The sequence below is a fragment of the Meiothermus sp. genome (assembly GCF_026004115.1).
GTDB lineage: Bacteria > Deinococcota > Deinococci > Deinococcales > Thermaceae > Meiothermus.
Map to the genome: position 1 here is coordinate 1697501 of NZ_BPIM01000001.1, position 115343 is coordinate 1812843.

110 protein-coding genes (2 of these 110 running past the window's edge) are annotated in these 115343 nt (G+C 60.3%); 59 read left to right on the top strand and 51 right to left on the bottom strand.

The window, feature by feature from the left end; genetic code table 11:
- Window positions 1-1334, bottom strand: the 5' portion of a protein-coding gene (locus tag Q0X23_RS08160; RefSeq protein ID WP_297859845.1) for an ATP-binding protein. The gene continues 493 nt to the left of window position 1, outside the view; the window shows 1334 of its 1827 coding nt (coding positions 1-1334); the start codon lies at window positions 1332-1334; the stop codon falls past the left edge of the window.
- Window position 1335: 1 nt separating this feature from the next.
- Complete coding sequence (locus tag Q0X23_RS08165; RefSeq protein WP_297859846.1) at window positions 1336-2625, bottom strand: DNA double-strand break repair nuclease NurA; 1290 nt, start codon at window positions 2623-2625, stop codon at window positions 1336-1338.
- A gap of 11 nt (window positions 2626-2636) precedes the next feature.
- On the opposite strand from Q0X23_RS08165, the gene Q0X23_RS08170 reads away from it, so the two are divergent.
- On the top strand, window positions 2637-2891 hold the full coding sequence (locus Q0X23_RS08170; RefSeq protein ID WP_297859847.1) for a HigA family addiction module antitoxin: 255 nt from the start codon (window positions 2637-2639) through the stop codon (window positions 2889-2891).
- Between the two features lie 114 nt (window positions 2892-3005).
- On the opposite strand, the gene Q0X23_RS08175 is transcribed toward Q0X23_RS08170, so the two are convergent.
- The gene (locus Q0X23_RS08175) at window positions 3006-3527 is read right to left on the bottom strand and encodes an HNH endonuclease (protein ID WP_297859848.1); all 522 of its coding nucleotides are present in this window, start codon (window positions 3525-3527) and stop codon (window positions 3006-3008) included.
- A 140-nt stretch (window positions 3528-3667) separates the two neighbouring features.
- Here Q0X23_RS08175 and Q0X23_RS08180 point away from each other — a divergent pair, with 140 nt between their 5' ends.
- Window positions 3668-4594 (top strand): Hsp33 family molecular chaperone HslO, encoded by a 927-nt coding sequence (locus Q0X23_RS08180; protein ID WP_297859849.1) that lies wholly within the window; start codon window positions 3668-3670, stop codon window positions 4592-4594.
- Between the two features lie 49 nt (window positions 4595-4643).
- Here the strand turns inward: Q0X23_RS08180 and galK are convergent, their stop codons facing one another.
- From galK to Q0X23_RS08255, 15 genes are all read right to left on the bottom strand, one after another.
- Entirely contained in the window at window positions 4644-5693 is a 1050-nt protein-coding gene (galK, locus tag Q0X23_RS08185) for a galactokinase (protein ID WP_297859850.1), read from the bottom strand.
- A 20-nt stretch (window positions 5694-5713) separates the two neighbouring features.
- A complete protein-coding gene (locus tag Q0X23_RS08190; protein WP_297859851.1) occupies window positions 5714-6718 on the bottom strand; it encodes a Xaa-Pro peptidase family protein in 1005 nt (334 codons plus the stop codon).
- A gap of 91 nt (window positions 6719-6809) precedes the next feature.
- Window positions 6810-7850 (bottom strand): galactose-1-phosphate uridylyltransferase, encoded by a 1041-nt coding sequence (galT, locus tag Q0X23_RS08195; protein WP_297861189.1) that lies wholly within the window; start codon window positions 7848-7850, stop codon window positions 6810-6812.
- A 40-nt stretch (window positions 7851-7890) separates the two neighbouring features.
- Window positions 7891-9339 (bottom strand): glycoside hydrolase family 36 protein, encoded by a 1449-nt coding sequence (locus tag Q0X23_RS08200; RefSeq protein ID WP_297861190.1) that lies wholly within the window; start codon window positions 9337-9339, stop codon window positions 7891-7893.
- Window positions 9340-9341: 2 nt separating this feature from the next.
- A complete protein-coding gene (locus tag Q0X23_RS08205) occupies window positions 9342-11285 on the bottom strand; it encodes a beta-galactosidase (protein WP_297859852.1) in 1944 nt (647 codons plus the stop codon).
- Window positions 11286-11433: 148 nt separating this feature from the next.
- Entirely contained in the window at window positions 11434-12444 is a 1011-nt protein-coding gene (locus tag Q0X23_RS08210; protein ID WP_297859853.1) for a carbohydrate ABC transporter permease, read from the bottom strand.
- On the bottom strand, window positions 12441-13280 hold the full coding sequence (locus tag Q0X23_RS08215; protein WP_297859854.1) for a carbohydrate ABC transporter permease: 840 nt from the start codon (window positions 13278-13280) through the stop codon (window positions 12441-12443). The genes Q0X23_RS08210 and Q0X23_RS08215 overlap by 4 nt, the downstream gene beginning before the upstream one ends.
- Window positions 13277-13528 (bottom strand): hypothetical protein, encoded by a 252-nt coding sequence (locus Q0X23_RS08220; protein ID WP_297859855.1) that lies wholly within the window; start codon window positions 13526-13528, stop codon window positions 13277-13279. Before Q0X23_RS08220 ends, Q0X23_RS08215 begins: the two co-directional genes overlap by 4 nt.
- Window positions 13529-13604: 76 nt before the next feature.
- Complete coding sequence (locus tag Q0X23_RS08225) at window positions 13605-14894, bottom strand: extracellular solute-binding protein (protein WP_297859856.1); 1290 nt, start codon at window positions 14892-14894, stop codon at window positions 13605-13607.
- Window positions 14895-15071: 177 nt separating this feature from the next.
- Window positions 15072-15854 (bottom strand): DeoR/GlpR family DNA-binding transcription regulator, encoded by a 783-nt coding sequence (locus Q0X23_RS08230; protein ID WP_297859857.1) that lies wholly within the window; start codon window positions 15852-15854, stop codon window positions 15072-15074.
- A 57-nt stretch (window positions 15855-15911) separates the two neighbouring features.
- Window positions 15912-17273 carry a cell wall metabolism sensor histidine kinase WalK gene (locus Q0X23_RS08235; RefSeq protein WP_297859858.1) on the bottom strand — a complete coding sequence of 454 codons (1362 nt, stop codon included), beginning with the start codon at window positions 17271-17273 and terminating at the stop codon, window positions 15912-15914.
- A gap of 92 nt (window positions 17274-17365) precedes the next feature.
- Window positions 17366-18040 carry a response regulator transcription factor gene (locus tag Q0X23_RS08240; protein WP_297859859.1) on the bottom strand — a complete coding sequence of 225 codons (675 nt, stop codon included), beginning with the start codon at window positions 18038-18040 and terminating at the stop codon, window positions 17366-17368.
- Complete coding sequence (locus tag Q0X23_RS08245) at window positions 18037-18396, bottom strand: hypothetical protein (protein ID WP_297861191.1); 360 nt, start codon at window positions 18394-18396, stop codon at window positions 18037-18039. Before Q0X23_RS08245 ends, Q0X23_RS08240 begins: the two co-directional genes overlap by 4 nt.
- A 229-nt stretch (window positions 18397-18625) precedes the next feature.
- On the bottom strand, window positions 18626-18892 hold the full coding sequence (locus tag Q0X23_RS08250; RefSeq protein ID WP_297861250.1) for a hypothetical protein: 267 nt from the start codon (window positions 18890-18892) through the stop codon (window positions 18626-18628).
- Window positions 18784-19176, bottom strand: coding sequence for an FGGY family carbohydrate kinase (locus Q0X23_RS08255; protein WP_308446083.1), 393 nt, complete (start codon window positions 19174-19176; stop codon window positions 18784-18786). The genes Q0X23_RS08250 and Q0X23_RS08255 overlap by 109 nt, the downstream gene beginning before the upstream one ends.
- Window positions 19177-19303: 127 nt before the next feature.
- Here Q0X23_RS08255 and Q0X23_RS08260 point away from each other — a divergent pair, with 127 nt between their 5' ends.
- Together Q0X23_RS08260 and Q0X23_RS08265 are read left to right on the top strand one after the other, a co-directional pair.
- The gene (locus tag Q0X23_RS08260) at window positions 19304-19597 is read left to right on the top strand and encodes a hypothetical protein (protein WP_297859860.1); all 294 of its coding nucleotides are present in this window, start codon (window positions 19304-19306) and stop codon (window positions 19595-19597) included.
- Between the two features lie 71 nt (window positions 19598-19668).
- The gene (locus Q0X23_RS08265) at window positions 19669-20877 is read left to right on the top strand and encodes an extracellular solute-binding protein (RefSeq protein ID WP_297859861.1); all 1209 of its coding nucleotides are present in this window, start codon (window positions 19669-19671) and stop codon (window positions 20875-20877) included.
- Between the two features lie 35 nt (window positions 20878-20912).
- On the opposite strand, the gene Q0X23_RS08270 is transcribed toward Q0X23_RS08265, so the two are convergent.
- The 13 genes from Q0X23_RS08270 to Q0X23_RS08330 form a co-directional block, all read right to left on the bottom strand.
- The gene (locus Q0X23_RS08270; protein ID WP_297859862.1) at window positions 20913-23405 is read right to left on the bottom strand and encodes a cation-transporting P-type ATPase; all 2493 of its coding nucleotides are present in this window, start codon (window positions 23403-23405) and stop codon (window positions 20913-20915) included.
- Window positions 23406-23419: 14 nt separating this feature from the next.
- The gene (locus Q0X23_RS08275) at window positions 23420-23908 is read right to left on the bottom strand and encodes a hydrogenase maturation protease (RefSeq protein WP_297859863.1); all 489 of its coding nucleotides are present in this window, start codon (window positions 23906-23908) and stop codon (window positions 23420-23422) included.
- The gene (locus Q0X23_RS08280) at window positions 23892-25202 is read right to left on the bottom strand and encodes a Ni/Fe hydrogenase subunit alpha (RefSeq protein WP_297859864.1); all 1311 of its coding nucleotides are present in this window, start codon (window positions 25200-25202) and stop codon (window positions 23892-23894) included. Before Q0X23_RS08280 ends, Q0X23_RS08275 begins: the two co-directional genes overlap by 17 nt.
- Window positions 25195-25974: a hypothetical protein gene (locus Q0X23_RS08285; protein WP_297859865.1), complete on the bottom strand. Its 780-nt coding sequence runs from the start codon at window positions 25972-25974 to the stop codon at window positions 25195-25197. The genes Q0X23_RS08280 and Q0X23_RS08285 overlap by 8 nt, the downstream gene beginning before the upstream one ends.
- Entirely contained in the window at window positions 25975-26841 is an 867-nt protein-coding gene (locus tag Q0X23_RS08290; RefSeq protein ID WP_297859866.1) for an FAD/NAD(P)-binding protein, read from the bottom strand.
- Complete coding sequence (locus Q0X23_RS08295) at window positions 26825-27292, bottom strand: Crp/Fnr family transcriptional regulator (protein WP_297859867.1); 468 nt, start codon at window positions 27290-27292, stop codon at window positions 26825-26827. Before Q0X23_RS08295 ends, Q0X23_RS08290 begins: the two co-directional genes overlap by 17 nt.
- Window positions 27285-28397 (bottom strand): 4Fe-4S dicluster domain-containing protein, encoded by a 1113-nt coding sequence (locus tag Q0X23_RS08300; RefSeq protein ID WP_297859868.1) that lies wholly within the window; start codon window positions 28395-28397, stop codon window positions 27285-27287. Before Q0X23_RS08300 ends, Q0X23_RS08295 begins: the two co-directional genes overlap by 8 nt.
- Window positions 28398-28524: 127 nt before the next feature.
- Entirely contained in the window at window positions 28525-28791 is a 267-nt protein-coding gene (locus tag Q0X23_RS08305; protein ID WP_297859869.1) for a hypothetical protein, read from the bottom strand.
- An 11-nt stretch (window positions 28792-28802) separates the two neighbouring features.
- A complete protein-coding gene (gene ppsA, locus Q0X23_RS08310; RefSeq protein WP_297861193.1) occupies window positions 28803-31208 on the bottom strand; it encodes a phosphoenolpyruvate synthase in 2406 nt (801 codons plus the stop codon).
- A 567-nt stretch (window positions 31209-31775) separates the two neighbouring features.
- A complete protein-coding gene (locus tag Q0X23_RS08315) occupies window positions 31776-32606 on the bottom strand; it encodes an alpha/beta hydrolase (protein WP_297859870.1) in 831 nt (276 codons plus the stop codon).
- Between the two features lie 26 nt (window positions 32607-32632).
- The gene (locus tag Q0X23_RS08320) at window positions 32633-33172 is read right to left on the bottom strand and encodes a peptidylprolyl isomerase (protein ID WP_297859871.1); all 540 of its coding nucleotides are present in this window, start codon (window positions 33170-33172) and stop codon (window positions 32633-32635) included.
- A gap of 39 nt (window positions 33173-33211) precedes the next feature.
- Entirely contained in the window at window positions 33212-34339 is a 1128-nt protein-coding gene (wecB, locus tag Q0X23_RS08325) for a non-hydrolyzing UDP-N-acetylglucosamine 2-epimerase (protein ID WP_297859872.1), read from the bottom strand.
- 352 nt (window positions 34340-34691) lie between these two features.
- On the bottom strand, window positions 34692-35852 hold the full coding sequence (locus tag Q0X23_RS08330) for a glycosyltransferase family 4 protein (protein WP_297859873.1): 1161 nt from the start codon (window positions 35850-35852) through the stop codon (window positions 34692-34694).
- A gap of 333 nt (window positions 35853-36185) precedes the next feature.
- Here Q0X23_RS08330 and Q0X23_RS08335 point away from each other — a divergent pair, with 333 nt between their 5' ends.
- From Q0X23_RS08335 to Q0X23_RS08365, 7 genes are all read left to right on the top strand, one after another.
- Window positions 36186-36434, top strand: a complete 249-nt coding sequence (locus tag Q0X23_RS08335) for a hypothetical protein (RefSeq protein WP_297859874.1) — start codon at window positions 36186-36188, stop codon at window positions 36432-36434.
- Window positions 36435-37061, top strand: coding sequence for a polysaccharide deacetylase family protein (locus tag Q0X23_RS08340; RefSeq protein ID WP_297859875.1), 627 nt, complete (start codon window positions 36435-36437; stop codon window positions 37059-37061).
- A 555-nt stretch (window positions 37062-37616) separates the two neighbouring features.
- Window positions 37617-38990, top strand: a complete 1374-nt coding sequence (locus tag Q0X23_RS08345; protein WP_297859876.1) for an exopolysaccharide biosynthesis polyprenyl glycosylphosphotransferase — start codon at window positions 37617-37619, stop codon at window positions 38988-38990.
- The gene (locus Q0X23_RS08350; protein WP_297859877.1) at window positions 38991-39758 is read left to right on the top strand and encodes a WecB/TagA/CpsF family glycosyltransferase; all 768 of its coding nucleotides are present in this window, start codon (window positions 38991-38993) and stop codon (window positions 39756-39758) included.
- Between the two features lie 11 nt (window positions 39759-39769).
- Window positions 39770-40759 carry an NAD-dependent epimerase/dehydratase family protein gene (locus Q0X23_RS08355; RefSeq protein WP_297859878.1) on the top strand — a complete coding sequence of 330 codons (990 nt, stop codon included), beginning with the start codon at window positions 39770-39772 and terminating at the stop codon, window positions 40757-40759.
- 86 nt (window positions 40760-40845) lie between these two features.
- On the top strand, window positions 40846-41511 hold the full coding sequence (locus Q0X23_RS08360) for a M23 family metallopeptidase (RefSeq protein WP_297859879.1): 666 nt from the start codon (window positions 40846-40848) through the stop codon (window positions 41509-41511).
- A gap of 14 nt (window positions 41512-41525) precedes the next feature.
- A complete protein-coding gene (locus Q0X23_RS08365; RefSeq protein WP_297859880.1) occupies window positions 41526-42149 on the top strand; it encodes a M23 family metallopeptidase in 624 nt (207 codons plus the stop codon).
- A 98-nt stretch (window positions 42150-42247) separates the two neighbouring features.
- On the opposite strand, the gene Q0X23_RS08370 is transcribed toward Q0X23_RS08365, so the two are convergent.
- The 3 genes from Q0X23_RS08370 to Q0X23_RS08380 all read right to left on the bottom strand — a co-directional run bounded on the left by Q0X23_RS08370 (window position 42248) and on the right by Q0X23_RS08380 (window position 44776).
- Window positions 42248-43393 (bottom strand): MFS transporter, encoded by a 1146-nt coding sequence (locus tag Q0X23_RS08370; RefSeq protein ID WP_297859881.1) that lies wholly within the window; start codon window positions 43391-43393, stop codon window positions 42248-42250.
- 104 nt (window positions 43394-43497) lie between these two features.
- Window positions 43498-43998 (bottom strand): cupin domain-containing protein, encoded by a 501-nt coding sequence (locus tag Q0X23_RS08375; protein WP_297859882.1) that lies wholly within the window; start codon window positions 43996-43998, stop codon window positions 43498-43500.
- Between the two features lie 262 nt (window positions 43999-44260).
- Window positions 44261-44776, bottom strand: a complete 516-nt coding sequence (locus Q0X23_RS08380; RefSeq protein WP_297859883.1) for a metal-binding protein — start codon at window positions 44774-44776, stop codon at window positions 44261-44263.
- A 333-nt stretch (window positions 44777-45109) separates the two neighbouring features.
- Here Q0X23_RS08380 and Q0X23_RS08385 point away from each other — a divergent pair, with 333 nt between their 5' ends.
- The 5 genes from Q0X23_RS08385 to Q0X23_RS08405 all read left to right on the top strand — a co-directional run bounded on the left by Q0X23_RS08385 (window position 45110) and on the right by Q0X23_RS08405 (window position 49957).
- Entirely contained in the window at window positions 45110-45673 is a 564-nt protein-coding gene (locus Q0X23_RS08385; protein WP_297859884.1) for a TetR/AcrR family transcriptional regulator, read from the top strand.
- Window positions 45670-46164, top strand: a complete 495-nt coding sequence (locus tag Q0X23_RS08390) for a CarD family transcriptional regulator (protein ID WP_119341780.1) — start codon at window positions 45670-45672, stop codon at window positions 46162-46164. The genes Q0X23_RS08385 and Q0X23_RS08390 overlap by 4 nt, the downstream gene beginning before the upstream one ends.
- A gap of 96 nt (window positions 46165-46260) precedes the next feature.
- Entirely contained in the window at window positions 46261-47709 is a 1449-nt protein-coding gene (locus tag Q0X23_RS08395) for a circularly permuted type 2 ATP-grasp protein (protein WP_297859885.1), read from the top strand.
- Between the two features lie 54 nt (window positions 47710-47763).
- Window positions 47764-48684 carry an alpha-E domain-containing protein gene (locus Q0X23_RS08400; RefSeq protein ID WP_297859886.1) on the top strand — a complete coding sequence of 307 codons (921 nt, stop codon included), beginning with the start codon at window positions 47764-47766 and terminating at the stop codon, window positions 48682-48684.
- 643 nt (window positions 48685-49327) lie between these two features.
- Window positions 49328-49957, top strand: a complete 630-nt coding sequence (locus Q0X23_RS08405; protein ID WP_297858494.1) for a transposase — start codon at window positions 49328-49330, stop codon at window positions 49955-49957.
- A gap of 158 nt (window positions 49958-50115) precedes the next feature.
- Here Q0X23_RS08405 and Q0X23_RS08410 read toward each other — a convergent pair whose 3' ends face one another.
- The 3 genes from Q0X23_RS08410 to Q0X23_RS08420 form a co-directional block, all read right to left on the bottom strand.
- Complete coding sequence (locus Q0X23_RS08410) at window positions 50116-50952, bottom strand: transglutaminase family protein (RefSeq protein ID WP_297859887.1); 837 nt, start codon at window positions 50950-50952, stop codon at window positions 50116-50118.
- A 55-nt stretch (window positions 50953-51007) separates the two neighbouring features.
- Window positions 51008-51955 (bottom strand): ribokinase, encoded by a 948-nt coding sequence (gene rbsK, locus Q0X23_RS08415; RefSeq protein ID WP_297859888.1) that lies wholly within the window; start codon window positions 51953-51955, stop codon window positions 51008-51010.
- A gap of 134 nt (window positions 51956-52089) precedes the next feature.
- Entirely contained in the window at window positions 52090-53022 is a 933-nt protein-coding gene (locus Q0X23_RS08420; protein WP_297859889.1) for a nucleoside hydrolase, read from the bottom strand.
- Between the two features lie 77 nt (window positions 53023-53099).
- Here Q0X23_RS08420 and Q0X23_RS08425 point away from each other — a divergent pair, with 77 nt between their 5' ends.
- The 9 genes from Q0X23_RS08425 (at window position 53100) to carA (ending at window position 62384) form a co-directional block, all read left to right on the top strand.
- Complete coding sequence (locus Q0X23_RS08425) at window positions 53100-54116, top strand: S9 family peptidase (RefSeq protein ID WP_297859890.1); 1017 nt, start codon at window positions 53100-53102, stop codon at window positions 54114-54116.
- 53 nt (window positions 54117-54169) lie between these two features.
- Window positions 54170-54433 (top strand): hypothetical protein, encoded by a 264-nt coding sequence (locus Q0X23_RS08430; protein WP_297859891.1) that lies wholly within the window; start codon window positions 54170-54172, stop codon window positions 54431-54433.
- Between the two features lie 230 nt (window positions 54434-54663).
- On the top strand, window positions 54664-55776 hold the full coding sequence (gene alr / locus Q0X23_RS08435; RefSeq protein ID WP_297859892.1) for an alanine racemase: 1113 nt from the start codon (window positions 54664-54666) through the stop codon (window positions 55774-55776).
- A gap of 73 nt (window positions 55777-55849) precedes the next feature.
- Entirely contained in the window at window positions 55850-56170 is a 321-nt protein-coding gene (locus tag Q0X23_RS08440; protein WP_297859893.1) for a DUF3208 domain-containing protein, read from the top strand.
- A 963-nt stretch (window positions 56171-57133) separates the two neighbouring features.
- Window positions 57134-58327 carry an argininosuccinate synthase gene (locus Q0X23_RS08445; RefSeq protein ID WP_297859894.1) on the top strand — a complete coding sequence of 398 codons (1194 nt, stop codon included), beginning with the start codon at window positions 57134-57136 and terminating at the stop codon, window positions 58325-58327.
- A gap of 72 nt (window positions 58328-58399) precedes the next feature.
- The gene (locus Q0X23_RS08450) at window positions 58400-58906 is read left to right on the top strand and encodes a GNAT family N-acetyltransferase (RefSeq protein WP_297859895.1); all 507 of its coding nucleotides are present in this window, start codon (window positions 58400-58402) and stop codon (window positions 58904-58906) included.
- A 167-nt stretch (window positions 58907-59073) separates the two neighbouring features.
- Window positions 59074-60468, top strand: coding sequence for an argininosuccinate lyase (gene argH, locus Q0X23_RS08455; RefSeq protein ID WP_297859896.1), 1395 nt, complete (start codon window positions 59074-59076; stop codon window positions 60466-60468).
- A gap of 62 nt (window positions 60469-60530) precedes the next feature.
- Entirely contained in the window at window positions 60531-61079 is a 549-nt protein-coding gene (locus Q0X23_RS08460) for an N-acetyltransferase (RefSeq protein WP_297859897.1), read from the top strand.
- Between the two features lie 138 nt (window positions 61080-61217).
- Window positions 61218-62384: a glutamine-hydrolyzing carbamoyl-phosphate synthase small subunit gene (gene carA, locus Q0X23_RS08465; protein WP_297859898.1), complete on the top strand. Its 1167-nt coding sequence runs from the start codon at window positions 61218-61220 to the stop codon at window positions 62382-62384.
- A gap of 1 nt (window position 62385) precedes the next feature.
- Here carA and Q0X23_RS08470 read toward each other — a convergent pair whose 3' ends face one another.
- Complete coding sequence (locus Q0X23_RS08470; RefSeq protein WP_297859899.1) at window positions 62386-63006, bottom strand: hypothetical protein; 621 nt, start codon at window positions 63004-63006, stop codon at window positions 62386-62388.
- A 236-nt stretch (window positions 63007-63242) separates the two neighbouring features.
- Here Q0X23_RS08470 and Q0X23_RS08475 point away from each other — a divergent pair, with 236 nt between their 5' ends.
- The gene (locus Q0X23_RS08475) at window positions 63243-64085 is read left to right on the top strand and encodes an alpha/beta hydrolase (protein WP_297859900.1); all 843 of its coding nucleotides are present in this window, start codon (window positions 63243-63245) and stop codon (window positions 64083-64085) included.
- A gap of 153 nt (window positions 64086-64238) precedes the next feature.
- A complete protein-coding gene (locus Q0X23_RS08480) occupies window positions 64239-64823 on the top strand; it encodes a ParA family protein (RefSeq protein WP_297859901.1) in 585 nt (194 codons plus the stop codon).
- A gap of 9 nt (window positions 64824-64832) precedes the next feature.
- Here the strand turns inward: Q0X23_RS08480 and Q0X23_RS08485 are convergent, their stop codons facing one another.
- From Q0X23_RS08485 to Q0X23_RS08500, 4 genes are all read right to left on the bottom strand, one after another.
- A complete protein-coding gene (locus Q0X23_RS08485; RefSeq protein ID WP_297859902.1) occupies window positions 64833-65036 on the bottom strand; it encodes a hypothetical protein in 204 nt (67 codons plus the stop codon).
- Between the two features lie 39 nt (window positions 65037-65075).
- Window positions 65076-66236, bottom strand: a complete 1161-nt coding sequence (locus tag Q0X23_RS08490; protein ID WP_297859903.1) for a MalY/PatB family protein — start codon at window positions 66234-66236, stop codon at window positions 65076-65078.
- Between the two features lie 58 nt (window positions 66237-66294).
- Window positions 66295-67416 (bottom strand): diguanylate cyclase, encoded by a 1122-nt coding sequence (locus Q0X23_RS08495; protein ID WP_297859904.1) that lies wholly within the window; start codon window positions 67414-67416, stop codon window positions 66295-66297.
- A gap of 213 nt (window positions 67417-67629) precedes the next feature.
- Window positions 67630-68658 (bottom strand): NAD(P)/FAD-dependent oxidoreductase, encoded by a 1029-nt coding sequence (locus Q0X23_RS08500; RefSeq protein ID WP_297859905.1) that lies wholly within the window; start codon window positions 68656-68658, stop codon window positions 67630-67632.
- 90 nt (window positions 68659-68748) lie between these two features.
- Between Q0X23_RS08500 and Q0X23_RS08505 the strand changes: the two genes are divergently transcribed.
- The 5 genes from Q0X23_RS08505 (at window position 68749) to Q0X23_RS08525 (ending at window position 73617) form a co-directional block, all read left to right on the top strand.
- Window positions 68749-69375 carry a ribonuclease HII gene (locus tag Q0X23_RS08505; protein WP_374707475.1) on the top strand — a complete coding sequence of 209 codons (627 nt, stop codon included), beginning with the start codon at window positions 68749-68751 and terminating at the stop codon, window positions 69373-69375.
- Between the two features lie 51 nt (window positions 69376-69426).
- Window positions 69427-69924 carry a DUF4384 domain-containing protein gene (locus Q0X23_RS08510; RefSeq protein ID WP_297859907.1) on the top strand — a complete coding sequence of 166 codons (498 nt, stop codon included), beginning with the start codon at window positions 69427-69429 and terminating at the stop codon, window positions 69922-69924.
- A 443-nt stretch (window positions 69925-70367) separates the two neighbouring features.
- Window positions 70368-71450, top strand: coding sequence for a TRAP transporter substrate-binding protein (locus Q0X23_RS08515; protein WP_297859908.1), 1083 nt, complete (start codon window positions 70368-70370; stop codon window positions 71448-71450).
- 184 nt (window positions 71451-71634) lie between these two features.
- A complete protein-coding gene (locus Q0X23_RS08520; RefSeq protein WP_297859909.1) occupies window positions 71635-72192 on the top strand; it encodes a TRAP transporter small permease subunit in 558 nt (185 codons plus the stop codon).
- A complete protein-coding gene (locus Q0X23_RS08525; RefSeq protein WP_297859910.1) occupies window positions 72193-73617 on the top strand; it encodes a TRAP transporter large permease subunit in 1425 nt (474 codons plus the stop codon).
- 68 nt (window positions 73618-73685) lie between these two features.
- On the opposite strand, the gene Q0X23_RS08530 is transcribed toward Q0X23_RS08525, so the two are convergent.
- Complete coding sequence (locus Q0X23_RS08530) at window positions 73686-74705, bottom strand: quinone oxidoreductase (protein WP_297859911.1); 1020 nt, start codon at window positions 74703-74705, stop codon at window positions 73686-73688.
- Between the two features lie 439 nt (window positions 74706-75144).
- The gene (gene nagZ / locus Q0X23_RS08535) at window positions 75145-76662 is read right to left on the bottom strand and encodes a beta-N-acetylhexosaminidase (protein WP_297859912.1); all 1518 of its coding nucleotides are present in this window, start codon (window positions 76660-76662) and stop codon (window positions 75145-75147) included.
- A 146-nt stretch (window positions 76663-76808) separates the two neighbouring features.
- Between nagZ and Q0X23_RS08540 the strand changes: the two genes are divergently transcribed.
- From Q0X23_RS08540 to Q0X23_RS08605, 13 genes are all read left to right on the top strand, one after another.
- Window positions 76809-77495, top strand: coding sequence for an N-acetylmannosamine-6-phosphate 2-epimerase (locus Q0X23_RS08540; protein WP_297859913.1), 687 nt, complete (start codon window positions 76809-76811; stop codon window positions 77493-77495).
- 93 nt (window positions 77496-77588) lie between these two features.
- A complete protein-coding gene (locus Q0X23_RS08545) occupies window positions 77589-78428 on the top strand; it encodes a MurR/RpiR family transcriptional regulator (RefSeq protein ID WP_297859914.1) in 840 nt (279 codons plus the stop codon).
- Window positions 78429-78496: 68 nt separating this feature from the next.
- Window positions 78497-79741 (top strand): sugar ABC transporter substrate-binding protein, encoded by a 1245-nt coding sequence (locus Q0X23_RS08550; RefSeq protein ID WP_297859915.1) that lies wholly within the window; start codon window positions 78497-78499, stop codon window positions 79739-79741.
- Window positions 79742-79823: 82 nt separating this feature from the next.
- Window positions 79824-80738: a carbohydrate ABC transporter permease gene (locus Q0X23_RS08555; protein WP_297859916.1), complete on the top strand. Its 915-nt coding sequence runs from the start codon at window positions 79824-79826 to the stop codon at window positions 80736-80738.
- Entirely contained in the window at window positions 80735-81619 is an 885-nt protein-coding gene (locus tag Q0X23_RS08560; protein WP_119341375.1) for a carbohydrate ABC transporter permease, read from the top strand. The genes Q0X23_RS08555 and Q0X23_RS08560 overlap by 4 nt, the downstream gene beginning before the upstream one ends.
- A gap of 219 nt (window positions 81620-81838) precedes the next feature.
- Window positions 81839-83026, top strand: a complete 1188-nt coding sequence (locus Q0X23_RS08565; RefSeq protein WP_297859917.1) for a DUF4127 family protein — start codon at window positions 81839-81841, stop codon at window positions 83024-83026.
- 14 nt (window positions 83027-83040) lie between these two features.
- The gene (locus Q0X23_RS08575) at window positions 83041-83394 is read left to right on the top strand and encodes a DUF4127 family protein (protein ID WP_374707452.1); all 354 of its coding nucleotides are present in this window, start codon (window positions 83041-83043) and stop codon (window positions 83392-83394) included.
- Window positions 83394-84461 (top strand): hypothetical protein, encoded by a 1068-nt coding sequence (locus Q0X23_RS08580; RefSeq protein ID WP_297859918.1) that lies wholly within the window; start codon window positions 83394-83396, stop codon window positions 84459-84461. The genes Q0X23_RS08575 and Q0X23_RS08580 overlap by 1 nt, the downstream gene beginning before the upstream one ends.
- Window positions 84382-86565, top strand: a complete 2184-nt coding sequence (locus Q0X23_RS08585; protein WP_297859919.1) for a glycoside hydrolase family 38 C-terminal domain-containing protein — start codon at window positions 84382-84384, stop codon at window positions 86563-86565. The genes Q0X23_RS08580 and Q0X23_RS08585 overlap by 80 nt, the downstream gene beginning before the upstream one ends.
- Window positions 86566-87663, top strand: coding sequence for an N-acetylglucosamine-6-phosphate deacetylase (gene nagA, locus Q0X23_RS08590; RefSeq protein WP_297859920.1), 1098 nt, complete (start codon window positions 86566-86568; stop codon window positions 87661-87663).
- Window positions 87660-88703 carry an SIS domain-containing protein gene (locus tag Q0X23_RS08595; RefSeq protein ID WP_297859921.1) on the top strand — a complete coding sequence of 348 codons (1044 nt, stop codon included), beginning with the start codon at window positions 87660-87662 and terminating at the stop codon, window positions 88701-88703. The genes nagA and Q0X23_RS08595 overlap by 4 nt, the downstream gene beginning before the upstream one ends.
- A gap of 65 nt (window positions 88704-88768) precedes the next feature.
- Complete coding sequence (locus Q0X23_RS08600) at window positions 88769-89641, top strand: 3-hydroxyacyl-CoA dehydrogenase family protein (RefSeq protein ID WP_297859922.1); 873 nt, start codon at window positions 88769-88771, stop codon at window positions 89639-89641.
- Window positions 89638-90249 (top strand): VOC family protein, encoded by a 612-nt coding sequence (locus Q0X23_RS08605; protein WP_297859923.1) that lies wholly within the window; start codon window positions 89638-89640, stop codon window positions 90247-90249. The genes Q0X23_RS08600 and Q0X23_RS08605 overlap by 4 nt, the downstream gene beginning before the upstream one ends.
- Here the strand turns inward: Q0X23_RS08605 and Q0X23_RS08610 are convergent, their stop codons facing one another.
- Window positions 90250-91188, bottom strand: coding sequence for a DUF4032 domain-containing protein (locus Q0X23_RS08610; RefSeq protein WP_297859924.1), 939 nt, complete (start codon window positions 91186-91188; stop codon window positions 90250-90252).
- Window positions 91189-91652: 464 nt separating this feature from the next.
- On the opposite strand from Q0X23_RS08610, the gene Q0X23_RS08615 reads away from it, so the two are divergent.
- From Q0X23_RS08615 to pruA, 7 genes are all read left to right on the top strand, one after another.
- Window positions 91653-92903, top strand: coding sequence for a DUF4127 family protein (locus Q0X23_RS08615; RefSeq protein WP_297859925.1), 1251 nt, complete (start codon window positions 91653-91655; stop codon window positions 92901-92903).
- A 157-nt stretch (window positions 92904-93060) separates the two neighbouring features.
- Entirely contained in the window at window positions 93061-95652 is a 2592-nt protein-coding gene (locus Q0X23_RS08620; RefSeq protein WP_297859926.1) for an HD domain-containing phosphohydrolase, read from the top strand.
- A gap of 166 nt (window positions 95653-95818) precedes the next feature.
- Entirely contained in the window at window positions 95819-97000 is a 1182-nt protein-coding gene (metK, locus tag Q0X23_RS08625; protein WP_297861196.1) for a methionine adenosyltransferase, read from the top strand.
- Between the two features lie 258 nt (window positions 97001-97258).
- Window positions 97259-97918: a GntR family transcriptional regulator gene (locus Q0X23_RS08630; protein ID WP_297859927.1), complete on the top strand. Its 660-nt coding sequence runs from the start codon at window positions 97259-97261 to the stop codon at window positions 97916-97918.
- A 10-nt stretch (window positions 97919-97928) separates the two neighbouring features.
- On the top strand, window positions 97929-98852 hold the full coding sequence (locus Q0X23_RS08635) for a proline dehydrogenase (RefSeq protein WP_297859928.1): 924 nt from the start codon (window positions 97929-97931) through the stop codon (window positions 98850-98852).
- Window positions 98853-98854: 2 nt separating this feature from the next.
- On the top strand, window positions 98855-99241 hold the full coding sequence (locus tag Q0X23_RS08640) for an ACT domain-containing protein (protein WP_297859929.1): 387 nt from the start codon (window positions 98855-98857) through the stop codon (window positions 99239-99241).
- A 43-nt stretch (window positions 99242-99284) separates the two neighbouring features.
- Window positions 99285-100832, top strand: coding sequence for an L-glutamate gamma-semialdehyde dehydrogenase (gene pruA / locus Q0X23_RS08645; RefSeq protein ID WP_297859930.1), 1548 nt, complete (start codon window positions 99285-99287; stop codon window positions 100830-100832).
- Window positions 100833-100858: 26 nt separating this feature from the next.
- Here the strand turns inward: pruA and Q0X23_RS08650 are convergent, their stop codons facing one another.
- Window positions 100859-101320, bottom strand: a complete 462-nt coding sequence (locus tag Q0X23_RS08650; RefSeq protein ID WP_297859931.1) for an HD domain-containing protein — start codon at window positions 101318-101320, stop codon at window positions 100859-100861.
- Window positions 101321-101416: 96 nt separating this feature from the next.
- Between Q0X23_RS08650 and Q0X23_RS08655 the strand changes: the two genes are divergently transcribed.
- Complete coding sequence (locus Q0X23_RS08655; protein ID WP_297859932.1) at window positions 101417-102067, top strand: MIP/aquaporin family protein; 651 nt, start codon at window positions 101417-101419, stop codon at window positions 102065-102067.
- A 21-nt stretch (window positions 102068-102088) separates the two neighbouring features.
- On the opposite strand, the gene Q0X23_RS08660 is transcribed toward Q0X23_RS08655, so the two are convergent.
- A complete protein-coding gene (locus Q0X23_RS08660; protein WP_297859933.1) occupies window positions 102089-102754 on the bottom strand; it encodes a uracil-DNA glycosylase in 666 nt (221 codons plus the stop codon).
- Window positions 102755-102930: 176 nt separating this feature from the next.
- Between Q0X23_RS08660 and Q0X23_RS08665 the strand changes: the two genes are divergently transcribed.
- The 3 genes from Q0X23_RS08665 to Q0X23_RS08675 all read left to right on the top strand — a co-directional run bounded on the left by Q0X23_RS08665 (window position 102931) and on the right by Q0X23_RS08675 (window position 106063).
- Window positions 102931-104406, top strand: a complete 1476-nt coding sequence (locus Q0X23_RS08665) for a nitronate monooxygenase (RefSeq protein WP_297859934.1) — start codon at window positions 102931-102933, stop codon at window positions 104404-104406.
- A 184-nt stretch (window positions 104407-104590) separates the two neighbouring features.
- Window positions 104591-105532, top strand: coding sequence for a VWA domain-containing protein (locus tag Q0X23_RS08670; RefSeq protein ID WP_297859935.1), 942 nt, complete (start codon window positions 104591-104593; stop codon window positions 105530-105532).
- 159 nt (window positions 105533-105691) lie between these two features.
- Window positions 105692-106063: a lysozyme inhibitor LprI family protein gene (locus Q0X23_RS08675; protein WP_119342130.1), complete on the top strand. Its 372-nt coding sequence runs from the start codon at window positions 105692-105694 to the stop codon at window positions 106061-106063.
- Here the strand turns inward: Q0X23_RS08675 and Q0X23_RS08680 are convergent.
- Entirely contained in the window at window positions 106047-106607 is a 561-nt protein-coding gene (locus tag Q0X23_RS08680; RefSeq protein WP_297859936.1) for a hypothetical protein, read from the bottom strand. The genes Q0X23_RS08675 and Q0X23_RS08680 overlap by 17 nt on opposite strands.
- 46 nt (window positions 106608-106653) lie before the next feature.
- Between Q0X23_RS08680 and Q0X23_RS08685 the strand changes: the two genes are divergently transcribed.
- On the top strand, window positions 106654-107850 hold the full coding sequence (locus Q0X23_RS08685; protein ID WP_297859937.1) for a folylpolyglutamate synthase/dihydrofolate synthase family protein: 1197 nt from the start codon (window positions 106654-106656) through the stop codon (window positions 107848-107850).
- Between the two features lie 62 nt (window positions 107851-107912).
- Here the strand turns inward: Q0X23_RS08685 and Q0X23_RS08690 are convergent, their stop codons facing one another.
- The 3 genes from Q0X23_RS08690 to Q0X23_RS08700 form a co-directional block, all read right to left on the bottom strand.
- Entirely contained in the window at window positions 107913-108827 is a 915-nt protein-coding gene (locus Q0X23_RS08690) for a hypothetical protein (protein ID WP_297859938.1), read from the bottom strand.
- Between the two features lie 3 nt (window positions 108828-108830).
- A complete protein-coding gene (locus Q0X23_RS08695; RefSeq protein ID WP_297859939.1) occupies window positions 108831-111185 on the bottom strand; it encodes a helix-hairpin-helix domain-containing protein in 2355 nt (784 codons plus the stop codon).
- 293 nt (window positions 111186-111478) lie between these two features.
- The gene (locus tag Q0X23_RS08700) at window positions 111479-112834 is read right to left on the bottom strand and encodes an aspartate aminotransferase family protein (RefSeq protein ID WP_297859940.1); all 1356 of its coding nucleotides are present in this window, start codon (window positions 112832-112834) and stop codon (window positions 111479-111481) included.
- Window positions 112835-113129: 295 nt separating this feature from the next.
- Here Q0X23_RS08700 and Q0X23_RS08705 point away from each other — a divergent pair, with 295 nt between their 5' ends.
- Both Q0X23_RS08705 and Q0X23_RS08710 read left to right on the top strand, forming a co-directional pair.
- A complete protein-coding gene (locus Q0X23_RS08705) occupies window positions 113130-114485 on the top strand; it encodes an MATE family efflux transporter (RefSeq protein WP_297859941.1) in 1356 nt (451 codons plus the stop codon).
- A 201-nt stretch (window positions 114486-114686) separates the two neighbouring features.
- On the top strand, window positions 114687-115343 hold the 5' portion of the coding sequence (locus Q0X23_RS08710; protein WP_297859942.1) for a PaaX family transcriptional regulator C-terminal domain-containing protein. The gene runs 123 nt beyond the window's last position; only the first 657 of its 780 coding nucleotides appear in the window; it begins with the start codon at window positions 114687-114689; its stop codon lies off the right edge, out of view.

Sequence of the window (115343 nt, forward strand, 5' to 3'; positions counted from 1 at the left end):
TCAATTCCTTGCAACAATCTCTTAATAACAAGAGCTTGGATCATATCATTCCAAAGCACGTTTGTCGATTCGCTATCGGAGGATTCTTCAATTCCCATTGCTTGAACAAGTGGACGTGCGTCCGCTTTTTGTTGTATAGTTACAGATTCTGAAGAAAGATCAATTACAATAATGGGGCGAACATGCTTATTGAGGTCTAGCAACTCCCAAATTATAGTTTCAACTTTCTTTGCTCCTTTTCTGTCTTCTCTGAATAAATGAGCAACTGGAAGCCACTGGTTGTTATAAAAATCATCAGGATCTGCCTCATTGTAGACAGATTTGAACCTCTCTCGTGCTTCAGCTTGTTTATAAAATACTTTTTGTACAGTATCGTCTCCGAGTAAATTCCAGGCTTTGTCGAATGAATCTCGAGTATGTAGATTCCTGAGGGCAATTCTAGCTTTCTTTAGTCTGTCAGTAAGCTCATCTATAGCCAGCTGACGATTATTGCCTTTAGAGATGCTGAGTCTTTCAAAAAAACGTGATTCATAAAGAATTTGACCAAATAACTCCCAACGATCAAGAACAATATTCCGAACGCTATATACGGAAATCGGCTTGTGTTGCTTTGAGATTACCTCTTTCATGGGAAGCTGAAAATTTCCTGGTGCAGAACCCCCTTCAAGCTCCTTTGAAAACTCACCTTGAGGGTCAATCACAAGAATGCCCATTTGAGGGAATTTTGCATAGGCCATGATAATCATCTTTGCTAGAACAGACTTCCCTGAACCCGTTTTGCCGAAAATCCCAAGGTGATAAGCCTCACCAGCCCCATCTGGGCCTCGTCCGAAATGCTTGAACCACATAGGCAGCTTGGGTTTAGAACTGTATACCTTACCTAAGTAGGACAACTGATTGCTGTATGGCGACAACAACTGATCCAGCACCTGATCATCGGCAAGATGGATTCCCGTACCAGTTGCGGGTACTGTGCCTAAAATGCTTGGCTTATAGGTGTTTCCATTAGCGGCAAACACCGCGCTGAGAGTCATTTGCCCAAGGTGTGTGTCTTGCCGTTCGCTTACGGCATCTACACGCCCACGTTGGCGGATGAGACTACGCATGGTTGCGTCTTCATGCCAAACATTACGCAGAGTAACCTCAGTTATTTGGCCCAGAGCTATATGAACGGAATCTTCTTGCTGATATTGAAAAACAGCGAGCTCACCAACAAGTTTTTTGTTCACAGCGCTCGCCAAAATATCTAGGGTGACATCTGTTGTAGAAGATGGAGAGCCGATTACTCCAATCTTTTCTGCAGTATCTAAAAGTGATTTTGGTTTGTTAGACATACTACTCTCCTGATTCAGTTCTATATCCGTGCATTCCAAAAAACACTTCGCTTATATCTCCCTCGTAGCTTTCTGCGATTATTTGAGATGCTACTTGGCGGAATGTAGGGATAGTTTTAGGAAGATGCTTGACCATTCTATCTGCCATATACAAAGGGTAAGGTTCCATCACAGAGGGCGTACCGCATTGATGTTTTACTGCGTGCAGGGCTGTGGCTAGGCGAGTTTTATTGTTGGCTACGGCTGCACCCATCTCGATCCTAAGCGCAGGAATCCAAGCATTGGGACGATAATAGACCATCTTAGTAGTGTTTACTAATGACTGAGCCTTTTCCCACCAACCTTGGGCAGTGGTTAACTTAGATTCTAATTCTACCCAGCCATTTTGCCGGCAAGCCTTTATGGCTGCCTCAAATCCGATGTGCCAAGGTTGTGCAGGTTGGTTTAGATCGAGAGGTTTGGTATATTCGCCTGGCTCGAGAATAGATGTAAGCAGACCCCGATCATCAAGCGATTCGGGCCAACCCATCTTTTGCCCAATTTCGCGTTTGGTTGTGTATTTTGGAACAGCTATCCAACAGCGGTCGCTTCGAGTTGACGAAGCAATCTTGTAGAAAGCCTCGAGGGCACTGTCTATGGATTGAAATAAACGTTGAGACGCGAGCAGATTGGGTGCTTCGCTTGCTTTGCTAAGTGATTGGTTGAAGAAAATAATTGGAGTTGTGATCGAACCATCTAAGAAAACAACATCATGAGGTGCATTTACGGCAATTTGTAGCTCAAAGCTCATCATCAAGCCACGCAAAATACTACCTGTTTCTGCTTCATGCGTCTCGGTTTCAAGAAAACTAAGGTGTCGAGGTTCAGGCCAGTGGTAAATGTTGGATGGGGGTGCTAGACCTTCAACAGCAACTGCGGCAGCCACTACAAAATCATTTGCAAGTAGCCGCTCAACCCCACATGCGCCATCAACTCCTGCTGTTGTGGGGGTTGATACATAAGGTAAATCAGCATCTTTACCGAGTAGCTCAGCGGCTAACAGCTCTGTCCTCCATTTGCCTTTTTGCTGCCGTATATTTTGGAAAGAGTCAAGCAAAGTTTGTGCCACAGTCTGGCTTTTCGAAAGCGCTTCTTCGACAAGCGAGGCAGGTAGTTCCCCAAATACTTTTTCGTTTTCCGACATAATCTTGTTTTGATTGTACCCTACTGCTTTTGAATCAATGAGCAATGGCGTATCTGTTTTCGCTGGAGCGAGGGCGACGCGTACGATGTGGAGATAGTGGATTACCACTAGAAGCTACTATGGCCAAGAAACTTAGTCCCATCCATCCTGGCGAAATCCTGCTCGAAGAGTTTCTCAAGCCCCAGGGTATCAGCCAATACCGACTGGCAAAGGATATCGGGGTACCTGCTCGCCGCATCAACGAAATTGTACATAGCCAGCGGGCCATCAGCCCCGATACCGCCTTGAGGCTGTCACGCTATTTTTCCATGAGCGAGCGCTTCTGGATGAACCTACAAAACCGATACGACCTCGAGATGGAAAATGACAGATAGGCAAAGCAAATAGAGCAACAGGTGCGGGTACTGACCGCTCAGGCTTGAAGCGTTTTCCGAAAGAGCGCAGCGGTTCTGATTCTCTGGAGAGATAGCAAAGAGGGCATAACCACTTTAGCGGTGATGATCCACTTCGGGCAGGTACATGCGCCAGGCCTCGGGCAGGTGGGGCAGGTCGGCCACCAACAAGAGGCTGTGGCGGGGGGCGATGGGGCGGCGGGCCAGGCGCATGCCAGCTTCCTCGGGGGTGCGGTTTTTCTTCTTGAGGTTGCAGGGGCGGCAAGCCGCTACCAGATTTTCCCAGATGCTGCGGCCCCCCCGGCTTTTGGGGAAGACGTGATCCACCGTGAGGTCGCTCCCGCGCTTGCCGCAGTACTGGCAGGTGTAGGCGTCGCGGCGCAGGATGTTCCGGCGGTTAAGCGCAAGCCGCCCCGGAGGGCGGCGAACCAGACGTTTGAGGCGGATAATGCTGGGAATGGGGTAGGGCTTGCTGGGAGTTCGTAGGTATTCGCCGCTTTCCTCGACGACCTCGGCGGTTCCGTTCATGACCAGAATGACGGCCCGCTTGACGCTGGCCAGGCCCAGGGGCTCGTACCCGGCGTTGAGCACCAGGATGCGGGGGGAGTCAAGGTTCACGCTGCTTAGAATACTCGAAAAATGTCAGAGGATTCTAGAGCAATGCTTCACAATGAATGTTTAACAGCAGCGTTGGAGGTAGCCCTGAACCCTGAACTAACACCCTTTTGCCGGTGGCATGGCTGCTACAATCGGGTGTTATGGGTCGTTTGATTCGCGGGCTGGCAGCCGAGGGCAACCTGCGCGTGCTGGCCGTTGAAACCACCGATATTGCTGAAGAAGCTCGGGCACGCCACCAGCTTTCGCCCACTGCCACAGCGGCGCTGGGCCGGGCCATGAGTGGGGTATTGCTGCTCACCTTCTTGCTCTCCAAGACACCCAGAGAACGGGTGAGCCTCCAGTTTGTGGGTAATGGACCCCTGGGGCGAACCGTGGTGGAGGCTGCCCCGGATGGGTTCGTGCGGGGGTACGTCAAAAACCCCCGGGCCAACCCACCCCTGCGGCCCGATGGCAAACTGAATGTAGGGGCGGCCATAGGCCGGGGTGAGCTCAAGGTAGACCGGCTCTTGTCCAACGAGGAACTCTATCAGTCCAGCGTGGAGCTGGTAAGCGGGGAAGTGGCCGAAGACCTGGTCCGCTATCTGTGGCAGTCGGAGCAAATCCCCTCGGCGGTGTTGCTGGGGGTGCGGGTCAATGGTTCGGGCACGGTACATATTGCGGGTGGGGTGGCGATCCAGGTGTTGCCGGGTTGCCCCGAGGAGGTGATTGGGCGGCTCGAGCAAAACCTGCAAGGGCGCACCAGCATTACCGATTTGCTGCTGGAGCGGGGGCTCGAGGGGGCCGTGATGGCCCTGATGGAGGGCCTGGACTACGACCCCACCGACCTGAGCGTGGTGGGCTTCCGCGAGGGGCACATCCCGCTTTCCTTCCGCTGCCGGTGTAGCCGTGAACGGGCCCTGAATGCGCTGGTCTACTTCTCGCCTCAGGAGCGGGAAGAGATGATTGAACAGGACGGTGGGGCCGAGGTTTTTTGCCACTGGTGTGCCGAGCGATACCAGATTACCCCCGAGGAAATCCGCTCCCTGCCTCTGGGGGAGGGCTTCAGGGGTGAGGTGCCCAAGGCTTGAGGCTGCCCTTATCGTGGCTTTGTGACCAGACCACCAGCTGCGGTTGGTTTTATAGAAACCGGGCTCGAGGATAGTCTTGTATAACGCCTTTTTTGAATTCTTCGTAGCGGGCCTCTGCCACCAACGCGACCGTCGAACCGCCAAAACCGGCCCCGGTCAGGCGGGCGCCTACTGCCCCATGGCGCAATTCGGCCTCCACCAACTGGTCGAGCTCGGGAATAGAAACCTGGTAATCGTCGCGCAGCGAGACATGTGAGGCCACCATCAACTGACCAAAGCGCTCAATATCGCCCTGCTCCAGGGCCTGTACCCCCTCCAGCACCCGCTGGTTTTCGGTTACTACATGGCGCGCGCGGCGGTTCAGGGGCTCGGGCAGGGCATTGATGCGGGGCAGGTCGGCGGGGGAGAGCTCGCGCAGCGACTTCACCCCCAGCAGGGCGCAGGCCTGCTCGCACTCGCTGCGGCGGGTGTTGTAGCCCGACTCGGCCAGGCGGCGTGGCAGCCCTGAGTCCACCACCGGCACCCGGTACCCCTGGGGCAAGGGGGCCAGCCGGGTGGTAAGGTTCTGAGTATCCAAAAACAGCCCATAGCCCAGCCGCCCCACCGACGAGGCCATCTGATCCATAATGCCGCAACGTACCCCCACGTACTCCACCTCGGCTTGTTGGGCCAGCAGGGCAATCTGCACGTCGTCCAGGGGCAGCCTGTACAGCTCGCGCAAGGCCCGCAGGGTCGCCACTTCCAGCGCCGCCGAGCTAGAAAGCCCACCGGTCATGGGGACATCGCTACGCACATAGGCCCGCAAGCCCGGTACGACGTGCCCGTGTTGGTGCAGCACCCACACGCAGCCCGCCAGATAGTCCAGCCAGTCGCCCTGCCTGGGTTCGCCCAGCCCCCGGCTTTTGCGCTCCTGGAAGTTCTCGGCATAAGCTTCGGTACCCTCGGCAGGGGCGGCCTCTATGTGGGTCTGATAGGGGAGGGGCGTGGGAAAAACAAAGCCCCCGTTGTAGTCGGTGTGTTCGCCCAGCAGGTTGACCCGGCCCGGCGCAGAAACGCGCACGATGGGTTCGGTGCCGAAGACTTCCTTGAACGTGCTCATCCTTTGCTCCGTGGTGTGCTTTAGCCCTCGAGCACCATCGGGCGCAGATGCCCTGCCACCTGCATCATGGGCCACTCGGGGTCTCGGGTGAGATTTTCCAGTCCGGTCTCGGTCAGCAAGAAGGTATCCTCCACCTTGGCCCCCGGCAGGCTGGGGTTCCAGGCCAGGGCCATGCCGACCTCGAGCCGGGTGGGGTTGCCGGGCCGGGCCAGCACCTCGCGGCTTTTGTAGCCGGTCAGGCCGCCCTGGTGATGGTTTTCAAACTCCTCGGCGCGGCCAATGCGCTGATAGGCCGAACGTATCTGCTCCAACACCTCGCCCAGGGTGGCCCCAGGCCGGGAGGCCTCCAGCGCAGCTGCCTCGACCTGGCAGATTTGCTCGTTAAGGCTGCCGGCTTCGGGGTGTCCAAAGCTGCGCAGGCGGCTTACGTTGGCAAAGAGGCCGTGCCGCCGACCGCAGATAACCCCCATGAAGAGCCGCCCCAGGGGCCGCCGTGTGGGGATGGGGTGGCGGTAGCGGAACAACCGTTCCTCACCCGCGACCAAAAGCACCAGGGGTTGTATGCCTTTGGAAAGCAGCTCTTCGCTGATGGCCCCGGCCAGGTCGTACTCGCTCCAGCCGGGGTCGGCAAAGCGGAGGCTCTCGCCCAGGGCCATAGCCGCCTCGCGGCCCAGGGCACGGTAGCGCTCCTGCTCCGCTGCGGAGAGCACCAGCCTTAGCGTGGTGAGGTCGTGCTCGAGGTCGCTTTGCCCCTGGGGGGTGGGGGGGCTGTACCAGGGGTAGCGCAGCACCTCGAGGCCCGGGGTTTCCTCGTCCAGCAGCCGCCCCGCTTCGATTTGCGAGGCATGTAAGCGCACGGTCTCGGGGGTCACCTCGAGCCAGGCCGCTACCGGGCGAAAGGCGACGACTGTGTTGTCGCCGCCCCCCGTGAGCCAGGCAAAGTTCTCCGGTTGCTGCACAAAAAAGCGCTCAAAGCCCTGGTTTTCCATCCAGGCACGCAGACGGGCCAGTGCAAAAGGATTCATATCTTAGCCTAACGCCTTTTTGTTACATGAGCCTGTAATAAGTCCAGAGTCGATGGCCTATGTCACCCAGGTAGTAGCCGCCGGAGAGGTTTTATATCTCCACCGCCCGCAGCACCCTGGCGGTCTCCTCGGGCAGCGCGTCCATGGCAAAGGTGCCGGCGGCAATCTCGGTTCCGGCCAGGTATTTGAGCTTGTCGGCGGTGCGCAAAGCCGGGTAGAACTCCACATGGAAATGAAAGACCGCCTCGGCTCCTTTGGGGGCAGCGTGCAGGGCCATCACGTAGGGCATGGGTTTGTGGAAGAGGTTGTCCAGCTTTTGCACCACCTGGCCCAGCGTCCGGGCGAAGCTCTGGGTTTCGGCAGTGCTGAAGGTCCAGAGGCCAGGCCGGAACCGCTTGGGGAAGACCAGCAGCTCGTAGGGGTAGCGGGCATAAGGCGGGATGCAAGCGATGGTGTACTCGTCTTCGAGCACGGTGTAAGGCCCCAGATGAGGCAGCAGATCCAGCAGTACCGGGCTCTTTTGAAAGGCCTCGAGCTCTTTTTGCAGGATGGGCGGAACCCAGGGGTAGGCGTAAATCTGCCCGTGAGGGTGGTGCAGCGTCACCCCCATCTGCTCGCCCCGGTTCTCGAAGGGCATCACGTACTGGATGTGTTCGCGGGCGTAGAGGTCGCGGTAGCGGTCGGCCCAGACCTGTACCAAAAGCTCGCGCCGCTCGGGGCTGAGCGAGGCGATGCTGCCGCTGTGCTCGGGAGTATAGACCACCACTTCACAGTCGCCCCTGGCGTCGCGGGTGGGGATGGCGAGGTCCTCCGGGGGCTCGCCCGCCTGGGGCGAGAGCGAGGGCCAGCGGTTTTGAAACACGGCAATCTCGAAGTCCTCAAAGGGGATTTCGCTGGGAAAGCCGCCGGGCTTGCTGGGGGCTAAAGGGTCGTACTGCTTGGGGGGCAGGAAGGTGCGGCCCTGGCGGCTGGCGGCAAACACCACCCACTCCTGCCGCAGGGGATGCCAGCGGGCGTGGGATTGAGCTTGCCCGGTGTTTTCGCCTTCCTCGAGTGCGGGCAGGGTGTGGGGTTTTTGGCCGTAGAGGTAGAGCATGCGGCCATCTTTTTTCTGGTATACACGCTTATGCATCATAACATTGGTGAACATAAGGGGGTTTGGGCAGAAAAAGCTAAAGCCAGCTCGAGAAATCCACCTCGCGCTCGCCGATTTTGAAGCTGTAGGGGCCGGTTTGTTCGATGCTAGGGGTGGCCTCGAGCCAGGCCCTAAGTTGCTCCCGTTCCTCGTCGTCCAGCCATTCGGGGGGGTCGGAGGTGGCCTTGAAGCCCGCAACCAGCGCCAGGTCTTGCAGCACGGCCCGCTGCGCTGGGGTGAGCAGGTTGTAGCGGGAGCGGAAGTAGGCCACATCCGGGTCGGTATGCACCAGGGGCTTGAGCCAGAGCCGGTGCAGGCAGGTGCGCAGGGCGTTGTAGGCGGCCGGGCCGGTGGGGTCGTGCAAGAACACCCGCCGGTCTTCGTTGTCCCAGTAGGGAGCTACATCCGGCCCAATACGAAGCCCATCCACCAGCCCCAACGAGGCAATAATGGGTGCTCCGCAAGCCAGAATATACACATCGTCGCCGGCGGCCTCGCGGATTACACGCAGCGCCTCGCGGTAGGCGTCCTCCCGCGCCTCCCCGCCCGGCCTTTTTCCCGGTAGGGCCGCTGCATACAAAAAGTCGAGCTTCAAGTACCGGTAGCCCCAGCCCCGCACCGTCTGGATCAGGCTGCGCAGCCAGTACTGTACCGCCGGTAGGGTCACGTCCAGGGCGTAGAAGCCGCCCCAGTTGTTGCCTGCCGGAACCAGCTCGCCCTGCTCGTCGCGCAAGAACCAGTCGGGGTGTTCCTTGAACAGGTTGGAGCTGGGCCGGGCAATAAAGGGGGCCAGCCAGAGGCCGGGGGTGAGGCCCTGGCTCTGGGCCCTGAGCGCGATGGCGCTCATCCCAGAGGGGAACTTGTGGTTGGGCTCCCAGTCGCCCATATTTTGCTGCCAGCCGTCGTCTACCTGAAACACCTCGAAAGGCAGGCCCTGCAAACCGGCGATGGTCTGGAGCAACTGGCCTTCGGAGATGTCGCTGTAGTAGCTATACCAGCTGCACCACACCCGCGGCGCAGGCCGCTGGGCCCGCACCCCCAGGGTGGTAGCGAGCAGTTCGGCGTAGCGGCTCAGAACCTGCTGGGCTTCGCCGTAGGCCAAGAACCACTGCATTTCGTGGTCGCACGCGCCCTTCAGATTCAGGCGGTCGGCCTCGACACGGGCGCCGAGTCGCAGCGCCCCCAGAAAAAGCATACGCCCGTCGTAGCCCTCGAGGCCCCCCAGGCCACTGCCGCCGTGGACGGGCGAGAGGGCGTAGGCGGGGTCGTCGCACTGGGGGCGGCGTTCGGGGGGCAGGATGGGCCTGGGGTTTTCCTTGAGGCTGACCCAGGCGGCCTCGCTCCAGCTCTGCCAACCATGCTTGAAAAACAGGGTGCGGCCAAAAGGATGCCCAATCTGCACATGCTTGCCATGCAACAGGTAGCCACCCAGAGTCTCCTCGAGCCTCCCTGCATTAATGTGAAAGTCGTAGCCCTGAATCTGCATGTTCACCCCGCTTTCCAGATGCAAAAATTATAGGCCTCGAGGGTGGGGCCTCCTACCAGGAACCGGGCGTTTGTGGGGGCGGGGGCGGGTTGAGGTTGGCCAGAGTAGTTGAAGGCGAAAACCCAGTCGCCGCGTCTGCGGACGCGTATACCCTCGGGTACGGGGTGAAGCGGTAGATCCAGGTTTTTGGCCAGGGCACCCAGGTAGCTTTGCAGGAAGTCCTGGCCCGGCCAGAAGGCCAGGTAGTGGTGGTTCTGGTGCTGGTACAGAGCGCCCTTGCCATCGCCAAATGTGGCCTGGGGGGGTAAGTCCGATTCAACCCACTCCTTCCATATCCCAGATGGCCATTCCAGGCCGTTCCAGCGCACCGGTTCGGATAGTCCAGGACGGGTACTCTCCACCCGCGTCACCCTGAGTGGCAGCAAATCCTGTAAGCGCCCCGGCGGCAGGGTGGGCGGAATGCTCAGAAACTCGGTTTTGGAACCGCTCCGGGGGCCCCACACCACAACACCCTGGTGGTGGCGGAAAATTTCCAGGGCAGCCTCTGAGACCACAGGCAGGCTGGGCACCACCACCAGCCGGTACGGCTCCAGACGGGCCCCTGGGGGCACAAAGTCTACATCCAGGCCCAGCGCGCGCAGGGCTTCGTAAAACACCCAAACCAGGTCGCGGTAAATAAACTCCCGGCCCTGGGGCTGAATCCGGTAAACCCAGTCGGCCTCGTAGTCGAAAACCAGCGCCACCGGCGCGGGGCTGCTGGGGGGCAGCGGGCCCAGGCTCTGGAGCTCCTCGGCTACCCGTGCGGCCTCGGAAAAGCCCACATCGGGCTCAAAGTCGGGGCGGTTGAGGCCGGCATGGAACTGCTCCTGGGCCTGAGGAAACTGCCGCCAGCGGAAGTAGCTCACCACCTCGGCCCCGTGGGCCAGGGCCTCCCAGGTCCAAAGCCGCACCACGCCGGGGGCCGGAGCGGGGTTGTGGTGGGCCCAGTTGACCGGCCCCGGCTGCTGCTCCATCACCCACCACCGCGGCTTCACCCCACGGTACAGGTCGTGGTGAAAGGCGGCGATGTCGGGGTGGCCGGTGCGGGCGTAGCGGATTTTTTCTTCCGCTGTACAGGGCAGCACGTCCATGTCGGTGAAGCCCAAAGGATAGCTGTCCCACCCGGCGATGTCTAAGTCCTGGGCTAGCTTGAAGTGATCGAAGTCGGGGGTGTAGCCCATGAAGTTGTGCACGATGAAGCGCTTCGGTGAGTAGGCCCGCAGAATTTCCACCTGCATCCGGTTGAAGGCTGCTACCTGCTCGGAGCTGAAGCGGTAAAAGTCCAGCCAGTGGGCGGGGTTAGCTTCGGTGACGGTCTGATTGGGCAGATCCACCTCGCCAAAGGAGCGGTACTCCATGCTCCAGAAGACGTTGCCCCAGGCCCGGTTGAGGGCCTCGATGCTGCCGTAGCGGGCCTGGAGCCACAGCCGGAAAGCCCGCAGATCTTCGGGGCCATAGCTGCGGGTGGTGTCGTGACAGCCGTACTCGTTGTCGGTCTGCCAGCCCGCTACATGGGGATGTTGGCCATAGCGCTGGGCCAGCAGGGTCACGATGCGGCGGGCCTCCTCGAGGTAGACCCGGCTGCTGAAGCTGTAGTGGCGACGGGAGCCAAACCTGCGCGGGCGACCTTGTATATCGTAGGCCAACACGTCCGGGTGCTGATCTATTAGCCACTTGGGCGGGGTGGCCGTAGGGGTGCCCAGCACCACTTTGAGCCCGGCCTGGCCCAGGGTTTCGATGGCCTCGTCCAGCCAGGCCCAGGCGAAGCGGCCCGGATCGGGCTCTATACGGCTCCAGGCAAACTCGCCGATGCGGACGTAGGTAAGGCCCAGCTCGCGCATGCGGCGGGCATCCTCGGCCCAGCGCTCGCGGGGCCAGTGTTCGGGGTAGTAGCAGACGCCTAGCATAAGTCAGGGATGATCGGAATTTGGTAGCGTTTTGAGCGATGATTTTTAGCCTTTCTTGCGATGGAAAACCGTTGTACTGTGCTCACATAACCTTCTGTGATTGATAGAAGCTAAACCCATAACAAATTCGTTGCGGTGTTCTTGCCGCTCAGTCCTTTACACCACCAGCGGTGATACCGGCGATGAAGTAGCGTTGCAAAAACAAGAACAAAATCAGGAAAGGCAAGGTGGTCATCACAGCCCCCACCATAATGCCCCCCCACGAAACCCGCGTCAGCCCGATCAGGGAGCCCAGCGCCACCGGAGCGGTCTGCATGGCCCGGTCCGAGAGCACCAGCAAGGGCCACAGATAGTCGTTCCAGGAGGCCAGGAACAAGATAATCGCCAGGGCCGCCATGGCCGGGAGCACCAGCGGCACCGCTACGCGGAAAAAGATGCGAAACTCGCCTGCCCCATCTATACGGGCCGCTTCCAGCAGGCTTTGCGGCACGCTCAGGAAGTTTTGCCGCATAAAAAACACCCCCAGGCTATTGGCCAGCGAGGGCAGAATCACCGCCCAGTAGGTGTTGGTCAGGCGGAAGTCGAAGGTCATGGCCTCGCGCAGCGCGGGCACGCCCAAAAACAGGTAGGCCAGCCCGGCCAACCCGTAGCCCACCCAGACCAGCCGCCCCAGGGCGGGCGAGAACTTCAGCCAGGCCAGCAGGGCGGCAATCCCGCCAAACACGGCCATCCCGATCAGGATGGCCAGAAGGGTTTTGGCCTCGCGGGCCACCAGAATGAACTGCGGAATCACCACCGCGAAATAGGGGATGGTCAGGGTGGCAATCACCAGCGAAAACACCACCCCCTTGCCCCAGAAATCGAAGCGGGCAAAGGCATAGCCGGCCAGGCTGGTCAAAAAGATCGAGAGCACCGTGTAGATACCCGCGACCATGATGCTGTTGAAGAGGGTTCGCAAGAAGTTGGTGTCGGCTTGCAGGCTTTGCAGGTTGGTGGCAAACTGATTGCCCGGCAGAATCGGGGTGGGGGTGCTGAAGATGGCTATCTCGGGGTGGGTTGAGAAAACGAACATCAGCCACAGCGGGGCCAGCCACAACAGCGCCAGGGGGGTTAGAAACAGGTGCAGCCAGAAGCTGCGCCACCACAGCCGCCGCTTCACGATTCCCTCCCGAAAAGCCTGAGCTGGATGATGGAGAAGACCAGCGCCAGCAGGGTGATGGCATAGGCGATAGTAGAGGCGTAGCCAAAGTTGATGTTCTGGAAGCCCTGGCGGTAAAGGTAGACCCCTAAGGTGGTGGTGGCGGTGCCGGGGCCGCCGTTGGTAATGAGCCAGGGCTCGGTGAAGAGCTGCAGGGTACCGATAATGGAAAGCACCAGGCAGAACAAGAGCACCGGGCGCAGGCTGGGCACAGTGATGCGCCAGAACTGCTGCCAGGGGCTGGCCCCGTCAATCTCGGCGGCCTCGTAGATGTCTTTGGGGATGCTTTGCAGCCCGGCCAGGATGATGATGGCGTTGTAGCCCGTCCAGCGCCAGGTGAGGGTGGTGATGATGACGGCCATGGCGCCCACGGGGTCAAAGATCCAGTTCAAATCCAGGCCCAGCGCGGCGTTAACGGCGCCGTTTTGGTTAAAAAGCAGGCGAAACACTGCCGAGTAGGCCACCGCCCCCACCACCACCGGGGCAAAAAAGGCAAAGCGAAAAAAGCCTCTGGCCCGCAGCAATTGCGAGTTCAGTGCAACTGCCAGCACGGTCGCCAGGGCCAGCATGATAGGTACCTGGATGACCAGAATCAGCACCGTGTTGCGCAGGGCGTCCCAAAAAGCCGCATCGCCCAGGATGCGGCCCCAGTTGATACTGAGGTTCCACACCGGTGGGAAAACCCGGGTGTTCTGAAACGAGAGCAACAGCGACTCGAGGATCGGCCAGGCCCAGAACAAGGCGAAAATCGCCAGGTAAGGACTCAAAAAAAGATAAGGGGTCGCGCTACGTTTCACGCTTCCTCCCGTACAGCAGTAAGTGTTGCCGAGCAGTACGCGGCTTCCTCCCGTACGGCAGTGGGTGTTGCCGAGCAGTACGCGGCTTCCTCCCGTACGGCAGTGGGTGTTGCCGAGCAGTACGCGGCTTCCTCCCGTACGGCAGTGGGTGTTGCCGAGCAGTACGCGGCTTCCTCCCGTACGGCAGTGGGTGTTGCCGAGCAGTACGCGGCTTCCTCCTGGCCAAAAGTCTGGTTGATAGGTTGCATCTCACGGGATGTTCCAAAGGAATTCTACTGTTGTAAAAGTCGGGGGGTGAGGTTGCCCCCACCCCCCACAAAACGTTTAGCGTGCTATGGGTAGACCGGTGGCCTGCGAGATTTGCTGGGCGGCGGCGTCGAGGGCCGCCTTGGCACTGGGGAAGCGCCCGGCTACATAGTCGGCCTGGGTTTTGACCATGATGGCGCGGGCTTCCTGGAAGAACTGGGTGCCACGGGCCGCAGGCACATTGCCCAGGGTGCCCAGGATGACCTGCCAGATGCGCTGGTTGCCCCAGTAAGGCTGGGGTTGGTTGACATAGGGGTCGCGGGTGGCGGCCAGGAGCGAGGGTACCAGCCCGAATTGCTTGAGCATGGTCACCTGGCCTTCGGTGGTGCCCAGGGCATAGCGGACGAAAGCCCAGGCCGCTTCCTTGTTGCGCGAGGAGGCCGGAATGGCCAGCGCTGAGCCGCCCAGGTTGGCCGCACGCACGCCGCCGGCCCGCGAAGCAGGCATGGGGTAGACACCCCACTTGCCGCTCTGGTCGGGGGCGTTGGAGCGGATGGTGCCTTCGTACCAGGCGCCGAACATGCTGGTGGCTACGGTACCGGCCTTGAAGGCCTGGATTTGCTCGTTCCAGCCGCCCTGCATCACGACTCCGGCGTCAATGAGTTTTTTGACCGTCTCGAGGGCCGTTATACAGCCGGGCTGATTAACCGTGACAGCGCTGGCCTCGTTGTTGAAATAGAAGCAACTGTTCTGGTTGGCCAGCATGCGGAACCACTCGTCGTCCTGGCCGTTGGCAATCACGCCTACCTTAACCCGGTTGTTGGTTGCTGCAGCGATCTTCTTACCTGCGGCGATGAAGTCGTCCCAGGTGCGGATGGTGGCGGGGTTGACCCCGGCCTGGCTATAGATGTCGCGCCGGTAGAACATCACCACCGGGCCGGAGTCCCAGGGCATGGCGAAGACCTTGTTGCCCACGGTCAGTTCGGTCCACTTGAAGGCGGGGAACTGGTTGCGCAGGGTCGAGGCCGCGGGTTGCAGGGTGTTCATATCGGTGAAGCAGTTGGGAAAGCGGGCCCAGAACACCTCGGCTTCGTTGTTTTCGATGGAGTATACGTCGGGCAGGTCGCCGCCGCCCGCCGCACAGCCGGCCAGGCCGCGGTCGTAGGTGGCCTGGTTGCCGATGTCGAGCACCGTGACCTTAACGTTGGGGAAGAGCTTGTTAAAGCCGGGGATGTTGGCCTCCAGGGCCTTGGCGGCAATGTCCCAGCTCCACACGGTAATCTCACCGCGCAGGTTGGGGTTCCCCTGTATCTGGGCCGAGGCCACCGTGAGGGCCAGGGCCGCACCTAAAACCAGTAGACGTTTCATGTATCCCTCCTTAGATACCCGCCTTTTCCGGGGCTCCGGTGCATAGGACAGGGCAATGCCTGACCCGCGTATGGACGAAGCGGTTCCGTTCCCCGTTAAGGTTCAAGGGGAGTTTATCGGGAACACTTTGAACTTGTCAATAGTTATGAACGTTTGCGTAAACTTTCGAAAAAGGGTTCAGATACGGCGGGCCACCGCCACCTCGAGCCCCTTGTTGCGCAGGGCCTCGAGATCTTCTTTTTTTGCTTTGGAATCGGTGATGAGCAGGTCAGCTGCCCCTAACGGCCCAATACGCGCTGCGGCCACCTGCATGATTTTGCTGTGGTCAGCCAGCACGATGGTCTCGCGGGCGGCTTCCATCATGGCCCGCTTAATCTCGGCTTCTTGCAGATTGGTGTTGGTGAAGCCCTTATCGGGGTGTACCCCGTTGCAGCCCAGAAAAACCTTGTCGGCATTGATTTCACGCAGAAGCAAGCTGCCATAGGGGTTAACCAGCGAGTGCTGCAAGGGCCTGAGGGTACCTCCGGTAACGATGACGGTAATGCCCGGGTGCGACTCCAGGAGCAGGGCAATGTTGAGGCCACTGGTAATCACTACCACGTTCCGTAGCGAGGGCGAGAGGGCCTTGGCCAGTTCGGTGGTGGTGCTGCCCACATCCAAAATGATGGTCTCGCCATCGCGTACCAGACCAGCAGCATAGCCGCCAATGCTCTCTTTTTCGCGCGCGTGAACCTGCCGGGTTTCTTCCAGGGGCAACTCAAAGCGTTTGGTCTCCGCCGGAACCGCGCCCCCCCGGGTGCGGCGCAGCAAGCCCTGTTGCTCCAGATACTCCAGGTCGGTGCGGATGGTAACGGTGGAAACCCCGAAGTGTTCGGCCAGCTGACGCACCTGCAATCGGCCATCGCGGCGCAGCACCTCCAGGATTTCCCGATGGCGAAAGGTGGCCTCGAGGGAGGGCATAGCGAAAGCATACGAAAGTTTGACAAAGAAGACAAACCAAGCTGAAGCAAGAGAAACCTATTCCTCTTCCAGCAAGAGCGGCAAAAACACCGTGAAGCGGGTCTCGCCGGGTCGGCTGGCGACCCGAATCTCGCCCCCGTGGGCCTCGGCAATCTGCTTGGCGATGGCCAGCCCCAGGCCGGTGCCACCCTCGGGCCCCCGGGCAAAGCGCGTGAAGAGCCGGGGCAGTACCTCGGGGGCGATGCCCGGCCCGCGGTCCACAATGGCAAAGGCGGCCCAGGGCTGCTTGGGCGGTTTCATCTCGGGGGTGGAGGTGGTGCGAAGCTCGTCGGCGGACTCGTAGGGGTCGGGGGGGTTGTCGGTGGGCTCCTTGACCATCCAGACCCGCACCTGCACCTTTTCCGGGGCGCCGGCAGCCCGCACGGCGTTGGCGATCAGGTTGCGGGCTAGTTGCAAGAGGCGGTCGGGGTCGCCCAGTACCTCGGGGAACTCGGCGGGCATCTTGAGCACCACGCCGGGATACTCGCCCACGGCCTGGCGCAGCAGATCGCCCAGGTTGACGATGTGGGCATTGACGCTGCGCTCGGCCTCGCCGCGGGCCAGGGCCAGCAGGTCTTGCACCATGCGGGCGGTATGGGCGGCAATTTTGCGGGCCCGCTCGAGCATCTCGGCGTCGCCGGGGTTGCGGCTCAAGCGCTCGAGGTAGCCGTTCAGCGAGGTGAGGGGGGTGCGCAGTTCGTGGGAGACCTCGGCCAGAAAGGCCCGCTCGCGGGCCTGGGCCTCGCGCAGCTCGCTCAGCAGGTCGTTGACCTTTTCCACCATCAGCCCCAGGTCGTCCTTGGGGCCGGTGTAGTGGATGGGCTCGAGGTTGCGGGGGCCGCGCTTGTCTACCTCCGAGGCCGCCCGGTGCAGCGGAATGAGCGAAAGGCGGGCCGCCAGCACAATCAGAAGGGCCCCCAGGGGCAACAAAAAGGCCATGCCCTGCACCAGGGTATTGCGAACCGTAAGCGAGATGCTCTCAATGTAGCGGGTATCCTGGCTGACCACCACCACTGCCCCCGGAATTTCCTGATAGGCAGCCATGAAATTGGGCGCGTAATAGGGTTTGGCGGTGCTGCTGGCCGCACGGATAAAGTTTTTGGGCACTTTCTGTTCAAAGTCGGGTGTGGGTGCAATCAGGAGCTGCCCACCCGAACTGTAAAAGCTCACACTCACCGGACCGGAGCGAGGCAGGCTGATCTCCCCAGCGCGGCCCGAGGCGTAGAGCTGGGCCACTTCGTTCACGTAGCGCAAAAGGGTACGTTCGACCTGGCCGTACAGACCAAAATTGATACTGTAGACGGCAATCGTCAGGGTCAGGGCCAGAATCAGCACCCACAGGATCGTATAGGCCAGGATCAGTCGGGTGCGGAAGGACATAAGCCGTCTTGGGATTCAGGCGCCCAGGGTAGAGAGCCGGTTCGGGTGCTTTGAGGGGCTATACCCTGGGCCCTCGGTATGGGGCCAGGTGTTCACTCGGCTTCGCGCTGCCGCAGGGCGTAACCCACCCCGCGCACGGTACGCAGGTAGCCATAGGCGCCGGCTTCGCGCAGCTTGGAGCGCAGGTTGGCAATGTGGACGTCTACCACATTGGAGTCGCGCTCGAGCTGCCTTCCCCACAGGTGCTCCTCAATCTCCTGGCGGCTGAACACCTTGCCGGCGCGGCTCACCAGGAGCGAGAGCAACTCGAACTCCTTGGGCGAAAGGCGTAGTTCCTGCCCGTCGTAGAGTACCTGGCGTTTTGCCAGATGCACTTCCAGCCCCCCCACACTGACCTGTTCGCCCCCTTCGCGGTGGCGCAGCTGTACCTGGATGCGCGCCAACAGCTCTGCGGTATGAAAGGGCTTGACGATGTAGTCATCGGCGCCATCGGAGAGCAGGCTGACCTTGCGTTCGACCGCATCGGCAGCGGTCAGGACGATGATGGGCACTTCGTAGCCGGCCCGTATGCGGCGGGCTACTTCGCCGCCGTCCAGGTCGGGCAAGCCCAGGTCGAGAATCACCAGATCGGGTACTGCCTCGCGCAGGCGCACCAGGCCCGACATGCCGCCCGAGGCCCAGTCCACAGTGTAGCCGGCTTCGCCGAGCTCGAGCTGCAAGAGGTGGGCAATCTCAGGGTCGTCTTCAATCAGCAGAATACGTTTCATCGAACCTCCGGCAAGACACGCCCATTGGGCAGATTCAAGCGGTATGTGCGGGTTAAAAGCTCGTTCAGGCTAACACGCTCTCCTTGGATCATGAGTGAAATATCCCCGCGGGGGGTGGTGATTCCATTGTATGGAGCACGGTAGCCCCCATCCACCCGAAAAAGCACCCGAACCTCCCGGTTGGCCGGTGCGGGCAGTTTGCTTTGTAAAACCAGGTTGCGTTCATCTACCTGCCAGACCACATACACCGTAAGCAAATCGGGGGACACCACCCGGATCTCACTGCCCGAAGGAATATAGGGGAGATTGGGCAGTGGCGCAAGCGCCAATACAAAGGCCAATAGGAGACTGCGCATCGTCACACCACTATGCAAGGCTACCCGAACAGGCACATGGGATTCCGGTAAAGGGCATTTTAACCTGATGGGGCGGTGTTGGCGCGATTCTCGAGATCAAGCGGTGCTCCATAAGCCTGCAATCGGGTTCAATACCGGGCAATTCCAGCTTCAATGCTAGTGCAAATACCAACCCCTGAAGTTTAGCATTTCTTTAGGCGTGCCGTAATGCCTGGGTCACGCTACGACGTCATTTCCCCTTGAAACCTTGAACTGCCTGCAGCCCCCTGCGATAGCGTTCCAGCAAGGGCTGGCTGTTGGTGGCGGTTGTGCCTATCTCGAAGTCCTGAGGAGCGGTGGCGCTAATGGCTCCGTCAAGGCTTGTGTACAGGCCGGCCCCCACCAGCCCTAAAATGGCGGCCCCACGAGCCGGGCCTTCCTCGATGAAGGTACGGGCCAGAGGCAAGGCCAGTGCGCTGCCCACAATCGAAAGCCAGAAATCGGAGCGGCCCTCCACCAATGGCCAGCAGCCGGTCTATCCTGACCAAAGGCTGCATTACCTCCAGTACCTCCCGCAAACCAAAGATCCCAGTTTTCTTGTTTTAGCTTCTGCGCCAGCTCGCCCAACACCTGGTGGGCGGCCTCTACCCAGTCCGAGGGATTTTGTTCTGTCCAGCCGGGTCTGGGGGTCAGCAAGGGATAGGCTGTGCTGGCTGCAGCGACGGTCCGCCCATCTGCCGTTATTGCAATGGCCTTGAGCCCACTGGTGCCCAGATCCATACCAATACCGACGGGTTTCATATGGCTATAGCCTACGCTTGACCGGACAGGTTTTGCCAACCCCGGTATGCGATGCTGGGTGGTGGATGGGGCAAAAACGATCCGTCTCTGGAACAATTCACCCAAGCTTTCTGAAGTACAATAAAGCGTGAAAAAAATAGAAACTATATTAGCTGACCTCGAGCAAGAGCTAGATGAACGAATGCAAGAGGCAGTGAATCCACCCAACCTGGTGATGGCCAATCAGCTACTAGAACGCATGTTCAAGCAAATGGATCAGGCCATCATTTTCGATAAAACCATTCGAGCACGCCTCGAAGGTGAACTCGAGGCGCTGCGCGAAATACTGCAAAGCCCTGATGCCTCTGGAGGGGCTAAAGAGCGGCTCGAGGTTTTTCGCAACTTCTACCAGGAAAGCTTCAGCAACGGGCAAATTGTGTAGCCTGCCCGTGTGCAAAACGCGATGATGCAAAACTTCAGGGTGCATTCAGAATGTTGCTCTAAGCTGAGGCCGTGAACGTCACGCTCCAACGCTGGCTCATTGTAGGCTTATTTTTTGGTGCTGCTTACGCACAAAGACCCACAGAAATCGCTTTTTGGCACACGCTGGATTCGCCCGGGCGGGAGGCACTGGAAAAGATCGTCGGCGAGTTCAACGGTCGCCAGCGCGAGTACCGCATTGCGGTGCAGTATGTGGGCGACCTGCGCGAAGGGGGCATCAGGCTTACCTCGGCCATCCGGGCAGGCAACCCGCCCCAGCTTTATTACGGCGAGGTTTCATTTGTCAGCCGGGCCGTGCAGGAGAACCTGGCCCTGCCGCTGGATGAATACCTGGGCAATCTGCCCACCGATTTCTATCCGGGGTTGCTCGAGACCGGGCGCTTTCGGGGCAAAACCTATGCCTTGCCGGTGGAACTGCACCTGCCGGTGCTTTTTTATAACGCCGACCAACTCGCGGCCCGCCGGCTCACCCCTCCCCAAAGCTGGGAGGCCCTGGCCAACGCGGCTCAGCAACTCACCACCCGTTCAGCCAAAGGGCTGATTGTGGTGAGCGATGTGTACAGCTTTAATGCCGTGGTGATGAGCCGGGGTGGGCAACTGGTGCGCGACGGGCGCCCCAACTTTACCGATGTCCGGGTGATAGAGAGCCTCGAGTATTTGCAAAGCCTGGTGCGGGCGGGGAGTGCCCAGAGCCGCAACATCGCCGAGGCCCAGTTTGCCCTGGTGGACTTTGTGCGCACCAAAACCTTTATGGGCATCGCACCCGTAACGGTCTGGCCGGTGCTGGAAAAACGCACCCCCATTCCTTTCCGCCTGGGGGTGGCGCCTTTGCCCCGCACACCCGATGGCAAGTTGCCGCTGGCCGGGGGGAATCTGATGGTGTTGCGCGGAGCCAGCGAGGCTCAAGCCCGAGGGGTGGTGGCCCTGTGGCGCTACTGGATGGAGCCGGCCCACATAGCCGAGTGGGTCAGGGCGACCTACTGCCTGCCCCTGCGTCGCGCGACCCAGCCCCTGCTGGAAGATTTCTACCGCGAAGACCCCCGCCGCCGGGTGGCCTTTAGCGGCCTCGAGCAGGCCGCGCCCTGGGCCCAAGACCCCGAAGTGACCCTCTGGTATGGCTTTTTGGAAGAGGCCCTCGAGCGTGTTCTGAAGGGCAATGCCAACCCCCGTCAGGCCCTCGAAGAGGCCCAGCGCAAGGCCCTGGCGCTGGAGCGTCGCTGAGCGCCACGGCTAGATGCCTTCCAAGAGTACTTCGTTCAGCCTATGGCTTGCCGGGTGTAGGGCAGATCCCGGTGGTTATGCCAGAAGATGCGGTTGGTTAGCTCGGCCAGGCCCCAGGCCAGCAGGGCTGTGCCGAGCAGCACGCCCCACAGCAGCAGAGGTAGCGGAACCAGATCCAGCGCCAGGGTACTGGCCGGAAGCATGCCGACCAGGAACTGCACGGCCAGCCCCAGCAGCACCGCGCCGTGAAGCCAGGGGTTGGGCAGGGGAAACAGGTGGGTGTGGCGGGCCGGATAAGCGAAGAAAAGCTGCCCAATGGCCATGAAATGGAAAGTGGCGCTGCGGGTGGCCTCGAGGCTATACCCCAAGCGCGGCAGCAGGCCCAGAAGCCCCAGCGCACAAAGGGCCTTGATGCTTCCGCTCACCAGCACAAAGCGCAAAGAAACTCTATCCAGCAGAGGGGCTTTAGGGGGCCGCGGTGGGTGCTGCATGACGCTGGGGTTTTTATCCAGGGTGAGCGAGATGGCCGGTAGACCGTCGGTAATCAGGTTGATCCACAGGATTTGCACCGCCGTCAGGGGCAGCAACAGGGCGCCGGTGGCATCCCGCAGGTTCAAGAGGGCGGCAGCCAGAGCGCCGATGGCCACTACCAGCACTTCCGAGAGGTTGGTGGAAAAGAGGAAGCGAATGAATTTCTGGATGTTCTCGTAGATGTTGCGCCCTTCCTCGATGGCCGCCACGATGGTGGCGAAATTGTCGTCCAGCAAGACCAGGTCGGCCACCTCGCGGCTTACGTCCGAGCCGCGCTGGCCCATGGCTACGCCCACATCGGAGCGTTTGAGGGCTGGGGCATCGTTCACGCCGTCGCCGGTCATGGCCACTACCTCGCCGCTGGACTGGAGCATCTCCACCAGCCGGAGCTTGTGCTCGGGGGAGACCCGGGCAAACACGTTTACCTCGCGGATGGCCTCGAGCAGGGCTTGTGGGCTGAATTTTTCCAGGTCGCTGCCGGTGATGACGCGCTCGCCTGGAATGCCAATCTGGTGGGCAATGGCCAGTGCGGTAGCGGGGTGGTCGCCTGTGACCATCAGAACCCGAATTCCGGCTTCCTGGGCTTTGCGGATGGCCTCCGGTACTTCCGCCCGGGGTGGATCCCAGAACAGCACCAGGCCTAGAAATTGCAGGTTTTCTTCAGCCTCGCCTTCACCCCGAGCTACCCCCAGCACCCGGTAGCCCTCGGCGGCGTAGGCCAGGGCTTTTTCCTGCCAGGACTGGTATTCATGCGCGGGCAGATGGGAGCGCCCCAGCAGCACCTCGGGGGCTCCTTTGAAGTAGCTGACCGGGCCCTGTGGGGTCTCTACCGTGACCCGCTGAAACTTGTGACCGCTCTCGAAGGCCCGCTCGGAAAGGCGGGGGTGTTGTTGCCGCAGGGCCTCGGGGTCGAGATCCAGGCGCTGTAGGTAATGCAGCAGGGCCAGGTCCATGGGGTCGCCGATGCCGTGGTCGGCGTCGTTGGCCAGGGCCAGGGCCACCTGGGCTTGGGCGGGGTCGGGGCTGTCCAGGGCCCGCACCTCCATACGATTTTCGGTGAGGGTGCCGGTTTTGTCGGTGGCAATGACCGTGACCGAACCCAGCGCTTCCACCGCCGAAAGTTTGCGCACCACTGCCTTGCGGACGGCCATGCGTTCCACCCCCAGCGAGAGGGTCAGGGTTAGCACGGCCGGAAGCCCCTCGGGTACAGCGGCGACTGCCAGGGCCACGGCAAACAGAAAGACCTGCGGAAGCCGACCCGCCCCCTCGGTAAAGAGGCCCAGCAGCACCAGGGCCCCGGCCAGCACCAGCACCCACCGGGCGACCTGGTTGCCAAAGTGATGCAGGTCGTGCTCGAGGGGGGTGGGTTCGGCTTTTATCTCGCCCAGCAGGGTGGCCAGCTTGCCCAAAGCGCTTTCGGGGCCGGTGCGCTGCACCCTGGCAAAGGCCTTGCCCCGTACCAGCAGGGTGCCGCTAAAAAGCTCCTCACCCACCTCTTTTTCGGCGGGCAGACTCTCGCCGGTCAAGACCGACTCGTCTACCAGGGGGCTGCCCTCGAGTACCTCTACATCGGCGGGCACCCGGTCGCCGGCCTCGAGGCGCACCAGGTCTCCGGGTACCAGTTCGCGGCTGGGGCGCTGCACCCAGGCCCCATCGCGCTCCACCCAGACCAGGGGGCTGGACAGGCGCTTGAGCTTGTTCAAGGCCGCTTCCGATTTGCGTTCCTGCCAGGTGCCCAGGCCCGCGTTGAGCAACAGAATCAGCCCGATGACCAGGGACTCCAGCGGCCAGCCATGCCGGCCCTCGAGCCACCACACCCCAGAGTCCACCGCCAGGGCAAAGAGCAGAATATAGATCAGAGGGCTTTTGAACTGGCGCAGAAAACGGCGCCACAGCGGCTCTGGGCGCTTCTCGGGCAGGGCGTTGGGGCCCTGGCGTTTGAGGCGCTCGCGGGCTTCTACTTCGCTGAGTCCAGTCCAGGGTAGTTGGGCGCTCATGGGGCCCTCCGGCATCACACTTCACTCTGGCGGGGGTTTGTTACGAAGACATTACCAGGGCCGGCTGCCGCCTTCAGGAGGGCTTGAACGAGCTGTTCGGCCGTCTTTATGACCTCCGGGCTGAGTGCTTCACCTGGTCTAAACGCCTGGCCCTCGATGCCGAAAATCAGGGTGCGGCGGGGCAGGACGCCCAGGGCGCGGGCAATTTCCAGGGCCTGGGCCAGGCTAAGGGTGTGGCTCGAGAGGCGCTCAAAAGCTGCGGGCAGGGGCTCCTGGCCCACCTCCATCACATGCAGGGTTCCCGGCGGGTGGCCCGAGACCACCGCCTCCACCAGCCAGGCTTCGCCCGCGCCGGCCAGGCCCTCCACCAGCCGGGTCAGGTCGTCGGCTACCTCGAAGACCTCGAGGCCCGCCTCCCGCAGATGCCGGGCCACCCAGGGCCCCACCCCATCGTCCTGACGGTAGGAGTTGCCCAGGGTGAAAATCTTACCGGACTTGCTCAATTTCCAGCCTCAAAAAGTGGGTTGCGCACGAGATACAGGGGTCGTAGTTGCGGATGGTCTGCTCGCAGCGCAGGGTGAGTTCGGGTTTGGGGAGCTGCAGGTTCGCGGCCACAAACTGCCGCAGGTCTTCTTCAATCATCTTCTGATTTTGCGAGGTGGGGGGCACAATCCTGGCCTCGGTAATCAGGCCCTGTTCGTCCATACGGTAGCGATGGTAGAGGATGCCGCGCGGGGCCTCGCTGCTACCCGCGCCTTCCCCGGCCCTGGGGGTGATGGCAAGGCAGGGGGCATCGGGTTCCTCGTATTCGGCGATCAGGCGCAGGGCCTCCTCGCAGGCATACAAGGTCTCCACCGCCCGCACCACGATGCTCTGGAAGGGGTTGCGGCAGACCGGCCCTAAACCGGCTTCCCGGGCCACCGCCTGCACTGTGGTTGGAAGCTGGTCGAAGTTGAGGTTGTAGCGGGCCAGCGGCCCTACCAGGTAAGGCCTCCCCTCCAGGGTGGCGTGCAGGGCGTTGGAGTGGGGAACGTGTTCCTCGCGGAAGTGCTGCTCGAACTCGGCCACCGCGATGTCCAGGCCCCGGCTCGAAACCAGGCGGCCTCCCAGAATGGGGTACTCGCCTTCCTGACGCAGCGAGACAAAGGTGTAGTCGGGCGCGAAATCCGGGAAGTCTAGGCTGCCTACAAAATGCACCGTCAGGAGGGCGATCTCGCGGGCTCGCTCGAGCTTATCCCGCAGGGCTAAAAGCTCGGCCTTGCGCGGCACCCGGTAGAAACCCCCTACCTTCACGTTGATGGGGTGAATCTCCCGCCCACCCAGCAGGGTCATCAGTTCGTTGCCGGTTTTTTTTAGCGCCAGGGCCTGCTGAATCCGTTCGGGCTGGTCTTGGGCCAGCCGCACTGCGTCGGAATAGCCCAGAAAGTCGGGCAGGTGCAAAAAATAAATGTGCAGGGCGTGGCTCTCGATCCATTCGCCGCAGTACAAGAGCCGCCGCAGGGCTTTGAGCGGGCCTTCGACCTGCACCCCCAGGGCGGCTTCCAGGGCCTGGCACGAGCTCATCTGGTAGGCCACCGGGCAGATGCCGCAGATGCGGGCGGTGATATCGGGCACCTCGGCAAAACTGCGCCCGCGCAGAAAGGCCTCAAAGAAGCGCGGGGGCTCAAAGATGTTGAGCCGCACCTCTTCAACCTGGCTGCCCTTGACCCGTACGTACAAAGCCCCTTCTCCCTCCACACGGGCCAGGTTGCCCACTCGAATGGTCTTGGTCTGCTGCGGTTTAGGGGCCTCACCCATGACGTTCTGCCTCCTTGCTGAAGGCCCTGGCCCCGGCGTTGTAGGTGCGGAAGGCCCGCTGCTGGGCTGCCTCGCCTACGCCGAGGAGCGTCCACCAGGCGCTTAGGGCCACGGTGTTGGGGTTTTCCTGAGGGCCGAAACACCCGTAGCAGCCCCGCTGATAGGCCGGACAGATGGCCCCACATCCGGCCTGGGTCACCGGCCCCAGGCAGGGGGTGCCCTGGGCCACCATCACACAGACCGTGTCCCGGGCTTTGCACTCCAGGCAGACGCTGTGCCGGGGGATGTTGGGCCTGCGTTTGTGCAGGAAAGCCGAGATGACCTCGAGCAACTGCCCTTTGTTAATCGGGCAACCCCGTAACTCAAAATCGACTTTCACGTGCTCGGAAATGGGGGTGGAGTGCTTGAGGGTTTTTATGTACTCGGGTTTTGCGTAGACGATGCGGGTGAACTCCTCCACATCGGCAAAATTGCGCAGGGCCTGGATGCCCCCTGCGGTGGCGCAGGCCCCAATGGTGACCAGAAACCTGGAGTTCTTGCGGATGGCCTGGATGCGCTCTGCATCATGGGGGGTGGTGATGGAGCCCTCGACCAGCGAGAGGTCGTAGGGGCCCGGCAGGACAGCACTGGAAGCCTCGAGGAAGTTGGCAATCTGAACCGCTCCGGCTACCTGCAGGAGCTCGTCCTCGCAGTCCAGCAGGGAGAGCTGACACCCGTCACAGGAAGCAAATTTCCAGACCGCCAGGGTGGGTTTGCGCTGTTTGCTTGGCACCTAGACCTCCTTTCGCGTGATCCAGTCCCGCACCCGGGGTAAGGCCAGCACCGGCCCGTCCTTGCAAATGAAGTGCGGCCCATACTGGCAGTGTCCACAAAAGCCCACCGCACACTTCATGTTGCGCTCCATCGAGAGATAGAGGTTTTCCTCGGGGATGCCCCGCTTGCGCAACTCGCTGATGGTAAAGCGCATCATCACCTCGGGGCCGACCATTAAGGCGGTGGTACGCAAGGGGTCTATCGGTAGCACCGGTATGAGCGACGTGACCACCCCCACCGCCCCATCCCAGCCCCCTTCGGCACGGTCTACCGTGACCCGCACCGGCGAGGCGCCGGGGGCATGGGCGAGGGTGTGCTGCCAGCGCTTGAGTTCCTCCGGGAAGAGCAGGTCGGCAGGGGTGCGCGCCCCGTACAGCAAATAGACCCGCCCGTAGTCCTGTCGGTGGTGCAGGATGTGGTAAATCGCCGGACGTAAGGGGGGCAGGCCAATTCCGCCGGCCACAATGACCACATCACCTCCCCTGGCTTGTTCCAGCGGCCAATGGCTGCCAAAAGGGCCCCGCACCCCCACCACGTCGCCTCGGCCCAGTTTGCACAGTGCCTCGGTCACCAAGCCCACCCGCCGGATGGTGTGCACCAGGCGCGCGGGTTTATGCGGATCCCCGCTGATGGAGATGGGTACCTCGCCCACTCCGAAGACATAGAGCATGGTGAACTGGCCCGGCTGGAAGGCGAGCGGGGGGCCAGTCTGTGCTTCTAGCTCGAGCGTCACCACATCGGCGGTCTCGCGTATCACCCGTACCACCCGGAAGGGGCGGGGCTGCATGGGGTCTTGCCCAGGGGTATGACTAATGGGGTTGACCATACAAGTCCAGTAAGCGAAGCCTTGTGGCCTGCAAGCGCTCCCCGATGACCCTCGAGAACCGTTTGCACAGCTCATAGCCAAAGGGGTGGTCTTCTTCCGAACGCTTCCGCACCGCCGCAGCATCGAAGGCCAGCAGGCGGGTGGCCTGGAAGATGCGGGCATCAAAGGTCTTGCGGGTCTCGGGCAGCATCACCGACCAGCCCAGCACCTCACCCGGCCCCAGGGTCTGGATGACCAGCTCGCCCCGCCCCGGGGTATGGATTTCCAGGCGCACCAGCCCCTCTTGAATCAGGTAAAAATCCTTGGATTCGTCGCCTTCGCGGTAGAGATAGTCGCCTACCTCGAGGGCCAGCGGCTCGGCCAGCTCGGCCAGCCAGGCCAGGTCTTTGGGGCGCATGCCCCGGAAGAAAGGGTGCTCACCCAGGTAGTGCTCGAGACCAGCTTTAGACATGGGCACCTCGCATCGCTGCAACTTCTTCGGTCAGGTCGATCCCAACAGGGCACCAGGTGATACAGCGGCCACACCCCACACAGCCCAGCAGACCGAACTGGTCTTGCCAGGTGGCCAGCTTGTGGGTGAGCCACTGGCGGTAGCGGGACTTGGTCGAGACCCGCACGCTGCCCCCATGCAGATACGAAAAGTCGGCGGTAAAGCAGGAGTCCCAGCGGCGGGTTCGCTCGGCAACCCCCGAGAGGTCGGTGTGGTCTTCCACGCTGGTACAGAAGCAGGTAGGGCAGACCTGGGTGCAGTTGCCGCAGGAGAGGCAGCGGGCCGCTACCTGCTCCCAGCGGGGGTGCTCGAGGTTCTGGTACAACATCTCCTTGAGCCCCTCGGTCGCCAGGCTGCGGCCCATCTGGAGGGCGGCCTGGGTCACCCTGGCCTCGGCCTGGGCTACCTCGGATGGAAGCGCCGCACGATGGGAAATTTCACCCAGGACCTCGGCTCCCTGCTCGCTCCCCACCTCCCCTACAAAGTAGTGCCGGTCGCCCTCCAGCACCTCCGTCAGGGCCAGGTCGAAGCCGGCCTGGGCCTTGGGCCCGCTCTGCACCGAGGTGCAAAAACAGGTATGGCCAGCCTGGGTGCAGTTCACCGCCACGATAAACGCCTGTTCGCGCCGGGCTTTGTAGTGCGGATCCTGGTAAGGCCCCCCCAGAAAGACCTGGTCTTGCACCCGGATGGCCTGCAGCTCGCAGGCCCGCACCCCGATGAAGGCATATTTGGGAACGGTCTCGGTCTCGGGTTCGAAATCAAAACTCCCATTTATTTTGCGAGCTCGGAATAAGCGCAGGATGGGCGGGTGCAGAAACCGCTTCCAGCTATGAGGCCCCACGTTGTAGCCAAAGAGGGCCTCGTCGCCGCGCCGCCGCAGCCGGTAGGTGCCCCCTTCCTGATGGTCGGTGTAGCCAGTGGGAAGGTCTTCAAGCCGGCCCAGCTCATCATAAACGATCGCCCCTTCCCGCACCGTGGGGCCTAGGGTCAGGTAGCCCTTGGCTTTGAGGGCCTGCAATAGCTGAAGAAGCCCAGAGCGCTCCAGTACAAACGGGCCCTTTTGCATGCGTTCCTCCGTTGCTACCAGCGTAGCTTTTAGCGCCTGGGCCAAATGACCTTGTCGGGCCTTTGGCCAATGAGCCGGGCGGCAGGTGCGCCTGCGCTACCCATGCCTTCCGGCAAAGCCAGCCCCCCTATGGCCTAAATGCTTCGAATCCGCTTACGCTCATCCCCCCCACGCCCAGCGCGATGATCTCCGCGCGGTTGATCAAAAGGTACTCGAGCTTCTCCTCGAGGGCCCCGTTGCTCACAATGGCGTTGCGTAGAACCAAGACGTTCTCGGGCCCGCCCCACTGGGCCGCACAGCGCCGGAAGGTCTCCACATCGGGAAACTCATCCGAACCAATCTCGTCGCCCTGGATGATGCGCTCTCCCAAAAAAACGATGCGGTCGTGTCTCATAAGGGCCTCCTTCATGCCTTAGCTTTCCGACTCTTGTGGTTTTGCTCGGTCTCCACAATGCGCTGCTTGGTGCGTACTACCGAGTCGGGGTTGAGGCTGATGGAATCAATACCTGCATCCACCAGGAAGGCCGCAAACTCGGGGTAGTCGGAGGGGGCCTGTCCGCAAATGCCTACCTTGCGCCCGTGTTTGTGGGCTTTGCGGATTAGCTCGGCGCAGGCCCACTTGACCGCCGGGTTGCGCTCGTCGAACAGGGCAGCTACCTGGGTGGAGTCGCGATCCACCCCCAGCACCAGCTGGGTCAGATCGTTGGAACCTATCGAGAAGCCGTCGAAGATCTGGCTAAACTCCTCGGCCAGGATCACGTTGGAAGGAATCTCGGCCATCACATAGACTTCCAGGCCGTTCTTGCCGCGCTCCAGGCCTCCTTCTTTCATGGTGTCCAGAACCCGCTGGCCTTCCTCCACCGTGCGGCAGAAGGGAATCATCACCACCAGGTTCGTAAGGCCCATCTCGTCGCGTACCCGTCGCACCGCCTCGACCTCGAGTAAGAAACCCTCCTTGTAGTCGGGGTGGTAGTAGCGGCTGGCCCCCCGCCACCCCAGCATGGGGTTCTCTTCGCCCGGCTCGAAGGCTTCGCCACCCAGCAGCTTGGCGTACTCGTTGGTCTTGAAGTCGCTCATGCGCAGGATTACCGGCTTCGGGTAGAAGGCCGCAGCCAGCACCGCAATGCCCTGGCTCAGGCGGTCGATGAAGTATTCGCGCCCGCTGGGGTAGCCGTTCGTCCTGACCTCGACCTCGCGCTGCACCCTGGGGGAGAGCTTTTCGGGGTGTAAGAGCGCCAGGGGGTGAATACCCACCCAGTCGGCGAAGATGAACTCCATGCGGGCCAGACCCACCCCATCGTTGGGCAGGAGTGCCAGCCGGAAAGCCTGTTCGGGGTTGCCCACGTTCATCATGATCTGGGTGCGGGTGGTACCCACCTGATACGGGTCGAACTCATCCACCCTGAACTTCAGGGTGCCCTCGTAGACCCGCCCCACTTCGCCCTGTGCACACGAAACCGTCACCGGACCGCCCTTGGCCAGGGCTTTGGTGGCGCCGGCGGCCCCCACCACCGCCGGAATGCCCAGCTCACGGGCCACAATGGCCGCGTGCGAGGTGCGCCCGCCCCGCTCGGTCACGATGGCGCTGGCAATCTTCATGATGGGTTCCCAGTCGGGGTTGGTGGTGACCGTTACCAGCACATCGCCGGGCTTGATCTGGTTCATGGCTTTGGGGTCACGGATCACCCTGGCCGGGCCGGTGGCAATCTTCTCGCCTACCGCCAGCCCTTCGACCAGTACCTGGCCTTCTTCCAGGAGGGTATAGCTTTTGATGGTCGCACTCTTGCGGCTGTGAACGGTTTCCGGGCGGGCCTGTACAATAAACAGCTCACCGGTGATACCGTCTTTGGCCCACTCGATGTCCATGGGGGTGGGGGCGCCCCGTTTTTGGCTGTAATGTTGCTCAATCAAAACTGCCCAATGGGCCAGCTTCAACACCTCTTCGTTGGAAAGCACCCACTGGTTGCGGTCTGTGGGGGATACGGGGTTGTTGCGCAGTTTGTGGTGCTCGGCGTCGTAGACCAGGCGCAGTTCTTTGGCCCCCAGTTTTTTCCAGAGCAAGGGCTTGTAGCCTTTGGCCAGGGTTTCTTTGTGTACGTAGAAGCGGTCGGGGGTGGATTTGCCCTGCACGATGTTTTCACCCAGGCCCCAGACCCCTTCCAGCATCACCACCCCGTCAAAGCCGGTTTCGGTGTCGAGGGTAAAAATGACGCCCGAGGAGGCCAGATCCGAACGCACCAGCCGTTGCACGCCCACCGAGAGCAGCACCTTCTCGTGGGGGAAGCCCATATCCACCCGGTAGCGGGTGGCCCGGGCGGTGTAGAGGCTGGCAAAGCATTTCTTGACTGCGTCCAGCAACTCGGCCTCGCCCTGGATGCCCAGATAACTTTCGTGCTGACCGGCAAAACTGGCCGTAGGCAGGTCTTCGGCGGTGGCGCTGGAACGTACTGCTACCATCAGGTCTTCTACCCTGGCCTGGCGGGAGAGTTCGCGGTAGGCCTGAACGATTTCTCCCTCGAGGTCTTCCGGCAGCGCGGCCCGCAGAATCAGGCTGCGGATCAGCCGGGTGCGCCGGGCCAGGTCGTCGGGGTTGTGGGGATCCATCTCGCGCAACTGTTCGCGGATGGGCGCACCCAGGCCATTGGCCTGGAGGAAGTGGTGGAAAGCCTCGACGGTAACGGCAAAACCATCCGGTACCCGTACCCCCAGCTTGCCCAGTTCGCGTACCATCTCGCCCAGCGAGGCGTTCTTGCCCCCTACCAGCGGCACCTCATCAATGCCCACCTCTTTGAACCACCGTATAAAGCGCATGGAGGTTCGGGCAGAGCGTTTTTGAGAGCGGCTCGAGCCGGTTCTGGGCTTTGTGGAAAGAGCAGTAGCCATAAGGCCTCCTGTCTAAACCCTAGAAAGCCCTCGTTACCAATCCATTACCGTCCAGGAGTACATTTGTCCCATCCCGATGCCGGTACAGGTGGCTAAGCACAATGCAGTTGGGTTTGGTGCAATTCGCTGGGGCGGGCTACCAGGGTCGGTGCGTGAACCCTCACAAACCTCAGCCAGGGGTGCTTCAGACGTCTGGGGTTGCAAAAATGCTCGTAGCAAGGCGAGATGGCTGGGTGTTATGCCCCCACCTAGCCTCCCCCGTTGGGGGAGGAAGGCGTGGCTTTACTTTATGCACCAGCCCTGGGCGGGCTACAAAGTTACTGGTGCACCCCAAAATGGCCCCGGTATCCTGTGCCCCTTGACTTCCTGTGGAGTTCAGAGGCACCCAGAAAACGAGGAGGAATCTGGCACTGCAAAGGGGCGGTGCATATACGGGGGCAAGCGGCTCCAGGTGCTTGACTGCGGAATGATAGGCAGGAAGATTAACCTAAATCGCTAGAGGTGCCGCTCGAGCCACTCGGCGATGTCTTGCGAAACCTGATCTTTGTTTAGGTCGTTGTGGGGTTCGTGGAAGCCTCCGGGGTAAACCCGAAGCTCTTTATCGGCTGTGGCGAGCTCTCTGAAAAGCCAGCGGGCCCCCTCCACCCGATTGATGGCATCGGCTTCCCCGTGCAGGATGAGCAGGGGGTCGCAGATGTCTTTGACCTTGGCCTTGACCGTTTCGATGGTTTGCAGCACCTCGGTACCCCAGCGGGCGCTCACGCGGTTATGCACCAGGGGGTCGCTTCGGTAGGCTCGCACGGCGGCGCTGTCGCGGGAGAGGGCATTAACATCTAAATTGAGCCTGAGGGGTGCTTGGGGCCAGAAGCGGGAGAGCAGCCGGGCAATAGCTACCAGCAAAGGCTGTGCGGGTTGGCCGGGCTCGAGCAATACCCCACTTACTATGGCCCCCCGCAGATCAGGCGGTTGTTTTACCAGGTAATCCAGCACCACCAGGCTACCCATGCTGTGGCCGTATAAGAAGATGGGTAGTTTGGGCTCGAGGGTCTCCAACTGATTGCGAAAAAGGGTCAGGTCGTACCAATAGTCAAGCCAGCTTTCAATGTGTCCTCGCTGGCCCGTTGAGCGGCCATGCCCTCTAAGGTCTTGGGCATACACGGCGTAACCCAAAGAAACCAGGTACTGGGCCAAGCCTTCGTAGCGCCCGCTGTGCTCACCGAATCCGTGCGTTACCTGCAGGACTGCTTTGGCTTTGGTAGGCCGCCAGCCGCGATAAAAAATCTTTTCGACTCCAAAGCTTACAAAGTACCCTTCAAGTGTTTGCATAATTCGTCAAGCCAATGCTATGTACATTATACGCATTTTATAGAAAATAGCATAACTGGTTGCAAGATCCACTGGCCCTGCACCGGCGGAACATCCCCCCCGGCGGGCAGCTGATGAATCTGATGGACAACCTCCATGCCTTCTATCACCCGTCCAAAAGCAGCAAAACCTTGCCCATCCGGGTTGCGCTTGCCGCCATAGTCGAGTTCGGGCTGGTCGCCGATGCAGATAAAAAACTCCGACTGGGCCGAGTCTGGCTCCAGGCGGGCCATCGAAACGGTGCCATCCAGATGACGCAGGCCCGTTTGGGCGGTAGTCTCCAGCGGTATAGGGGGCAGCTTGGCTGAATGGTAGCCCATGCCGAGCCCTCCCTGAATCACCTCAATCTTGACTGGGCTCTGGGGCTGGTTATCCAGACGCACGGTGCGGTAGAAAGTAGCTCCCTGGTAGCGGTTTTCATCTACGTAGCGCAGGAAGTTGGCCACGGTGATGGGGGCCTGGGCGGGGAAGAGCTCGAGCACAATCTCGCCCAGCTCAGTCTGGATGGAAACTTTGGGATTTTTCATAAGCTAGGACTGTAACTTTTGCCGTCCTGCTCTCTATGGCTAAGCAGGGCCTTGCCAATCTGGCGGACGTTCTCCCAGCCCCAGGCGCCAGGCCACTCCCTGGGCACAGCGTTCGGCTGCCTTGCCATCGCCATAGGGGTTGGGCTTGTTGCGCATAGCCTCGAGGGCGGCCTCATCCGAGAGCAGGTTGTCAATGGTGGTAAAGACCTGTTCGGGGTCGGTGCCGGCCAGCTTCAGGGCTCCCACCGCCAGCCCCTCGGGCCGCTCGGTGACGTTGCGCAGCACCACCACCGGTACCCCCAGCGTAGCCCCGCTCTCCTGTACGCCCCCGGAGTCGGTCACTAGCAGGGTGGAGCGTTTCATCAAGCCGGCCATGGCACCAAATTCCAGCGGTTCAATTAACTCGAAGTTAGGCACCCCCTCAAGCTCGGGGAAGACCGCTTCTCTAACCGCCGGGTTCAGGTGTACCGGATACACGAAATGACACTCGGGGTGGGCCCTGGCTGCCCGCGCCAGGGCTGCCGCCAGCTTGCGCATACAGGGCAGGTTCTCGCGTCGGTGCATGGTCACGCCTACGATGCGCTTGCCTTTGGGCAAAGGTGGGGGGGTGCCGCGCTCGCTGGCATAAAGCACTGCGTCTACCTCGGTTTGGCCGGTCACGATGATGTTTTGTGCGGGCTTGCCTTCTCGCAACAGGTTTTGCTTGGAAGTGTGGGTGGGGGGCAGGTCCAGGTCGGTGAGCACGTCGGTCAGGCGGCGGTTGGCTTCTTCCGGAAAGGGCTCCTGCATGTTGAAGCTGCGCAACCCGGCTTCCACATGCGCTACCGGAATCTGCTCAAAAAAAGCCGCCAACGTTACGGCAAAGGTGGTCAGGGTATCGCCGTGCACCATCACGTAATCGGCCTGTAATTCCTTGAGTTTGTCTGCAGCGGCAGGTACGATACGCCCCATCAGGGCTGGTAGGGTCTGGCGGTCGGTCATCACCTGCAAGTCGGTGTCGGGCACGATGTCAAAAACCCGCAAGGCGTCCTCGAGCTGCGTGCGGTGCTGTCCGGTCGAAAGCACAATGGTCTCAATCCCGGCCTGCTTGCGCATGGCAAAGATTACCGGGGCCATCTTGATAGCCTCGGGGCGCGTTCCAAAGGCCAACACTACCCGCTTGGCCATGAAGTCTCCTGGTTATTGCCGTATAAAGAAAAAGCATTCATGCCGCATAACAGTGTACACATCCCCCCAAGGAGTGTGCAGTGTGTGGCGAAATATCATACTTGGTGAAGTGTCGTATAGACCCCCATACACTGCCTACCCTCCCCTAGGAGGGGAGGGCAAGGGTGGGGTTGCCATGGAAGGGCAAATCCCCAGGTATAGCCATCTCTACGACATTGTAATGAGTTACCTGTGCACTGGTCTATGCGTTACAGTTCCGAACGCAGGCTGGGTGAGATATTCATGCGAAGCGCGCGGAGGTAGCTGATACAATCCACAAGGTGGGTCTGGAAATACCATGGGCGCGCTAATTCTAGACTACCCGTTGTGATGCGTCCTGGAGACTTTGCGGGGATTTGGACTCGAGTACTTTTCGATAAAGCTCGAGCATTCGCAGGGTACGCACGCTTTCCATTTCCGAACGCGCATATTCCCAGGCTACACGCCCCATGCGCTGGCGCAGTTCGGGGTGGTGGTATAGCTTGCGAATGCCCTCTGCAAAAGCCCGAATATCTTTTTCGGGCGTCGTGACTGGAATCTTGATAGCAGCTTCTGAGGGCACAAAATATCCCACCCCCTGGTGATCAAAAGCTATGAGGGGTAAGGCCTGAGACATGGCCTCGAGGTTCACACTGCCAAAAGAATCCCTCAGACTCGTAAAAAGAAACGCATCCGCACTGCGGTACAGTTCCTTCATTTGGTGCCAGTTGACCCGACCCAAAAACTGCACCTTGTGCTCTATGCCAAACTCTTTGGCTTTGGCTTCACACATCGGACGCAGGGGGCCGTCGCCAGCAACCAGCAGGCGCACCGGAAGATCAGCCACCTGCTGCATGATCTGAAGCATCAGCAGAGGGGCCTTCATGGATTCCAGTCGTCCTGCCCACAGCAGGGTCATGGTGGGTTGGTGGGGGTGGGCCGGGGGTTCAGAAGGCACGTAGCTATCCGGTAGTCCAGAGACGTTGAACATTTCGATTCGCCGCGCTCCAGCTCGGCGCAGGAGGCTTTCGGTCTCTGCGTTAGTAGCCAGGATGAGCGAAGTGTGCCGAACCGCCTGGCGTACCGGAGGGAGCAGTGGTAAGGCCAACACCCGCAAACTGCGCAGGGCTTCTTCCCAAGCATTTGTTGTGAAATACCTGCGGTAGGCAAAGGGGGCCATCTGACCGCCACCTACCGAACCCCAAATGAAAGGAATGGGCAGTTTCCACAGTGGAGGGGGAGCGCTAACAGTATTCCAGCTCACGAAGTGGCTCAGATCAAAACCCACCTCGCGGTGAAGTTTTTTGGCTACCTTGAACATCTCGCCCAGCCAGAGCAAGTAATGTAGCCGGATGTTGCCAGTACCTTTTTCTGGATTCCAGGGGTCGATTGCCTTGGGAGGAGAGGCATAATAAAAATGCAAATTGGGATTTGGGTTGGCTTCTAGATAACGCTCGATGTTGCTGCGATAACGGGGATAGGTAATGACCCACACCTCGCAGTGGCGTGACAATGCCAGAGCCCAGCCCCAAGTAACAGCTTCTTCCGACCCATGATCTGGGCTGCAACCATATCCAGTTAAAAGAATTCGCATACTTGGCGCCCAGATAGTATCCAAAACAGCGTAAATTAGTATAGACCATTGCGCTAGCTTGTCATGCCAGATGCAACCCAACGCTTATGGATCCGGCCCATGTGGCTTCCCAGCAACGACTTGGAAGGATTTGGAAGTGCACTTAGTACTTGTGTGGGTTTTGCACTGAATTTTGGGCTTACGCGATGTAAGGCACAAAAACAACGATACCCTCATCCAACTCACTTCTGCTCTATGACCCAGACCTCGTCTGAAAACACTACAACCACCTCTTCTAGACGCATTCACAAAGTGCGCCCATTCCTGAATGCCTATTTCAAGGTTTTAGATCGAGCCGGATTGGTATCTTCCAATCGCACGGTGGTGCTGGCCTATCACTCTATTCGCCCCTCACGACTCTACCAATACTCAACCTCAGCGGCGCAGTTTGAAGCCCATCTGGAGTGGCTGGCTGCCCATTGTGCGGTGGTGGGGTTCGACTAAGTGTTGTTGCCATCAACACAACCCCTGGGCAAGCCGAGGGTGGCTATCACCTTTGATGATGGCTACCAAGACAACGTAGAAATAGCGCTGCCCATATTGCAAAAATACCGATTGCCTGCTACATTTTTTGTCACCACAGGATTGCTGCAAAAAGATTCTTATACCTTGAATCAAATGGCGTCTTATTTTGGAAACTCCATTGAAGCCATGAGGCCGCTGGACTTTTTAGGCTTGCGAACACTGGACGCTGCCGGTATGGCTATTGGCGCCCATACCCACACCCACCGCAACTTGCGCCAGGTTTCACCCAAAGAGCAGCACGAAGAACTGCTTAAAAGTCGAGCTATTCTGGAAGATGCGCTGGGCAAGGCAGTGTTGACCATGTCCTACCCCTATGGCCTTCCTGGTTATGCGGTGAATTCCAGGGTATCACGGGCAAGCCTGGAAACAGGTTATCGGCTAGCAGCTACCGTGCATTTGCGCGCAGTCAGGCCCCAGGACAACCCCAGTCAAATTCCACGCTTCGTAGTTACCGACGAGAATCTACAAGACTTGAGAACGATTGTTTTCGGCGGTATGGATATCGTGGGCTGGTATCAGGATGCTACTAGCTTGTTGCGCAAGTAATTGCGGCGTCGTATAGACCCCCATACACTACCTGCCCTCCCCTAGCAGGGGAGGGCAGGGGTGGGGTTGCCATGGAAGGGCAAATCCCCAGGTATAGCCATCTCTACGACGCTGTAATGTAAGCAATGGAATAAGTTGTGATCTGATAAATACAAATACAGCACTATTGCATAATGATAAATTAATGGTGGTAAACTTTTTGTAGACTTGGGCAATGGCAAATGCGTTACTGTTTGTAATCCCTCTCTAAACGATTTATGTATGCTCTGGAACGAGTTTTTGCAACAAGCTCCTCTTCGCATTTATATCCAATCGGCGTTATGCGGTCGTTACTGCGTTAAAGATGCTGGATTTTCCATGGCATTTTGACAGCAATGCTCTACGATTTTTCCATATTCTCGCTGATGTTGAGTGGGAGCGCTTTCATATAGGTCAACATTTCGGCGAAAGGAGATTATGGCACAGTACGGTGGATCTTGGGCAGCTACACAAGAAGACAGCCGTCGTGTTGGGGCTTTGTGGAGCAAGCCAGCCCCTAATTGGATACCGGCTATTTTGTGGCTGACAGATGTATTGGCACTCGAGCTTTCGCTGGGCCTGGCTGTGCTCGTGCGTGAGATTCTCTCAGGATTTTGGCCCCACTCCCTGACCTGGAGCGATTATGCCCTTCTGGGCCTGATACTCGCCGCCTTCCCGTTGGGTTATCTGTTTTGGGCACTGTATCCTGGCTATGGCATTCATCCAGTCGAGCGAATGCGCCGCACCTTTCTGATTACCGTTTTGCTGTTTGCTCTTATGGCGGTGGTTTTTGCCATTTTGCCGGCTACGCGAGCCCTGGTAGGCCTGGTGCTTATTGCGGGCATGTTGGCCGTACTGCTGGTACCTCTTTTGAATGCGTTGGCTCGAGAGCTCCTGATTCGAGCGAGCTGCTGGGGTTATCCAGTGGTAATTTTAGGAGCCGGTCTGATTGGGTCAATGGTGGCTCGAGCCCTCCAGCAGGAGCGCTATCTGGGTATGGTTCCGGTAGCCTTTCTGGACGACGACCCCAATAAGCAGCATCGTTTAATTGAGGGGGTTCCGGTTATAGGGGGCCTTGATCGGGCCGAGCAGGTTAGCGAGCTGGGGGTCAAGGAAGCCTTTGTGGCTATTTCAAGCATCGGGCGGGCCGAACTCAAAAAGCTGGTTCATCGCCTTCCTTTTTTGCACGTTACCGTGGTGCCGGATTTGGGCGAGCCCACCATCGATTGGTTTGCAGTGCGCAGCCTGGGGCGTATTCACGGTGTTGCTGTGCGCAAAAACCTCCTGCTGCCGCGAAACCGAGCCATGAAATGGTGGATGGATCGCTTGCTGGGCTGGCCGTTGTTCGTGTTCAGCCTGCCACTGATATGGCTGCTGGCTTTGTGGATCCGCCTGGTCAGCCCGGGTTCGCCCTACTTCACCCAGACCCGAGAAGGTTTTGCGGGTAGACCCATTAATATCCTCAAGCTGCGTACCATGTACCCCGATGCCGAGGAGCGTTTGGAGCGATACCTGTCCGAGAACCCTGAGGCCAAAGCCGAGTGGGAGAACTCATTCAAACTCAAACGAGACCCGCGTATCCTGCCTGGTGTGGGCTACTTCCTGCGCAAGACCAGCCTGGACGAGTTACCCCAGCTTTACAACGTGGTGCGCGGAGAGATGAGCCTGGTGGGGCCGCGCCCCTTTCCGGGGTATCACCTCGAGCACTTCTCGCCCGAGTTCCGCGAACTGCGACATAGTGTGTTGCCGGGCATTACCGGCTTCTGGCAGGTGCTGGCTCGCTCCGATAGCGATCTCAAACTACAAGAAGAACTCGATACCTACTACATCCGCAACTGGTCGCCGTGGCTGGATGTGTATCTACTGTTCCGTACCGTGATGGCGGTGCTGGGTTCTAAGGGGGCATATTGAATGATTGAGCGAACCAATGTGCTGGGGGTGGGCATCAGTGCCATTAACATTCCGATGGCGCTCGAGGTTCTGGATACCTGGATTCGGCAACAACACCATACCTATGTTTGCGTCACCGGGGTGCATGGGGTTATGGAAAGCCAGGCCGACCCAGAGTTGCGCCGTATTCATAACCAGGCCGGGATGGTCACGCCCGATGGTATGCCGATGGTCTGGATGAGTCGCCTGGCCGGACACAAGCACGTAGACCGGGTGTACGGCCCCGATCTGATGCTGGCCGTTTGTGAAGCTTCTTTGCAGAAGGGGTACCGTCACTTCTTCTATGGCGGCAACGAAGGCGTGTCCGAACAGTTGCGCGATAAGCTTCAGGAGAGGTTTCCGGGCTTGCAGGTAGTGGGTACCTATTCGCCTCCCTTTCGTCCCCTGACCCCCGAGGAGGATGCGGCCATCGTGGCCCGGATCAACGCGGCCCGACCCGACATCGTTTGGGTGGGCCTCAGCACCCCCAAGCAGGAACGCTGGATGGCTGCCCACCTGGGCAAGGTGCAGGCCCCGGTCATGATCGGCGTTGGGGCTGCCTTCGACTTTCACGCGGGCCTCAAGCCGCAGGCCCCACGCTGGATGCAGCGGAGCGGGCTGGAGTGGTTCTATCGCATGGTTTCTGAACCCAAGCGGCTGGCCCGGCGCTATTTGCAAAACAACCCCAGGTTTGTGGTGGCAGTGCTGATGCAGTTGCTAGGCCTGCGTCGCTACAAGCTAGATATCTGAGGAGGAAAGGCATGAAAACAGCTCTCGTTTGCGGTGCAGGTGGATTTATTGGTGGGCATTTGGTCAAGAAGCTCAAAGCTCAGGGATACTGGGTGCGTGGTGTAGATCTCAAACGTCACGAGTTCGCGGAAAGCCCCGCCGACGAGTTTGTGGTGGGCGATCTGCGCGACCCCCGCCTGGTAGCCCAGGTGATTGACCGCAAGTTTGACGAGGTCTACCAGCTGGCTGCCGATATGGGGGGTGCCGGTTTTGTTTTCACCGGCGAGAACGATGCCGCCATCATGCACAACTCGGCCCTGATCAACCTGAATGTACTGGAGGAGTTACGCCACAAGGGGGTGGGGAAGGTCTTTTACTCTTCCTCAGCCTGCATTTACCCCGAGTACAACCAGCTCGATCCCTCCAAGCCTGTCACCGCAGAGGACTCGGCCTACCCGGCTATGCCGGATAGCGAGTATGGCTGGGAGAAACTCTTTAGCGAGCGGCTTTACTTTGCCTATCATCGTAACTATGGGATGGATGTGCGTGTGGCTCGTTTTCACAACATCTTTGGAATCGAGGGCACCTGGGAGGGGGGGCGCGAGAAAGCGCCTGCGGCCATGTGCCGTAAAGTTGCCGAGGCCCCCGAGGGCGGCGTGATAGAGGTATGGGGCCCCGGCACCCAGACCCGTTCTTTCTTGTATGTCGACGAGTGTTTGGAAGCCATCGAGCGCTTCATGAACAACGACTACATTGGCCCCCTAAATATCGGCTCGGAAGAGATGATCAGCATTAACGATCTGGCCCGCATGACCATCGAAATTTCCGGTAAAAACCTCAGCATCCGCAACGTTCCGGGCCCTACCGGCGTACAGGGGCGCAACTCCGACAATACCCGCATTCGAGAGAAGCTGGGCTGGGCCCCTCATCGCCCGCTGCGCGAGGGAATGGAGCGCACCTATGCCTGGGTGGCCGAGCAAGTGGCCAAGAAACAGAAGGCCAAAGAGGCCATAGCACAATAAAACCGATCTGGATCTGACCCCCGGCTTCGGTCGGGGGTTTTTGCACTTCTAACCCAACTTTCAAAGCTTTCCGTCAAGCTACAAGGGTGCGCTGGATTATCTGGATGACTATTTTTATCCTGTTTTGTTCGCTGGTTTTGGCGCAGAAATTGCGTTATATCCCCACCCAGCCTTATGTTCGCGAGGTGGGCGAGTGCAATCCGGCCCCGCCTCCACGAAACCCCAGTGAGCAGTCCAAGTGGGAAGAATGGCCGGGCTATCGGGAGCGCATTGCAAGGCTGGCCCCGCATCTGTTGGGCGAACCCGACCCAGCTTTACTGATGCCCGTGCAGGGGGTTCGGGTGCGGCAGGTCTGGGATAGCTTTGGGGCCATTCGCCCCGGAGGCCGCCGCCACGAGGGGCAGGACATTTTCGCCCGACGGGGTACCCCGGTCTATTCGGCCACGGAAGGCTTTGTGCTGCGGATGGCTTATGGCCCGGTGGGAGGATTGCAAATTTTCGTGCTGGGGGCAGGCGAGAAGCGCTACTACTACGCTCACTTTGACCGCTTTGCCCCAGACCTGCGGGAGGGAGACTGGGTAACGCCCCAAACCCTGCTGGGCTACGTGGGCAATACCGGCATCGCTCGAGGTACGCCGCCCCACCTGCACTTTGGCATCTACGAGGGGGGACGCGAAACCTGCGATTACCGGGCCCTCGACCCCCTCCCTCTGCTGCGTGACCGCAACTGGCAAACCCTGACAGGGCGATAAGGAGTCCACTCTTCGTGAAAAATGCTCTCTTGCTGCTGTTCTTATTCGTCCTGAGCGCTTGCGTATGGCCGCGCTCGAGCCAGCAAGACCCTGGGAGCGAAGCACCTGATGAAAGCCCCGGAACCGGCTGGACGCACTTTGACGACTACGCCCGCCTGCTGGCGCAGCCCCCCGATAATGAACTCCTGATGCCGGTGCGGGGTGTGCGGGTGCGTCAGGTAACCGACACCTTTATGGCGCCCCGCCCGGGTGGGCGCTTGCACGAAGGCCAGGACATCTTTGCCCCCAGGGGAACGCCCATCTACTCGGCCACCGAAGGCCTGGTTATCCGGATGGGTTATGGGCAGTTGGGTGGGCTCTACGTGATGGTCTTGGGGCCAGGCGGGCGGCGCTACTACTACGCCCACCTCGACCAACATGCCGATGGCCTGCAAGTAGGTGATCGGGTCACACCCCAGACCTTGCTGGGTTACGTGGGCAACACCGGCAATGCCCGCACCACACCCCCGCATCTGCACTTTGGGGTGTATGGGAGTTGGTGGCGTTCGGACGAGCGGGTAGTTAATCCCCTACCCTTATTGGTCAACCGTAGCTGGCAGACCCTGGAGGCTCTCGAGGAAAATACCAGTAACCCGTAGAGAAAGGCCGAAAGCCAAAATGCGCACGATCGCTACTCGGCTCCGCATAACGCAATGATGCTGTAATACCTGCTTGTTCACATCACAAAATTGATGACCTAACCTGTTTTGGGCCGCAGCAGCTCTGCCAGCAAGGCAATTACCACCGCCAGCCCCGCTACCAGTGCAAACGATACCCGCAGCGAGGTGGCTTGGGCAATCAACCCAATCACCGGCGGCCCCACCAGAAAGCCCAGGTAGCCCAGGGTCGCTACCGAGGCCAGTGCAACCCCGGGTTCAACCCCTGGCACACGCCCCGCTGCGCTAAAAGCCAGGGGGAACAGGGTGCAGTAGCCCAGCCCGATCATCACAAAACCCAGCATGGCCACCTCCGGGCGGGTAGCTAGCAAAGTGGTAACAAAGCCAGCCGCAGCGAACAGACCGCCTCCTCTGGCCAGGGCCACCGGGCCGAAGCGGTGGGTGAGGGCATCGCCAGTCAGGCGCCCCACCACCATCGCCACCGAGAACGCCGAGAAAGCCAACGCCGCTACGGCTTCGCTGCTGCCGACCACTTGCTTCATGAAGACCGCGCTCCAGTCGGCCACCGCACCCTCGCCCAGGCCGGTGCAGAACACGATTAATCCCAAACCCAAGAGCACGCCTCGAGGCCATACAAAGCGCGGCCCACTGGGGGCGGGCCGAACCTGTATCAGATACCGAATAGCCCATAGCATCAGCAGTACCGAGACGGCTGTCATCGAGGTGAAAAAAGGGAGCGGTTCCATCCCGGCGGCTGCGGCTGCACCGCCCAGCGCAGCCCCCACCAGGCCCCCCAGGCTAAAGAGCGCGTGGAAGCTGGACATGATGGGCCTTCCGTTGCGCTTTTCGGTCTCCACGGCCTGGACGTTCATCGAGATGTCCATAGCGGCGTTGGTGAAGCCAAATACAAAAAGCGCGAGGGCCAGTGTCCAGCCACTGGGAGCCAGGGCCAGTAGCGGCAGTGAAAAGCAGTTGCTAAAGGAAGCGAACGTCAGCACCGGGCGGCTGCCCCAGTGGGCAATCAGCCAGCCGACGAGGGGCATGGCCAGCACCAACCCCACCGGTGCGCCCAACAGCACCAAGCCCAGCTCACCGGTATTGAGGCCCAGGCTCTGCTTGATGGCCGGGATGCGCGAAACCCAGGCCGCCAGAATGAAGCCGCAAACAAAAAAGGTCAGGTAGATGGCGATTCTGGCTAAGGGCAGGTGGTCTGGTCTGGGAGGCATCGCATTCACAGCAATAGTCCTTTCATGGACAGCTCTATTGGTAAGAAATCCATTAGTTGAGCCCTACTCCGGCAATGACCCACGCTCCCTACGGAGCGCAGGGCTCATCGGGTCAGCCTCTGGATCAGGTTGCGGTGCTGGGGAAATTGTTGAGCCAGATGCTCTCCTTGGGCCAACTCAAAGTCGGCAAAGTCGAAACCAGGGGCCATGGTGCAGCCTACCAGGGCGAAGGTCTTGGGTGCATCTAGGCTGGCTGCAAACCAGTAACCGGCGGGAACGACCCCCTGGAAACTTTGTCCCTGGCTGGGGTCAGGGCCTAGATGCAGGCTGGAAAGCTCCCCTTCAGGCGAAATCAGCCATAAGGTGAGTGAACTGCCGGTGTAGAAATGCCAGACTTCGTCGCTTTTAAGTCGGTGTAAGGCCGAAAAATCCGGGTATTCCAACAGGAAGTAGATGGCAGTGGAAAAGGGCCGCTGGGCCGTATAGCGGTGGGGCAGGTGTGGCTTGGCGATGGACTCGCCGGCAATGTAGGTTTGGCGATAAAAGCCACCCTCCGGGTGCGGCTCTAACCCCAGATGATCCACCCAAAATTTTGCACCATTCATGAAGAATCTCCTACCTTGCGGCCAGATTGGTCATACCGGATTCAAAAAGATAATCATCCAAACCAAAGACCCCCAGAGGCTATCTTTTTGAATCCTAGAGCACTCCCTTCCAAGGGGCGGTATCGCCCTCCGCTACGCGGATAACTTCGGTCGGGTTAGTTCGCCGCCATACGGCGCCGAACAAACCGAATCTGGTATCACAGGTCAACCGGTCGGTATCCATCGAGGGTCAGGGCTACGGACATGTCCCAATGGGTGATCTCTAGCGACGACGCTTGCCCGAACGTAGCAAGCCTGAATCGGGCCTGATGCCATCGGCGATCAGGTGCAACCACTGCGAGGCATAATACCCCAACACCAGTGCCCACAAGACTTCCTGGGGCGGTGCTTTTGGCTGGGCTTGCAGGTTGAAATTGAGGCCCACATAGCCCGCAATGGCGGTGATGATCCAGTACAGCACCACCCCCATCGCACCTAGGTACAGCAGGCGCGTTAGGGGGCCCACAATCCAGGTGTGCGAAAGCCCCCGGTGGGCAAACATCCAGCCGTAGGGAACCCAAAACCAGCCCAGCCAACCCCAGCGCCCCTTAGCCCGCACCTGTTGTTCAGCCAGATCCAGGTCAGGAGTAATCAGAAAGGTGCCGATCAAGAAACTGCTAACAAAGGCGACTGCAATGGGTTGGGAAACGGAAATTTCCTTCTGATAGACCCAATAGGCAGCGGAGGCCAAACCCAACACGCCTATATTGATGGCTTCGTGAACACGACCCGATGGCACCAGTGTAGTTTACGCGTCTGGATGGGGGAGTATGGCTTCAAGCGAACAATTGCGGAAAAACGACTGGGGCCACCGGGGGGCCTTTGGGGGGATGGTTTATGTTCCGGAGCTTTTGTATACTTATGCGAGGCGTTCCCGATAATTTTGTTTTTATCGGAATGTTATGTTAATTTACTGGATAGAAAGTAAATAAAAAATCTCCCCAAATGAATCACGAGATATCTGACCAATTTCGAGAAACCCTTATTGAGACGGTAATATTAGATATGACCAAGTTTCTATACTGGATCGGTCTCATCTATACCCCTTGGGGTTCTGGTACACTTTGTAGCCGTGACCGTGGAGGCTCGGACTGCCCCCAAACGCGAAGCAATCCTCGAGGCAACCATCCGAGTCCTAAGAGACCGGGGGTTGTCGGGTCTAAAAGTCGAGGAAGTAGCCAGGGAAGCCGAAGTCGGCAAAGGCACGGTTTATCTTTATTTCCAGGATAAACAAGACCTGCTGAAGGCGCTGGTGGAGCACCATACCTTCTCCTACTACCAGAAAGTAGAAGAAGTGGTGAAACAGAATGGCTCCTTCCGCGACCGACTGGCCGAAGTGTTGCGGCTTCGCATCGCCTGGGTGGAGGAGTGGCGTGGTTTGTGGGCAGCGGTAGCACGAGAAGCCCATCCGATGGATACCACCGGTTGGCTCAGGGGCATGCACGAGCACTACCAGCATCTGCTGGAAAAGCTGGTGCAGGACGGCAAGACCAGAGGAGAAGTTCGCGCTGAACTGGACACCAGTCTGACTGCTGCCAGTATCGCAGCCCTGGCTTGCAACCCGCAGCTCGAGTTTCCACGGGAAGCCTACCTCGAGCATCTGCTTGGGGTGTTGTTGAAAGGAGTGGCGTTGTGAGCGAATACCGTCCAGGAGATAAGGTTGTGTTGCCGCCGTATGGCGTAGGTGTGGTGGCGGGGATCGCCCAGCGTTCGGTTGCTGGTTCAGACAAGAGCTATTATCAAGTGGACTTTCCTGGAACACGTTCCAAGGCCTATGTACCCGTAGAAGCCCCGCAAACCACCCGTCTGCGCCGGGCCTTGTCGCCGGATCAGGTCAATGAAATCCTGGCCTTGCTGCGCGAGGGCCGCCTGCCCCTGCCCCGTCAATGGGCAGCTCGCCACCGCAAAACCACCGAAATACTGGCCGATGGCGACCCTTTCCGTATCGCCACCCTGGCCGGTCAGCTCAGGGCCTGGGAACTCGAGAAGGGCCTGCCCGATCTTGACCGCCAGGCCCTGCGCCGGGCCATGCATCTCCTGGCCGAGGAAATTTCCCAGGTCTTGGAGATGAGCCTGGACGAAGCCCGCAAGCTGTTTGAAGAGACCGTGGGCGAAAGCCTCAACTAACCCATAGCCAAGCAGGCTTTTGAAGAAGCCCCGCCTGCGGGGCTTCTTTTGGATCCCCCTTCTGGATAAATATTCGCCAAACGATATAATCCCTGCATGAAGCAGGCAGCGGGCTGGTTTACGGGCTACAAAAGCCCGGTATTCGATGAGGTATTCGATGCCGAAGGCAAACCCCGTAAGCACTACGTGGAAGTGGTGAACCGCTTCAACGAACTGGGACTCGAGGACTTCCAGCGCCGCCGGGCCCTGACCGAGCTGGCTTTTCGCAACCAGGGCATTACCTTCCAGGTGTACGGCGACCCTTCGGCTGCCGAGCGGCCTTTTCCGCTGGATATTCTTCCAAGGGTTATTCCGGCTTCGGAGTGGCGGGTGGTGGAACAAGGGCTCATTCAGCGGGTCAAAGCACTTAACTTGTTTCTGAATGACATATACAATGGCCAGCATATTCTTTCAGATAACGTGCTGCCACCGGGGTTGGTGCTCAACCATCCGCAATACTACCGGCAAGTACATGGGGTCAAGCTACCGCACGCGGCCTTTACCCATGTGGCCGGGATAGACCTGGTACGCGATGAGGAGGGGAAGTATCGGGTCTTAGAAGACAACCTGCGCACCCCCTCGGGGGTTTCGTATGTACTCTCCAACCGCCGGGTGATGAGCCGGGCGTTTCCCCAACTGCTGTCCAAAGCCAGAGTTCGACTGGTCGAAGACTACCCCGATATGCTGCTCAGCACGCTCAAGAGCTTGTCGCCCCGTGATGTGGCCGAGCCTTGCGTGGTGGTGCTGACCCCTGGCCCTTACAACAGCGCCTACTTTGAGCACATGTTCCTGGCACAACAGATGGGGGTGGAACTGGTGGAAGGCTCCGATTTGTTTGTGGATGAGGGTCGGGTCTGGATGCGTACTACTGCGGGTCGGCAGCATGTAGACGTGATCTACCGCCGTATTGACGATGACTTTTTGGATCCCACGGTCTTCCGGCCCGACTCGGTGCTGGGGGTACCGGGGCTGGTCAAGGTCTACCGCGAAGGTCGGGTGGCGCTGGCCAACGCCATTGGCAATGGAGTGGCCGACGACAAGGCGCTGTACGCTTATGTGCCCCGCATCATCAAGTATTACCTGAACCAGGAGCCTATTCTGCCGAATGTCGAGACCTATATTGGGGCCGAGCCCGATGGAGCCGACTACATCCTCTCACACGCCGCTGAGCTGGTGATCAAGAAAGTGGATCAGTCGGGGGGATATGGAATGCTCATTGGGCCACACGCCAGTAAAGCGCAGGTGGCCGAGTATATCGAGAAAGTGCGGGCTGAGCCGCATAATTTTGTAGCCCAGCCGGTGGTAGGGCTTTCGACCAGTCCTACCTTTGCCGAGGATACCCAAACTTTCGAGCCACGCCACATTGATCTGCGCCCCTTCGTATTGGTAGGGGAGAGCATTAAGGTGTTGCCCGGTGGGTTGACCAGGGTGGCGCTCAGGCGGGGTTCGCTGGTGGTGAACTCGTCGCAAGGTGGGGGGTCGAAGGATACATGGGTGCTGTCGTGAAAGGCAAGCAGGGGCTCCCTCCGCTGCCCTTTTTTCCTGTCAATCGGAGTTGTCATGCTGAGTCGAATAGCTGAAAACCTCTACTGGCTGGGCCGTTACATTGAGCGAGCCGAGAACACAGCGCGTTTGCTGGACGTGAATTACTATGCGGTGGCCGAAGCTCCAGTAGAGGGGATCGCGCCCGGCTGGTGGGGGCGCATTCTACGGGCATTGGAGGTGGAAAACCTTGAACCCACCGAAGAAACCGTGGTGCAGTGGCTGGCCTTCGACTTACAAAATCCCAGCAGTATTCGCAGTTGTGTCTGGCGGGTGCGGGAGAACGCCCGTACCACCCGTTTTTATCTGAACCTGGAGATCTGGGAACAGGTCAACCGGCTTCACAACCAGTGCTATCACAACACCGAGCAGGTGATGGCCCAGGAGAGTTTGCACGAATATTGTGTCACGGTACGGGAAGCCAGTCACCAGATTATGGGCATTGCCGAAGTAACCCTGCCACGTGATCTGGGCTTTTACTTTATGCGCTTGGGGCGCTATCTCGAGCGCTCGGATAACATGCTGCGGGTGTTGCAGGCCTATATTGGCGGGGGCGAGATGTCCAGGGAGGCCGAGATTCAAAACCACTTCAACCGCTCACTCTTGCGCAGTGTAGGGGCACTGGAAGCCTACCGCAAGGTTCATCACAATACCCTCGAGCTGCTCCGCATCGGCGAGTTTCTGCTTTTGAACAGCGGCTTTCCCCGCAGTGTGCGTTTCAGTGTGGATGGCCTCAAGCGGGCTGCCGAGGCGGTGCGTCGCCACAGCGATGGGGTGGGTAAGGAGGCCGTCCGCAAGGTAGGTAAGCTCTCCGCCACGCTGGAATATCTAGAAAACGCCAACCAGGTCTTCAAAAAGCGCGACCCCGATCTGGAGGAGCTGCTAGAAGAACTAGCCGATATTCATGCTGAACTGAGCCGGGTGTATTTTGGCTACTAATACCAGATTCGGTTAGTGCGGCGCCGGATGGCGCCGCACTAACCCGACCAAAGGGAGTGCTCTAGGATTCAAAAAGATAGCCTCTGGGGGTCTTTGGTTTGGATGATTCAAGAGATTGACCCACCCCTGAAAAGGTCGTCATAAAGAAGAACCGTGCCGAGAGTCCTTGCAAAGGATCCGGTCAGCACGGTACTTCTGTACGATGTTTGAAGACGTACAGTGTAGTTTATCGCGTTTGCAACAATGGGAACAAGGCTATGTGTTGGGCTTGCTGCAATCAGCCCATAAAACCCCCAGCGCGATAGCAGCCAGTGGAACGATAGGGTATAGCCCCAGCTATAGCTGTCGCCTGCTACGACAAGAAGCCAAACCCCACCAGTCCAGTCGAGAGCGACGGTTGGAAGCAGCCCCCAAGGGGATGTACCTGGGGGTGGACTTGGTTCCCGTAGCCCATCAAGGATGTTGGATCGAGGGCGTGGATCGGGTGTACTCCAGCAGTGATAAAGCTCCGGTGTGGGGACATAACCTGCTGTCATGTGGGCTGGTTGGATATGGGAAACTTCCCTACCCATTGAGTCTGGAGGGTTTCCCCACCAAGCCCATGAGTTCGGAGGTATACCCGTACCGAACCCCTGGTGAGGCGATGTGGCAGGTAGTCGAGGCCATCCGCAAGAATGGTAATGGTTATAGCCTCGCAGGCGTGGTGTTCGACAACCAGTTTGCGGGTAAGGCTTACCTCGCCAAGCTCTACCAGCACAACATACCTTTCGTAGCTCGGGCCAGACTGAATCAAAAGGTCGAACATGCAGGAAAGCAACGATCTATCCGAGAACTGGGTGAGCACTATCCACCCGGTAAAGCCCGCTATTACAAGCGTTTTGGCTGGTATGTCAAACGCATCAAGATCACCTTGGCCGATGTGGGTCGACTGGATATGCTGCTGATTTGGCTACCCCAGCCAGCAGGTTTCAAGCTGATGGCCCTCTTCTCCACCCTGGATGCAGGCATTCAAGAAGTCCTTGCCGCCTGGAAAGCTCGTTGGGATCTGGAGCGGGTGCATCGCCTGCTCAAACAGAACCTGGGTTTATCCAAATGCCTCTCTCGTTCCTATGCTGCTCAACTCAAACATGCTGACCTTGCCATCGAGGCCCTACACCTTATTCGACAGCAAAAACAACTACATCCAGATCTTTCTTGGCGCACAGCACAGCACAATGCCGCAAAAACCCTCAAATCCCAGCTACTGACCGTACTCCCTGCCCTTTCAGCCTGACTTTATGCCCTTTTTTTGATACTTTTCACTACAGTTCAATCTCTTGATGATTATCTTTTTGAATCCGGTATAATACCAGCGGACGCTGGCGCATCGGATTCCTTACTTCGCTTTGCTCCATTCGAAACAACAGCGACAAAAACCAACTTACCATTCCTTTAGCTCCTGGTGAGTGGTGTTTGCAAAGATTCTACTCTGACCAGCACATTTAGGCTTTCCTTACCCCCACCTCGCCGCAGCCCCTTGAGCGGCGGGCAATCGTCGTAGTCGCGCCCGTGGGCTTTTTTGACGTACTGTTCGGTGATGGTGGAGTTGTTGGTAGGATCGTAGCCACACCAGCCTGAGCCGGGAACAAAAGCTTCAACCCAGGCGTGGCTCCCCTCCGAACCCACCCCAGTGGCCAGATACCCCGAAACGTAACGGGCCGGAATGCCCACACTGCGCAGGACGGCCAGCATGGCCTGGGCATAATCCTGGCAGACCCCCGCCCGACCCTCTACAAACTGGATCAAGGGGGTGTCTACCTGGGTGGCTTGGGTGTTGTAGCTGAGGATGCGGTTGAGGTGCTCGGTGACTTCCAGCAGGTAACCGTGCAGGTCTTCGCTGGGTTTAGGGCGGCGCACCTCCAGAAGCTCGAGCCAGTTGTGGTGCAGCGGTATGCGGGGTGTGGGCGCTAGAAATTCAAAAAAACGCGATTCCAGGCTGCTCAATACCTGTACCGGCACCGAACTTGGTTTTGGAACCGCAAATGTCACCACCTTGGCCTGCATTTCTATCCGCAGTTGCTTGTGCGGTCTGGTAACGTGAAAATCGTAGACCCGGTTGTGGAAATAGTCCTGTCGGCTGCGGGGCATCGATTCAGGTGTAATGCTCAGACGGAATTCCAGGAGCCCCTGGCGGTGGTCATCTACCGGATAGAGCCACAGCTCATTGAAAGAGTCCCGCGCTTCATCGGGGTAGAAATACTCCGTCAGATGGTATACCGATAACAACACGCATAATAGCCTATCAAAAAATACGGAAGGGGTAGGATCGGACAGCAGGCTTTATTCAGGACTCGAGCCTTGCGTTTACATCGTCACGCCAGGGCAGCGAGGCCTGTGCACCAACCCTGGTGGCCGCCAGCGCTCCGGCCACGCAACCCAGCCGGACTGCCTGCGGCAGGGTCTTCCCTTCGCAGATCGCTGAAGCCAGCGCACCGATAAAAGCATCCCCCGCGCCCGTGGTGTCTACCGCCTCAACCTTGGGAACCGGCTGATGGCCCCAACCCTCAGGTCCAACCCATACGGCCCCTTGCTCGCCGAGGGTAATCACCACAGTAGGGGTTTTCTCGGATAGTACCCTGGCTACCTCGAGGGCCATTTCGGGCGAATCGGGCAAGACCCCGGTCAAGCCCAGGGCTTCGCTTTCGTTGACCACCAGGATATCCACATACCCGAGCAGCTTGTCGGGTAATTTCTGTGCCGGTGCGGCGTTCAGGATAACCCTGGCCCCAGCCTGGCGGCCCAACTCGGCTGCGCGGCGCACCGTGTCCAGGGGAATCTCGAGTTGCAGCACCACCACCCGTGCTCCCTCGAACTCGGCAGACGAGAGGTTCTCGGGCCTGAGGCGGTAGTTGGCCCCCGGCGAGACGATGATGGTGTTTTGCCCTTCTTCGTTCACCGCAATAAAGGCCACGCCGGTGGGGGCCGCGATGGGAATGGTGGCGTTCACGTTGATGCCCTCACGCTTGAGCGCATTGCGGAGCTGGTTGCCAAACTCATCCTGCCCCACCCGCCCAATCATCCGCACCCCTGTGCCCTGGGCGGCTGCGCTGGCCCCTTTAGCAATTGGCACGGTGCGGCCCAGCATACGGGCTGCCGCTACCGCCTGGTTAGCGCCTTTGCCCCCGTGGTGGGTTTCGTAGTCCGAGCCCAGCAGGGTCTCGCCCGGTAGCGGATGCCGCTTGACCCTTACCACCAGATCCATGTTGATGCTCCCCACCACAACAATGCTCATGATGCATAGCTTACAAGGGCTAAAAGCCCAAAGACTAAAGCTGAAAGCCAAAAATGGGTGCTGTGGCGGCTTACGGGTTTGCCAACCCCGTGGGTCTGAGGTCTTTTTAGCCATAGACCACTGGCTATTGGCCATCAGCTTTTGTAGCGCCCAATGCGCTCTACCAGTAGATCGTAGAACCCCTCGACATCGATCTCGAGGCCCACTTCGCAGTTGGGCTGCTTGCCGGTTACGCGCCAGTAGTCGCAGACCGTGCGGCCGTAGGCCAGCCCCTCGTTGGCCTCGATTTCCACATTGAACAGGGCAGTTTTGAACAGGTCGGGCCGCAGCAGGAATGCCACCGCGCAGGCGTCGTGGATGGGGGCCCCGTCCCACTTGTAGCGCTGGATGTGGTGCTCGCGAAAGAACTCGAGCAGCTCCGCCGTAAAAGCCCCTACCCGGGTCCCCAGGGCGCGGAAACGCTCTACTCGATCCGGGTGGGCCACAGTCTGGTGGGTCAGGTTGAGGCCCATCATCACCAGGGGAACCCCCGCCTCAAACACAATCTTGGCCGCGTGGGGGTCACACAGAATGTTGAACTCGGCACTCGGTGACCAGTTGCCGATGTCAATGGAGCCACCCATCAGCACAATTTCTTGAATCTGTGGAACGATTCGGGGCTCCAGGCGCATGGCCAGGGCAATGTTGGTCAGGGCCCCTACCGGGACCAGGGTGACCTGACCGGGGTATTTGAGCACCTGCTCGATGATGAAATGGACGGCATGCTGGGGCTCGGCCTGGCCGGTGGGGATGGGCAGGTGCGGGCCTTCAAGCCCCGAGACCCCGTGGACGGCCTCAGCGCTGATGCGGCCCCGCACCAGGGGGCGGTCGGTGCCGGCATAGATGGGCACACTGCTGCCCAACACCTCCCGCACCACCAGGGCGTTGCGGGTGGTGCGCTCGAGGCTCACATTGCCATAGACGGTGGTGATGCCCAGTACTTCCAGTTCCTCGCTGGCCAGGGCCAGCATGATGGCGATGGCGTCGTCGTGTCCGGGGTCGCAGTCGAGGATGATTTTGCGTGGCACGAATCACAGCTTATCGTAAAAAATCCGCTGTGCAGAAATAGTAGGCTTTCTTATGGCATAAAGCGTACAATCACTCCATGCACAAATGGATTGGCCCGATGGTGCTGGTGTGGGGCCTGGTGGGTTGCACCCCACCCTCCCCGGTGAGCCCCAACCACTGGGAATCGGTGCAAACCCTCTATCAAGATGTATTTTTGCTGCGGGAGAAAGTTTCCTACCGCAGCGGTGACCTCAGAATTTTTGGTCAGATTTGTCGTCCCAACCGCCAGGGACGGTTTCCCATTGTGCTCTGGAACCACGGCGGCTTTGCGGGCCTCCAGGTAGGCGATGAGAATCTTTGTCAGAACCTGGCTTTCTTGGGGTATGTGGTTTTGATGTCTTCCTATCGTGGCGAGGATGGTTCCGAGGGTAACATTGAGGTCTGCCAGGGGGAGGTGGACGATGCGCTAGAGATGCTAGCCATTGGGCGCACCATGCCCTACGCCAACCCGAACCGGGTGGCGGTGGCTGGGGGTTCGCACGGGGGATGTATCAGCTTGCGTGCGGTGCAGAAAGGCGCACCGGCCCAGGTTCTGATTGACCTTTTTGGCCCCACCGATTGGGTCGCGGAGTACCAGCAGCTCGAGCAGCTTGCAGCCTCCGGCGACGCCACCAGGAAACAGGCGGGCCAAACCCTGCTGGCCTTGCTGAACTCTGCGCTGGGTGGAACCCCCGGCCAGACCCTGCAAAACTACAAGGTGCGCTCACCCATAGAATATGCTGCCAATTTGAGCAACTGGCCCGGTTCAATGCTGGTGGTGCACGGAGCCCTGGACTGGCTGGTTTTACCGAATCAGTCGTGTAATCTGGCCAGGACGGTAGGTCAGTTTACCAGCTTCCGCATTCAGGCCAACAATACCACCTCCACCACTCCACCGACCGGTTGTGAGGCGGCAGGCCTGACCTGGGCCGGGGGTGAGATACCCAGGGGCAACTGGGGCGGGAAGCGCTATCTGCTGGTCTACGACAACTTTGGTCATGGCGATGGCGAGCAGAGCAACCTGGCCCTACTGGATGCGCTCAACTATCTGGGCAACAAATTTCCTGCCAACTGAGCAGCGGGTGTCCGAGAGATGCCGGGCGGTGTGCAGTACGGTACAATCGCCTTATGCTCGAGGTCAAGGAAGCGGTCAAGATTGCCACTGAATACATCCAGACGCTATTTAGCGAACGCCAGATTCCCGAACTGCGGCTCGAGGAGGTCGAACTCTCGTCCGACAATCAGTTCTGGGAGGTGACCCTTTCCTTTGTGGTGCGCGAACCCACCGCCTACTTGAGCCTGGGCGATGCGGCCCGCACCCGCGAGTACAAGATTTTTCGCATCAACGCCGAAACGGGGCAGGTACAGAGCATGAAGATTCGCAAAGTTTAGGGTAGTGCTGCAAAAGAATGACGAAGTCTTGTGGGCGCAAGTTCTACGCAAAGTGGTTGCCATGAATACCCGGTACAGCAGGGTTTGCTGGGCCGGGTGCATTGCGCCTCACATGGTGAGGTGCAATAGCAGGAAACGCGATCAGGACTGGCTTTTTACAATTTCCCGGGCGGGGTCGCGCCTCTTTTTTTAGAGGCAAAAAAATTGTGAAACTACGATAGACTTTGGGCATGCGCCCTGCTTGGCTGGAAGTGAACTTCGATGTCCTGGCCCACAATTTCAACCTTCTGCGCACTACCGCAGGCCATGTGCAGGTGGTCGGAATCGTCAAGGCCAACGCCTATGGCCACGGGGCAGTGGAGGTGGGTAAGGAATTGTTGCGCCTGGGGGCCTGGGGGCTGGCCGTAGCCACGACCCAGGAAGCCCGCGAACTGCGCCGAGCGGGTATCAAAGCCCGCATCCTGCTCATGGGGAGCCTGCACCCTCAGCAGGCTTCAGAAGTGCTCGAGCTGGATCTAATCCCCTCCATTTCCACCCTCGAGAGTGCCGAGGCCCTCAATGCACTGGGTAAGGCAGTGGCGGTACACCTCGAGTTCGATACCGGCATGGGTCGGGTCGGTTTCCAGCCCGAGGAAGCGCCCCTGATCAAGGAACACTTTGCCCGTTACGAAAACCTGCTCATCCAGGGCATCTACTCTCATTTTGCCGACGCTGAAGAGGACGAACCCTGGACAAGGGAGCAGATTGCCCGGTTTCAGCAGGTGCAGCAGGTCTTTGGACCGGGCTACTTCTATCATCTGTGCAACACCGCCGGTACCGTCAACTACGGCGAGTATGGCCTGAGCGCGGTGCGCCCTGGCATCGGCCTGTACGGTCTGCTGCCCAACCTGGGTCTGCGGCCCATAGCCCGCCTGCTGGCCAAACCCACCCAGGTCAAAGAGCTTCCCCCTGGGCGCAGAATCGGCTACGGCGGCCTTTACACCACCCAGGGCCGCGAGTGGATTGCCACATTGCCGGTGGGGTATGCCGATGGCATGCCGCGCCTGGTTTTCAACCGGGCTACCGTTCGCTATTTCTCGGGTTCTGAAGCGCAGCACCCGGAGCCCTGCATCTGTCCGGTGGTGGGGCGGGTCTCGATGGATCAGATCACCGTCCGCGTCCCTGCGCCGGTGGGGCTCGATCAGGTGTTCGAAGTGGCCACCCCCGACTTTAGCCCTACCAGCAGCCTGTGGGGCTGGGCCGAGCTCACCGGCACGGTGAGCTACGAGCCAGCGGTGCGGCTCTCGCCTCGGTTGCCCAGGGTATATTTGCGCGACGGGGTTGAGGTCGCGCGGGTAGAGTAGAGGTTTTTTGAAGGGCTGAGGGAAACCACTTTTGCTTTTTGATGCTGCGACGAAAATCAGATATGTGGTTGCGATGAAAGCCATCAAACTGTTTCAGGGGTATCTGTGGCACCCCAAAGACCTGGCCTTCGACCCCCGCGAGGCCCTGCCCCGCCAACTAGGAGAGGTACACGTGCTCGTGGACAAAGTGCGAGCCCCCATGACCTTTTTCGAGGATGGCACCCCCACCGAGACCCAGCAGTTCTACCAGGTGACGCTGCTGGTGCGAACCGAGCAGGAGCCCGCTGCGCTGAAACCCCTGGCCGAGTCCGTGAGCCGGGAGCTTAATCCGTACCTCGAGGCCACCCCTCAAACGGTGGGCTGGCAACTGCTGGAGGATTTGCGGCAGATTTGATGCGGGGTACGCCATGCCCGGTCAAGCAGTTAGTAATCGTTATTCTCATCAGCTTCCCTCGACCCCTTTCTCTTCCGAGGCGCAGGCCGTGCGACGCGGAATCTAGTATGACAAAAGGATCGTGAATGCGGGGTACTGGTGGTGCATCAGATTCCCCACTCCGCCGCGCTGCGTTCGGAACATGGTCTTGTGATCCTGCCCCAATTGAGTAATACCGGATTCAAAAAGATAATCATCCAAACCAAAGATCCCCCATTAGGCTATCTTTTTGAATCCTAGAGCACACCCCTCCCGAACGGTCTGCGAAGAAAGCGTCTGCCTTCCAAGGGGCGGTATCGCCCTCCGCTACGCGGATAACTTCCAAGGGGCGGTATCGCCCTCCGCTACGCGGATAACTTCCAAGGGGCGGTATCGCCCTCCGCTACGCGGATAACTTCGGCCCGGTTAGTTCGCCGCCATCCGGCGCCGAACTAACCGAATCTGGTGTGAAGCGAGTTTTCAGAGATTTCGCTTTCATCAAGCCGATTTGCTGAGAACAGCCTGCCAAAGGCCACATCATCCATGACAAGGAATTCATCGCAGAGGCTACTGGCCACGACTTGGTAGCAGCCCGCATCGCGGCACAGAACAATCGGCAACTTTACTCTGGGCGATGCTAACTAAAAACATTGAGCATGGTTAATCACCCAAAACTACCACTTGAACATTTATGCACTTACATTTTGTGGTTATGCAGGCACCAACCTCTAAACAAATCATGATAATGCGGTCTTTGAGTCTGATTTTGCGCACAATTTGCTCAAATAAACAGGTCGGGTGCAATAAAAAACAAGCTTGACCGCTTATGCTTAGATTTGTATCCTTATTCAGTATGTTTGCGGCAAGTTACCGGTTGTACCACAGGAGATTTGGCGGTACTGTATGGCTTTGTGTGGGCTTTGTTCCCAACCCAGAGGTGAATGAATGAAAATCGTACTCGCGTACTCCGGCGGTCTGGACACCAGCATCATCTTGAAATGGCTTATCGAAAACTACAACGCTGAGGTCATCACCTTTACCGCCGATATTGGCCAGGGTGAGGAGGTTGAGGAGGCCCGGGTCAAGGCCCTCCAGACCGGCGCCAGCAAGGCCTATGCCCTGGATTTGCGCGAAGAGTTCGTGCGCGATTTTGTCTACCCCATGCTGCGCTCGGGCGCGCTCTACGAGGGCTACTACCTGCTGGGCACCTCCATCGCCCGGCCCCTAATCGCCAAGCACCTGGTGCGCATTGCCCAGGAAGAGGGGGCCGAGGCCATCTCGCACGGGGCGACCGGCAAAGGCAACGACCAGGTGCGTTTCGAGCTTACGGCCTACGCGCTCAAGCCCGACATCAAGGTGATTGCCCCCTGGCGTGAGTGGAACCTGGTGAGCCGTCCCCAAATGATGGAGTATGCAGCCATACACGGGATTCCGGTGCCCACCACCCTCGAGAAGCCCTACAGCGTGGACTCCAACCTGCTGCACAACTCCTTCGAGGGCGGGGTGCTGGAAGACCCCTGGGCCGAACCTCCCGCCGGAATGTTTCGCCTGACCCAGGATCCCTGGGACGCCCCCGACCAGCCCGAGCTGGTGGAAATTCAGGTCGAAAGCGGCGATGTGGTGGCCGTGAACGGTGAGCGGCTTTCCCCCGCCGGCCTGTTGGCCAGGCTCAACGAAATTGGCGGACGGCACGGCATCGGACGGGTGGATCTAGTAGAAAACCGCTTTGTGGGTATGAAGTCGCGGGGCGTTTACGAAACCCCCGGCGGCACCCTGATGTACCACGCCCGGCGGGCCGTGGAAAGCCTCAGCCTCGACCGCGAGGTGATGCACCAGCGCGACCAGCTGGGGGTCAAGTACGCCGAGCTGGTGTACAACGGCTTCTGGTTTGCCCCCGAACGCGAGGCCCTGCAAGCCTACATGGACCATGTGGCCAAGACCGTCACCGGCACGGTGCGCTTCAAGCTGTATAAGGGCAATATTATCCTGGCCGGGCGCAAGTCGCCGCTCTCGCTTTACGATAAGAGCCTGGTCTCCTTCGATGAAAAAGGTGGCTATAACCAGGCCGATGCCGACGGCTTCATCAAGCTCAACTCGCTCAGGCTGCGGGTACGGGCCAAGGCCCAGCCGAAGGACTAGTCGAGGCTCAGGTGTCGAGGGTCGAGGGACAGCCGTTGTTACCAGGGTTTTGTGGCCCAGGTGGGGTTTGCCATGCAGGCTGAATCAACCCAGGTGCAGATTCGCCTCGCTACCCCCGCCGACGCGGAGGTCGTGGCCCATCTGGTGCGCCGGGCCTGGGCCGACCGGGTGGCCCCGGACTCCTCAGGCCACCAGGAAACGGCTGAACGGGTGCAGGCCGACCTCGAGCGCGGCTACGCCTGGGTGGCCCTCAGTGGCACAGAAGTGGTGGGTACGGTACGTCTGGTGCGCCACCCCGACCCCAGAGAGCGCGGGGTTTGGGAGGTCAGGAAACTCGGGGTGTTGCCCGAGTACCGCAAGCAGGGGGTGGCCCACCGGCTGATGGAGGTGCTGGCCCGCCGGGCCTTCGAGGTGCGGGCTAGGGAACTGCGCCTGGCCGTGCGGCACGACCAGCCCAAGCTGCTCAAGTGGTACACCCAGTTTGGCTTTGTGTACGACCCCGGCCTGCGCTACAGCACGCCCAACCCCAATACCCCGCCGCCTTTTGTGATGGTGCGGAGGCTCGAGGTGCTCTCATGAGTTGCTGTAGCATCCCGTCCCTGGTTTGCAGGTCGCGGGCTGAAGATGAAGGTGGTTGCGGTGCAGAATGGTAGGTCTTTCGAGCCTTGCGTTGTGCGTCTGGTACGTCGGGCTGTGACTATCGGCAATAGGCCATCCACCATCGGCTGTCGCTTAGGGAGGAATACTTGAGCCAGGATACCCAAAAAACCTGGGGGGGCCGCTTCAGCGAGGCCCCCAGCCGGATCGCGCAGGAGTTCAACGCCTCCTGGAGCTTCGATAAGCGCCTGGCCCTGGTGGATATCCAGGGCTCGCTGGCCCATGCAGCTATGCTGGCGCGGCAGGGCATCCTTTCTGGCGAGGAAGAGGCCCAGATACGCCAGGGTCTTTTGGCGGTGCGGCAAGAAATTCTAGACGGCACTTTTCAGTGGCGTGAGGAACTGGAAGACGTGCACATGAACGTTGAGGCGCGCCTCACGGAACTGGTAGGCCCGGTGGGGGGCAAGCTGCATACCGCCCGCAGCCGCAACGACCAGGTAGCCACCGACCTGCGCCTGTGGGTTCGAGGGGAACTGCAGGGCATGCTGGCCGACCTGAAGGCCTTGCGAAAGGTGCTGGTGCAGGAGGCTGAAAAGTACCTCGAGCCCCCCCTCATCCTGCCCGGCTATACCCACCTGCAACGGGCCATGCCGGTGCTTTTGTCGCACTGGTTTTTGGCCTATTGCGAGATGCTTACGCGCGACGCCGGGCGTATTCAGGACGCTTTGAACCGCCTAAACGAATCCCCCCTGGGCGCGGCGGCCCTGGCCGGCACGGGCTTTCCCATCGACCGGCACCAGACGGCTAAAGCGCTGGGCTTCGCCCGCCCCATGCGCAACTCCATGGATGCGGTGGGCTCGCGCGACTTTGTGCTCGAGGTGCTGGCAGCCCTGGCTATCGCTCAGATTACCCTCTCACGCCTGGCCGAAGAGATTATCCTTTACACCACCTTCGAGTTTGGCTTTGCCACTTTGCCCGACGCCTTCTCTACCGGAAGCTCCATCATGCCGCAGAAGAAAAACGCCGACCACGCCGAGCTCATCCGGGGCAAGGCGGGCCGGGTGCTGGGCAGCTTCGTCACCCTGGCTACCCTGACCAAGGGCCTGCCCCTAACCTATAACAAAGACCTGCAGGAGGACAAAGAGCCCCTCTTCGACGCGGTGGATACCTACCGGGCCTCGGTCAAGCTCCTGGCGGCCATGCTGCCGGGCCTCAAATGGAACCCCGAGGCTATGGCCAGGGCCGCCGAGTCGGGCTTCTCGCTGGCCACCGAGCTGGCCGACTACCTGGCCGAACGCGGGGTGCCCTTCCGGGAGGCCCATCATGTGGTGGGGCGTATCGTGCGCCACTGCGCCGAGGGCGGCAAGGAACTGCGCGACCTGAGCCTGGCTGAACTCCGGGGCTTCCACCCCTTGTTTGATGAGGAGGCCCTGGCCCTGACCCGCCTCGAGACCGCCATCCACCGACGACGAAGCTACGGCGGCACCGCCCCCGAGGCGGTGCGGGAAGCCTTGAAAGTGCTGAAGCTCGAGGTCGAGGTGTGAGGCTGGGTTCGAGTAACATCGCCATTACCCCTGTGTGGGGTAGGGCAGGCTGAGGGGGGCATGTGAGTAACCTGATTGAGATTGGCACCACCGTTTTGCCCAGGGTGCGCTGGGATGCCAACGTAGAGCTTCGCAAGGCCCGTATGAAGGATGTAGACCCCATCTACACCCTCATCAAATACTGGGCCGAACGGGGCCTGATGCTGGTGCGCAGCCACAACCACCTGTATGAGAACCTGCGCGACTTTTTCGTGTTGGAAGACGAAGATGGGCATATTGTGGGCAGCGGTGCTTTGCACATCCTGTGGCACGATATTGCCGAGGTGCGGGGCCTGGCCATCCACCCCGAACGCCAGGGGCAGGGTTTGGGCCGCTGGATTGCCCTGGCAGCAGAGCGCGAAGCCAAGGACCTGGGCATCCCCCAGATTTTCGCCTGGACGCTCCAGGTTAGGTTCTTCACCAGCCTGGGCTATCAGGTCACCACCCGCGAAGCCCTGCCGCCCAAAGTTTTTGCCGAATGCAGCGCCTGCCCCTTTTACGACAACTGCCGCGAAATTGGCGTAACCAAGGTGCTGGATGTAGAAAACGCCTATAAAAAGAGCATGACCTAGCGTTTCAAGCTCCGTAATGAATGCCGGGGGATGAGCAAATAACCCCAGCAAGAACCGCCGGGTAACAACGAGAACCCTGAGCTGTATAGAAATGCGAAAAACGTGTAAATTGTTTCTTTAGGAAGCGAGGCTTAGGGCATGAGAGAGCGCGCAGTGTTGGTACTCGAGGATGGCACTACTTACCACGGCTTTGCCTTTGGGCACCGGGGCAAGAATGTGGGGGAGGTGGTCTTCAACACCGCCCAGACCGGCTACCAGGAAATCCTGACCGACCCCAGCTACAACGGCCAGATTGTGGTGATGACCTATCCCCACCAGGGCAACTACGGGGTGAACGTGTTCGACATGGAAAGCAACCGGCCCTGGGTGCGGGGTTTTGTGGCCCGGGAGTTCAGCAAGTACACTGCCGGGCCCCGCGCCCAGCAGAGCCTGGAAGAGTTCATGCGCGATACCGGGGTGATCGGCCTGGAAGGCATCGATACCCGCGCCCTGGTGCGCAAAATCCGCGAGGGGGGGGTGATGAAGGGGGTGATTGCCCACGCCACCCATTTTGGTTCGCCCAGCTACCGCTTCACCCCCGAAGACCTGGCCGCCCTGCGCGAAGAAGCCCGAAAATGGACCGACATTGATGGGCGCGATATGACCCCCGAGGTTTCCACCCCGCTGCCGTATCAGTTCCCCACCTTCAAGGGGCAGCGGCGGGTGGTGGTGATGGACTTCGGTATCAAGCACGCCCAGATGCGCTACATGGCCGAGCTGGGCTTCGAGCTGATAGTGGTGCCGGGCAAAACCAGCCCCGCGCAAATTATGGCCCTGGAACCCCACGGCCTCTTCGTGTCCAATGGTCCCGGCGACCCCAGCATGCCCCGCTACGCCCACGAGACCCTCTGGAAGCTGATGGGTCTGTTGCCTACCTTTGGCATCTGTCTGGGCCACCAACTGCTCGGCCTGGCGGCGGGCGGACGTACCTTCAAGCTCAAGTTTGGGCACCGGGGGGCCAACCACCCGGTCAAGAACCTGCTCACCGGCAAAATCGAGATTACCAGCCAGAACCATGGCTACGCGGTAGACCCCGACTCTCTCAAGGACTTCAAGCCCACCCACATCAACCTCAACGATGGTACCCTGGAAGGCATGGCCCATCTGCGCTACCCGGTGTTCAGCGTGCAGTACCACCCCGAGGCCTGCCCCGGCCCGCACGACTCTATTTACCTGTTTCACCGATTCTTAGAGGAAGTAGACGCCTTCAACGGCTTGACCGGGATGCCGGTGGAGAAGCAGCGCGTGGGTGGGCTGGGGATTTAGCCTAGCGTACCAACTCGATTAGTTCGCTGCTCTGCCCGCCAAAGGTGCCCTCGCTGACCTGCTTGACCACACCCACCCCTTCGGCAAACCAGTAAGTGGCTTTGCCGCCAAAGCCAATGCCAAACTCGCCGCGGAAGCTGGCCTCAACCCGCAAAGCCTCGAAGCGGCCAGCGGGTACGTTGATGGTTTCTTTGGCCACGATACGGTTCTCGACCTCGAGAAAACCCGCTAGGTCGAATACCGCAATGCGGCCCTTTAGCTCGTAGCGGTAGATCCAGCGTCCGCCGACCCGCCAGGTCTCGTTGCTGGGGATGATTACGCCGGTGAGTTTGGTCATGCGCACGCTACCGCCTGGAATGGGTAGATCGCCCTCGGGTAGGGTGCGCAAGCCCTGGGGGGTGCATGTCCACTGGGTGGTCTCGGTGCGAGAGGCAAAGCGACGCTGCTCGAGGAGTGTGCCCGGGCCGGTTGGGATAAAAGTCTGGATGTAGACCTGATTATCGTTCAGATTCCGGTAGCGCCAGCGCAGGTCGGGATCGGTGGGGTAGAACGCGCTGGAACAAACATTGCCCAGGGCCAGGCTACCCAGCCACATCACCAGCCAGATGCTCCAGGCTTTCATACCCCCAGTGTGGGCAATGGACTCAGGGGAAATGTGGGACCACCCAACAAAGCCGCCGTTCGCTAAAGAAAAGGTTATGAAGTGTTAAGAATGGGTTGCTGGAGAGACCCAAGGGGCCAGAAGATGTCTGCTAATCAAGATTTTTGACATGATGCTTTAGGAACCGCGCTCGAGGCTCGCTGTTACAGACGTTGCTTTAGACTCGACTTTTGATGGCCAGCCCTTACAATACGCCAATGGGTTATACCACTCAGACACAGGTATGGAAACCGCACCCCAGCGGCCCTGGTCACACCGTGGTGGGCGAGGTGTTGGTTTATGAAGATTTGCGCAGCCCCCAATTGGGCAACAAGCGCGATATTCTGGTCTACCTGCCGCCATCCTATCGCACAAGCGACCGCCATTACCCCGTGCTCTACATGCACGACGGACAGAACATCTTCGATGAGGCCACCAGCTACGTGGGCGAGTGGCAGGTAGACGAGAGCATGGAGAAGCTGTCCCAGGAGGGCATCGAGGCTATTGTGGTGGGTATCCCCAACATGGGGGTGGAGCGCCTCAACGAATACAGCCCCTTCCGCGACCCCAAGCACGGGGGCGGCAAAGGCGAGAAGTACCTCAAGTTCCTTATCGAGACCGTCAAACCCTTCATAGACGACGAGTTTCGTACCCTGCCGGGCCGCGACCATACCGGCGTGATGGGCTCTTCGATGGGCGGGTTTATCAGCCTGTGCGCGTATTACTATCACCCCGAGGTTTTTGGCATTGCAGGCGTGGTGAGCCCGGCGTTCTGGTTTGCCGACGGGGCCATTTACAGCTTTGTGGAGAAAGCCCGCCAGGTGCCGGGGCGGCTCTACATGGACGTGGGTTTCCGCGAACTCACCCTTTCACACGTCAGCAGCCGCCGCTATCTGGAAGGGGTGCGCCGTATGCACCGCTTACTCCAGCAAAAAGGCTGGCAGCTTGGCCACGACTACCTTTACCTGGAAGACCCAGAGGGCGTGCACAATGAAGGCCACTGGGCGCGGCGTTTCCCCGACATGATGCGGTTTTTGTTTGGTGAGATTGCCCAGGACTGATACACACTCGTAGAAGTGTTCTTGTAGTCCACCCCACCCGACCTGTGGCTTGATGAACCCCAGTTTGTTGACCTTGCTTTGGGTTGCATCGCCACCTTCACAACGCTGCAAGCAATACCGGGAAAGAAGACAAACACATAAACTGGAGTTAGTATGCGCGTTCTGGTGACCTCGCTCAAAGGCGGGGTGGGCAAGACCACCACAGCCATTCACCTGGCTGCTTTTCTGCAACTGCGGGGTTCTACCTTGCTGGTGGATGCCGACCCAGCCGAGGGGGCTCTGGTCTGGGCGCGGCAAGGGGCCGGACTGCCCTTTGAGGTGGCTGGCCCCGAGGAGGCCCGGCCCAAGCGGTTCGAGCACGTGGTGATAGATACCGCTGGACATCCCAAGGGCAAAACCCTGCGAGAATACGCCGATAAGGCCAACCTGGTGGTTGTGCCTACTTCCCCTGGGCTGCTCTCGCTCTTCAGTTTGGAGCAGTTCGTAAAGGAGTTGGAGGGCTTCCCGCTCAAGGCCCTGGTCACCCTGGTTCCCCCCTTTCCCTCGCTGGATGGGATGCGTACCCTTGCACACCTGAAGGCCAGAAAAATTCCTCATTTCAAACATGTCATCTATCGCCTGGCTGCCTACGAGAAGGCCGTGCTGGCGGGAACGTTGGTGCAAAACGCCCCCGACCCCAGGGCTGTGCGGGCCTGGGAGGAGTACGTGCTGGTGGGGCGAGAGATGGTGAAGGGGTAGCGGTTCGGCTCAACTCGCTTTGCCGGTGTTCTTATCCGACGGGGTGTCCTTGTTGGCCAGTTGCTGCAAGAGGCCGAAGATCTGCTGGATCAGTTCATCGGACTTTCCGCTCCAGCCGGTGCTCAGGCCGTCAAGCAACTGACCCACCCCCAGCCCCTGGGTGTATTGTTCGGTCATCTTGGCCAGGGTGGTGGGGTCGCTATAAAGCTTCAAGCTTTGCAGGAGCCACTCGACGGATTTGCTATGCTGGGCTCAATCCACTGTTTGCACCACCCGGGCCATCCGCTCGAGCGCTTCTTGCACCAGATTCCGGCTAGTGGCGAAGTTCAGGCGCAGCCAGCCCTGGTACTGCGGCCCAAATATCTTGCCGTCGTTCAGGCCGACCTTGGCCTGCTCGAGCATTACCTTATGGGCGTCCTGGGCAAAGGGGGCGCGTGAGAAATCGAGCCAGGCCAGGTAGGTGCCCTCCGGGGGCAGGTAGCCGACCTGGGGCAGGTGCTGCTGGATAAAGCTGGTAATAAAGTCGCGGTTGCCTTTCAGATAGGCCCGCACCTCCTGGAGCCAGTCCTGGGCGTACTCGAGGGCGGCCCGCCAGGCGGCCATGGAGAGCACGTTGGGGTGGCCGCCGATGCCCTTGCTCACCTGGGCCAGCGCAGCCAGGATTTGCCTGTTGTGGCTGATGGCCACCCCCCCGCCCAGCCCCGCGGTGTTGTAGGTTTTGCAGGGCCCGCTGAGGGTGACGGTGCGCTGGGCTATCTCGGGGCCCAGGGAAGCGATGGGGATGTGTTTTCCTTCATAAATCAGGTCGGCCCAGAGTTCATCGGACATCACCCACAGGCGGTGCCGCAGGGCAAACTCGGCCAGCCGCTCGAGCTCATCCCGGCGGAAGACCCGGCCGGTGGGGTTCTGGGGGTTGCAGAGCAGCAGGAGCCGGGTGCGGGGGGTTACCAGGCTCTCCAGTTGCTCAAAGTCTATCTCCCAGCCAGAAGCAGTGCGTAGCAACGGGTTGTGCCGGGCTACGCGGTGGTGTTCATGGAGCGCAAAGAGGAAGGGATGGTAGACCGGCACCTGGGTAATCACCTCGTCGCCAGGGCTGCTCAGGGCCAGCACGCTGGCGTAAATGGCCGGCACAACCGAGGTAGTAAGTAGCAGGTTTTCGGGGGCCAGGCCGGTCAGACCATGTAGCTGCTGGTGCAGGATAATCCGGTTCAGAAGCTGCTTATCCCCGCTCATCTGGGGGTAGCCGATGCGCTCCTGGAGTCTTTCGACAATGGCCTCCCGGATGGCCGGACTGATTGGGAAGTCCATATCGGCTACCCACATGGGCAGCACATCCTCGGGGTAAAAGTGCCATTTGCCGCTGTAGCCGTGGGGGTCGCGCAGGGTGTGGGCGGACAGGTTGTCGAACTGCATGGCTATAGCTTATCGCCAACGGGTTGTTTTTGGCTTGCTTTACAAAGCCGTTCTGCGGCTACTGCGTATCGGGTGTTGTGTGGGCTGGAATGATTACATCTTCCAGTTGCTCTTCCAGCACCACCCGATTGCGCCCGGCGGCCTTGGCCCGGTACATGGCCTCGTCGGCCCGGCTCAGGAGGGCTGCTATGGTGTCGCCCTGGCGGTAGCAGGCCACGCCCAGGCTCAGGGTTACGTGTACACCCGACATGGGGGCTTCGCGGATGGCCTCGAGCAGACGCTGGGCCAGGCGATGGGCTTGCTGGAGGTCGGTCTCGGGGGCCAGAATTAAGAACTCCTCACCCCCCCAGCGGGCCAGGCTATCGCTCTCGCGCAGATGCTGGAGCAGCCGTCCCGATGCTTCGCGCAAGACCTGGTCGCCTACCGAGTGGCCGTAGGTATCGTTGACCCGCTTGAAATGGTCAAGATCGGCCAGCAAAACCGCAAAAGGACGGTTGTAGCGACGGGCCCGATCGAGTTCGTTGTCCAGTTTAATCTGCATGGCCCGTCGGTTGGTCAGGCTGGTGAGGGCATCGGTATGGGCCATCTGGTGCATCTGGGCATAGTGACGGCGTAAGTAGGCAAATAGGTATAGCAAACTTAGGTAAGCGATGTTGGAGAGGGTGAACTGAAGGGCAGTGTTTGCGGAAGAAACATTGAGGGAGGGGCTGGAAACCAGGCCAATGACCCCGGCCAGCAACCCCAAAGCCAGATAGGTTAGAGAGAAACGCAAGGCCTGCTTTCTGCTGAGCAGATTAAAGGCCATCAGATAGACCATAGGAAACCACAGCGCGGCGGGGGTAATGCCATCGCGCTGGTGAAGCTTGTAGGCGGCTTCGTAATAGAGGCTGAAAATTTGATACACCGCGATCATGCCCAGGGCAACCTGCCAGACTAACCGAATACCGTGAGGGTTGCGCCACAAGTAGACCTCCAGAAGCAAAAACCCCAGGGCCATTGGCAGGAGTAAAAGCTGGTCGGGCAGCGATAGCTTGCCCGCTAAGACCGACAATCCCCAGGCCGCCAGGGCGGCCACAGCCCCCAGGGGGAGCAGCCAGATGGTGAGGCGAATACGCAAACCCTCGAGGGGGTCGGCAACCTCTATGGTGGCGTAGGGGTCGAGGTTACGACGGGGCAACATAGTCAAGATTTAGAACAATCTATCATCACCAAGCACAATTGTGAGTTTATTGGGGGCCTGAGCTTCCCCCCAGCAGAAATACCGCTATAGCATCGTAGAAATGGCAGGAAATAGCGTATCCGATGCTACAGATTGCAACCATAAGCGTGCATTAAGAAGCCAAGGGGCTTGGTCTGGCTATAGGCTATAGACTTATAGACCATTGGCTACTAGCTAGGGTTTGAGACTTTCAATCAGGTATTCGGCTGCGGCCCAGCCGCTCTCGAGCGCCCCCTCTATCCGGGGCCCAGCGCACCAGTCTCCGCAAAAAACCAGGTTGTCCTGGGCCAGAAAGGGCCAGGGGTGGGTCTGGGTAGGCAGGGCATAGCGCCAGCGGTGGGCCATGGCGGTGCGGCACTGCCCCACCCAGTCGCCAAAGAGTTCCTGGGCCGCCTCGATGATCTGGCCCAGCGCCTCGGCGGGGGAGAGTTCCAGGTTCTGCTGGCTCCACGCTGCCGAGGCATGCAGCACCAGCACCGGGGGGTCTGGTACGGCTCGCTTGGTATGGTCGAGGGCGGCCCAGGCCAGAACCGGGTGTTCGATTTCCAGCCCTACCCAGTCCAGGTAGGGTATCTGATGGGGTACCAGGATAGCCGCCCAGCAAGGGGTGTAGCGCACGGCCTGCAAGGCTATTCGAACTTCCGGTTTGAGCCATTCGTTGGCCAGCTCAAGGGCCTGGGGAGCCGGCATGTTGAGTACCAGGGCCCGCCCTGAGCGAACCTGCCCGTCCTCGAGCCGTACCTTCCAACCGGCTTCGTGCTCACTTTTGTGCAGGCTCGTCACCAGGGCTTTGGTTTCCAGGGGCAATGGTTTATCTTGCGACTCCAGCCCCTGCAAAAAGACCTTGCCCAGGGTGCTCATACCGTCCGGGCAGACATAACGGGGGTGCCCGGCAGTGCGCGACTTGATACCGTTATGCCTTAATACGGGAAAACCCTGGGTCCACTCGCGCACGATGCCATGCTTGACCAGATCGGGAATCAGGATGCGCAACGGGTCGTTTTTGGCCGTGAAATACTGTGCGCCGTGGTCTACCCGCACAATTTTGCCATCCAGCTCGAGCCAGCGGGTCGCGGCCCGTCCCGAAACCCCCCGGGATTTATCCAGAACATGTACCTCAAGTCCGGCTCGAGCCAGATCCCGCCCTGCTGCCAACCCGGCCAGACCTGCGCCCACAATCAATACATCGGGTGAGTGCTCCATTACAAATCCAAGAATCGGGCTTGGGGCGCTTTTCGTCAATCTGGTAGGCTCTAGCCGGTGAAGCCAGCACTGGAAACCGACTGGTGGGCAATGGGGTTGCGGGTGGCCGGTATCGACGAAGCTGGGCGGGGGGCCCTGGCCGGGCCGGTAGTGGCCGCAGCGGTGATTTTGCCTCCGCCCAGGGGTTCTCTGGACTACCCTTTCCTCGATTCCAAGATGCTGGCTCCTAAGGAGCGGGAGGCTTTAGAACCCCAGGTTCGGGCGGTGGCCCTGGCCTATGGGGTGGGCTGGGCCGAAACGGCAGAAATAGACCGGCTCGGCATCCTGGGGGCCACCCACCTGGCGGCCCTGCGGGCCTTGAAGGAACTTATGCTGCCACCGGAGGCTTTGCTGACCGATTATCTACGTCTGGAGAGGGAGTGGCAGCAATACCTGCGCGACCATCCTGCCCGCCCCGATTCGCCAAACCTGCTGCGCTGCCCGGCCAAAGCCGACCAAAACAGCCCCACTGTGGCGGCAGCCAGCATCCTGGCTAAAGTGGCGCGGGATCGGCATATGCAAGCCCTCGAGCGCCGCTACCCAGGCTATGGGTTTGCCCAACACAAGGGTTACGGCACAGCGCAGCACCTGGAGGCCCTGGAGCGCTTGGGGCCCTGTGAGGCACACCGCCGTACTTTTGCCCCGGTGGCCCGGGCAGGGTTGTTTAGACTCTCTTGAGACAGGGATATTTGTAGCTGTGGGTAAGCTAGAATTTGCTAGGTGAACAGTATGCGAAGATGGCTTCCGCTTGCTTTACTGGCCGTATTGCTCTCGAGTTGCTTCCCTGCAGGTCGCCCCGGCGTTACGGTAGGTCTGCGCTTTGGTTTTGATCTGAGCCCCATCATTACCCGCTTCGAGCCCGACCGTGGGCGAGGGGCTAGCTACCTGGTCGGCGAGAGCGTGCGTTTTGTGGTCAGCCTGGCCCGTGCGGGTTACGTTACCCTCGTGGGCATTGACCCCGACGGCGTAACCTACGAGTTTGACCGGATCTTCCTTAACCCCGGCACCCACCTGCTCTCTGGCCCTCCGGGGTTCCGCTACGAGCTGCGCCCACCCCGGGGGATCCAGCGGGTTCGGGCCATCTACACCGATACCCCGCACCCCTCCGGCTTTATCTTCCGGGGCACCTACAGCTCGGAAGGCTGGGATCAACAGACCTCCATATACATCCAGCGCAGCGGCTCGAGGGTACGCGACGTAGCCGAAACGTTCTTCTACATCCGCTAACCAGCGGCAAGTCTTGTAGGATACCGTCAAAAGGACAGTTTACAAAACCAAAAACCCCAATGGTTTTCTTTTGAATCCTAGAGCACACCCTATCCCTGTCGGATGGCGAAAAAAATCGTCTCCCTTTCCAAGGGGCGGTATCGTCCTTCGCTACGCGAGTAACCTCGGTCGGTTTAGTTCGCTACCCTTCGATAACGAATCAACCGAATCTGGTATTACACACAAATCTGCCGTAAATACACCAAAATGTTTCCCAAATGCGAATCACCCAAGATTTGCCCTTGGGGACGTATATCTGAAGGGGTGTTTGCTTAACAGCCGCATTACAGGGGTTGAGATGAGTGTATGCGGTATTGATGTTGCCCTGCACGGCGGGCTGGCATATAATCTCCTCGCACCCACAGTGCATTAAAAAATCGCTGTTTTAGCTCAGGAGGAAGTAAATGAAGCGACGTGACTTCTTGAAGAAGGCGGGGATTGGTGCGGTTGCGGCCAGCACCGTATTCGGCCCGGTTTACGCCCAGACCGCCCAGCGCATCCGCTGGCGCATGGCCACCAGCTGGCCCCGCTCCCTGGACACCCTGTTTGGGGCAGCCGAGATTGTGGCCAAGCGGGTCTCGGAGATGACCGACGGTCGTTTTGAGATCACCCCCTTCCCGGCCGGCGAAATTGCCCCTGGCCTCCAGGTGCTCGATGTGGTGCAGGCCGGCAACGTAGAGTGCGGGCACACCGCCAACTACTACTACGTGGGCAAAAGCCCGTCCCTGGCCTTCGACACAGGGGTGCCCTTTGGTCTTAACCCCCGTCAGCAAAACGCCTGGCTGTACTACGGAGGTGGTTTGCAGGCCATGCAGCGGGTGATGGCCGACTTCAGCGCCATTACCTTCCCTGCCGGCAATACTGGGGTACAGATGGGCGGTTGGTTCCGCAAAGAAATCAAAGGCCCCGAAGACCTTAAGGGCTTGCGCTTCCGCATTCCTGGCCTGGGCGGGCAGGTCATGACCCGCCTGGGGGTAACCGTGCAAACCCTACCCGGAGGCGAGATTTTCCTGGCGCTGGATCGGGGCGCCATTGACGGCGCCGAGTGGGTAGGCCCCTACGACGATGAAAAACTGGGCCTCAACAAAGCGGCGCGCTTTTACTACTACCCCGGCTGGTGGGAGCCCGGTTCTACGGTGTCGGCCATTGTGAACCTGGATCGCTGGCGCAGCCTGCCTAAGGAGTACCAGGAAATCTTCAAGACCGCCTGCCGCGAAGCCAACGAAGCCACCCTGGCCGAGTACGACGCCAAGAACTCACCGGCCCTGGCCCGTTTGCAAAGGGCCGGAACCCAGATCCGGCCCTACCCCACCACGGTGTTGCAAGCCGCCAACCGCGAGTCCACGGCGCTCTACGAGGAAATCTCGGCCAAGGATGCGACCTACCGAGGCATCTACACCTCCTGGAAAACCTTCCGCGATGAAATTCGCCGCTGGTTTGCCACCAACGAGTTCCGCTACGACGATTTCGTTCGCAACCTGCGCTAGTCCATACCGGATGTAGTTGGCTCAGCGCGCCTGATTTTTGGCTCCCACGACGGGTGGGAGCCGTTCGTTTTGGGCCCGGGTCATTGACGCTGGGGGGTGGGGTGGTTAGGATAATCCGAGTCAATTTTTGAGGAGTGAAAGCGATGTTTTTTGAACCGGTAGGGTTACCTCGAGGGGGTGCTAGGTGCAGTTGCTGCTTACAGTATCCAGGCTGATAGACACCGTCAATGAGTGGGTGGGGCGCGTAGTGCTGTGGCTGGTGGTGCCGATGGTGGCCATAGGCGCCTACAACGCCATCGGACGGAGCCTCGATAAGTCGGTGGGCACTCGACTGGCCTCGAACACCTACTTCGAGCTTCAGTGGTACATTTTCTCGCTCATCTTCTTGCTGATGGTAGGTTATGTGCTCAAGCACGATGGCCATATTCGGGTCGATGTGGTCTATGCCCGCCTGGGCGAGCGGGGTCGGGCCTGGGTCAATATGCTCGGTTCCATCCTGTTTCTGGTTCCATTTGCGCTGGTGCTTTTTTATGTTAGCCTGCCCCTGGTTAGCTTCTCCGTACAGGTGCGCGAGATGTCCTCGGACGCAGGGGGCCTGCCGCGCTGGCCGCTGAAACTGATGCTGTTGCCTGCTTTCGTCTTGCTGGCATTGCAGGGGCTGTCGGAGTTCATTAAGAACCTGGCTTTCCTACGGGGGGTGCTGCCCCGCCTGCCCCACGAAGCCAAAGGGGAGGTTGCCTAGATGGTTTTGCAGGGCGGCGGTGTCGAACTATTGGGCGGAGCCATGTTTCTGGGGGCCCTGGTGCTCATCTTTACCGGTTACCCCGTGGCCTTTGCCCTGGGGGGGGTGGCGCTCATCTTTGGCGCAGTTGGAATTGCCATCGGTGAGTTTGACCTGCGCTTTGTGGGCAGCCTGCCCCAGCGCATCTTTGGCATCATGTCCAACTACACCCTGCTGGCCATCCCCTACTTCATATTTCTGGGGCTTATTTTAGAGAAATCCAAGCTCGCTGAGCAGCTCCTGGATACGGTGGGGCAGCTCTTTGGCCCGGTAAGAGGGGGCGTTGCTATTGCGGTGGTGCTGGTGGGTACTCTTTTGGCCGCAACTACGGGGGTGGTAGCCGCCACCGTGGTGGCCATGGGTCTGATTTCCCTGCCGGTGATGCTCAAGTATGGCTACAGCAAGCCTCTGGCTACCGGGGTGATTGCGGCCTCGGGAACGCTGGGCCAGATTATCCCGCCCAGCATTGTGCTGGTGGTGTTAGGCGACCAGCTGGGTGTCAGCGTGGGGGATCTGTTTTTGGGGGCCCTGATACCCGGTCTGATGCTCTCCGGCGCTCTGGTGTTGCTGGTGGCCCTGGTGGCCCTGGTAAGGCCCAAGATGGCCCCGGCCCTGCCGCCCGAAGCCCGGCCCTACAAGGGCTGGGAACTGGGACGGCGGGCTATCGTGGCCATGGTGCCGCCGGTTCTGCTAATTTTGTTTGTGCTGGGCAGTATTTTCTTTGGTATTGCCACCCCTACAGAAGCAGGGGCGGTGGGCTCGGTGGCGGCGCTCATTATGGCAGCCTTCTATCGCCGTCTGAGCTGGAAGGTTTTCCGCGATGCGGTGGTGGAAACCGCCCGCTTCACCAGCATGGTGATTTTTATCCTGATTGGGGCTACTGCTTTTAGTCTGATATTCAGGGGCCTCGAGGGCGACAAGTTGGTCAAGGACATCCTGGTAGCTTTGCCGGGAGGTGAGGTGGGCTTCATTGTTTTCGTGATGGTGCTGGTTTTTGTGCTGGGCTTCTTCATAGACTTCTTCGAGATTGCCTTCATTATTGTGCCGCTGGTGCTCCCGGCAGCGGAGGCCATCTGGCGGGCCCAGGCCGAGGCTTTGCAAATGGCCGGCAACTACGACCTTTCCACAGAAGCCTTTGTACAAGGGAAGCTTTTATGGTTTGGCATCATCCTGGCCATGAACCTCCAGACCAGCTTCCTTACACCGCCTTTTGGCTTCGCCTTGTTTTACCTGCGCGGGGTGGCCCCGCCGGAGGTCAAGACCACCGATATGTACCGCGGGGTCATTCCCTTCATCGCTGTGCAGATACTGGTGCTGATTATTACCATCGCTTTTCCATCGCTAAGCAGTTGGCTGCCTTCCCTGCGAGGCACACCCGGCGGCTAAGGAATAATACCGGATTCAAAAAGACAGTTTACAAAACCAAAAAACACCAGAGGCTGTCTTTTTGAATCTTAGAGCACTCCCTTCGGTCGGGTTAATTCGTCACCCTTTGGTGACGAATTAACCGAATCTGGTATAAGCAGCACCTTGCCGGTGGTTTTGCGTCCTTGCAATGCGATGTGGGCCTGGGCCGCCTGGGTCAGGGGAAACTCTGCGCCGATACGAATTTTGAGTCTGCCCTCTAAAGCCCAGCGCATTACGTCACCAGCCCGCCACTCGAGCTCCTCGCGGGTTTGGGTGTAGTGCCAGAGGGAGGGCCGGGTAAGGAATAGGCCGCCCTTCTGGTTCAGGATTTGAGGGTTGAAGGGCGCCACCGGCCCGCTGCTCTGGCCGTACAGGGCCAACATGCCCCGAATCCGCAGGCTGTTCAGGCTACCCTCCCAGGTAGACTGCCCCACGCCGTCGTAGACCACATCCACGCCCTTTCCGCCGGTTATTTCGCGGGCCTTCTGGTCGAAACCCTCGTAGGGCAGGGCATAATCGGCACCGGCATCTTTAGCCAAAGCACGTTTTTCTTCGGTGGAAGCGGTAGAAATTACCGTAGCTCCGATCATCTTGGCCATCTGAATGAGAAGTAGCCCCACCCCGCCCGCACCCGCGTGGATCAGGCAAGTTTCACCCGCTTTGAGCGGATAGGTGCTATAGGCCAGGTAGTGGGCGGTCATGCCCTGGAGCATCCCGGCAACAGCCACTTTGGGATCCAAACCCACCGGTACTTTGACCAACTTATCGGCAGGCACTAAGGCATACTCGGCATAACTGCCCTGAACATTGGAATAGACCACCACCTCGCCAGGGCGGATGCCTTCTACACCAGGCCCCACTGCTTCTACCACTCCGGCCCCTTCCTCGCCCACGGTGAAAGGGGTGGGGACAGCGTAGAGACCTGAGCGCTTGTAGGTGTCAATGAAGTTGACCCCAATGGCCTGAAGTCGTACCAGCGCCTGGCCCTCGCCAGGGGTAGGCGTGGGTATGTCCTCTAACTGCATGGCCTCGGGGCCGCCGGGCTGGTGAACGCGGATGGCTTTCATAGGGATAGCTTATAGCGGAAGGCCTATTGCCGAAAGCGGAAGGCTGAAAGCTCCAATAGAGCCAATAGCCTGTGCCTGGGTGTTTCCGGAGCAGTTTTGATGTACTTCTTGGGAATAAGCTTTGGGTTCTGTAACCCCAGGGCGGTTTCGGGCAATAGCCCCCTGGTGGTCTGGTAACCAAGAATTCATTATGCACTTTAGTGACTCCCAAATTGGCCGCACATCGCAATTATGGGCAATCAACGTGCTCTAAAACATGCCGAAAAATAAGTTACCCGTGCACTAGGTGAAGCGGGTGATGACATCGTCAGAAGGGCGGTTTCTCGAATCCAATCGCAAACCGACCTCACCGGCATCCCGAAGTTGACCCGTTCAACCTGGCCCAGCTTCAACAGCCTATGGCCCTTGACCCTGGACCCTCGACTAGGGGGCAACACCACTAGCGAAGTTTGAACGGCAGCCGACCCCTGGCCTGTGCTCCGCCCAGCACCTTGACCAGCGCTTTCAGGGTGGGAGCCCGGAAGCCGTAGGTCACGAAGGCCGGTTTGCGCAGACTCAAGATATGGTAGGGGTTCCATAGGGCGATATGGGTAGCCCGTTTGCCCAAGGTGAAGGCGTGTTTGAGTAGCTGGGCTTCTTGGGGGCTCAGGCTGCCCCGACCGACCGAGACCACCAGCAGGTAGTCGGCCTGGGTAGCTGCCTTTTCCAACTCGCCCTTGAACTCTTCGGCTTTCTGGGGGTTGTAAACGAACTGACCGATCCTGGCGAAGCGGGTTTTGAGCAGTTCGGCAAAGTCCTGAACAGCGATGGTCTCGCCATAGGGGCCTGCTTCGAAGGTGCTGCCTGCGGAGACCAGCAAAATTCGGTCTGAGCGCCGGGGACGCACGGGTTGCCGGTATGGGGTAATGCTTCGGAGGGCTACTTGCTCCATCAGCGTTTGATCTTTTTTCTGCTGGGTGGCGGAGTAGCTCCTGGGTAAACCGGGAAACCGTTGTGTGGCCGCCTTTAGCCGGTGCTGGCTCTGCTGAGCGCCTTCCCTGGATAGTTGACCCTTTTCTAGGGCCTCCTGGATGGCAGTGGCCTGGGCGATATGCACCTCGGGTTTGCCCAGCGACAAGATCATGTCGGCCCCAGCCTGAAGGCTTTTGACCGCCGCCTCGCCCACCGAGTAGTGCTGGGTGATGGCTTTCATGTCCAGCGCGTCGGTGACGATGATGCCTTTGAAGCTTAGCTTTTTGCGAAGGAAGCGGGTCAGGATTTTTTCCGAGAGCGTGGCGGGATACTGCTTGTCCAGGGCAGGGAAGCGAATGTGAGCGCTCATGATGGCGCTGATGTGGGCTTGTACGGCCTTACGAAAGGGATAGAGTTCGGTGCGCTCGAGTTCCTCCAGCGGTTTATTCACTACCGGCAGGTCGAGGTGTGAGTCCAGGAAGGTGTCGCCGTGTCCGGGAAAATGTTTGACCGTGGCCATCACCCCGGCCCCCTCGAGGCCCCGGGCCCAGGCCAGCGCCAGCCGGGCGACCTTTTTGGGGTCGGAGCCAAAACTGCGGTCGCCAATCACCGGATTTTTGGGGTTGGTGTTCACGTCCACCGAGGGGGCAAAGTTCCAGTTGATGCCCAGCGAGATGAGTGCGCGGCCCACCGCAGCCCCCACGGCCTCGGCGGTTTTGGCGTCCCCTATGGCGCCCAGGGCCATCGGGGCAGGTGCCTGGGCCAGTTCCAGCACGCGCTGCACGGCCCCGCCTTCTTGGTCAACGGCAATCCAGACCTGGGGCCCTAAAACCGCTCGAATATCGGCCACCAGCTCACGTACCTGTGCGGGGTTCTGGATGTTTTTACGAAACAAGCAGACCCCCCCAAAGCGGTAGCGCTCGAGGTGGGCGCGGGTGGCGGCATCCAGGGTGGGGCCGGGGATGTCTACCATCATTAGGCTGGTGGCGAGATACAGGCTTTCCATAAGCACCTCTTCATCGTAGGGGTGTCGGGCTAAGAAAGTTTGCAAAAAGTCTGGGTCTCTTAACATACTGAACAACCCGATTTGACAGAATATTACTTCAGAATGTAATTTAAATGTTAGAGTAAAACTTCAAAAAGGGAGTATCCTTGCTGAATCAAGCGCAAATCCTCGAGCAGCTTCGCCATGGCTTGATTGCCTCCTGCCAGCCAGTGCGGGGTGGGCCTCTGGATCACCCGGCTCTGGTAGCCGCCTTGGCCCAAGCTACTGTGGCCGGTGGGGCGGTGGGGGTACGCATCGAGGGACTGGCCGATTTAGAGGCAGTTCGGGGGGCGGTCGCGGTACCGATTATTGGCCTGGTTAAGCGTGAAGTGGTAGGCTCGCCGGTCTACATCACCCCCGAGCTGTCCGATGTGCTGGCTCTGGCCGAGCGGGGGGCCGATATCGTAGCGTTTGACGCCACCCAACGCCCGCGCCCGGAAGGAATGGGGACGATGATCGAAGCCATCCATGCCCAGGGTTGCCTGGCAATGGCCGACATCTCGACGCTGCAAGAGGGCCTGGCGGCCTACCAGCAGGGGGCCGACATGGTGGGCACTACCCTGTCGGGCTACACCGACTACTCGCCCAAGCTGGAAGGCCCGGATTTGGAACTGGTGCGCGCGCTTTCCAGGCGAGGGGTCAGGGTGATTGCCGAGGGCCGGATTGCCACCCCCCTTCAGGCCCGGCAGGCCCTGGAGGCAGGGGCTTTTGCGGTCACGGTGGGTACGGCCCTAACCCGCTTGGAGTGGGTCACGCAAGGTTTTGTGGATGCTTTGAAAAAGGTGGCTCAATGACAGGGGTGCAGAAACGTAGTACCAAAGCTTGGGATGGTATCGGGACCCCAGGGCCCCGAACTTCGGCCATGGATGACCAGAGAGGGCCAGGCTATGCCTAACGGTGCTTTGGCCTTATTGCGAAGCCTGGGGGGTGAGATGACCCCGGCCTTGCGCAAGATTGCCCGCTATGTGCAGGAAAACCCCGAAAAGCTGCTCTACCAGACGGTGGTGGAAGTGGCCGAGGCCTCGGGGTCGTCCGAAGCCAGCGTGATTCGCTTCTGCCGCGACCTGGGCTTTAGCGGCTTTCAGGAGTTCAAGCTGGCCCTGGCCTCCGACCTGGCCGCGAGCCCGGTGGGGCTGGGGCCGCAGGATAACCCCAGAACCCCTCAGGAGGCGCTCGAGTACGTCACTCACCATGCCAAACAGGCCCTCGAGGACACCTCCCGCCTGGTAGATCTGAAACTGGTAAACATGGCGGTAGACCTGATTTTTCGCGCTCAGCGCATCGACATCTATGGCGTGGGCGCCTCGGGAATAACCGCCCAGGACTTCGCCTACAAGTTCATGCGCCTGGGCTATACCACCCAGGCCTATCCCGATCCTCATATGGCGGCGATGGCCGCAGCTACGCTGGACAAGAAAGCCCTGGCCATTGGCATCACCCGCTCCGGCACAACCATAGATACCGTTAAAGCCCTTGAAGTTGCTAAGCGGTCGGGGTCAGCTACCCTGGCCATTACCCAGCGCACCCGAAGCCCGGTGGCCCGTTTTGCCGATGTGGTGCTGGTTACTTCGGTGGCCGAAAGCCCCCTGACGGGCGGTTCGGTAACGGCCAAAATGGGGCAGCTTCTGGTGCTGGACTTGCTTTATACCCTGGTGGCGCTGCGCAGAAAGCAAGCCGCCGACTTTATCGCCCGTACTGCGGCGGCGGTAGCCGACAGGAACTACTGATGTCGGATGGGCGCATTTCGTTTGGCTAACTCAGGCCCGACCTGATAGCAATCGCAGGAGGAGAAAATATGTTCAAGCGTTGGTTAACAGCATCGGTGTTGGCGCTCAGCTTGAGCGCGCTGGCCCAGACCCAGATAGAGTTCTGGACGTACTACCTGAGCCCCAACTTCGACAACTACATCAAGAGCACCATCGCCGATTTCGAGAAGGAAAACCCCACCATTAAGGTACGCTGGGTAGACAAACAGGACACCATGGAGCGCGACCTGACTGCGGCGGTGGCTTTGGGTAAAGCGCCTGATGTGGTCAACCTGTGGCAGGACTCCACCTTTGCGGCGGCCCAGAACAAAATTCTTACCCCCATCACCCAGCTGGTCAACCGCAACGTGCTCAACCAGCTCTACTACCCCAATGTGCTGGACATGTTCGTAATGGATGGTCAGGTGTATGGGCTGCCCTGGTATGGCTGGCTCGACCAGGGGGTCATGATGTACAACCCTGATCTGCTACAAAAAGCCGGTGTAGATGTACGCACTATTCGCAACACCGATGACCTGCTGGCGGCCTCGGCCCGTATCAAGCAAGCCACCGGTGCTTATGGCTGGCTGCCCCCGGTTAAAGACCCCAACGGAGCCAGCTTCCTGGGCCGCTTCTTCCTGGAGGGGTTACCAGTCTACGACAAAGACGGCAAGGCGGCTTTTAACTCGCCTGCCCACGTGGCCCTGTTGCAGAAGTACGTGGACGCCATGAAGAGCGACGTCATCCCACAAGAGCTTTTGCGCAAGGAAGCCTTCCAGCTTTCCAATGAGCTGTATAGCCAGGGTAAGGCGGCCATAGTGGTGGGCGCCCCTACTACCCTCAACCGCGTCAAGGAGGCCAACCCCGACCTCTATGCCAAAACCCGCATTGCCTCTGCGCCCCTGGGCAAGGCCGGCATCCAGACCGGCGGGGCCATGAGCCTGGTGGTGCCCCGCGCCTCCAAGAACCAGAGCGCAGCCATCCGCTTTGCCCTCTTCGTGACCAACCGCACCAACCAGGTCAAGTTTGCCAACGTGGTGCCCATCGTTTCCACGGCAGCGGGCTCAGAGAACGACCCCGGCCTCAAGGCCAAGAGCAACGACCCGCTCGAGATCGGTAAAGGCATGAACTCCGCCTCGGGCCGCCTGATTAACCCCGGCTTCAAGCCTCCCAAGAACACCGACGACATTTACAAGAACTTCAACGACAACATCGAGGCGGCTTTCCTGGGACGCAAGACTGCCAAGCAGGCCCTCGACGATGCCGTAGCCTTCTGGAACGCCAACGCGAAGTGAGCTAATGAGTCTATAGCTGATAGCTGATAGCTGGCGGTATTTTTTTAGCCATAGGCTATCAGCTATCAGTCAAGGGCGTTATATGAAACGACAGGCCTTGACCGCCACCCTCATTGCCTATGCCTTTTTAGCGCCGGCCCTGGTACTGATGGGGCTGTTTACCTTTTATCCGGTGTTCTACGGTTCCTATTTAGGCTTTACCGACTATACCGTGGCCGACCTGGCTTCGGGGGAGGGGCCGCGCTGGGTGGGGCTCAAGAACCTCCAGTTTGTGCTGGGCGACCCCCTGTTCCAGACCGGCATCCTCAACTCGCTGAAATACCTGCTGGTGGTGCCCCTATTGCAAATTGCCTCGCTGGCGGTGGCCGTGCTGGTCAATCAGAAACTCCCCCTGATGGCTTTTTTTCGCGTGGGCTACTACATCCCGGTGGTAACTTCTATCTCGCTGGCGGCGGTGATGTGGGAGTGGATTTTTCAGAAAGAGGGCTTTCTAAACTGGTCTTTGCAGCTCCTGAACCTGATTAATGCCGAAGGGCGGTTCAACTGGTTGCTCAACGAACATACGGCCCTGTGGGCCATCATGCTGGTGACCTTCTGGCGGGGCTTTGGCTACTACATGGTGCTCTATCTGGCCGGGCTGCAGAGCATTCCGGCGGAGCTCGAGGAGGCCGCTACCCTGGATGGGGCAACGGCCTGGCAGCGCTTCTGGCTGATTATCGTGCCGCTGATGCGCCCGACCCTGCTCCTGTGTAGCCTGCTCTCCACGATTGCGGCCATCCGGGTCCTCGAGGAAATCATCGTCTTCACCGGCGGCAGCGGGGGGCCGCTCAACAGCACCTATACGGCCTTGCTCTACGTGTACAACAAGAGCTGGGGCAACATGCTCAATGCCAACTTTGGCGTGGCTGGGGCGGCCGGGCTGCTGATAGCGCTGGTGGGGTTCGCTTTGAGCTACATCAATTTCCGGCTCACCCGCGAGGAAAGGGGTGAGCGATGAGCCCAGTACAAACCCAGGAAGCCGCCCGTATGCGGGCAAAAGCCGCCCTGCGCAAGGGGCTGCGCATCAGCCTGAGCTACGCGCTGATGCTTGTCATTCTGGGTTTTGCCATTTTTCCCTTCCTCTGGACCTTGGCCATCTCCATCACCGACAAACAGGCCAGCGGCATCAGCATCTACGACTTTCCCAAAAGCTTGTTCCCGCCAGCCGTCACGCTGGGCAATTTTTTCGAGGTGATTACCAAGCTCAACCTGGGGAAGTATTTCCTCAACTCGGTGATCATCACCGCTCTGACGGTGGTTGGAACCCTGGTGGTCTCGGCGCTGGCAGCCTATCCGCTGGCCCGGCTGCAGTTTCCGGGCCGGGGTCTGATTTTTGGGGCCATTGTGGCAACGCTGGTTCTGCCGACCGAGATTGCCTTTATCGTCAATGTGCTTACGCTGCGCGACCTGGGGTTGCTGGGCACGTATGCCGGGGTAGTGCTGCCCATCATCGCCACCGCATTTGGCATTTTTCTGATGCGACAGGCGTATCTGGCCATTCCTGGCACGCTGATGGAGGCCGCCCGCATAGACGGGGCCAGTGAGCTCCAGATTTTGTGGCGGGTGATGATTCCCCTGTCGGTGCCCTCGCTGACGGCGCTGGGCATCTTTACCCTGGTGGGCACCTGGAACGCTTTTTTCTGGCCCTCGGTGGCCCTCCTGACCAATGATGATCTGTTGCCCATGTCGGTGGCCATCCTGAAGCTCAAGGGCCAGTTCAACTACGATGTGTTCAACGTGGCAGCCGGGGCCATGATTATGATGATTCCTGTGCTGGTGGTCTTTTTCCTGGCTCAGCGCTTCTTCATGCGGGGCCTCGAGGGCGCCGTGAAGGGTTAGGGCAAATTTGGCTGATAGCAGATAGCCAATAGCTGTCAATTGTGGCCGATGGGTGCAAATCATGGGGGTCAGATCACTGCCAGAGTGATACAATCTGGTGCTCCACACACCCTGGCTTATTTATCGGAAACCACCTATGGGCTTTCTTATGGCGCACCGGACGGCTGCCCTTTTGCAGGTGGGTTCGGGTAGATTGGGTTTTAGAGTGGCGTCCGACCTATGAAGCGCGTTCTGTTGCTACCTGCCGATACCAGACCCGTGACCCTCGAGCTACCCCACCAACTGGCGCGGGTGGCCGGGCTGGAGATGCGTTCGCCCCCAATCGAAATCCTGAACAAGATGAACCAGCCGGGCAACACAGCAGCCCTGGCGGAGTGGCTGCGGCGCGAGGCCCCTGCTGCCGATGCCGCCATCGTGACCCTGGAGACCCTCGCCCTGGGCGGTATGATTCCGGCCCGGCGGGTTTCGGACCCCCTGGAAGAGGTGTTGCCAAGGCTCGAGGTGCTGCGCGAGATCAAGCAAAGAAGTCCGCACCTGCGCATTCTGGCCCACGGGGTGATTGTGCGGGTAGCCCATGACAACGACCCCCTGGAGGAAAAGCCCTACTACGGCGAATGGGGCCCGCTCTTACGCAAGTACTCGGAATGGATGGATCGCCTCGAGCGCAAAGAGGCCGCCGGACAGGAACCGGGCGATGCCCCGATGGAACTGGACCGGGCCCGGCTGCACCTGCCCAAAGAGGTTTTGCAGGACTGGCTGGCCACCCGCGAGCGCAACCATGCCCTGCACCTCGCGGCCATTGACCTGCTCAACGAGGGGGTGCTGGAGTACCTGGCCCTGACCCTGGACGACACCACCCCCTACAGCCTGGCCGCCCGCGACCGCCGGCGGCTCGAGGCCCGCCTGGACGAACTGGGCCTGTGGGGCGAGGCCGATATCTACCCTGGGGCCGACGAGGCCGCCTGTACGCTGCTGGCCCGGGCCCTGCTCAACCATGCCGGTCGCAAGACCAAGGTGCTGGTGCGCTACCCTTCGGTGCTGGCCCCCCAGGCAGCGATGCTCTACGAAGACCGGCCCCTGGGCGAACTGGTCAAGGCCCACCTGCGGGCGGCGGGGTGCGTGGCGGTGCAGAGCACCGAGCAGGCCGATCTGATCCTGGCCGTGAACGCACCGGCCACCCGGCAGGCCCAGCGCCAGCCCGACTACGAGACGGTGGACACCGCCGAGCGCCACCTGCCCGAGCTTATAGACCGGCTGGTCGGGGACCAGGCTGTCGGCCGGCTGGTTGCGGTGGCCGACGTGGCCTATGCCAACGGTGCAGAGAACCGCTTCATGCAGCTTCTGCTCCAGGCGGTCAACCTGCCCGTCGCTGGGGGGCTTTGCGGCCTGGAACACCGCCGGCAATAGCCTGGGCAGCGCCATTGCGAGCGGGGGTATGCGCCCTTTTTGGCGACGACCCGGTCTCGCTGGCTGAGGCCAACTTTTCCCGCCTGGTAGACGATTGGCTCTACCAGAGCCGGGTGCGCGCGGAGGTGCACCAAAAGCTGACCGAGGAACTGGGTAAGCCCCCCAGCCCCTACGACCTGGCCGAATTGCAGTGGGGAGCCGAACTCGCCATCGACCAGCGCCTGACCCCGCTGGCCCAAAGCCTTTGGCAGCAGTACTTTGCCCCCGCCCTGCCGGGGGTTCGGCTGGATTGGGGGCGGCCCCGGCTGGCCTGGCCGCGCCTGTTTACCGGGGTGTTCCCTTTGCGGCTGGTTCGAGAGGAGGGGTGATGGAGGGGTTGCAGCGCCTGTGGGTTCGCTGGAAGGAGCTATCGGCCTGGCAAGACCTGGAAGTCCTGCCCCTGATGGGCGAATTCCAGATGCCCGGTGGCCCCCGGGTGCCCCTGAAGCCGGGCGACCCCTGGCCCGACCTGGGTTTTCCGGTTCGGCTTTTTTTTGAGGCCGCGCTACCCCCTGCCTGGGCCGGAAAACCGGTCTGGATCCGGATAAAGCCGGGGGGGGAAGGTTTGTTGCTGGCAGGCGGTCAACCCCTGGGGGGGCTCAACCCTTATCACACCGAGTACCCCCTGCTGGTGCAGGCCCAGGGGGGAGAGGGGGTGCAGCTCGAGGTCGAGGCTGTGCCCAGGGGACTATTTGGCAGTCCGGTGGCCGCGCCCCGGCTCGAGGAAGCCACGCTTCTGGTGCCGGATCTGCAGGTGCGTGCGCTTTTGTGCGGAGCTGCGGGCTGTGCTGGAGGCCCTGCCCCATGTACAGACCTGACCTGGCTGCAGCTTTTGCTGGACGCGCTGAGCGAGACCTTTGCCCGCGTTCGCCTACCGCGCGGCCCGGCCCGGGCTTACCTGAACCAGCTCGAGCGATCGGTCTGGGCCCAGGAAACCGCCAAGCTGTGGGAGGAGTGGCGCTTTGCCGGGCCGGGCCTGCCCCTGGAGGCCGAACACCGGCAGAGCCTGGAGGAGGCCCGCCTCTTTCTCCAGCAGGCCATTGGACACATCCGCTCGCGCTACCCCTCGGTGGGGCGGCTCTTGCTCTCGGGCCATGCCCACATCGACCTGGCCTGGCTCTGGCCCATCGCCGAGACCCGGCGCAAGATTCGCCGCACCTTTGCTACCGTGCTGCACCTGATGGAGCGCTACCCCGGGCTTTACTTCAACCAGTCCAGCGCCCAGGCCTATGCCTGGCTCGAGGCCGACGACCCGGCTTTGTTTGAGCAGGTCAGGGCCAGGGTAGCAGGAGGGCCGCTGGGAGCTGGTGGGGGGGATGTGGGTCGAGCCCGACGGCAACCTGCTCTCGGGGGAGTCCTGGGTGCGGCAGATGCTCTATGGGCAGGGCTACTTTGAACAGAAGTTTGGCAAAAGGGCCCGCGTAGCCTGGCTCCCCGACACCTTTGGCTTTACCGGCAACCTACCCCAGCTTCTGCAACAGGGGGGGCTGCCTTACTTTTTCACCACCAAGCTGAACTGGAACGAGACCAACCCCTTTCCCCACGACCTGTGGCAGTGGGAGGGGCTGGACGGCTCGAGGGTGCTGGCGCACGCTTTCTGGAACCCCAACGAAAGCTACAACGGCCGCCTCGAGGCCCTGGACTTATGCGGTACCTGGAAAAACTTCAAGGGCAAGCGCCACCACGACACCTCGCTCCTTACCTTTGGCTACGGCGATGGAGGTGGCGGCCCCAGCGCCCCCATGCTCGAGCGCTTTGAGCGCTACCGCGAGTTTCCCGGCCTGCCCCGGCTGGAGATGGGTCGGGTGGAGGACTTCTACCAGAGGCTGGAAGAATCCGCACCGCCGTTACCTGTCTGGGTGGGTGAGCTCTACCTCGAGCTGCACCGGGCAACCTACACCACCCAGGCCCGGCTCAAAGAGCTCAACCGGCGCCTCGAGCAAACCCTGCTGGAGGCCGAGATGGCCTGGGCCCTGGCCTCGCTCAAGCCCCTCGACCCCCGGCTGGCCATAGACGAGCCTCGCTACCCGGCTCAGAACCTGCAGGCCTTCTGGAAGGTTTTGCTGTTGCACCAGTTCCACGACATCCTGCCGGGCTCGTCCATCCATAGCGTATCTCAGGAGGCCGCCGAAAGCCTCCAGATGGCCCTGGTTCAGGCCGAGGAATTGCGCCAGGAAGCCCTAGGCTTGCTTTCCACCGACGTGCGCAAGGTGCACCCGGAGGCCTTAGCCCATCTGATGGTGTGGAACCTGGGCACCACGGCGCGCCCCCTGCGGCTACAGATGGAGCGGCCAACCGAGCAGTTTTTTCGCCTGCTTACGGCCACCGGCGATGAGGTGCCCTACCAGGAGGCCGGCTCCCACATCCTGATTGCGGCCGACCAGACCGTGCCGGCCATGGGTTATCTGGCTCTGGCCGTGGTAGCCCACCTGGAGGCCCGCCGAACCCCCACTGTGCGGGTGAACGGGCAGGGCCGTGTGCTGGAGAACCAGCACCTGCGCCTGGAAGTGGCGCCCGATGGCACCCTGGCTCGCCTATACGACAAAGACCACCGGCGGGAAGTGCTGGCCGGGCGCGGTAACCAAATCTGGGCCTATACCGATGTGCCGCGCTACTGGGAGGCCTGGGATGTGGATGCCTCATATATGCGAGAGGGCCACGAGATTGCGGCCAGCGAGGTCAAGCTCATCGAAGCGGGCCCTTTGCGGGCCGGTATCTGGGTGGAGCGCAAACTGGGGGCCTCGAGCCTCGAGCAAATCTACTGGCTCTGGGGGGGTTCCCGCCGCCTGGAAATCGAAACCAGAATGCACTGGCAGGAGCGCCGTACCTTGCTAAGGGCCTTGTTCCCCCTGAACGTGCGTACCCACGAAGCCTGGTTCGATACCGCCTTTGGGGCCCTGGCCCGGCCCAACCACGCCAATACCGCCTGGGATGCGGCCCGTTTCGAGGTGCCCGCTCTGCGCTGGGCCGACCTGAGCGAGGCGGGCTACGGGGTCAGCCTGCTGGGAGGGTACAAGCACGGCTACAGCGCACACGCCAACGTGCTGGGCCTCTCGCTTCTGCGCGGCCCCCTCTGGCCTGACCCCCTGGCCGATGTGGGCGAACACGCCTTCACCTATGCCCTTTACCCGCACCCCGGCGATTGGCGAACGGGCACGGTGGCCGAGGCCGAAGACTTTGCAGCGCCTTTGCGGCCCCTGGCCCTGCCTGTGCATGCGGGTGGGCAGCCTCCTATCCGGCAGTTTTTGCGCTTGTCGCAAGGCGGCCTGCGGGTGGCTGCTTTCAAGCGGGCCGAGACGGGCTTCGGTTATATCCTGCGGCTCTACGAGGCCCATGGCGGGCGCGGTGTGCTGGAGCTCGACCTTAGTTCCCTGGGCATTCGCAAGGCGAGCCGGGTCAATCTGCTGGAAGACCTCGAGGAGGATCTTCTCCTGCAAAACGGCCATCTGGCGCTGGCCTATACGCCCTATCAAGTGATCAGCCTGAAACTGGAGGTATAGATGACACGATTGGCAGGAACCCTCGTCACCTCCAACCTGGCCTACCTAGGCCAGGTAGAGTTTGATGCACACATCAAAGCCATTGTTCCACTCGCTTCTACCGAGGGTGTTCCTTCGCGCTACATCCTGCCGGGGTTTGTGGATCTGCACGTGCATGGGGGAGGGGGCGTGGACTGCATGGAAGGGGAGGCCGCGGTGCGGCAGATGGCCCGCTTCCACGCCCGGCACGGCACGACGGCCCTGCTGGCCACCACCGTCACGGCACCACTGCCCGACCTCGAGAGCGCCCTTGAGGGCATTGCTGCCGTGGTGGAGAACCCCGGTCCCGGCGAGGCGCGGGTGCTGGGGGTGCACCTCGAAGGCCCCTTCATCAGCCCGCAAAAACTGGGCGCCCAGCCACCCTACACCCTGCTCCCAAGCCTGGAAACCATGCGACGGCTGCTCGCTTTGGCCCCCATCCGGGTGGTCACGCTGGCCCCCGAACTGCCGGGGGCGCTCGAGCTGATAACCTTCCTCAAAGCTGAGGGGGTGCGGGTGCAACAGGGCCATACAGAAGCGACCTATGCTCAGGCCAAAGCAGGTTTTGAGGCCGGAGCCCAGGGTTTTACGCACTTTTACAACGCCATGACCCCCCTGCACCACCGCGAGCCGGGCGTGGTGGGGCTGGCCCTCGAGCGCGCCGAATGGGCCGAAATCATCCCCGATGGGCTGCACGTCCACCCGGCGGCGGTTCGCGCAGCCTGGAAGTCCATTCCCCGCACCTATACCGTCACCGACGCGGTTGCGGCAGCTGGGATGCTCGAGGGAGAATACCGTCTGGGTCGTCATAAAGTCTACAAAAAGGATCAGGGGGTCTACCTGGCCGATGGCACCCTGGCCGGAAGCGCCCTCACCCTGGATAAGGCCGTCCAGAACCTACGCGGCTGGGGTTTTGCCTGGCCCGAGGTGGTACGGATGACCTCAGGGCTTGCCGCACAGTACATCGGATGGGAGGCCGGCCTGGAAGTGGGTATGCCCGCCGACCTGGTGGTACTGGACGAGCAACTTCGGGTGCTGGAAGTTTATATTCGGGGTCAGAAGCTGAGGGAAGTTGCATGAAGGCAGTCGATACCAAAATGTTCAAGGAGGCTCACCAGGCGCCCGCTGTGGTGGAACAAGCCCTGCGGGAAAACAAGAGCGAAATGGAACTTCTGGGCACCTTTTTGCGCCGCCATACCCCGCCTTTTGTGCTCACGGTCGCCCGGGGCAGCTCCGACCACGCCGCCCTTTACGGCAAGTACCTCATCGAAAGCCTCCTGGGGCTGGTCTGTTCTTCGGCCATCCCCTCGGTGCACACGGTCTACGGTCAACGCCTGGCCCTGCACCGGGCCCTGGTGGTGAGCATCTCGCAGTCGGGGCAGAGCCCCGACCTGATCGAGGTGACCCGCCAGGCCCGGCGCGACGGCGCTCTTACGCTGGCCCTGGTCAACCAGGAAAACTCGCCCCTGGCCCAGGCCGCCGAGGTGGTGCTGCCGCTGTGGGCCGGGCCCGAAGAAGCCGTGGCCGCCACCAAGAGCTACCTGGCCACCCTGGCCTCGTTGGCGCAGCTGGTGGCTGCCTGGGCCGAGGACAAGCCCCTCAAGGAGGCCCTGGCCATGCTGCCCGAGGCCCTTTATAAAGCGGCCCATGCCAACTGGCAGGCGGGTCTGGGGGCCCTGGTGGAGGCCGATAATGGCCTGGTGGTGGGGCGCGGCTATGCCTTTGCTGTGGCCAACGAGCTCGCCCTCAAGCTCAAGGAAACCAGCGCCTTCCACGCCGAGGCCCTGTCGGGGGCCGAACTGCTCCATGGCCCGGTGGCCCTGGTGGAGCCCGATTTTCCCTTGCTGGTACTGGTGCCCAGGGACAAGCCCCTGCCCAGCATGGTGGGTTTGCTGGAAAACCTGCGGGGTAAAGGGGGTCACCTGCTGGTGGCCTCCTCCGAGGCTGAGGCCCTGGATCTGGCCCACACCCCCCTGCCGCTGCCCACCAAGGTACACCCGGTGCTGGACTCAATTTTGCTGGCCCAGGCGTTCTATCCCTTTGCCGCCGAGCTTTCGGTGGCCCGGGGCCTCAACCCCGATGCGCCGCGCAATCTGTCCAAAGTGACGCGGACACGGTAGCGTGCTCTTCGCCCAGTGCCTGTTCATATATCCACCTGGCCGGCAAAGCGCGATAGGATGAAGCCATGGAAATTCGTAAGATTGGTGTAATCGGTGCAGGGCAGATGGGGGCCGGCATTGCCCAGGTGGCGGCTCAGGCGGGCTACCAGGTGGTGTTGCGCGACCTCGAGACCTCCTTCCTCGAGCGCGGCCTCAGCAGTATCAAGCGCTCCATCGGAAAGCTCTTGGAAAAGGGCAAGCTCGACCAGAGCGCGCACGATGCCGCGCTGGAACGGATAAAAACTACCACCCAGCTGGCCGACCTCAAGGACTGCGACCTGATCGTTGAGGCCATTGTGGAGGACGAGCCCACCAAGCTCGAGCTCTTCCGTGAGCTTGACTCAATCGTAAAGTCCGAGGCTATTCTGGCCTCCAACACCTCCTCCATTCCCATTACCCGGCTGGCCTCGGCCACCCGCAGGCCCGAGCGCTTTATCGGGATGCACTTCATGAACCCGGTGCCGCTGATGGAACTTGTGGAGGTCATCCGGGGCTATCTGACCGACCAGGCCACCACCCAGGCTGTGCTGGACGCGGCCCGACGGATGGGCAAAACCCCGGTGGAGGTCAACGACTACCCCGGTTTCGTTTCCAACCGGGTGCTTTTGCCCATGCTCAACGAGGCCATCCAGTGTGTGATGGAAGGGGTGGCCACCCCGGAGGCCATAGACCAGGTCATGAAGCTGGGCATGAACCACCCCATGGGCCCCCTCACCCTGGCCGACTTCATTGGCCTGGACACCTGCCTCTCCATTATGGAGGTGCTGCACCGGGGCCTGGGCGACGATAAATACCGCCCCTCGCCCCTGCTGCGCAAGATGGTGCAGGCCGGGCTTTTGGGGCGTAAGAGCGGGCGGGGCTTCTACCGCTACGACGAAAAGGGCAACAAGATCGGATGACCCGGCTGGATCACCTGGTGCTGGCGGCCAGGACCCTGGGAGAGGGGCTGCAGTACGTTCAGGATACCCTGGGGCTGGAGCTACCGCCCGCCGGAGGCAAGCACCCCTTGATGGGCACGCACAACCGTTTGCTGAACCTGGGCAACGGGGCCTATCTGGAAATCATCGCCATCGACCCCGAAGCCCCTCCGCCCGCCCAGCACCGTTGGTTCGACCTCGACCGCTTTACCGGGGCCCCGCGCCTGCGTACCTGGGTGGCCCGCACCGAGGATTTAGCGCGCTATCAGGGGTTTGGTCTGGGCCCGGCGCGGGAGGCCCGTAGGGGAGAACTGGAATGGCACATCACCCTCCCCGAAGATGGGCGCCTGCACTGGGGCGGGGTGGTGCCTTACCTGATTCAGTGGGGCCTGCGCCACCCTACCCATACCCTGCCGAACGTGGGCTGCCGCCTGGTGGAACTGGTGCTCTTTCACCCGGAGGCGGAAGCGGTTGCGCGGGTGCTGCAAAAGCTAGATCTCGAGCTGAACCAGATTCGCCTCGAGCCCGCTCCAAAGCCCGAGCTGAGGGCCTTTGTCCAGACCCCTGGAGGCTTACAGCTGCTGCGGTAGTCACCCCTCGAGGGTCTTTTGGGTTGTCGAGGGCTTGCGCTGGGCGGCCAGGTGCGACAGCCAGGAACCCAGCCGGTCTACCAGCCGGCTCAAGGGGCCTTTTTGTGCCTGCCGGCGAGCCGAAAGGGTGGCTTCTTCAGGGCCTACATCATGGCCGAGGGCCTGCGATAAGTAGTAGCGGTGGTCGGAAATCCACAGGTACAGGTCGGCCTCGGTGCGGCCCGGGAAATTCTTCATCACCCCGTTTTCGCGGATTTCCAGAATGGTGGGCAGGTAGAGGTTGTCGTACCAGTCGGTGACGGCTTCTTCCCAGCTTATAGAGCGCTTCTGGTTGAGGCCCATGAAGTACTGATGGGTGTGGATGTGGTCGAGCAGTACGTCGTAGCGTCCGGCCTTGCTGAACAGGATGGGCTCGTGGCCCGGGCGCAACTCGGGCAGCCGGGTTTTCGCCAGAAACTCAGCGTACTCGCCCTTCAAAATCACATCCTTAAGGGTATCGTCGGGGTCTAGGTCTACCGGCACATCCAGCTCGGTCACATAGGCGTCTATGTAGTGCTGGCCCTGGGCTTTAGCCAGGGCGGTGCGGTGGTTGCCATCCTTGACAAAATATATATCGCCTACCTTGTAAACATGAATGGGGGGAAACTCGGTGCCCTCGAGCTGGGCCTGGCGCAGCTTGGTCCAGCGCTCCAGGGTAAAAGGTTCTTTGGGCATGAACTCGGCGTCGAAGTCGCCGTAGCGATCTACGGTGCCGATAATTTTGTCTACCTCGATGGTTTGTAACCCCCTGTACGACTCCCCTTTGGGTCGCAACTCTGAAACCGCACTGTAAGGCAGTAAATCGTTGTCTTTGCCGCGCAAGCGGCGCAGGATGTCGTGGATTAATACGCGGCGCGACAGAGCCTCTGCTTCCAATTGGGCTTGGCGCTCTAATTCCATAAACTTCACCTTAGCGTATTAGCTTCAACAAAACATAGTTTCTGTATCACGACCCACTTGAGGCTGCTCTTAGCCTTCTCAGGTTGCGGGTTCCCCTGAATAGGGCTGCGGGTTTTGATGTTGGGGTTGAAGTCGAAGTTTTCTTTTCGACCCTGGCCCATTATAGCTCATTTATACAAGCGCTTTGTGTTCATCGGTCTTGCAAAGTATGGGTTATCGTGCGTTATGAACCCTTGGTGACGAGATGTACAGCGTCGGATGATTTGCGCTGGCATTTGACCCTGGACGCCCTTGACCGGTGACTCTAGACCCGCGACCCACGTAGACGCCTTCATAGCCACGGGTTGGGATAACGCTGTGCCGGGCTCAGTTCATCAAAGCCTCGAGGCCGGACTGCGATAAGTCAGGCCCTGGTGCATTGGTTTGCAGGCTTCCCTCATCTGCTCGGACTAAGATGGCCTTTGATGCGCTTTGTTGTATTTGCATTGATGTGCTTGTTGCCACTGGCCTGGGCCTACACCGAAGGGGTAATATATATTCCTCTGGATGACCGGCCACCCAACTGGTCGCCCTGCACCTGGAAGTTGGTAGATTGCCCGCCTAGAACGCTTTACCAGGGTCGGGATGGCGTAAATCCGCAGGATCTCTTGAATTGGCTGCAAGAACAGCCGGGTCGCACGCTGATTGTCAGCCTGGACGCGCTGGTATACGGCGGGCTGGTGCAGAGCCGCAGTTCTGCCCTGGCCTTGCACGAGGCTCTGGATCGCCTGGAAGTGCTGTTCCGCTGGCGGGAGCGCACCAATGCACAGGTGCTGGCCTTTGGTGTGATTCCAAGACATCCCGATGCTACCAACCGCGAGCGAAACCTGGCGCTGTTGCGCAACCTGGCTAATGGCTTTGTGTACGTCGAAGCGCCCTGGGACGATGCTTTGCCCGGCTCGCCCGCTGTGGCCGAGGCCGCTACGCTGCCCATTCCGACCCGGCCTGGGGCCGACGAAGCCGGACAGGTTTTGTTGTTGCGGGCGCTGAATCCGGGAGTGCGGGTGCGGGTGCTCTACGACAATCCTCAGGCGGCCCCGCAGGTTACGCGCTACGACGGGATTCCCTTGCAGGAATCCGTAGCACGCTTGCTGGCCTCGGCGGGAGCGGTGCTGGTGGACAGCCAGCCCGATCTGGTGCTCATGGTCTACACCGGAGGAGACCCCCGACGGGGGGTTCTAACCGTATTGCGCGGCTTGCGCGAGGCCCCGGTAGCGGTGGCCGATATTGCCCGGGTCAACCGGGGCGATGCTTCGCTGGTACGGTATCTGGTGGCACTGGACCTCTACCGCGATCTGGCGGCGTACGCTGCGTGGGGAACCCCCGCCAACAATCTGGGGACTGCTTTAGCCCAGGGGGGCTTGTTTGCGGTTTCCCTTTGCCAGAAAGCTGGAAATCCTCCGACCGCATGCCAGGAATGGCGCAGCCGTGCCCTGGCCCAGGCCTACCTCGAGTTTCTTTGGGGAGAGATAGGCCGGCCCTGGGTGCGTGCCCGCTTTCCCGAACCCCTCACCGAGGAGGCCGCCCGCTACGTTTTTGAGCAATTACAATCTGAACCTACTCCACACTTGAGGCTGGGGCAACTTCAGCCAACGGGTCTGATATTCCCCTGGAGACGCAGCTTTGAAGCCGAATGGCAATTCCGACTGGAGCCGGTCGATCAAACGCAACGTTGAGCCCTGGAATGCTTTTAGAAATGAGTTAAAAATGCCTTGCTGAGGGTATTTAATGCGCACAATAAAACCCTAAGCTCAAACCAACAGCGGCAGTTGGAATTGCAGGTTGTGATGCGTGAACTTGCGCTACGGTTACGTAGTCCTAGGCTATGTTGATATGAGCGTTCCATATCAGGGCATGCTGGCCCTCCTGCGAGAACTGGTGAGCAGCCCAGATCTGGAGTCGCTTGTAACGGCGGCCCTCGAGGGGGCCTTGCGCTTGATTCCCGGGGCTCAGGCTGGCTCTGTCTTGCTGCGGCAAGGTAACTTTTATCGTTTTGTGGCCATGCGAGTCCACAACATTCCTTTGCCCCGTTACTCCCTGAGCCTTGAAGATGAGCTGCGCTGGTATGGGGCCAGCCTTGAAGATGCGCTCTTGGCCCGGCCCAACATTGTGCAGGTTCGGCCCGAGCTGAGCGGGCTTGTTGCCCAAGACCGGCAGACCCTGCACCAGATTTACTGGTCACTGAATGTACCCATACCGCTCAATGGCAAGGTAGAAGCCTGGCTCTGCCTCGACCGTCTCGAAGCGGCTCCGTTCTCTTCGGAGGCCTTGCCCCTGGCCCAGGAGTTGGGCTCTAGCCTGGGGGTGGTGTTGCAGACCCTGAAAGAGCGGCAAAACACCCAGGCTCGCCTCGAGCGCGAAGAACGGCTGGCCCGGGTACTGGGGATTCTTTCCACCTTTCGCGAAACAGAGCTATTGTGGCAGTCGTTGCCCCATCTGATTTTAGAGATACTGGGCGAGGAGCGGGCAGTGACCTTACGGCGGGTAGGTGATGAGCTCCGGGTATTTGCGGCCTTGAACTGGGATGAGGCGCTGGGTCTTACCGTGCCCCGGGGTAAAGGGGTTTCGTGGCTAGCCCTCGAGGAACGAACCGTCCAGATGGTGCGAATGGATGATCCCCGATTACATCTGAATGTAGTCACAGACCCTGCAGATTTTGCGGCCTTTGTGCCTGTGCAGGATGCCCACGGCGAGGGTTTCGGTGTGGTGGTTGCATATTCAAAATACCCGTTCGAACCGGAGGATGCCGCCGTGCTGGAATCGTTTGGCCGGGGCGTTGGGCAGGTGCTGGCACGGCTGGAAGCCCAGGCTGCTCAGGAGCGCGAGCTAGCCCGCTTACAAACCCTGACCCACATCAGCCAGCGTTTGACCGCTGCACAAACCACCGAAGAGCTGCTGCAACAGATTGTGCGAGAAGCCCTGGAGCAGACCAAAGCCTCGACCAGCCTGGTCACGCTTTACCGCCCCAAAGACGATGTGCTCGAGGTGGTGGCAGCGGCAGGTCATGCCGCCGAACAGGCCGCAGGCACCCGTCATCCACGGGGTAAGGGTTTGGCCTGGCGGGTGCTGGAACACCGCGGTACCTTGTATTTGCCTGATGCCTCAATAGAATCCAGCGCGGTTTTTACCTCTGGTAGTCGGGTCAAAGCAGCCTATCTGGGGGTGCTGCTGGGCGACCCGGAGGGGCGAACCGTGGGGGTGCTATCGGTGGATACGGCTGGGACAGGGGGGGCGATACAGCTTCAGGATCGCTATGCCCTGGAGGCACTGGCCAGGGTGGCGGGGGTGATGCTTTCACGTTTGCAAGCCCTCGAGCAGGCCTACCAGCAAACCGATAACTACCGGGCGCTGGTGCAGATGTCCACCGACCTGGAGATGCTGGATGACCCGCAGGCCATGGCTCAGCGGGCCATCGAAACCTTGCTGAGCCTGACGGGTTTACATGCAGGAGGGGTTTTTCGCTTCGTGGCCGGTAGTGAAGATCCACAAAGCGGTCATCTAGAACTTCAGGTACGGCATGGACGCTACGGACTGGGTGAGCTGCTAAGCTATCTTGACATCCTGCCGGTGCGCATAGGAGAAGGCTTCATGGGCAAGGCCCTGGCAACCGGCCAGACCCAGCTACTCGACGACTATCAAACCTGGGAAGGCGCCTGGCCCAGATTCAAGAATCTGGCGCTGCGCACGGCCGTCACCACCCCCCTACAGGTTCGGGGCCAGCCGCATGGGGCCCTGACCCTGGCCAGTTTTCACCACAAGGTGGCGATTTCAGATGAAAATATCTCGCTCCTGGAGGCGGTGGCGCGGCGGTTGGAACGGGCCTGGGAACGTGTGCGACACCTGGAAGAGATCACCCGTACCCGCGAGGATGCCCTGCGCGCGCTGGGACTGGGTCTGGAGTTGCGCGACCTCGAGACCAAGGGGCACACCGACCGGGTGGTGGCCCTGAGCGAAGCCCTGGGGCGGCGCCTGGGCTTTGGTGACCTCGAGGGCCTTCGCATGGGGGCCTACCTGCACGACCTGGGTAAGCTGGCCATCCCGGACTCAATTTTGCTCAAACCCGGCACCCTCACCGATGCCGAGTGGCGCATCATGCAAAGCCACTGCGATATTGGGTTTGGCATGCTGGAAAACCTGGGGTTCTTGTCCCAGACGGCCCGCAACATCGTGCGCTACCACCACGAGCGGATCGATGGCTCCGGCTATCCCTTTGGCCTGACCCGCGATGAGATTCCCCTCGAGGCCCGTCTTTTTGCCGTAGTAGATGTGTACGATGCCCTGCTGCAGTCGCGCCCCTATAAGGCTGCCTGGAGCCAGCAAGATGCCCTGCGTGAGCTGCGCAAACAAGCGGGTGATACCCTCGATGCCCGTATCGCGCAGGAATTTATCGCCCTGATTAGCGAGCAAGTGCAAACCCGAAAATAGCCAGGGCTTGTGGGCTGGCAAAGCAATCCAGAAAGGCTGCGAGCGCCCTGGGTTGTATTCCCCGGATACTGGGATGCACCTAAATTCGAGTTTTCGGTGCAACGAAATGGATACTGGGGTGCTATACTTTGTCGGTTGACGCGGCTTTACTGCGTGCTACAGGAGGATAAAGTTGCAACGACTGGTAACTTCGGAATCGGTGACGGAAGGGCACCCCGACAAACTGGCCGACCGCATTTCTGATGCGGTGCTGGATGCGATTCTGGCCGAGGATGCCGAGGCCAGGGTGGCCTGCGAAACCCTGGTGACCACAGGCTTGGTGATGGTAGCAGGCGAGATTACCACCAAGAGCTATGTGGACATTCCCCGCCTGGTGCGCCAGACCGTGCTCGAGGTGGGCTATACCCGGGCCAAATACGGCTTCGATGGCGATACCTGTGCGGTGCTTACGGCCATAGACGAGCAGTCGCCCGACATTGCCGGCGGGGTCAACGAGTCCTGGGAGTGGCGGGTGCTGGGCTCGCGGGACGAGTTCGACCGGGTGGGTGCGGGCGATCAGGGCCTGATGTTTGGCTACGCCACCGACGAGACCCCTGAACTAATGCCGCTGCCCATCTCGCTGGCCCACCGTCTGACCAGGCGGCTGGCCGAAGCCCGTAAAACCGGCGAAATCCCCTACCTGCGCCCTGATGGTAAGGCCCAGGTGACCGTGGTTTATGAGGGTCAGAAGCCGCTGTATGTGGGTACGGCCCTGGTTTCCACCCAGCACTCCGAAGAGGTTGAGACCGACCAGATCCAGCACGACATTCGCACCCTGGTCATCGAAAAGGCCATTCCGGAGCAGTACCTGAGCAAGGAAACCCAGTACCTGGTGAACCCCTCGGGCAAGTTTGTGATTGGCGGGCCACACGGCGACACCGGCCTGACCGGGCGCAAGATAATCGTGGATACCTACGGGGGTGCGGTTCCTCACGGTGGGGGGGCCTTTAGCGGTAAAGACCCCACCAAGGTAGACCGCTCGGCAGCCTACTACGCCCGTTACATCGCCAAGAATATTGTGTCAGCCGGGCTGGCCAAACGTGCGCTCATCGAGCTGGCCTATGCCATCGGCAAAGCCCGCCCGGTGGGCATGCGGGTCGAGACCTTCGGCACAGGTATGGTGCCCGATGAAAAGCTGACCGAAGCTGCCCAAAAAGTCTTTGATGCCCGTCCCAGGGCCATCATCGAGAACCTCAACCTGCGCCGCCCCATCTACACCGCCACCTCGGCCTATGGCCATTTTGGCCGCGAGGGCTTCCCCTGGGAAAACACCGATAAGGTTGAGGCGCTTCGCCAGCTTCTGCCATAACCTGCCTGTGATACCAACTTTACTTGGACAGTTAGCTTTGAGGGTCGTCCCAAGCCCCCTCATCCGGCGACACCCCAGGTGCAGTCAAGCGTGTTCCTATCGCTGTTTGTAAATAGCGCGGTCGGGGTGTCGCCACCTTCTCCCTCCAGGAGAAGGCAAGGGTTCGTGTGGATTTGGTATGAAGGACCAAGACGGCTTTCGGGCCGTCTTTTTTTGATTTGACCCGGCTATCCCAGAGATGTATACTGTATACACTTTATGGCCCACTTTCAACGGCCCCACTCGGTGCGCGAAGCTGCCTACGCCCACCTGCGAGGGGCCATTCTGGCCGGTTCCTTGCTGCCGGGGACGCGCATTTCCGAGCCGGGGTTGGCCCAGGAACTCGGTATCAGCCGTACCCCCGTGCGGGAAGCCCTGCAGCGTTTGTCGCAAGAGGGCCTGGTGGAGCTACTACCGAACAAAGGGGCGCGGGTACGTGTCCTGTCGGCCAGCGAGGTGCGCGAGGTCTACGATGTGCGGGCCTTGCTCGAGGGCGAGGCGGCGGCTTTAGCTGCCCGCAATGCCACCCAGGCAGAACTGGATGGCCTCGAGCGGCTTTTGCAGGCCCTGGATGCGCTGCCTAAAGACGATTACAACCAGCAGATGCAGGTAGACTTCGACTTTCACACTGCGCTGGTCGAGGCGGCCCACAACAAAACTTTGGCCCGGATTTATGCCGACCTGCGCTCGAGCTTGACGCTCATTCGCTCCTTCCAGCGCACCCTTTCCCAACACCCCAAAACCCGCCAGCAGCACCAGGCCATTCTGTCGGCGCTCAAGGCCCACAACCCCCAACAAGCCGCCGAGGCAGCGCGGGCACACGTGTACAACTTCCGCGACCTGGTGATGCAAAGCCTCCAGGAGCAGGTCTGGCAGTAGAGGAGTGTCTATGGACTTCAATCAAAGCTATCGTTCGTTTGTGCTGGCGATTGCCCAGAACAAAGGCATCAAAAACCTGGTGCTGACCCGGGGGCGCAATTTTGCCCGCCGGTTTATCGCCGGCGATACCCTCGAGGAGGCCCTGCGGGTGGTGGAGGCTTTGGAGCGCGACCGGATTCATGCCATCCTGGATTTGCTGGGCGAGATGGTCACCTCGGAAGCCGAAGCGCGAAAATTCCAGGGCGAGATTGTGCGGCTGGTACAGGCCTTTGGCGCCCTGCCCTACCCGCGGTATGTGGCCCTCAAGCTCACCCAGCTGGGGCTCGACCTCTCCGAAGACCTGGCGTTTGCCCTGATGCAGGAGATTCTGGCCGAGGCGCGCAAGGTGGACTGCTTTGTGCGGATTGACATGGAGGATAGCCCCCGGGTAGAGGCTACCCTGCGGGTCTACAAGCGGCTGCGCGAGGCCGGTTTCAACAATACCGGGGTGGTGCTGCAAAGCTACCTCAAGCGCAGCGAGCAAGACCTGCAAGACCTCATACCCCTGCGAACGCCGGTGCGCATCGTGAAGGGTGCTTACAAAGAACCCCCCGAGGTGGCCTTTCAGGACAAGCGTATGGTGGATGCACAGTTTATGGTGTTGTGCAAGAAGGCCTTGGAAAATGGCCTTTACACCGCTATTGCCAGCCATGACCCCCAGATCATTCAGGAGATGAAACGCTGGACAGCCGAAAAAGGCATCGGGCGCGAGTGCTTCGAGTTCCAACTGCTTTACGGGGTGCGCCGCGATGAGCAGAAAAAACTTGCTGCGGAGGGCTACACCGTGCGTGCCTACGTGCCTTATGGCACCGACTGGTACCCCTACTTCTCGCGCCGCATTGCCGAAAGGCCAGAAAACCTCTTGTTTGTGGCCCGGAGCCTGATTCAGGGATAGACATGGCAACGAAACTGGATTTGCACCTTCTGGAAGGCCGGTACGCGGTCTGCCAGCTTATGGCCGCTGCCTCCGTTCCGGCCTGGGCCACAGGCCAAGGTTTTGTGAGCATCAGCCGCAGCGACGAGGAGCTAACCGTGGTCTGCCATCAGAGCCGCGTGCCTCCTGAGGTCAAAGCCGAGCGCGACTGGCGTTGCCTTCGCCTAGCCGGCCCCTTCGATTTTGCCCTTACCGGCATCCTGGCCTCGGTGCTCTACCCGCTGGCCGAAGCCGGGGTGGGCATCTTTGCGGTCTCGACCTTCAACACCGACTACGTGCTGCTCAAGCACCACCAGCTAAAGCGGGCTGTGGCAGCCCTCGAGCAGGCCGGACATGTGGTGCACGTATAAAGCAAAAAGTCCTGAGCAAAAGGCATCAACGAAAGGAGCTTGTATGACCCCCGAACCCTACCGCCCCGAACCCATCGAAACCTTCCAGAGCCCCGAAGCCTTCGAGGCCATGCGCAAGGCCCTGACCGAGGTACGGGCCCAGTTTGGCCGCCACTACCCCCTCATCATCGGTGGCGAGAAGGTGCACACCCAGGAAACCATTACCTCTACCAACCCATCTAACCCCTCCGAGGTGGTGGGGGTGAGCGCCAGGGCCGGCATTGCCGAGGCCGATGCCGCCCTGGACGCGGCCTGGAGGGCCTTCAAGAGCTGGCGCGACTGGCCCCAGGAGCACCGCAGCCGGGTGCTGCTGAAGGCGGCCCAGATTATGAAGCGCCGCCAGCGGGAGCTCGAGGCCTGGCTGGTCTACGAGATTGGCAAAAACTGGGTGGAGGCCGCCGCCGATGTGGCCGAGGCCATCGACTTTATTCGCTACTACGCCATCTCGGCCCTCAAGTACAAGGACGGCGCCCCGGTGCTGCCCTATCCGGGCGAGGACAACGAGGCCTTCTACATCCCGCTGGGGGTGGGGGTGGTGATTGCCCCCTGGAACTTTCCGCTGGCCATCCTGACCGGCATGACCGTGGCCCCCATTGCGGTGGGCAACTGTGTGGTTTCCAAGCCCGCCGAAGACACGGTGGTGATTGCGGCCAAGCTCTTCGAGATTCTGGAAGAGGCCGGTCTGCCCGCAGGTGTTGCTAACTTTTTGCCAGGGTCGGGCAGCGAAGTGGGGGCCTATCTGGTGCAGCACCCCCGCACCCGGTTTATCAACTTTACCGGCTCCCTCGAGGTCGGCCTCCGTATCAACGAAAGCGCGGCCCGGCTCTCGCCGGGGCAGGTCTGGCTCAAGCGGGTCTTTTTGGAGCTGGGTGGCAAGGACGGCCTGATCGTGGACGAAACTGCCGACCTGGCCGCAGCAGCCCAGGCCACCGTGCAGAGCGCCTTTGGCTTCCAGGGGCAGAAGTGCTCGGCGGCCTCGAGGCTGATTGTGGTGGACGGGGTGCATGACCTCCTGATGGAGCAGATTCTGCACCGCACCGAGGGCCTGATTGTAGGTCCCGCCGAGGAGAACCCCGATATGGGGCCGGTGGCCAGCGCCCAGCAGGAAAAAACGGTACTTTCCTACATCGAGATCGGGCAGCAAGAGGGCCGGCTGGCCCTAGGAGGACGCCGGCTCGAGGGCAGCGGGTTCTTCATCTCGCCCACCGTGTTCGAAAAAGTCTCCCCCGATGCCCGTATTGCCCAGGAAGAAATCTTTGGCCCGGTGCTTTCGGTAATCCGGGTACCCGACTTCGACGCCGCGCTCGAGGTGGCCAACGGCACCCGCTTTGGCCTGACGGGCGGGGTGTTCTCGCGCAAGCGTGAGCGCCTCGAGCGGGCCCGCCGCGAGTTCCACGTGGGCAACCTGTACTTCAACCGCAAGATTACCGGAGCCCTGGTCGGGGTGCAGCCTTTTGGTGGCTTCAACCTCTCGGGCACCGACACCAAGGCCGGGGGGCCCGATTACCTGCTCAACTTCCTGCAGATGAAGAGCGTGACCGAGCGCTTCTAAAGGTTTTGGCTTTTGCTAGAACTGCTCTAGTACTCTTCGTCTACTTCGTGCAGCCGCTGGGCCCAGAGGCTTTCGGGCCGGTGGTGCTCCCGCACAATCTGGGCGACCTGGGGGTCGAGGATGCGTATGGCCGCATAATCGGGGTGGTGGCGGCGAATCTGCCAGGCCCCGCGCAGCCCTTTGTCCAGAGGCTCGATGGGAACATCCAGGCTAATAAGCCCAGTCAGGATGCGTTCCAAAGGCCGGTAGGGCCGCAGGGCCTTGCCGCTGTCGTGCAGCAGGGCAGCCCGCACGGCAAAGCTGGGGGCGTCGGGGTAGCGCTCGAGCAGCCGCTTGGCTACCCGCACGGCGTGTTCCCGATCGCGCACATCCATGGCTTTGTACAGGTGGGCCTCTTCGATGCTGAGTTCGGCCAGGGCCCAGGCGTCGTCCGGTTGGGCTTGAGCCGGTACAAAAGCTTTGTACAATCGCTTCAGGCGCAGCCACACGAATTTATCCTACGTACTAAACCTTGATAGCTTTGTCAAATCCGGCCAATTGTGGCAACCCCAGGGGCTGGGGTAACGTAGGGGCGGGAGGAAAACATGAACATACGCGCTCTAATTGCAGAGTTTCTGGGAGTTTTTGCCTTGTGCTTTGTAGGGATTGGGGCCATTGCTGCCACCCAGGGCGGCGACCTGATGGTGGTGGCCCTGGCCCACGGCCTGGCCATCGGCCTTTCGGTGGTGGCTTTGGGGGCCCTCTCGGGGGGCCATTTTAACCCTGCCGTCACCTTTGGCATGCTCATCACCGGTCGCATTTCCCCGGTGGGCGCGGTGGGCTACTGGGTGGCCCAACTGCTGGGGGGGGTGGTGGCGGCTTTCTTCATTGGTGCGCTTTACGGTGGCACCGCGGTAGCCGATGGAACCCCGGCCCCCGGCGCCAACCACACCGCCATCCAGGCCCTCATGATGGAGATTTTCCTGACCTTCTTTTTGGTCTCGGTAATTTTTGGCTCAGCGGTTTTCAATAACTTTAGCTACGCCGGTTTGGCCATTGGCCTGGCCGTCACCATGGACATTCTGGCCGGAGGGCCTATCTCGGGGGCGGCCATGAACCCTGCCCGGGTGCTGGGCCCGGCCATCATCGGCGGTGAATGGAATGCCCACTGGGTTTACTGGGCTGGCCCGCTGGTGGGGGCTGGTCTGGCGGCCCTGCTCTACGACTTTTTGTACAGCAGGAAAGCCGACAGCTAATGGCACAATTCTGGCTTTCAGCTATGAGCTGCTGGCCAGCCTTTTCGCCCGCTCGAGAATCCCGTCAAACATGGCGGCGGTCAGTTTGCCGGTCTGGGTATTCTGCCGGCTGACGTGATACGAACTCAACAAGACCCGCTCGCCAATGCGGTACTCGCTACCGTGGGCAAAGGGATAAGCTGATTTGCGCAGACGGTGATATCCCAAAAGGGCGTCGTGGGCAATTTGGCCCAGAGCCAGGTAGACCTTGAGGTTGCGCAGAAAAGCCAGTTCCTGTTCAGTCCACTTTGCACAGGTACGTATCTCGAGGGGACTGGGTTTGTTGCCGGGCGGTGCGCAGCGCACCGCCGCGGTGATGTAAACGCCATGCAGCACCAGGCCATCGCCCTTGTGGGTTGAAGTGGGCAGGTTGGAGAGCCCGGCGCGGTAGAGGGCCGGGTACAGGAAGTCGCCAGAAGCATCACCGGTAAATGGCCGTCCGGTGCGGTTGGAGCCGTGGGCCCCGGGGGCCAGTCCAAAAACCAGGATGCGGGCCCCGAGGTCGCCAAAACCCGGTACAGGCCGGGCCCAGTATTCTACGTTACGAAAGGCAGCGCGTTTTTCCTGCCCCACCTGCTCGCGCCACGCTACCAGCCGGGGGCAGGCCCGGCAAACTGCTATTTGGGCGTGGAGGGCCTCGAGGCTCATGCTATCTCCATTAGACCATCAGGCGGGGTGTCTCGAGCAAGCGCATCCGCTGCCGCTCTTTTGTACCGGGTACAGACCCAAGGGTATTGCCGCTTTTGCCTGGAGTTCTAACCGTTTCTCCCCGTACAATCAAGTATCTTTTCGCCGACTTGTTCTTTTTCGGGAGGTTTGTTCACGTGCAAAATGTAGCTACTGTAGCCCTACCGCGCATCATTCAAGGTGGGATGGGCGTTTCTGTTTCCAACTGGCGTCTGGCTAGAACGGTTTCGTTGCTGGGGCAACTGGGCGTGGTGTCGGGTACTGCTATGGATACGGTCCTGGTGCGGCGATTGCAGGACGGCGACCCCGCCGGGCGGGTGCGCCGTGCCCTGAGCGCATTTCCATTCCAGCATTGGGTTAAACCGGTTCTGGAGAAATATTTTCTGCCCGAGGGTCGCCGGGGTCAGCCCTACAAACGTGTCCCTATGCCAAGTCGCCTGGGTGACACCGCTTCGCAAATTATGCACGTGCTGGGCGGGTACGTCGAGGTATTTCTAGCCAAGGAGGGGCATGGGGGTCTGGTTGGGATTAATCTGCTCACCAAGCTGCAAATTCCTACCCTGGGCACGCTCTACGGGGCCATGCTGGCCGGGGTGGACTATGTGTTGATGGGCGCCGGCATTCCCCGCGAGATTCCAGAAGCACTCGACAAACTTGCAGCGGGCGAGAAGGCTTCGCTCAAAATAGACGTCACCGGCTGGACCGCGGCAGACGCCCCCCGCCTTTACTTCAATCCGCAGGAAATCGCCGGTCAGGCCCAGACCCTGAAGCGCCCCCACTTTTTGCCGATCATTGCCTCCAACTCGCTGGCTACGCTGCTGGCCCGCAAGGTAACGGGCACCATTCAAGGCTTTGTGATTGAAGGCCCTACCGCAGGCGGGCACAACGCACCCCCTCGAGGGGCACCGGTTTTTGATGAGCGCGGGCAGCCGGTGTATGGCGAACGGGATGTGGTCGACCTCGAGCAAATCAAAGCCCTGGGCCTGCCTTTCTGGCTAGCGGGTGGCACCGGTTCGCCCGAAGCCCTGGAAAGCGCGATCAACCAGGGAGCGGCAGGTATCCAGGTAGGAACGCTCTTTGCCTACAGCCAGGAGTCTGGTTTCGAGGCGGGCCTCAAAGAACGGGTGCTGGAGCAGGCCGCCAGAGGGGAGGTCAGGGTCTTTACCGACCCCAAAGCCTCGCCTACCGGTTTTCCCTTCAAGGTAGCGGAAGTAGAAGGTACGCTCTCCCAGCCGGAGGTCTATCGGCGCCGAACGCGGGTCTGCGACCTGGGCTATCTGCGCGAACCTTATCAGGTAGCCGATGGCAAAATCGGCTTCCGCTGTGCTTCTGAGCCCATCGAGCAGTACCTGGCCAAAGGGGGCGACCTCGCCAACACCGAGGGGCGCAAGTGCTTGTGCAACGCGCTTTTGGCAGCAGTTGGGCAGGGCCAGGTGCAAAAAAATGGCGACCCAGAGCTGCCCCTGGTGACCAGTGGTGACGACCTCGAGCGCATCGGTCGCTTCGTGGCCCGGTTTGGCACTCGCTACAGTGCTCGGGATGTGGTGGCCTATTTGCTGGGAGAAGCGATTTCATCCGAGCCAAGAACGCCGCAGTTGGTAGCGGATGGGTAACGCCGAGGGTCTAAGGTCTGCTGACAACCATCACAAAAAGCATCAGGGCAGAACAGCGGTTTCTGTCCTGACCTTGTGTATTTTTGTGAAGAAAAACCGTAAATGGGCCTACCATCTGTTGTGAAATTAACGGTCAAACTCGAGGGGTAGTTAATTTTCCGAAGCGCCGTTCGAAGGGTGAGCCGTGGGGTTTCAGTCGCCGCTATTGCTTTTGGTACTGCTGCTGGTACCGCTTTTGGCGTGGTGGTACTTGCGCAGGGTGCAGGGTGGGACGGCGAGTGCCCATGTGCTATACCCCAACCTTGCGCAGTTTGCTGGCATTGCCGAGCCGCGCTGGAAGCGCCACCTGAGCGCAGGGCTATACGCGCTGGCGCTGGTGCTGGCCATCCTGGCCCTGGCCCGCCCCCAGGCCACCATTCCAGCGCCCGACAACCTGGCTACGGTCATGATTGCCCTCGACATTAGCCGCTCGATGCGGGCGCAGGACATCGAACCGGATCGCTTTACGGCGGCTAAAAAGGAGGCTCAGAACTTTGTGCGTGCGCTGCCGGATGGGGCCAAGGTGGGGCTGGTGAGCTTTGCGGGCTATGCGACCCTGGAAGTGGAGCCCACCACCGACCACCCGCGCATCCTGGATCAGATAGAGCTGCTGCAGATGGGTCGTGGAACGGCCATTGGCGACGGTCTGCTGGAAAGCCTCAAGGCTTTTCCCAAGGACGAAAACAACAAACTCCTGGGCCCCGCCACGGTGATACTGCTCTCCGATGGCCGCAACAACCGGGGGATTGACCCCCTCGAGGTGACCCCTTTTGCCAAGGACATGGGCATAGTGGTGCATACCATCGGGCTGGGCCGGCGCAGCAACCCGGGCGACCCCGACCAACAGTGGGGCGGCTTCTGGATGCAGTTCGACGAAGAAACCCTGCGTTCCATTGCCGAATCTACCGGCGGACAGTACTACGGGGCGGAGTCGGCTGAGGCCTTGCGTCAGGCTTATCGCAACCTGAGCCGGGTGGTGGGCTGGAAGCCCCAGCGCACGGAGATCAGCGGTTTGTTTGGACTTGCTGCCGGGCTGGCGCTGGCCTCGAGTTTGCTCATTTCCAACCTGCGCCGTCAGGTAATCTGAAAGCTTTTATTACGCTCAAAAGGGTTTTGCGGAGGAGCCCTCTTGGGTGTATGGCTCTCAAAAGCGGTCACCTGGCTATCTTGGATCTCATCCAATTGCGGATGCTGACATGAACCAGAGATTCGGTGCTGTCTGGTTTAGATTGGGGCAGGAGGGAATATGAAAAAACTTACGGTGCTGGGCCTACTGGTAGGGGCAAGCTGGGGTTGGGCCGCGGGCTGCGATAACCCCAGTGCCGACTTCGACTACGTCTACTGCGCTACCCAGCTTTTTGTGCAGGCCGACAAAGAAATCAACGATGTGTACCGCGAGCTGGTGGGCAAGTTGAACGCTGAAGGGCGCTCGGTGCTGCGTACCTCGCAACTGGCCTGGATCAAGAGCCGCAACCAGCAGTGCACCCGGGTAGATGCCACCTCGCGCACCGTTAACCTGGACTGCGCGACCCGCATGACCCAGGAACGCACCAGTTTTCTCAAGGCCCGCATCCGCGAGTGCAACAGCACAGGCTGCGTGATTAGCCGCTTGCGCTGAGGGACAACCCCAACCAGCCAGGGCCGAGCTCGAGCTTCTCCACCCGCACGGTTGGGCTGGCCTCGAGCCCCAGCACCCCCAGGCGCTGCCGAAGGGATGCTTCTTGCAAGCCCTTTTGCAAAAGCGGCTTTAGGTATAGCTCTAGCTCCATGTTTCCGCACAACTCCAAAAGCCCCGGCAGGCGCTGTTTGGCCTGAGCTGCAGCAATTTCCAGCACCTTGCCCGGCACCTGGTTGAGCACCGGGGCACCCCGAAACCCCGAAAAGTGCAGGTGCTCAACCCGCAGCCGCCAAATCTGACTTTCGGGTATATAGCCCAGGGCCAGCACCCCAAGTTGCATGGCCGGGCCGCTGGCGAACTTGACCTCTAGCTCGCAGCGGTTTTCGCTCAGTTCAAACGACCGGAGTTTCCCACCCTGCAAGCGGCCCAGGGGAAAGCGCAGCAGTTTGAGGGGCAGGTCTACGCTGGCGAGCTGGTGCTGCAACCAGCCCTGTAACAGGGTCTGTTCAAGCTGTAGTTCCATGCGGACTTGCAGCAGCGGCATAACCTCATTATCGGCAGCCGAGGGCAAACCCGATAGACTGAGGTCTGTGACCTATCCCGAGGCGGTGGAGTGGTTGTTTGCCCAGAGTCGCGCCGGGGCCCCCAGGGGTTTATCGCGGATTCGAGAACTGTTGCAACGTCTGGGCCATCCAGAAGCCTTGTTTCCCGCTGTTCATGTGATTGGAACCAACGGCAAAGGCAGTGTGGTGGCCTACCTCGAGGCGGCCTTCAAGGCGGCTGACGAGCCCTATGGCGCCACTACCAGCCCACACCTGATAGACTTCCGTGAGCGTATCCGCACCCATCAGGGCCCGATTCCCGAGGCCGAGGTGGTGCGATTTGTGGAGTGGGCCCGGGGCCAGCATTTCCAGGAACCGGTGGCTTTCTTCGACCTTACCACAGCGCTGGCGTTTCGGCATTTTGCATCGATCGGTGTTCGCATGGCAGCCGTGGAGGCCGGGGTGGGGGGGGTGCTGGATGCCACCCATGCGCTGTCCGATGTGCGGGTTACGGTAATTACCAATATCGGCGAGGATCACCTCGAGACCCTGGGGGGCTCGCTGGAGGGGGTGGCCAGGGACAAAGCGGGGGCCATTCGGGCCGGGGTTCCGGTGGTGACCGGGGCCGAGGGGCTTGGGCTGGAGGTGATCCGTAGCATAGCCGCCGAGCGAGCGGCCCCGTTGTATGTGCTCTCGGAGGGCGGCCCTATTTTCGATCTGCTGGTGCAACCTTCTTTACGGGGCCGGTTTCAATGGCAAAATGCCCGCCTTGCAGCGGCGGTGCTGCGCTTGCTGGGTTGCGCCGAAACAGTGATATCCACAGGTTTATCCACAGCCGTGCATCCAGGCCGGATGCAGGAGATTAGCTACCGGGGCACGCCGGTGGTGCTCGATGGGGCACACAACCCCCCGGCGGCCCGGGCCCTGGTTGGCGAACTCGAGGGCTTTCACCTGGTGTTTGGCGCTTTCCCCCGCAAGGACTACCACACCATCCTGCAAACCCTGCTGCCCAGGGCCAGAAGTGTGCGCTATACCTACGCCGCCAGGGGTGCCCTGCGGGCGGAGGCGCTTATTCAGGAATACCCGGCTCCCTACTTTGAAAACCCGCTGGAAGCCCTGGAGCATGCAGTTGAGGCGGCTCGAGCGGACGGAAAACCGGTCCTGGTAACGGGCTCTTTGTACCTGGTGGGGGAGATGCTCCGCCTGCTACTGCCTTCGACCAACACTCCTATTAAAGCGGTTTGATGGACGCTGTTTTGGAAAACAGAAACCCCCCCAGATACGGGGAGGCCTGGATAGCCAGGGCGCTACCGGACGGTCAGGTTGATGGTTTGCAACGGTGGATCGCTGGGCGAGGCCCCGATGGGGCGGACTTCGTAGGTGATGGGGCCGGGGCCAGGGTCGGAACGATAGCTCCAACCGCAGGTCGCATCGAGGGGCACATCCCGGCTGCCCACAATCCGTTCACCGCGTTTGACCGTGACGGTGTAGCCTTGTCCTGCCCCTTCACCGCCGAAACGGAAAGGGCGGGCTACGGTCTGACCATCGCTAAAGGATAGGGTGAAGTCTTTGGTGCAATCGGCGGCGGTTCCGGCAGCCGCCGCCACCGTGACCCGAATGCTGGTAGTGGCCCTGGCACCGCGCACCTCGTAGGTATGTTCCCCCGCCATCGGGGGCGGCACGGCCAGCGTCCAGGTGCCGTCGGGGTTCACCGTGACCCGGCCCAGGCTGGTGTTGTCTTCGAAGACCTCGAGCTCTTCCCCCGGTGTGCCCACCCCCCGCAACTGGAAAGTGCCAGCGGGCACCTGAGCGCCGCTGACAGGGTCGCTGATTTGCAGATTACCCGCAGGTGCAGGTACGGTGAAACTCAAATCTGTGCCGGGCCCAAGGTTGTTTCCTTGGGTGTCCACTGGCTGTAGGGTGAGGGTGTAGTTGCCGGGTGCACCAAAGTTGAAACCCGGCAAAGCCCAGCGTCCGTCGCTTCCGATTCGTAGCGGTGACCCCACCTTGTTGCCGTTCAGCAGCAGCTGGATAAAACCCCCTGGGGTGCCGGTGCCGCTCAAATCTACCGTGGGCCCCTGCAGCGTGCCGGGAGCGGGCGTGGTGAGGGTGGGTGCAATGGCTGCACTACCCGGGCGGCCCATACAGAAGAATAAGAGGATGAGCAGAAGAATGGCGCCCAGCAGTTTGATCCAATCGTAGGTCGTCCAGGCTCTGGCCATGGGCTATTCCTCCCTTCCAGCCGTGAGGCGGGCGATGTATTCCTGGAACCCTGCTTCGTCGCCCCGTACCAGGTAGGCCGCCTGGCGGCTCCAGGTGGGAATGCTGGGGGCGAAGCTTATGCCGGCGGCCTCGATGGCGGCGTGTAGCTGGCCCTCGGTGGCCGCTTCCAGGGCTTCGAAGGTAGTGATGCCGGCGGCTACCAGCGCATCGCGGATTTTGGGGCCAATGCCCTCGATGCGGGTCAGGTCGTCGGCCTTGCGGCGGGTACCTCCGGCGGTGGCGCGGCTGAGTTTGTAGACCCCGCGCACAAAGCGGCGGGCCTCCACAATCCATTCGTCAAACTCAAGATCTTTGCCAGTGACTTCACGCAGCCGTGCCTCGGGTGTGCTAGCCAGGTCTTCGAAGGTTTTGATGCCTGCTTCCCATAGCTTTTGCTGGTAGGTGTTGCCGATGCCCTCGATCACCCCCAGGGGGTCGTGGCCTTCGGGCACCACTTCGGCCCGGAAGGTGCGGCTCTGGGTGACGCGGTAGCCGATCACTTCCTTGGTTTGTCTGGGTTTGGCTTTGCGCGGTTTGGCAGAACGGGCGGGTGTTGGAGCGGCGGCGGCCCCAGTAGCTTCGGCCTCCGATACCCTGGTCTGCATGGCCGCGAGGTTGGTAGCCAGGGCATCGTAGTCGGCGGTGCGTTCCTGGGCTTTGACCAGCCTGGCCTCATAATCGGCGATGCGGGCTTGCAGGGCGGTGTAGTTGGCCCGCATCTGGTTTTGGTCTTCCTGGGCTTTTTTGAGACTTGCTTCGTAGTCGGAGATACGGGCCTGCAAGGCCAGGTAGTTGGCCTTGTACTGCTCCAGTTCGGCCTTACTGCTTTGGACAGCCACCAGCTCCTTGCGCAAGCCCTCGACCTCTCCGGAAAACCAGTTGCGTTCTTCCTCGGCCCTGGCCAGCCGGGCGCGCAGGTCTGAGAGTTCACGGCGCACTGCTTCCAGATCCTGATAGGCGCCCTGGGCCTGGTTCAGGTCGGCCCTAAGCTTTTCGACCTCGGCCAGGAGCTTGTTGCGCTCGGCGATCACGTTGTTACTATCAGTGCTCAGGTTGTCCAGGCGCTTTTGCAGCCCCTCCACTTCGGCCCGCAGGTGGTCGCGTTCGCCCGCTACGGCTTCGATGCGCTTGCGCAGGGCCTCCAACTCGACCGCGTACTGGTTGCGTTCGTTATGGATGGCCACGATACGGGTCTCGAGCTCAGCAGGCTGCAGGTTGCCCAACCGGGCCCGAATGGCCTCCAGAGCGCTCAGGCTGCCCTGCAAGCCCGATAGCTGGGTGCTGAGCCGGGCCGATTCTTGCCGCGCGTGGTCGCGCTCTTGCTCCAGGGCGTTCAGGCGCTTTTGCAGGCTCTGGAGTTCGCTGGATAGCTGGCCTTTTTCACCCTCGAGAGTCTGGATACGGGCCTCGTAGCGGGCCTGGATTTTTTGCTGGTCGGCCTCGAGGGTGGCGTAGCGGGCCTGCAAAGCGCTAAACTCGTTCTTGTAGCGCTCGATTTCAGCTTCCATGGCGGCCACTTTGCCCTGGTCGGCCTCGAGGCTCTGGATGCGATCCCGCAACGCCTGAAGCTCATTCAGAGCCACCTGATATTCGCCACGCAACCGGTTTAGTTCTGCCCTGGCGCCCTCGGCCTCTTTCTGAAGGGCAGCGAAGTGGGCCTCGAGTTCTTCAGGCTGCTTGCTACCGAAGCGCTGGCGTAAGCCCTCCCAAACGGCCATCAGTCCGTCCATGCCGGCTAGCTTGCCGCTCAGGTTAGCGGTTTCAGACTTCTGCGCGTCGCGATCCTGGCGCAGGGCTTCTACCTGACGGCTCAGCACCGCCATCTCGCCCTGGTAGCCCAGAATTTGGGCAGAAAGTCGATTGCGCTCGCCCTCGAGCTGCTCAAATCGGGCCTGTAGCCCACTGTACTCGGCCTGAAGCCTGTCCCGCTCGCCCTGAAGGGCGCCCAGGCGGGCTTGCAGGTTGGCAAGCTGGGTCTTGAGGTTCTCAAAATCCTTGAGTTGTCCTTCCAACCCCTGAATTTTGAGGGTGGCGGCATCCAGCTCTTTGCTCACTGTGGCGAAGCTAGCCTTCAGCGCCTCAAAATCCTTGAGCTGCCCCCGCAGCCCCGAGAGTTCCTGTTCAGCCTGCGCCAGTTTGGACTGGGTGGCCTTATAGCCGGTTAGATCGGCCTGAAGCCGACCCAGTTCGGCCTGAGCCTCGGTAAGCTGGTTTTGCAGCCGCAGGGTATTGCCTCGGAAAAGCCAGCTCAAAAGCCAGCCCAGGAGCCAGAAAATCAGGCCTCCCAAAAGAAAACTGCACCACTCAATCCATCCCATGAACCCTCCTCGACGCACTGTTTTAGCAATACCGGAAAAGATGGGGAACCTACTAGCTAGTTTAACAAAACCAGGTGTAAAAAATGCAAAAAGTCTTGCAAAAATCCAGCGTGCACTCTATCGCTTGATTTCAGTTGACCACACCTCGCAGACCGCATGTCTGGGAGAAGGTAGGCTTGTGCACCCCACCTTGACGGGATGATCGATCAGTGCGAGCTGTCCGGTAAAGCAATGGCCGGATTGGGCTGGTGTCTGTGCAAACCGCTTTCAGTTGTGGCGCTTTGGTAAGCAAGCTATGAGCCTAGTACTTCGTCCAACGTTTCGGCCAGGGCGTTCACCATCTGATCTACCTCAGCCTCTGTAATCACCAAAGGAGGCGCTATGGCAAAGCCGGTGTCGTTGCAGCGTACAATCACCCCTTTTTCACGACTTACCTTCATCAGCTTTGCACCCATGCCTTTGGATGCATCGAAGGTCTTTTTGCTGGTTTTGTCCTCTACCACCTCTACCAGCGCCATCAGGCCCTTACCGCGCACATTGCCCACGTGGGGATGGGATTCCAGTTCTTGTAGCCGTCTGAGAAGCTGCTCACCGCGTTCGGCGGCATTCTGCCAGAGCCGCTCGCGTTCGATGATGTCAATGTTGACCAGCGCCACCGCACAGGCCACCGGGTGTCCCGAGTAGGTGAAGCCGTGCATGAACATCCGGTCGGGGGCCGAGATGCGCTCGAATATCTCGGGGGTAATGCCCACCCCACCCAGCGGGATGTACCCCGAGGTGATGCCTTTGGCAAAGCTGGTGATATCGGCCTGGAAGCCATAGGTGGTCTGGGCGAACATCGCACCGGTGCGCCCAAAGCCAGTAATGACCTCATCGGCAATGAGCAGGATATCGTGCTCCTTAAGAATAGAGGCAACGGCCTGCCAGTAACCTTCGGGAGGCGGCACCACCCCGCCGGCCCCCTGCACCGGCTCCCCGATGAAAGCGGCAATGGTTTGCGCCCCTTCACGGGCAATCAGATCCTCGAGCTCCCTGGCCAGCATGCCTACAAACTCTGCCTCCGAAAGCCCCGGGTTGTTGCGATAGGCCAGCGGCGCGCTCAGGTACAAAAAACCGGGCGGCAAGGGCCCAAAATCAGCATGGTAGGCCGGTACGCCGGTGGCGGCCAGCGCACCCATGGCGATGCCATGATAGGCCATGCGGCGCGAGATAATCTTGGTTTTTTCAGGCTTGCCCGACAAAGCCCAGTAGTAGCGGGCAATTTTTATGGCGGTCTCGTTGGACTCGGCCCCCCCAGAGGTGAACTGGAAGTGCGAGTGGTGCGGTAAAAGCTGGTGCATCCTGGTGGCCAGCTCAATTACCGGAGGAGTAGCCAGCCCAAAGAAGGTGGGCTGGAAGGCCAGCCGGGCCATCTGCTCGCGGGCTACTTCGGCCAGTTCGGTGCGCCCATAGCCTACGTTTACGTTCCAAAGCCCAGCGAACCCGTCGATGTACCATTTGCCTTCAGTGTCGCGCACTTTGGAGCCCTTCCCCTCAACCAACACCACCGGGCCACCCTGTTTGTGGCGGTGCAGGTTGGTTACGGGGTGCAGGTGGTGGGCAATATCTTGTTCGATGAGTTGCTCGGTATTCCAGGTCAGGGTGTTCATAGATGCCCTTGATTCTAATACCAGATTCGGTTAGTTCGGCGCCGAAGGGTGACGAACTAACCCGACCGAAGGGAGTGCTCTAGGATTCAAAAAGACAACCTATGGGTTTTTGGTTTTTTTGAACTGTCTTTTTTGAATCCGGTATAACTCCTGGTGGAATGCGGTGGAGGGGAGACGGCTGGCTCGAGCTGGCCTTCTCCCCGTATTGACCTGCGTCATGCAACCGTAATGCTGCTATCAGGGCCATTGCCACCGGGTCACAATCCCGAAAGTATCGCATAGTATGCTCTGCTTTGTGACTGCCGATATACGGCGTGAGATATTCAAAATTGCCTTGCCGGTCAGCCTCGAGTCCACCGTTCAACTGGCCCTGGGCTTTGTCAACCAGGTGATCGTAGGTACCCTGGGTACCGCCACCATTGCAGCGGTGGGCCTGGCCAACAACGTGCTGTTTATCGGCATTCTGTGCCTGAACACCCTGGGGGCGGGTTGCGCCATTCTGGCCAGCCGGGCCCGGGGGCGGGGTGATGAGGCGGCGGTAAAACGTATCGTGAGCTTCTTCATCGGTTTCTCGCTGGTGCTGGCGCTCCTGCTGGCCTTGCCCCTGGGGCTGGGGGCTTCCTCTTTCTTGAAACTGGTCGGCGCAGATCCGGAAATCACTTCTATCGGCGGGCCCTATCTTTCCCTGGTGGCGCTTTCTTTACCCCTGATTACCCTGAGCGTGGTGAGCAGCGCGGCGTTTCGTAGTATCGGTAGAGCGCGGATTCCGATGCTGGTCACCATCCCGGCCATTACCCTGATACCCCTGTTGTCGTGGTTGTTCGTGTTTCCCCTCGAGATGGGGGCGGTGGGGGCGGCCGTGGCGGCGCTGGTGGCGCAGGGGGTGCGGGCGCTGGTGCTGCTTGGGCTACTCTTCGGGAGCCCCTGGGGGCTGCGCTGGACTTGGCCCGACCTGGGGCAAGCGCGGCGCCTTCTGGGCGAAGCCGTGCCCCTGGTGCTGCCACTGTTCATTACCGAGGTGGTCTTTAGCGGCGGGGTGTTTTTGTTCGCCTTGTTGTTTGAACGTTTAGGAACGCAAGAACTGGCGGTGTTCCAGATTGTCAGCAACCTCGAGATGGTCTTTATCACAGCCTCGGCGGGCCTGCACTATGCTGCTACCGTGCTGGTAGCCCAGGCCATTGGGCGGGCCGATTCCCCCGGGGTCTGGGGGGTTTCACGCCTGATCTGGCGCATTGGCCTAATTTCGGCGGCCATCTTTGGGTTGGTTTTCGCTTTGTTTGCTTTTCTGCTGCCCCTGCTCTACCCCAACACCACCCCCCAGGTGCAACAGTGGGCCTTTTGGGCGGTACTGCTCAATGCCCTGTTTCAACCGGTCAAGGTCTCTAACTTCATCTTTTTTGGCACTTTGGCCAGCGGTGGCGACACCCGGTTTTTGCTGCTCTCCGATTTCGTTACGGTGTTTTTGGTAGGCTTGCCGCTGGCCTGGTTGCTGGCTTTCCCAATGGGTTTGGGCTTGTGGGGTATTTTCCTGGGGCGGCTCCTGGGCGAGGAGACCGTGCGGGTAGCCATGTTCTTGTGGCGTTACCGGGGTGGGCAGTGGTTCCGGCTGGATTCAAAGGCCAGAGCCCTGGCTGCAGGCAATTCGACATAAATTCCCAGACACTTTTTCACTTTTAGCAAAGACCTGGAACAACCTGCCTCAAGCAGAAAGGCTAAGTGCCAGTTAAGCCCGTAGCGGTCATTGCCTCCAGACAGTGCCGAACGTCCGATTGAAGTCGATGCCCGATATGCCTTGAGAAATCCGAACGCTTTTTTGTCTGGAGTACAAAAATCCGTACTATAATGGGCGGCAATGCGGGCGCGTTCATATCTTTTTACCCTCTACATGGAATACCTGTACCCCGAGAACCGTGCCTGGGTGGGGGACTTGATTCGCTGGATGGAGCTGCTGGATTTTAGCGAACCTGCAGTGCGCGCCGCGGTGTCGCGTAGCGTCAAGCGCGGTTGGATTATCCCCGAGAAAGACGGTCGGCGGGCTTACTATCGGCTTTCTCCCCGCGTGGCCTGGCAGGTTGAACAGGTGCGGGAGCGACTTTACGGCTATGGCGCACCCTGGGACGGCAAATGGCGCATTCTGGTCTATGCCGTGCCGGAAGCCAAGCGCACGGTGCGCGACCGTTTCCGCAACGAGCTAATCCTGCTCGGTTTTGGAACACCGGCGCCGGGGGTCTGGGTAAGCCCCAATGGCTCCCTCGAGGGCGCCCGCGATCTGGTGGGTTTTTATGGTTTGCAAAGTTACGTGGAACTTTTTCAGGCCGAGCGTTTTTCCAGCACCCCGCCGCTCGAGCTCATCGAAAAATCCTTCAACCTTAAAGCCGCCCAGGCCCGCTACCGCGCATTCCTGGCACAAAAACAGCAAAAGCCCAAAAACGCCGAGGAAGCTTTTATATGCCTGACCCACATGATCCACCAGGCCCGCAAAAACCTCTTCCTCGACCCCGGCCTGCCG

Coding starts and splice junctions, on each gene's coding strand:
- Q0X23_RS08655 (WP_297859932.1), top strand. CDS start 101,417: ATGAACATACGCGCTCTAATTGCAGAGTTTCTGGGAGTTTTTGCCTTG.
- Q0X23_RS08525 (WP_297859910.1), top strand. CDS start 72,193: ATGGTTTTGCAGGGCGGCGGTGTCGAACTATTGGGCGGAGCCATGTTT.
- Q0X23_RS08270 (WP_297859862.1), bottom strand. CDS start 23,405: ATGAGCGCCCAACTACCCTGGACTGGACTCAGCGAAGTAGAAGCCCGC.
- Q0X23_RS08490 (WP_297859903.1), bottom strand. CDS start 66,236: ATGCAGTTCGACAACCTGTCCGCCCACACCCTGCGCGACCCCCACGGC.
- Q0X23_RS08600 (WP_297859922.1), top strand. CDS start 88,769: ATGGAAATTCGTAAGATTGGTGTAATCGGTGCAGGGCAGATGGGGGCC.
- Q0X23_RS08180 (WP_297859849.1), top strand. CDS start 3,668: ATGGGTCGTTTGATTCGCGGGCTGGCAGCCGAGGGCAACCTGCGCGTG.
- Q0X23_RS08695 (WP_297859939.1), bottom strand. CDS start 111,185: ATGGGATGGATTGAGTGGTGCAGTTTTCTTTTGGGAGGCCTGATTTTC.
- Q0X23_RS08480 (WP_297859901.1), top strand. CDS start 64,239: ATGCGCGTTCTGGTGACCTCGCTCAAAGGCGGGGTGGGCAAGACCACC.
- Q0X23_RS08580 (WP_297859918.1), top strand. CDS start 83,394: ATGGAGGGGTTGCAGCGCCTGTGGGTTCGCTGGAAGGAGCTATCGGCC.
- Q0X23_RS08610 (WP_297859924.1), bottom strand. CDS start 91,188: ATGGAATTAGAGCGCCAAGCCCAATTGGAAGCAGAGGCTCTGTCGCGC.
- Q0X23_RS08555 (WP_297859916.1), top strand. CDS start 79,824: ATGAAACGACAGGCCTTGACCGCCACCCTCATTGCCTATGCCTTTTTA.
- Q0X23_RS08240 (WP_297859859.1), bottom strand. CDS start 18,040: ATGAAACGTATTCTGCTGATTGAAGACGACCCTGAGATTGCCCACCTC.
- carA (WP_297859898.1), top strand. CDS start 61,218: ATGAGAGAGCGCGCAGTGTTGGTACTCGAGGATGGCACTACTTACCAC.
- Q0X23_RS08445 (WP_297859894.1), top strand. CDS start 57,134: ATGAAAATCGTACTCGCGTACTCCGGCGGTCTGGACACCAGCATCATC.
- nagA (WP_297859920.1), top strand. CDS start 86,566: ATGACACGATTGGCAGGAACCCTCGTCACCTCCAACCTGGCCTACCTA.
- Q0X23_RS08505 (WP_374707475.1), top strand. CDS start 68,749: ATGGGGTTGCGGGTGGCCGGTATCGACGAAGCTGGGCGGGGGGCCCTG.
- Q0X23_RS08545 (WP_297859914.1), top strand. CDS start 77,589: ATGCCTAACGGTGCTTTGGCCTTATTGCGAAGCCTGGGGGGTGAGATG.
- Q0X23_RS08255 (WP_308446083.1), bottom strand. CDS start 19,176: ATGAAACCCGTCGGTATTGGTATGGATCTGGGCACCAGTGGGCTCAAG.
- alr (WP_297859892.1), top strand. CDS start 54,664: ATGCGCCCTGCTTGGCTGGAAGTGAACTTCGATGTCCTGGCCCACAAT.
- wecB (WP_297859872.1), bottom strand. CDS start 34,339: ATGGCCAAGCGGGTAGTGTTGGCCTTTGGAACGCGCCCCGAGGCTATC.
- Q0X23_RS08305 (WP_297859869.1), bottom strand. CDS start 28,791: ATGAGACACGACCGCATCGTTTTTTTGGGAGAGCGCATCATCCAGGGC.
- Q0X23_RS08495 (WP_297859904.1), bottom strand. CDS start 67,416: ATGTTGCCCCGTCGTAACCTCGACCCCTACGCCACCATAGAGGTTGCC.
- Q0X23_RS08425 (WP_297859890.1), top strand. CDS start 53,100: ATGCACAAATGGATTGGCCCGATGGTGCTGGTGTGGGGCCTGGTGGGT.
- Q0X23_RS08560 (WP_119341375.1), top strand. CDS start 80,735: ATGAGCCCAGTACAAACCCAGGAAGCCGCCCGTATGCGGGCAAAAGCC.
- Q0X23_RS08510 (WP_297859907.1), top strand. CDS start 69,427: ATGCGAAGATGGCTTCCGCTTGCTTTACTGGCCGTATTGCTCTCGAGT.
- Q0X23_RS08370 (WP_297859881.1), bottom strand. CDS start 43,393: ATGCCTCCCAGACCAGACCACCTGCCCTTAGCCAGAATCGCCATCTAC.
- Q0X23_RS08620 (WP_297859926.1), top strand. CDS start 93,061: ATGAGCGTTCCATATCAGGGCATGCTGGCCCTCCTGCGAGAACTGGTG.
- Q0X23_RS08690 (WP_297859938.1), bottom strand. CDS start 108,827: ATGGCCAGAGCCTGGACGACCTACGATTGGATCAAACTGCTGGGCGCC.
- Q0X23_RS08475 (WP_297859900.1), top strand. CDS start 63,243: ATGGGTTATACCACTCAGACACAGGTATGGAAACCGCACCCCAGCGGC.
- Q0X23_RS08295 (WP_297859867.1), bottom strand. CDS start 27,292: ATGTCTAAAGCTGGTCTCGAGCACTACCTGGGTGAGCACCCTTTCTTC.
- Q0X23_RS08595 (WP_297859921.1), top strand. CDS start 87,660: ATGAAGGCAGTCGATACCAAAATGTTCAAGGAGGCTCACCAGGCGCCC.
- ppsA (WP_297861193.1), bottom strand. CDS start 31,208: ATGCGCTTTATACGGTGGTTCAAAGAGGTGGGCATTGATGAGGTGCCG.
- Q0X23_RS08550 (WP_297859915.1), top strand. CDS start 78,497: ATGTTCAAGCGTTGGTTAACAGCATCGGTGTTGGCGCTCAGCTTGAGC.
- Q0X23_RS08300 (WP_297859868.1), bottom strand. CDS start 28,397: ATGCAAAAGGGCCCGTTTGTACTGGAGCGCTCTGGGCTTCTTCAGCTA.
- Q0X23_RS08200 (WP_297861190.1), bottom strand. CDS start 9,339: ATGCAGATTCAGGGCTACGACTTTCACATTAATGCAGGGAGGCTCGAG.
- Q0X23_RS08190 (WP_297859851.1), bottom strand. CDS start 6,718: ATGAATCCTTTTGCACTGGCCCGTCTGCGTGCCTGGATGGAAAACCAG.
- Q0X23_RS08515 (WP_297859908.1), top strand. CDS start 70,368: ATGAAGCGACGTGACTTCTTGAAGAAGGCGGGGATTGGTGCGGTTGCG.
- Q0X23_RS08315 (WP_297859870.1), bottom strand. CDS start 32,606: ATGCAAACACTTGAAGGGTACTTTGTAAGCTTTGGAGTCGAAAAGATT.
- Q0X23_RS08235 (WP_297859858.1), bottom strand. CDS start 17,273: ATGTCCTTCCGCACCCGACTGATCCTGGCCTATACGATCCTGTGGGTG.
- Q0X23_RS08245 (WP_297861191.1), bottom strand. CDS start 18,396: ATGCGCAGTCTCCTATTGGCCTTTGTATTGGCGCTTGCGCCACTGCCC.
- Q0X23_RS08405 (WP_297858494.1), top strand. CDS start 49,328: ATGTGGCAGGTAGTCGAGGCCATCCGCAAGAATGGTAATGGTTATAGC.
- Q0X23_RS08675 (WP_119342130.1), top strand. CDS start 105,692: ATGAAAAAACTTACGGTGCTGGGCCTACTGGTAGGGGCAAGCTGGGGT.
- pruA (WP_297859930.1), top strand. CDS start 99,285: ATGACCCCCGAACCCTACCGCCCCGAACCCATCGAAACCTTCCAGAGC.
- Q0X23_RS08395 (WP_297859885.1), top strand. CDS start 46,261: ATGAAGCAGGCAGCGGGCTGGTTTACGGGCTACAAAAGCCCGGTATTC.
- Q0X23_RS08630 (WP_297859927.1), top strand. CDS start 97,259: ATGGCCCACTTTCAACGGCCCCACTCGGTGCGCGAAGCTGCCTACGCC.
- Q0X23_RS08470 (WP_297859899.1), bottom strand. CDS start 63,006: ATGAAAGCCTGGAGCATCTGGCTGGTGATGTGGCTGGGTAGCCTGGCC.
- Q0X23_RS08400 (WP_297859886.1), top strand. CDS start 47,764: ATGCTGAGTCGAATAGCTGAAAACCTCTACTGGCTGGGCCGTTACATT.
- galT (WP_297861189.1), bottom strand. CDS start 7,850: ATGCATAAGCGTGTATACCAGAAAAAAGATGGCCGCATGCTCTACCTC.
- rbsK (WP_297859888.1), bottom strand. CDS start 51,955: ATGAGCATTGTTGTGGTGGGGAGCATCAACATGGATCTGGTGGTAAGG.
- Q0X23_RS08320 (WP_297859871.1), bottom strand. CDS start 33,172: ATGAAAAATCCCAAAGTTTCCATCCAGACTGAGCTGGGCGAGATTGTG.
- Q0X23_RS08635 (WP_297859928.1), top strand. CDS start 97,929: ATGGACTTCAATCAAAGCTATCGTTCGTTTGTGCTGGCGATTGCCCAG.
- Q0X23_RS08530 (WP_297859911.1), bottom strand. CDS start 74,705: ATGAAAGCCATCCGCGTTCACCAGCCCGGCGGCCCCGAGGCCATGCAG.
- Q0X23_RS08290 (WP_297859866.1), bottom strand. CDS start 26,841: ATGGTCAACCCCATTAGTCATACCCCTGGGCAAGACCCCATGCAGCCC.
- Q0X23_RS08205 (WP_297859852.1), bottom strand. CDS start 11,285: ATGCTAGGCGTCTGCTACTACCCCGAACACTGGCCCCGCGAGCGCTGG.
- Q0X23_RS08170 (WP_297859847.1), top strand. CDS start 2,637: ATGGCCAAGAAACTTAGTCCCATCCATCCTGGCGAAATCCTGCTCGAA.
- Q0X23_RS08350 (WP_297859877.1), top strand. CDS start 38,991: ATGATTGAGCGAACCAATGTGCTGGGGGTGGGCATCAGTGCCATTAAC.
- Q0X23_RS08440 (WP_297859893.1), top strand. CDS start 55,850: ATGAAAGCCATCAAACTGTTTCAGGGGTATCTGTGGCACCCCAAAGAC.
- Q0X23_RS08335 (WP_297859874.1), top strand. CDS start 36,186: ATGACCCAGACCTCGTCTGAAAACACTACAACCACCTCTTCTAGACGC.
- Q0X23_RS08700 (WP_297859940.1), bottom strand. CDS start 112,834: ATGAACACCCTGACCTGGAATACCGAGCAACTCATCGAACAAGATATT.
- Q0X23_RS08565 (WP_297859917.1), top strand. CDS start 81,839: ATGAAGCGCGTTCTGTTGCTACCTGCCGATACCAGACCCGTGACCCTC.
- Q0X23_RS08375 (WP_297859882.1), bottom strand. CDS start 43,998: ATGAATGGTGCAAAATTTTGGGTGGATCATCTGGGGTTAGAGCCGCAC.
- Q0X23_RS08585 (WP_297859919.1), top strand. CDS start 84,382: ATGTGGGTCGAGCCCGACGGCAACCTGCTCTCGGGGGAGTCCTGGGTG.
- Q0X23_RS08680 (WP_297859936.1), bottom strand. CDS start 106,607: ATGCCGCTGCTGCAAGTCCGCATGGAACTACAGCTTGAACAGACCCTG.
- Q0X23_RS08615 (WP_297859925.1), top strand. CDS start 91,653: ATGCGCTTTGTTGTATTTGCATTGATGTGCTTGTTGCCACTGGCCTGG.
- Q0X23_RS08660 (WP_297859933.1), bottom strand. CDS start 102,754: ATGAGCCTCGAGGCCCTCCACGCCCAAATAGCAGTTTGCCGGGCCTGC.
- Q0X23_RS08640 (WP_297859929.1), top strand. CDS start 98,855: ATGGCAACGAAACTGGATTTGCACCTTCTGGAAGGCCGGTACGCGGTC.
- Q0X23_RS08450 (WP_297859895.1), top strand. CDS start 58,400: ATGCAGGCTGAATCAACCCAGGTGCAGATTCGCCTCGCTACCCCCGCC.
- Q0X23_RS08605 (WP_297859923.1), top strand. CDS start 89,638: ATGACCCGGCTGGATCACCTGGTGCTGGCGGCCAGGACCCTGGGAGAG.
- Q0X23_RS08355 (WP_297859878.1), top strand. CDS start 39,770: ATGAAAACAGCTCTCGTTTGCGGTGCAGGTGGATTTATTGGTGGGCAT.
- Q0X23_RS08225 (WP_297859856.1), bottom strand. CDS start 14,894: ATGAAACGTCTACTGGTTTTAGGTGCGGCCCTGGCCCTCACGGTGGCC.
- Q0X23_RS08430 (WP_297859891.1), top strand. CDS start 54,170: ATGCTCGAGGTCAAGGAAGCGGTCAAGATTGCCACTGAATACATCCAG.
- Q0X23_RS08500 (WP_297859905.1), bottom strand. CDS start 68,658: ATGGAGCACTCACCCGATGTATTGATTGTGGGCGCAGGTCTGGCCGGG.
- Q0X23_RS08230 (WP_297859857.1), bottom strand. CDS start 15,854: ATGCCCTCCCTCGAGGCCACCTTTCGCCATCGGGAAATCCTGGAGGTG.
- Q0X23_RS08280 (WP_297859864.1), bottom strand. CDS start 25,202: ATGGGTGAGGCCCCTAAACCGCAGCAGACCAAGACCATTCGAGTGGGC.
- galK (WP_297859850.1), bottom strand. CDS start 5,693: ATGAGCACGTTCAAGGAAGTCTTCGGCACCGAACCCATCGTGCGCGTT.
- Q0X23_RS08220 (WP_297859855.1), bottom strand. CDS start 13,528: ATGCAACCTATCAACCAGACTTTTGGCCAGGAGGAAGCCGCGTACTGC.
- nagZ (WP_297859912.1), bottom strand. CDS start 76,662: ATGGAAAGCCTGTATCTCGCCACCAGCCTAATGATGGTAGACATCCCC.